This is a genomic window from Marinobacter iranensis (genome assembly GCF_029207565.1).
Taxonomy (GTDB): domain Bacteria; phylum Pseudomonadota; class Gammaproteobacteria; order Pseudomonadales; family Oleiphilaceae; genus Marinobacter; species Marinobacter iranensis.
Genome location: NZ_JANCMW010000008.1, coordinates 118112 through 210619, shown reverse-complemented (window position 1 = coordinate 210619; position 92508 = coordinate 118112). Strand labels below are relative to the sequence as shown.

The 92508-nt window shown below is 55.9% G+C and carries 94 protein-coding genes and 5 tRNA genes (1 of these 99 running past the window's edge); 91 read left to right on the top strand and 8 right to left on the bottom strand.

Annotated elements, in window-relative coordinates:
• The first annotated feature begins 471 nt into the window (after window positions 1–471).
• From NLU14_RS14075 to rplQ, 53 genes are all read left to right on the top strand, one after another.
• Window positions 472–1671 carry a hypothetical protein gene (locus tag NLU14_RS14075; RefSeq protein ID WP_275707539.1) on the top strand — a complete coding sequence of 400 codons (1200 nt, stop codon included), beginning with the start codon at window positions 472–474 and terminating at the stop codon, window positions 1669–1671.
• Entirely contained in the window at window positions 1671–2762 is a 1092-nt protein-coding gene (locus NLU14_RS14070; protein WP_275707537.1) for a hypothetical protein, read from the top strand. The genes NLU14_RS14075 and NLU14_RS14070 overlap by 1 nt, the downstream gene beginning before the upstream one ends.
• On the top strand, window positions 2759–3307 hold the full coding sequence (locus NLU14_RS14065) for a hypothetical protein (protein ID WP_275707536.1): 549 nt from the start codon (window positions 2759–2761) through the stop codon (window positions 3305–3307). The genes NLU14_RS14070 and NLU14_RS14065 overlap by 4 nt, the downstream gene beginning before the upstream one ends.
• Before the next feature lie 33 nt (window positions 3308–3340).
• Window positions 3341–5716, top strand: a complete 2376-nt coding sequence (locus tag NLU14_RS14060) for a DUF6160 family protein (RefSeq protein WP_275707534.1) — start codon at window positions 3341–3343, stop codon at window positions 5714–5716.
• 118 nt (window positions 5717–5834) lie between these two features.
• Window positions 5835–6803 (top strand): biotin--[acetyl-CoA-carboxylase] ligase, encoded by a 969-nt coding sequence (locus NLU14_RS14055; RefSeq protein ID WP_275707532.1) that lies wholly within the window; start codon window positions 5835–5837, stop codon window positions 6801–6803.
• Window positions 6800–7534: a type III pantothenate kinase gene (locus NLU14_RS14050; RefSeq protein ID WP_275707530.1), complete on the top strand. Its 735-nt coding sequence runs from the start codon at window positions 6800–6802 to the stop codon at window positions 7532–7534. The genes NLU14_RS14055 and NLU14_RS14050 overlap by 4 nt, the downstream gene beginning before the upstream one ends.
• Window positions 7531–8259: an SPOR domain-containing protein gene (locus NLU14_RS14045; protein WP_275707528.1), complete on the top strand. Its 729-nt coding sequence runs from the start codon at window positions 7531–7533 to the stop codon at window positions 8257–8259. The genes NLU14_RS14050 and NLU14_RS14045 overlap by 4 nt, the downstream gene beginning before the upstream one ends.
• A 31-nt stretch (window positions 8260–8290) precedes the next feature.
• Window positions 8291–8366: transfer RNA gene (locus NLU14_RS14040), tRNA-Thr, on the top strand.
• Between the two features lie 40 nt (window positions 8367–8406).
• Window positions 8407–8490, top strand: a tRNA-Tyr gene (locus NLU14_RS14035).
• Window positions 8491–8500: 10 nt separating this feature from the next.
• A tRNA-Gly gene (locus tag NLU14_RS14030) sits at window positions 8501–8575 on the top strand.
• Between the two features lie 18 nt (window positions 8576–8593).
• Window positions 8594–8669 (top strand) — tRNA-Thr (locus NLU14_RS14025).
• 50 nt (window positions 8670–8719) lie between these two features.
• On the top strand, window positions 8720–9916 hold the full coding sequence (gene tuf, locus NLU14_RS14020; protein WP_275707513.1) for an elongation factor Tu: 1197 nt from the start codon (window positions 8720–8722) through the stop codon (window positions 9914–9916).
• 52 nt (window positions 9917–9968) lie between these two features.
• Window positions 9969–10044: transfer RNA gene (locus NLU14_RS14015), tRNA-Trp, on the top strand.
• Between the two features lie 33 nt (window positions 10045–10077).
• Window positions 10078–10446 carry a preprotein translocase subunit SecE gene (gene secE / locus NLU14_RS14010; protein ID WP_275707526.1) on the top strand — a complete coding sequence of 123 codons (369 nt, stop codon included), beginning with the start codon at window positions 10078–10080 and terminating at the stop codon, window positions 10444–10446.
• Between the two features lie 12 nt (window positions 10447–10458).
• Complete coding sequence (gene nusG, locus NLU14_RS14005; protein WP_275707524.1) at window positions 10459–10992, top strand: transcription termination/antitermination protein NusG; 534 nt, start codon at window positions 10459–10461, stop codon at window positions 10990–10992.
• 119 nt (window positions 10993–11111) lie between these two features.
• Window positions 11112–11543 (top strand): 50S ribosomal protein L11, encoded by a 432-nt coding sequence (rplK, locus tag NLU14_RS14000; RefSeq protein ID WP_099619734.1) that lies wholly within the window; start codon window positions 11112–11114, stop codon window positions 11541–11543.
• Between the two features lies 1 nt (window position 11544).
• On the top strand, window positions 11545–12243 hold the full coding sequence (gene rplA / locus NLU14_RS13995) for a 50S ribosomal protein L1 (RefSeq protein WP_275707522.1): 699 nt from the start codon (window positions 11545–11547) through the stop codon (window positions 12241–12243).
• A gap of 211 nt (window positions 12244–12454) precedes the next feature.
• Complete coding sequence (rplJ, locus tag NLU14_RS13990; RefSeq protein ID WP_007154025.1) at window positions 12455–12985, top strand: 50S ribosomal protein L10; 531 nt, start codon at window positions 12455–12457, stop codon at window positions 12983–12985.
• 39 nt (window positions 12986–13024) lie between these two features.
• A complete protein-coding gene (rplL, locus tag NLU14_RS13985) occupies window positions 13025–13402 on the top strand; it encodes a 50S ribosomal protein L7/L12 (protein ID WP_150914323.1) in 378 nt (125 codons plus the stop codon).
• Between the two features lie 242 nt (window positions 13403–13644).
• Window positions 13645–17721 carry a DNA-directed RNA polymerase subunit beta gene (rpoB, locus tag NLU14_RS13980; protein WP_275707520.1) on the top strand — a complete coding sequence of 1359 codons (4077 nt, stop codon included), beginning with the start codon at window positions 13645–13647 and terminating at the stop codon, window positions 17719–17721.
• A gap of 77 nt (window positions 17722–17798) precedes the next feature.
• Window positions 17799–22013 (top strand): DNA-directed RNA polymerase subunit beta', encoded by a 4215-nt coding sequence (gene rpoC / locus NLU14_RS13975; protein WP_275707518.1) that lies wholly within the window; start codon window positions 17799–17801, stop codon window positions 22011–22013.
• Between the two features lie 168 nt (window positions 22014–22181).
• Window positions 22182–22556 carry a 30S ribosomal protein S12 gene (gene rpsL, locus NLU14_RS13970; RefSeq protein ID WP_007154021.1) on the top strand — a complete coding sequence of 125 codons (375 nt, stop codon included), beginning with the start codon at window positions 22182–22184 and terminating at the stop codon, window positions 22554–22556.
• 113 nt (window positions 22557–22669) lie between these two features.
• Entirely contained in the window at window positions 22670–23140 is a 471-nt protein-coding gene (rpsG, locus tag NLU14_RS13965; RefSeq protein WP_007154020.1) for a 30S ribosomal protein S7, read from the top strand.
• An 18-nt stretch (window positions 23141–23158) separates the two neighbouring features.
• Window positions 23159–25264 carry an elongation factor G gene (gene fusA / locus NLU14_RS13960; protein ID WP_275707515.1) on the top strand — a complete coding sequence of 702 codons (2106 nt, stop codon included), beginning with the start codon at window positions 23159–23161 and terminating at the stop codon, window positions 25262–25264.
• 35 nt (window positions 25265–25299) lie between these two features.
• Window positions 25300–26496, top strand: coding sequence for an elongation factor Tu (gene tuf, locus NLU14_RS13955; RefSeq protein ID WP_275707513.1), 1197 nt, complete (start codon window positions 25300–25302; stop codon window positions 26494–26496).
• 188 nt (window positions 26497–26684) lie between these two features.
• Complete coding sequence (rpsJ, locus tag NLU14_RS13950; protein WP_077529290.1) at window positions 26685–26996, top strand: 30S ribosomal protein S10; 312 nt, start codon at window positions 26685–26687, stop codon at window positions 26994–26996.
• A gap of 72 nt (window positions 26997–27068) precedes the next feature.
• On the top strand, window positions 27069–27707 hold the full coding sequence (gene rplC, locus NLU14_RS13945; RefSeq protein ID WP_275707511.1) for a 50S ribosomal protein L3: 639 nt from the start codon (window positions 27069–27071) through the stop codon (window positions 27705–27707).
• An 11-nt stretch (window positions 27708–27718) separates the two neighbouring features.
• Window positions 27719–28324, top strand: coding sequence for a 50S ribosomal protein L4 (rplD, locus tag NLU14_RS13940; protein ID WP_275707509.1), 606 nt, complete (start codon window positions 27719–27721; stop codon window positions 28322–28324).
• Window positions 28321–28614: a 50S ribosomal protein L23 gene (rplW, locus tag NLU14_RS13935; protein WP_007154014.1), complete on the top strand. Its 294-nt coding sequence runs from the start codon at window positions 28321–28323 to the stop codon at window positions 28612–28614. The genes rplD and rplW overlap by 4 nt, the downstream gene beginning before the upstream one ends.
• Before the next feature lie 17 nt (window positions 28615–28631).
• Window positions 28632–29459: a 50S ribosomal protein L2 gene (gene rplB / locus NLU14_RS13930; RefSeq protein WP_007154012.1), complete on the top strand. Its 828-nt coding sequence runs from the start codon at window positions 28632–28634 to the stop codon at window positions 29457–29459.
• 23 nt (window positions 29460–29482) lie between these two features.
• Complete coding sequence (gene rpsS / locus NLU14_RS13925) at window positions 29483–29758, top strand: 30S ribosomal protein S19 (RefSeq protein ID WP_007154011.1); 276 nt, start codon at window positions 29483–29485, stop codon at window positions 29756–29758.
• Window positions 29759–29774: 16 nt separating this feature from the next.
• On the top strand, window positions 29775–30107 hold the full coding sequence (gene rplV, locus NLU14_RS13920; RefSeq protein ID WP_007154010.1) for a 50S ribosomal protein L22: 333 nt from the start codon (window positions 29775–29777) through the stop codon (window positions 30105–30107).
• 11 nt (window positions 30108–30118) lie between these two features.
• Window positions 30119–30802, top strand: a complete 684-nt coding sequence (gene rpsC, locus NLU14_RS13915; RefSeq protein WP_007154009.1) for a 30S ribosomal protein S3 — start codon at window positions 30119–30121, stop codon at window positions 30800–30802.
• Window positions 30803–30814: 12 nt separating this feature from the next.
• Complete coding sequence (gene rplP / locus NLU14_RS13910; RefSeq protein WP_007154008.1) at window positions 30815–31228, top strand: 50S ribosomal protein L16; 414 nt, start codon at window positions 30815–30817, stop codon at window positions 31226–31228.
• Window positions 31228–31419, top strand: a complete 192-nt coding sequence (rpmC, locus tag NLU14_RS13905; protein WP_007154007.1) for a 50S ribosomal protein L29 — start codon at window positions 31228–31230, stop codon at window positions 31417–31419. Before rplP ends, rpmC begins: the two co-directional genes overlap by 1 nt.
• Before the next feature lies 1 nt (window position 31420).
• Window positions 31421–31687: a 30S ribosomal protein S17 gene (rpsQ, locus tag NLU14_RS13900; RefSeq protein WP_007154006.1), complete on the top strand. Its 267-nt coding sequence runs from the start codon at window positions 31421–31423 to the stop codon at window positions 31685–31687.
• Between the two features lie 58 nt (window positions 31688–31745).
• On the top strand, window positions 31746–32114 hold the full coding sequence (gene rplN, locus NLU14_RS13895; protein WP_007154005.1) for a 50S ribosomal protein L14: 369 nt from the start codon (window positions 31746–31748) through the stop codon (window positions 32112–32114).
• A gap of 16 nt (window positions 32115–32130) precedes the next feature.
• Complete coding sequence (gene rplX / locus NLU14_RS13890) at window positions 32131–32451, top strand: 50S ribosomal protein L24 (protein ID WP_135956417.1); 321 nt, start codon at window positions 32131–32133, stop codon at window positions 32449–32451.
• Window positions 32452–32466: 15 nt separating this feature from the next.
• Window positions 32467–33006, top strand: coding sequence for a 50S ribosomal protein L5 (gene rplE, locus NLU14_RS13885; protein ID WP_036203346.1), 540 nt, complete (start codon window positions 32467–32469; stop codon window positions 33004–33006).
• A gap of 12 nt (window positions 33007–33018) precedes the next feature.
• Window positions 33019–33324, top strand: a complete 306-nt coding sequence (gene rpsN, locus NLU14_RS13880; protein WP_007154002.1) for a 30S ribosomal protein S14 — start codon at window positions 33019–33021, stop codon at window positions 33322–33324.
• Between the two features lie 89 nt (window positions 33325–33413).
• Window positions 33414–33806 (top strand): 30S ribosomal protein S8, encoded by a 393-nt coding sequence (gene rpsH, locus NLU14_RS13875; protein ID WP_007154001.1) that lies wholly within the window; start codon window positions 33414–33416, stop codon window positions 33804–33806.
• Window positions 33807–33815: 9 nt separating this feature from the next.
• The gene (gene rplF / locus NLU14_RS13870; protein ID WP_275707507.1) at window positions 33816–34349 is read left to right on the top strand and encodes a 50S ribosomal protein L6; all 534 of its coding nucleotides are present in this window, start codon (window positions 33816–33818) and stop codon (window positions 34347–34349) included.
• Between the two features lie 9 nt (window positions 34350–34358).
• Complete coding sequence (gene rplR, locus NLU14_RS13865) at window positions 34359–34706, top strand: 50S ribosomal protein L18 (RefSeq protein WP_007153999.1); 348 nt, start codon at window positions 34359–34361, stop codon at window positions 34704–34706.
• A gap of 12 nt (window positions 34707–34718) precedes the next feature.
• Window positions 34719–35219 (top strand): 30S ribosomal protein S5, encoded by a 501-nt coding sequence (rpsE, locus tag NLU14_RS13860; protein WP_007153998.1) that lies wholly within the window; start codon window positions 34719–34721, stop codon window positions 35217–35219.
• A 4-nt stretch (window positions 35220–35223) separates the two neighbouring features.
• Entirely contained in the window at window positions 35224–35412 is a 189-nt protein-coding gene (gene rpmD, locus NLU14_RS13855) for a 50S ribosomal protein L30 (protein WP_007153997.1), read from the top strand.
• A 1-nt stretch (window position 35413) separates the two neighbouring features.
• The gene (gene rplO, locus NLU14_RS13850) at window positions 35414–35848 is read left to right on the top strand and encodes a 50S ribosomal protein L15 (RefSeq protein ID WP_275707505.1); all 435 of its coding nucleotides are present in this window, start codon (window positions 35414–35416) and stop codon (window positions 35846–35848) included.
• Between the two features lie 17 nt (window positions 35849–35865).
• Window positions 35866–37188, top strand: coding sequence for a preprotein translocase subunit SecY (gene secY, locus NLU14_RS13845; RefSeq protein ID WP_275707503.1), 1323 nt, complete (start codon window positions 35866–35868; stop codon window positions 37186–37188).
• Window positions 37189–37218: 30 nt separating this feature from the next.
• Entirely contained in the window at window positions 37219–37332 is a 114-nt protein-coding gene (gene rpmJ / locus NLU14_RS13840; protein WP_008174902.1) for a 50S ribosomal protein L36, read from the top strand.
• Between the two features lie 141 nt (window positions 37333–37473).
• A complete protein-coding gene (rpsM, locus tag NLU14_RS13835) occupies window positions 37474–37830 on the top strand; it encodes a 30S ribosomal protein S13 (protein ID WP_027830890.1) in 357 nt (118 codons plus the stop codon).
• 13 nt (window positions 37831–37843) lie between these two features.
• On the top strand, window positions 37844–38233 hold the full coding sequence (rpsK, locus tag NLU14_RS13830; protein WP_007153992.1) for a 30S ribosomal protein S11: 390 nt from the start codon (window positions 37844–37846) through the stop codon (window positions 38231–38233).
• Window positions 38234–38251: 18 nt separating this feature from the next.
• Window positions 38252–38872, top strand: coding sequence for a 30S ribosomal protein S4 (gene rpsD / locus NLU14_RS13825; RefSeq protein WP_275707501.1), 621 nt, complete (start codon window positions 38252–38254; stop codon window positions 38870–38872).
• Window positions 38873–38907: 35 nt separating this feature from the next.
• A complete protein-coding gene (locus NLU14_RS13820; RefSeq protein ID WP_275707499.1) occupies window positions 38908–39912 on the top strand; it encodes a DNA-directed RNA polymerase subunit alpha in 1005 nt (334 codons plus the stop codon).
• A gap of 33 nt (window positions 39913–39945) precedes the next feature.
• The gene (gene rplQ / locus NLU14_RS13815; protein ID WP_135956427.1) at window positions 39946–40344 is read left to right on the top strand and encodes a 50S ribosomal protein L17; all 399 of its coding nucleotides are present in this window, start codon (window positions 39946–39948) and stop codon (window positions 40342–40344) included.
• Between the two features lie 122 nt (window positions 40345–40466).
• On the opposite strand, the gene uvrA is transcribed toward rplQ, so the two are convergent.
• Window positions 40467–43292 carry an excinuclease ABC subunit UvrA gene (gene uvrA / locus NLU14_RS13810; protein ID WP_275707497.1) on the bottom strand — a complete coding sequence of 942 codons (2826 nt, stop codon included), beginning with the start codon at window positions 43290–43292 and terminating at the stop codon, window positions 40467–40469.
• Window positions 43293–43487: 195 nt separating this feature from the next.
• Between uvrA and NLU14_RS13805 the strand changes: the two genes are divergently transcribed.
• The 19 genes from NLU14_RS13805 to NLU14_RS13715 all read left to right on the top strand — a co-directional run bounded on the left by NLU14_RS13805 (window position 43488) and on the right by NLU14_RS13715 (window position 62400).
• Window positions 43488–44858 (top strand): MFS transporter, encoded by a 1371-nt coding sequence (locus NLU14_RS13805; protein ID WP_275707495.1) that lies wholly within the window; start codon window positions 43488–43490, stop codon window positions 44856–44858.
• A 58-nt stretch (window positions 44859–44916) separates the two neighbouring features.
• Entirely contained in the window at window positions 44917–45444 is a 528-nt protein-coding gene (ssb, locus tag NLU14_RS13800; protein WP_275707493.1) for a single-stranded DNA-binding protein, read from the top strand.
• A 165-nt stretch (window positions 45445–45609) separates the two neighbouring features.
• On the top strand, window positions 45610–46518 hold the full coding sequence (locus NLU14_RS13795; RefSeq protein WP_275707491.1) for a type IV pilus biogenesis protein PilM: 909 nt from the start codon (window positions 45610–45612) through the stop codon (window positions 46516–46518).
• The gene (locus tag NLU14_RS13790) at window positions 46515–47123 is read left to right on the top strand and encodes a PilN domain-containing protein (protein WP_275707489.1); all 609 of its coding nucleotides are present in this window, start codon (window positions 46515–46517) and stop codon (window positions 47121–47123) included. Before NLU14_RS13795 ends, NLU14_RS13790 begins: the two co-directional genes overlap by 4 nt.
• A complete protein-coding gene (locus NLU14_RS13785; protein ID WP_275707487.1) occupies window positions 47120–47812 on the top strand; it encodes an MSHA biogenesis protein MshJ in 693 nt (230 codons plus the stop codon). The genes NLU14_RS13790 and NLU14_RS13785 overlap by 4 nt, the downstream gene beginning before the upstream one ends.
• A gap of 1 nt (window position 47813) precedes the next feature.
• A complete protein-coding gene (locus NLU14_RS13780; RefSeq protein WP_275707485.1) occupies window positions 47814–48125 on the top strand; it encodes a hypothetical protein in 312 nt (103 codons plus the stop codon).
• Complete coding sequence (mshL, locus tag NLU14_RS13775; protein WP_275707483.1) at window positions 48122–49861, top strand: pilus (MSHA type) biogenesis protein MshL; 1740 nt, start codon at window positions 48122–48124, stop codon at window positions 49859–49861. The genes NLU14_RS13780 and mshL overlap by 4 nt, the downstream gene beginning before the upstream one ends.
• Window position 49862: 1 nt before the next feature.
• Window positions 49863–50702, top strand: coding sequence for an ExeA family protein (locus NLU14_RS13770; RefSeq protein WP_275707481.1), 840 nt, complete (start codon window positions 49863–49865; stop codon window positions 50700–50702).
• A complete protein-coding gene (locus NLU14_RS13765; protein WP_275707479.1) occupies window positions 50699–51796 on the top strand; it encodes a tetratricopeptide repeat protein in 1098 nt (365 codons plus the stop codon). The genes NLU14_RS13770 and NLU14_RS13765 overlap by 4 nt, the downstream gene beginning before the upstream one ends.
• 3 nt (window positions 51797–51799) lie before the next feature.
• Entirely contained in the window at window positions 51800–53554 is a 1755-nt protein-coding gene (locus NLU14_RS13760) for a GspE/PulE family protein (protein ID WP_275707477.1), read from the top strand.
• Entirely contained in the window at window positions 53532–54761 is a 1230-nt protein-coding gene (locus tag NLU14_RS13755) for a type II secretion system F family protein (protein WP_275707475.1), read from the top strand. Before NLU14_RS13760 ends, NLU14_RS13755 begins: the two co-directional genes overlap by 23 nt.
• Window positions 54762–55349, top strand: coding sequence for a hypothetical protein (locus NLU14_RS13750; protein ID WP_275707473.1), 588 nt, complete (start codon window positions 54762–54764; stop codon window positions 55347–55349).
• Between the two features lie 34 nt (window positions 55350–55383).
• A complete protein-coding gene (locus NLU14_RS13745; protein WP_275707471.1) occupies window positions 55384–55893 on the top strand; it encodes a type II secretion system protein in 510 nt (169 codons plus the stop codon).
• Between the two features lie 32 nt (window positions 55894–55925).
• Complete coding sequence (locus tag NLU14_RS13740; RefSeq protein ID WP_275707469.1) at window positions 55926–56393, top strand: type II secretion system protein; 468 nt, start codon at window positions 55926–55928, stop codon at window positions 56391–56393.
• Window positions 56394–56534: 141 nt separating this feature from the next.
• A complete protein-coding gene (locus NLU14_RS13735; protein WP_275707467.1) occupies window positions 56535–56996 on the top strand; it encodes a type II secretion system protein in 462 nt (153 codons plus the stop codon).
• Window positions 56993–57484: a type IV pilus modification PilV family protein gene (locus NLU14_RS13730; RefSeq protein WP_338040802.1), complete on the top strand. Its 492-nt coding sequence runs from the start codon at window positions 56993–56995 to the stop codon at window positions 57482–57484. Before NLU14_RS13735 ends, NLU14_RS13730 begins: the two co-directional genes overlap by 4 nt.
• Complete coding sequence (locus NLU14_RS13725) at window positions 57484–58269, top strand: type II secretion system protein (protein WP_275707465.1); 786 nt, start codon at window positions 57484–57486, stop codon at window positions 58267–58269. The genes NLU14_RS13730 and NLU14_RS13725 overlap by 1 nt, the downstream gene beginning before the upstream one ends.
• Complete coding sequence (locus tag NLU14_RS13720; protein WP_275707463.1) at window positions 58259–58672, top strand: hypothetical protein; 414 nt, start codon at window positions 58259–58261, stop codon at window positions 58670–58672. Before NLU14_RS13725 ends, NLU14_RS13720 begins: the two co-directional genes overlap by 11 nt.
• Window positions 58673–58821: 149 nt before the next feature.
• The gene (locus tag NLU14_RS13715; protein WP_275707461.1) at window positions 58822–62400 is read left to right on the top strand and encodes a DUF6701 domain-containing protein; all 3579 of its coding nucleotides are present in this window, start codon (window positions 58822–58824) and stop codon (window positions 62398–62400) included.
• A gap of 15 nt (window positions 62401–62415) precedes the next feature.
• On the opposite strand, the gene ntrC is transcribed toward NLU14_RS13715, so the two are convergent.
• From ntrC to glnA, 4 genes are all read right to left on the bottom strand, one after another.
• Window positions 62416–63843 (bottom strand): nitrogen regulation protein NR(I), encoded by a 1428-nt coding sequence (ntrC, locus tag NLU14_RS13710; protein WP_275707459.1) that lies wholly within the window; start codon window positions 63841–63843, stop codon window positions 62416–62418.
• The gene (gene glnL / locus NLU14_RS13705; protein ID WP_275707457.1) at window positions 63840–64922 is read right to left on the bottom strand and encodes a nitrogen regulation protein NR(II); all 1083 of its coding nucleotides are present in this window, start codon (window positions 64920–64922) and stop codon (window positions 63840–63842) included. Before glnL ends, ntrC begins: the two co-directional genes overlap by 4 nt.
• 328 nt (window positions 64923–65250) lie before the next feature.
• Entirely contained in the window at window positions 65251–65781 is a 531-nt protein-coding gene (locus tag NLU14_RS13700; RefSeq protein WP_275707455.1) for a DUF4124 domain-containing protein, read from the bottom strand.
• Between the two features lie 174 nt (window positions 65782–65955).
• Window positions 65956–67359 carry a glutamate--ammonia ligase gene (gene glnA, locus NLU14_RS13695; RefSeq protein WP_275707453.1) on the bottom strand — a complete coding sequence of 468 codons (1404 nt, stop codon included), beginning with the start codon at window positions 67357–67359 and terminating at the stop codon, window positions 65956–65958.
• A gap of 559 nt (window positions 67360–67918) precedes the next feature.
• Here glnA and typA point away from each other — a divergent pair.
• The 5 genes from typA (at window position 67919) to NLU14_RS13670 (ending at window position 73840) form a co-directional block, all read left to right on the top strand.
• A complete protein-coding gene (gene typA / locus NLU14_RS13690; RefSeq protein WP_275707451.1) occupies window positions 67919–69730 on the top strand; it encodes a translational GTPase TypA in 1812 nt (603 codons plus the stop codon).
• Between the two features lie 100 nt (window positions 69731–69830).
• Entirely contained in the window at window positions 69831–70793 is a 963-nt protein-coding gene (pip, locus tag NLU14_RS13685; RefSeq protein ID WP_275707449.1) for a prolyl aminopeptidase, read from the top strand.
• A gap of 87 nt (window positions 70794–70880) precedes the next feature.
• Window positions 70881–71345, top strand: a complete 465-nt coding sequence (gene dtd / locus NLU14_RS13680; RefSeq protein WP_275707447.1) for a D-aminoacyl-tRNA deacylase — start codon at window positions 70881–70883, stop codon at window positions 71343–71345.
• Between the two features lie 497 nt (window positions 71346–71842).
• Window positions 71843–72880, top strand: coding sequence for a porin (locus NLU14_RS13675; RefSeq protein WP_275707445.1), 1038 nt, complete (start codon window positions 71843–71845; stop codon window positions 72878–72880).
• A gap of 102 nt (window positions 72881–72982) precedes the next feature.
• Window positions 72983–73840 carry a CYTH domain-containing protein gene (locus tag NLU14_RS13670; RefSeq protein WP_275707443.1) on the top strand — a complete coding sequence of 286 codons (858 nt, stop codon included), beginning with the start codon at window positions 72983–72985 and terminating at the stop codon, window positions 73838–73840.
• Here NLU14_RS13670 and NLU14_RS13665 read toward each other — a convergent pair whose 3' ends face one another.
• The gene (locus NLU14_RS13665) at window positions 73841–75016 is read right to left on the bottom strand and encodes a potassium channel family protein (RefSeq protein WP_275707441.1); all 1176 of its coding nucleotides are present in this window, start codon (window positions 75014–75016) and stop codon (window positions 73841–73843) included. It abuts the gene before it with no gap.
• Between the two features lie 81 nt (window positions 75017–75097).
• Between NLU14_RS13665 and glnE the strand changes: the two genes are divergently transcribed.
• From glnE to NLU14_RS13650, 3 genes are all read left to right on the top strand, one after another.
• Window positions 75098–78004, top strand: a complete 2907-nt coding sequence (gene glnE / locus NLU14_RS13660) for a bifunctional [glutamate--ammonia ligase]-adenylyl-L-tyrosine phosphorylase/[glutamate--ammonia-ligase] adenylyltransferase (protein WP_275707439.1) — start codon at window positions 75098–75100, stop codon at window positions 78002–78004.
• An 87-nt stretch (window positions 78005–78091) separates the two neighbouring features.
• Complete coding sequence (locus NLU14_RS13655; RefSeq protein ID WP_275707437.1) at window positions 78092–79018, top strand: branched-chain amino acid transaminase; 927 nt, start codon at window positions 78092–78094, stop codon at window positions 79016–79018.
• 37 nt (window positions 79019–79055) lie between these two features.
• Window positions 79056–79460 carry a DUF6165 family protein gene (locus tag NLU14_RS13650; protein ID WP_275707435.1) on the top strand — a complete coding sequence of 135 codons (405 nt, stop codon included), beginning with the start codon at window positions 79056–79058 and terminating at the stop codon, window positions 79458–79460.
• A gap of 78 nt (window positions 79461–79538) precedes the next feature.
• Here the strand turns inward: NLU14_RS13650 and NLU14_RS13645 are convergent, their stop codons facing one another.
• Complete coding sequence (locus NLU14_RS13645; protein WP_275707553.1) at window positions 79539–80594, bottom strand: glycosyltransferase family 9 protein; 1056 nt, start codon at window positions 80592–80594, stop codon at window positions 79539–79541.
• Window positions 80595–80740: 146 nt separating this feature from the next.
• On the opposite strand from NLU14_RS13645, the gene NLU14_RS13640 reads away from it, so the two are divergent.
• The 9 genes from NLU14_RS13640 (at window position 80741) to NLU14_RS13600 (ending at window position 89438) form a co-directional block, all read left to right on the top strand.
• On the top strand, window positions 80741–81469 hold the full coding sequence (locus NLU14_RS13640; RefSeq protein WP_275707433.1) for a 3-deoxy-D-manno-octulosonic acid kinase: 729 nt from the start codon (window positions 80741–80743) through the stop codon (window positions 81467–81469).
• 34 nt (window positions 81470–81503) lie between these two features.
• Entirely contained in the window at window positions 81504–82190 is a 687-nt protein-coding gene (locus NLU14_RS13635; protein ID WP_275707431.1) for a BUD32 family EKC/KEOPS complex subunit, read from the top strand.
• Between the two features lie 161 nt (window positions 82191–82351).
• Window positions 82352–83350, top strand: a complete 999-nt coding sequence (gene pseB, locus NLU14_RS13630) for a UDP-N-acetylglucosamine 4,6-dehydratase (inverting) (RefSeq protein ID WP_275707429.1) — start codon at window positions 82352–82354, stop codon at window positions 83348–83350.
• A 2-nt stretch (window positions 83351–83352) separates the two neighbouring features.
• Window positions 83353–84513 (top strand): UDP-4-amino-4,6-dideoxy-N-acetyl-beta-L-altrosamine transaminase, encoded by a 1161-nt coding sequence (gene pseC / locus NLU14_RS13625; protein WP_275707551.1) that lies wholly within the window; start codon window positions 83353–83355, stop codon window positions 84511–84513.
• Complete coding sequence (pseF, locus tag NLU14_RS13620) at window positions 84510–85214, top strand: pseudaminic acid cytidylyltransferase (RefSeq protein ID WP_275707427.1); 705 nt, start codon at window positions 84510–84512, stop codon at window positions 85212–85214. Before pseC ends, pseF begins: the two co-directional genes overlap by 4 nt.
• A gap of 2 nt (window positions 85215–85216) precedes the next feature.
• Entirely contained in the window at window positions 85217–86305 is a 1089-nt protein-coding gene (gene pseG, locus NLU14_RS13615) for a UDP-2,4-diacetamido-2,4,6-trideoxy-beta-L-altropyranose hydrolase (RefSeq protein WP_275707425.1), read from the top strand.
• A complete protein-coding gene (gene pseH, locus NLU14_RS13610) occupies window positions 86298–86819 on the top strand; it encodes a UDP-4-amino-4,6-dideoxy-N-acetyl-beta-L-altrosamine N-acetyltransferase (protein WP_338040800.1) in 522 nt (173 codons plus the stop codon). Before pseG ends, pseH begins: the two co-directional genes overlap by 8 nt.
• A complete protein-coding gene (pseI, locus tag NLU14_RS13605; protein ID WP_275707423.1) occupies window positions 86816–87871 on the top strand; it encodes a pseudaminic acid synthase in 1056 nt (351 codons plus the stop codon). The genes pseH and pseI overlap by 4 nt, the downstream gene beginning before the upstream one ends.
• A gap of 85 nt (window positions 87872–87956) precedes the next feature.
• The gene (locus NLU14_RS13600) at window positions 87957–89438 is read left to right on the top strand and encodes a capsular polysaccharide export protein, LipB/KpsS family (RefSeq protein ID WP_275707422.1); all 1482 of its coding nucleotides are present in this window, start codon (window positions 87957–87959) and stop codon (window positions 89436–89438) included.
• Window positions 89439–89477: 39 nt separating this feature from the next.
• Here NLU14_RS13600 and NLU14_RS13595 read toward each other — a convergent pair whose 3' ends face one another.
• Window positions 89478–90389 carry a glycosyltransferase family 2 protein gene (locus tag NLU14_RS13595; RefSeq protein ID WP_275707420.1) on the bottom strand — a complete coding sequence of 304 codons (912 nt, stop codon included), beginning with the start codon at window positions 90387–90389 and terminating at the stop codon, window positions 89478–89480.
• A gap of 257 nt (window positions 90390–90646) precedes the next feature.
• On the opposite strand from NLU14_RS13595, the gene NLU14_RS13590 reads away from it, so the two are divergent.
• Window positions 90647–91915 carry an O-antigen ligase family protein gene (locus NLU14_RS13590; RefSeq protein WP_275707418.1) on the top strand — a complete coding sequence of 423 codons (1269 nt, stop codon included), beginning with the start codon at window positions 90647–90649 and terminating at the stop codon, window positions 91913–91915.
• Window positions 91916–91926: 11 nt separating this feature from the next.
• Window positions 91927–92508, top strand: partial view of a glycosyltransferase family 32 protein gene (locus tag NLU14_RS13585; RefSeq protein ID WP_275707416.1) — the 5' portion only. 192 nt of this gene lie beyond the right edge of the window; the window shows 582 of its 774 coding nt (coding positions 1–582); its start codon is at window positions 91927–91929; the stop codon falls past the right edge of the window.

Here is a 92508-nt window from a genome sequence, read left to right as displayed (position 1 = left end):
CAGCCGTGAAACAGACCAGCGCCGATGGTAGTGTGGCTTCTGCCCATGTGAGAGTAGGTCATCGTCAGGCTCTTAATCCCAAAACCCCGACAGCGTAAGCTGCCGGGGTTTTTTTATGGGATTAAGAGCCTGACGATGACCTGTTGTCCACTACAAGGCCCCATGTGACAAGCTTGCCAACGGCAAGCGCAGGACGCGGGAGCGCAGCGACGGCGGGGGCAAAGCCCCGAAGGCCGCAAGGCCTGAGCAATGTAGGTCATCCCAGCGCAAAGCGCTGGCCGAGGCCTACTACCCCACCTTCCAAATCTATGACACCGCTCACAGTGACATCGTGTAAACAACGTTATTATTTGTACAAGAACTGGCCAAAAACAAAATAATGCCAGCGAAAACGACATAAGTGTTCAGAGACACTCATCTAAAACAACAATAAACCGCATGGAAAAGTGTGGTTAATGGTGAGGTGTGTCTATGAAACGTGTTGTCTGGCTTTCGTTGGCGGCTTTATCGATTACCCCTCCCGCCATGGCGGACCTGCAGCCAATCTCCGACAGTGATATGTCAGAGGTAACTGGCCAGGCATTCATTTCCGTGGACCGCCAATACCACCCTGATGAAACCAATACCACCTCCTATACCCGCGTCAACCTGGGCATGGATGTCGATATCCAGACGAATGTGGATGTTCTTGAACTGGGCCGTTATGAACGGGAGGGGGAGAAGAGCGGGACCTCTGACGTCTACATTGAGGATTTTGCCCTCGGATATATCAATAATCAGGCCTATTTCGACCGTAATTCGAAAGCTCCGCGCCAGCTGAAACCGGAGGATTCCGCCTACGGAGAAGGCGAGATTGTCCCCTTCAGTATCGAGAACCCCTTCCTTGAATTTGCGTTCGATGAGGATGCCCAGGAAATCGTTGGTTTTCGCCTGGGTTTCGGCGAATCCATGGGCATTTTGTCTGGCAAGATCGAAACCCTGACAGGCAACGTCAACGTGGATATTATCGACCGCGGGGAGGGCCTCAGTGAGGCAAGCTCCAGCGGTAATTTCTTTGATCAGGTGATTGTTCTGCTGACTCCGTTGCTTGAGGGCGGCAGTCCCCTCCAGACCAAGGCACAGCTGGTCTATGGTGAAGAGGGTGATCCCAACATTGGTGAGCTGGATCCGATCCGGGCCGAGCATATCGGTATCCCCAACGGAGAGCGCTTCGTCCTTGAAGATGCCGGTGGTTTCACTCGCTGGTCGGTAAAGAACCTTATTGGTTGGGGTTCCAGCTCACGGATTGAAGTGCCCGACTGCTCATTCCTCAGTTGCGGTAGTGGCGATATCTATGTATATGCCCAGGATTGCCTGGTACTGGGCATCGACTCCTGCTTTGACCTCGATATCTACAACAGTTTCCCGATCGGTACGGTAGAGGAAGTCGGCGACGAACGCAGGATTACGGGCCCGGCCGATGGCGCGTTTATCTCCTTCCAGACCAAGGACCTCGACTGGCTCAAGGACGTAAAAAATACCAATCCGACCGCTGAGGATTTCATCCGGGCCACGTCAGGGGCATTCTTCAACATTCCCAATGGCGCTACCGAAGTGAACCTGAACGAGGCCCTCTATGGTACCGACCGTTACCGAACGGAGTACATTGACCGGGGCAGGGGGTTGTTCTGATGAAGCTAACCCCGAACCTGCACTATCGCGCTAAACGGGTGCCGGGAATTGTTGGCACTTCGTTTGTTCTGAGCGTTCTTCTGGCCGCAGGGATGGCAAACGCCGAGCTTGAGGATCTCTCCGAGAACGAACTGTCGGAGATTGATGGCGCCGGAATTGGTGTGGTACTGGAAGACTTCAAATTTTCCCATGGCACGGATGTGCCCGATGCTGACGGTAACCAGGCCCGGATCTTCAAGATTGGTGGCCTCAGGAGTACTGATGGGCGGGACGTCGAGATTGTGGTTAATCATCTCTATATTTCCGGTAATGGAAGCAACTACGGGCAAAACCTGAGCCCGGTCAACCTGGGGCGCCTGGTAAACCCCTATCGGATTGATGTGGTGGATGGAAACAATATAGGTATCAGGGATAAGGCGGTTCTGGAATTTGCAGCTCCGGCATTGGTGGACGTTACCCAGGGATACGACTGTATGAATTCCGGCGCCCTGGCGGGCAGTGGTGTCTGTTCCAGTCGCCCGGCGACGGCGGATTTTATGGGTGAGCGCCCGGATGTGGGTATGCAGATGAACGTCGCTGTCGGTGATGACCGGTCCGCCAATATCAACATCCACGCCAAAAGCGCCGTCATTGATGGCAGCTATCTCAGGCTCTGGGGCGACGACGATCGCCGGCAGATGGTTGGGCAGTTCAAACTGAATTTTCATACGCCGGAATTGTCGATCAACGCCTGCTCACAGGATGGCCTGTCCTGTGGTTCGCGCATCACCATGACCAATTTTGCACTGGAACTGGCTATTGGCAACCAGTTGCAGCCAGTGTTTTTCGATGTGGATGGCACCGGTAATTTTGTTGTTGAAGTGGCGGCGATTGACAAGCCTGCGCCGGGCGCAATTGGCGCCGATGGGTTGCGTGGCAGTAGCAATGCAGAAACCTGGGATTTCTACGAAGATTATTACACCAATCCCGACTACCGCAGCAATCTGCATATTGGCAATTTCTCGGTGGGGGACCGGGATTTTGGGTCGGCGAGGGTCGAGGGCATGCTCATCCAGCATCTTGATATCCGAACCAGGGATCTGGCGCCATGAACAGGCGTTACTGCCAGGCTGTGTTGGCAACACTGTTGCTGCTTGCGGTGAACCAGGCTGCAGGTGAGCTTGATCGTCTGAACGATCAGGATCTTTCCGAGGTGTCCGGCCAGGGCGGTATCTACCTCTCCGGCGACATCAGCATTAACGAAATGGGTGGCCCGATCGAGAACAGTTATTTTGGCCGCTGTGACGACCCGGACAAAAAATGTGGTGCCAGGCTGGCCTATCGCCTGAAAGAGGGTGGCGGCTGGATGGTGCTGGATGAAATAAAGGGTGATTTTGCCTTCGAAGGCCTGACGCTCAGAGTCCGCTCTATTGACTCGGGATTTGGTGGCGACGGTGAGCAGTTCAATGGTGACGTGATGGAGATCGGTCTGCCAGATACGGTCCGCTTTAACGACGTCCGGTTCAGGATTGCCGGTAGCAATACATTCAGGCCTACGGATCCTGGATTTCAGCAAACGGATATCTTTGCAGTGGAAATGCAGGGCGAGGTCATCATGGAGGGAAACCTGCTGGTTTTCCCCACGGGTAATCCATAGGGAGAAAGTATGGTTGGCTTCGGAGCTCGCTCCATGATGTGTCAATCGGTCGGGGCAATGGCGTTGGTATTATCGGCCCCCGTTTTGGCCGAGATGCAAAGCCTTGATGACGACGACATGGCCGCTATCAGCGGCCAGAGCGGTATTACCCTGGAAATGGAACTGGGCATGACCGCTGACCGGTTGTCCTACCTCGATGACGGCAACGGGATCTATCTGGAGGATTTCCGGGTGGGTTCCGCAAGCCGGTCGGGGGAATCCGCTGCTCACGTCATCAAGGTGGACATCACCGAGGACGCTTCGCTGAATCTCGATTACCTGGTTGAAGATCGCCGGATCGAGTTTGGCGATATCCGCCTCGCCGGCGCACCGGGTGTCGGGATGGGGGGTGTTTTCTTTGATCACAGCTTGCAGGGGAATTTGCGCATCAGTCCGGGAGGTGCGTTTGGCTCTTCGGGCTATACCTTCGATACTGCCTATACTATGACAGGCGGCCGCCTGGGCTATCGAACCAATGGTAATGAAGTCTTTCTCGACGACGTTACGCTCAGTGTGGAGGCGCTCGGCGTCACCCTTGACGTCGTTGGCAGTACTCTGGAGCTGAACGCACCCCGCATATCCGGCTCCTATGATGTGGGGGCGATTCGCTACAGTAGTAATCCTGCAAACCATGGCAACACCTACGATGTCTCCACCGGTCAGGCGCTGCCCAGCTATGGAGGGCTCAGCGGTACCTTTGATCTGTCCTCGAAAACGGGAGTCACCGCCGGCGGCCGGGAAGGAGAAGGTTTCCGCGTGGATAATGAAACCACAATAAACAGTGCTTCCTTTATATACCACGATGACAACAACGCGCTTGCGTTCCGGGACATTACCGGCCATTACAACCTAAATGACCTGCGCGTTGATATCGCCAAGGATCGGTTTGGCCGCGATGCGCTGGGGCTGACGCTGGGCTCTCTGGATGGGGAGTTCAATATTGGCCGCATCGAAATGGGAGCCGAGGGTCGCAGCATTGGCGAGGTGAATGTCAGTTTCATGCTACGGGATCACAGCTACAACGGTCGTAACTATACCAATGCGATCTACGTGCAGGGGGGAGGGCACCCTGATGCCGGCCCGCAGGGCCTGAGACTGTCCGCGGAATGGAGTCTGCAGTTGGCCGACCTGAGCTATACCGAGGACGGCAACCGGGTGATCTTCAGCGGCCTGCAGTCTTGGGGTCAGGGTGATGTTACGGTGAACGTTACCCGGGATGGCGAGCTTAACGGCACCCGTTTCTATGACGGTCTCAGAGTCGGTTTTGAGGATGTGAACGCCGGCTATCGAATCAATGGCCTGAGGGTGGGTAGTGACGATGCCCCCTTGCAGGGCGGAACCGAGTTGCTGCTGGCTCTGGGCTTCTACCCTGCCTATGAGTTTGAAATGGATGGCCAGGTCACGCTGGGCGCCGGCGGTGCCAGTGGCGAGGGGCTGACGATCAATTCGGATATCCGCATACGTAATGGCCGGGCCGCCATCATTGCGGCGCCCTATGATGAGGGTGATGGGGAGATTTCCCAGAAAGGCCTGTGGATCAGCGATCTGAGCTACGATGCTCATGTTCGTGATATGACCGTGGATGTGACCGAAGAAGGTCTTGCCATCATCAAGGGCGAAGCCTGGAGCATGATGGATGTGGGCAATTTGCGTATTGGCGACAAGGATAGGGGGGCAAGTTTCGGTCGCTTTGTCGTGCAGCAATACGAAACCGGGAGCAGCATGACGGTTGTCCCCGGCGGTGCGGGTGACGTTTGTGCCGGTGGGTCCGGGGCCACCCGGGCGGATTGCACGGCCTCGGGCGGCATTTGGGAAACCCGTGGGGACGAGGGTATTACCCTGCGGCTGAAGCAAATATTCGCCAGGGCCGTAAGCGATACCCGCAAGAACGCCTTTGCCTGGGAAACCAATCGTCAAATCGATGCCAGCGGGAATCCGATCAATAACACCGGGACCTGGTTGTTGCTCAATGATATCCACACCAGTGACGGTGGCGACTTCGACGGTGACGGAGTGGATGACAACACCTTCGGCATACGCACCGACCTGTCCGTGGACGTCTACCAGACCAAGATGGTCAAGAAAACCGATGGCCCGGATGCCCTGGGGGTCGCAGGCGCGAGGGGAGACGAAAAAATCATGGACCCGGCAGCCGCAGCGGGATACCGCTATGTATCGTCGCCGACCGCAACGGATCTTGAAAGCCGGCCCCTGGGCTTTGCAGTCCGGGCCAGGAGCCAGTTCCGGGAGCTCTCCATCAACAATATTGACCTGGTACACCCCACCGGAGGACCACAAACGGCGGTGTACGGTGTGAAAATGCAGAATTTCGATATCGAGGCGAACCTTACCGCCACCCCCATTCCCTGAGGCTCAGTGGGATTATTTGCGGGAATTGCGATGCCGCGACGGTCTCGTCCTTTGTCTTTTGGCTCAACGTGTTGTTTAATCCCGCCCTGATCCCATTCAAACACTCGGGCATGCCTTCATGAAATCCAGAGCACTCCTTGGTCTTTTGGCGGACGGCCAGGTTCACTCCGGTGAGTCACTTGCCAACAGTCTCGGTGTCAGTCGTACGGCAATCTGGAAGCAGATCCGGCGGGCGACGGACGAGGGTGTCCGCATAGAAACCATTCGCGGAAAGGGTTATCGCCTGCTGAGTGAGATGGACCTTCTCGACGCTGAACAGATTATGCAAGGCCTGGAGCCCCAGCGTCGTTCCGCCGTTGAACTGGTGGTGCTGGACGAGGTGGACTCGACCAATGCCGAGATTGTTCGCCGTCGCCCGGAGTCCGGGGCCGGGTTGGTTCCTGTGTGTATCGCGGATTGTCAGACTGCGGGCCGTGGCCGGCGTGGCCGGCCTTGGCAAAGTCCGCGGGGCCAGAACCTCTACCTGAGCCTGGGGCTGACCTTTCGTGGCAGCTTCGCCATGCTGGACGGGCTGAGCCTGGTTCTGGGGGTGGCCGTCGCTGAAGCTCTGGAGCAACAGGGAGTCGTCGATGTGGGACTGAAGTGGCCCAACGACATCTTCATCGGGGGCAGCAAGCTGGCAGGTATCCTGGTTGAGCTCCAGGGTGAGCTCGAGGAAGGTGTTGTGCAGGTTGTGGCTGGCATTGGCCTGAACGTACATATGAAAGAGGCAGCGGCCGTGGACCAGTCCTGGAATAGTCTCGCCATGGCCGTGCCTGAACGTCGATGGTGCCGTAGCGAGCTTGCCGCAGCGCTCATTAACTCGGTTTTACGTGCGGTGGACGAATTCGCTGAGCAGGGTTTTGGCGGGTTCAGGGCGCGTTGGCAGAGTCGGGATATTTTTTCCGGCAAGGCCCTGGTTGCCAGCCAGGGAACATTGGCCGGAATCGGTCGTGGCATTGATGACTCCGGCAATTACCTCATTGCCGATGGTGAAGAGTTGGTCAAGGTCCGTGCCGGTGAGATAAGCCTGCGGGTGCAGCCATGAAACTACTGGTTGATGCGGGCAATACCCGGCTGAAGTGGCAGCTGTGTGGTGATCGTAATGTGGTCCACAGCGGGTTCGTGGGGCTGGACGCGGACGAACCATTCAGCGAGATCACTCGCTGGTCCGGAGACATCGAGCGAATTGCGGTATCCACTGTGATCTCGGAAGACAAGCGCCGGCACCTGCAGTCGAGGCTGGAAGCCTTGTGTGCAGCGCCCATTGTTTTCCACTGGGCTGAAAGCCGGCGTGGTGGGCTGGTCAATGCCTATACGGATACGGAAAAGATGGGCGCTGATCGCTGGCACGCTATGTACGGTGCCTGGAGCGCCGGCCCGGGCGGCTTTGCGGTTATCGATGCGGGTAGTGCCATCACCGTTGACTATGTCAGTGGCTCCGGGAAACATCTGGGGGGGTACATTCTGCCGGGCAAGCAGATGATGCTCCGCTCGCTCAGGCAGGATGCTGCAAGGATTGGTTTTGACACCCGCGATGCCCGGGCAGGGGAGCCGGGAGCGTCGACCACGGAATGCGTACAGCATGGGCTGGTCTGGCTCTGGGAATCAATGGTCGCCAGGATTCAGGCCGACTGTGCTCGTTTTGGTCTGGAACGGACCATTGTGACGGGTGGTGACGCCGAGGCGCTTAACAACGCCGGTCTTTCAGCCACTCATGAGCCCTGGCTGGTGCTTGTGGGGCTTGCGGCTATTGACCAGGAGAGGGAGCTGGAATGAGATGGTTTGCGGTTGCCCTGCTGTTGCTCAACGCGGCTTTATGGTTCTACAGCGACAATACTGGCCCCAAGCGTGTTGCCATTGTTTCTGAGCGGCAGGCCCTGCCCCGGGTGACAGACCTGAAGCCTTCCGCACAAAACGACGACATTGAAGCTGAGGCAGAAACACCGAGCGAGCCATCCGGCCAGTTGGCGGTCCCGGTTGAGCCGGTACCTCCGCGAGAAACGTCACGCCCGCAAACCTTTTGTATCCGGCTCGGGTGGTTCGATTCCGCTGACGCGGCACTGGCTGGCTATCGGGCCCTGAATCAGCCTGGAACCGATTATGAGGTGCTTGAAAAGGAGCGAGAGTTGTCTCCCTTGCACTGGGTGATTGTCCCGCCTCAACCGGAAGATCGGGCCCTCGAACTGTTTCGAAGTCTCCAGCAACGGGGGATCGACTCCTACCTTGTGACCCGGGGTGAAAACAGAAATGCGATATCGCTTGGCCTGTTTGAGTCCCGGCAGGCGGCCGAAAATGTCCTGGAAGAAAAAAAACGCCAGAATCTCAATGCAATACTGGCCAACTTCCCCCGAAATCAGATAAGCTACGCGCTCGTTTTTGAAGACCAACTGTCGCCGGATTCCGGTGCGGTTGAGGCGGCGGAAATGGATTACAGTGAGAATTTCGATCTGGTCGAAATCAGGCGTTGTGAAGGTGTTGCAACGCGTTCTGAAAATCCGTAGTATACCGCCCTCGCTGAAGAGGCGAATGTGAGCTGGCGTAGCTCAGTTGGTAGAGCAGCTGACTTGTAATCAGCAGGTCGGGGGTTCGATTCCGTCCGCCAGCTCCACTTTAAGTTTAGGCAGGTTTGCCGGTGGCAGGCCTGACTCGGAGGGGTTCCCGAGTGGCCAAAGGGATCAGACTGTAAATCTGACGCGAAAGCTTCGCAGGTTCGAATCCTGCCCCCTCCACCACTTATTGCTCGCGGGCATCGTATAGTGGCTATTACCTCAGCCTTCCAAGCTGATGACGCGGGTTCGATTCCCGCTGCCCGCTCCAATTTGTAGTGTTGAAAGCGCTCATGTAGCTCAGTCGGTAGAGCACATCCTTGGTAAGGATGAGGTCACCGGTTCAATTCCGGTCATGAGCTCCATTATTTGTCCGGTCAACGTTACGGTCCAGTTGATTAGGGAGATAGGTCGAATGTCTAAAGCAAAATTTGAGCGTAATAAGCCGCACGTAAACGTGGGCACCATTGGTCACGTAGACCATGGCAAGACCACGCTGACAGCCGCGCTGACTCGTGTGTGTCACGAAGTGTGGGGTACTGGTAGTGCAAGCGCATTCGATTCGATCGATAACGCACCGGAAGAGAAGGCGCGTGGTATTACCATCGCGACGTCTCACGTTGAGTATGATTCGCCGGCGCGCCACTATGCCCACGTAGACTGCCCGGGCCACGCTGACTATGTGAAGAACATGATCACGGGTGCGGCGCAGATGGACGGCGCGATCCTGGTTTGTTCCGCAGCTGACGGCCCCATGCCGCAGACTCGCGAGCACATCCTGCTGTCCCGTCAGGTAGGCGTTCCGTTCATCGTTGTGTTCCTGAACAAGGCGGACATGGTTGATGACGAGGAGCTGCTGGAGCTGGTCGAGATGGAAGTTCGCGAACTGCTGAGCCAGTACGACTTCCCGGGCGACGACACGCCGATCGTAACCGGTTCTGCGCTGATGGCGCTGGAAGGTAAGGACGACAACGAGATGGGAACTACCGCTGTTCGTAAGCTGGTAGAGGCCCTGGACGAGTACATCCCGGATCCGGAGCGTGCGATTGATCAGCCGTTCCTGATGCCGATTGAGGACGTTTTCTCGATCTCCGGTCGTGGTACTGTGGTGACCGGTCGTGTAGAGCGTGGCATCATCAAGGTGGGTGACGAAGTGGAAATCGTCGGTATCAAGGATACCGTGAAGACCGTTTGTACCGGCGTTGAGATGTTCCGCAAGCTGCTGGACGAAGGCCGTGCTGGTGAGAACGTTGGTGTACTGCTGCGTGGTACCAAGCGTGACGACGTAGAGCGTGGTCAGGTTCTGTGTGTGCCGGGCTCTATCAAGCCGCACACCAAGTTCGAGTGCGAAGTGTACGTACTGAGCAAAGAAGAAGGTGGTCGTCATACCCCGTTCTTTAAGGGTTACCGTCCGCAGTTTTACTTCCGTACCACCGACGTCACAGGTTCCTGTGAGCTGCCGGAGGGTGTGGAAATGGTAATGCCGGGTGACAACGTGAAGATGAGTGTTACCCTGATTGCTCCGATCGCCATGGAAGATGGTCTGCGCTTCGCGATTCGCGAAGGTGGCCGTACCGTTGGTGCCGGCGTAGTCTCAAAGATCATCGAGTAATTGCTCTTTTTGAGTAAGAACTTGAAGTAAGTGCGCTGAGTTGTTTCGGTGCAGGCCAGTAGCTCAATTGGCAGAGCAGCGGTCTCCAAAACCGCAGGTTGGGGGTTCGATTCCCTCCTGGCCTGCCATTTTTTAACATCCGGATACATAAGCTGATTCCTATGGAGTCAAAAGCCGATCGTTCAACCAGTGGCTTCGATGCAGTAAAGTGGCTGGTTGTTTTTGTTCTGATTGCCATCGGTGTCGTTGGCAATCAGTATTTTAATGCCGAGTCACTGCTGTATCGGGTGCTGGCTCTCGTAGCTCTTGCTCTGGTCGCCGCTTTTGTGGCGCTCCAAACTGAGCGTGGTCGGCGTTTTGCGACCCTGCTCAAGGAAGCCAGGGTTGAAATCCGGAAGGTCGTATGGCCCACCAGGCCGGAGCTGATCCAGACTACAGCCATCGTTGTTGTGTTTGTGTTGGTTGTGGCGCTGATGCTGTGGGGTATGGATTCGTTGATCAGTTGGCTGGTCTCCGGAGTTATCGGGTAACAGGAGTGGGCAATGGCTAAGCGCTGGTACGTCGTTCATGCGTATTCTGGCTTCGAAAAGCACGTGATGCGCACTCTCAGGGAGCGTATTGCTCTCAACGGCTTGGAAGATAAGTTCGGCGAGATTCTTGTGCCGACTGAAGAAGTCGTCGAGATGCGTGACGGGAAGAAGCGCAAGAGTGAGCGCAAGTTCTACCCTGGATACGTTCTGGTGCAGATGGAAATGGATGACGGCACCTGGCACCTGGTCAAGAACACGCCCAGGGTTCTTGGTTTCATTGGTGGTACCAAGGACAAGCCGGCTCCCATCACGGAGAAAGAAGCTGAGGCTATTCTTCGCCGTGTTGAAAGCGGCGCTGACAAGCCCAAGCCGAAGACTCTGTTTGAGCCGGGCGAGGTTGTACGCGTCACAGAAGGCCCGTTCGCGGACTTCAATGGCGTGGTTGAAGAAGTTGACTACGACAAGAGTCGGGTCAAGGTTGCCGTGCTGATTTTCGGCCGTTCAACTCCGGTAGAACTAGAGTTTGGGCAAGTCGAAAAAGACTGATTGGCAGCCTTACATGCTGAGAGCTCGCGCGCTATGGCGACGCGGGCTTTTTGTGTCTGCTTTAGGCAGTTGTAAATACAGGGGAGCCGAAAGGCGTTCGCACCCACAGGAGAAAAATCATGGCTAAGAAGATTGACGCATATATCAAGCTTCAGGTTGCTGCCGGCAAGGCCAACCCGAGTCCCCCCGTTGGTCCTGCGCTGGGTCAGCGCGGCGTAAACATCATGGAGTTCTGCAAAGCGTTTAATGCGCAGACCCAGGATATGGAGCCGGGCCTGCCGATTCCGACGGTTATTACCGTTTACAGTGATCGCAGCTTTACCTTTATCACCAAGACTCCGCCTGCACCGGTTCTTCTGAAGAAAGCCGCGGGTATCAAGAGTGGCTCCGGTCGTCCGAACACCGACAAGGTCGGCACCGTGACCCGTGAGCAGCTCGAAGAGATCGCCAAGACCAAGGAGCCGGATCTGACTGCCGCCGATATGGATGCAGCAGTTCGTACCATTGCAGGAACAGCCCGCAGTATGGGCCTGAACGTGGAGGGCCTGTAACATGGCAAAGCTTAGCAAGCGTCAGAAGCTGATTCGTGAAAAAGTAGACGCCACCCGCGCCTATTCGGTTGACGAGGCAGTATCACTGCTGGTTGAACTGGGTGAAAGCGTCAAGTTCAAGGAATCCGTAGACGTCGCCGTTAATCTCGGCGTAGATGCGCGTAAATCCGATCAGGTGGTGCGTAGCAGCACCGTTCTGCCACACGGCACCGGCAAGACGGTTCGTGTAGCGGTATTCACCCAGGGTGCAAACGCCGAGAAGGCAACTGCAGCCGGCGCTGATATCGTTGGTATGGATGACCTGGCTGAAGAAGTCAAAAAAGGCAACATGGATTTCGATGTGGTTATTGCCACTCCGGATGCCATGCGTGTTGTCGGTCAGTTGGGCCAGATCCTTGGTCCCCGTGGCCTGATGCCGAACCCGAAAGTCGGCACCGTTACCCCGGACGTTGAGACTGCCGTAAAGAATGCCAAGGCAGGTCAGGTTCGTTACCGTACTGACAAGAACGGTATCATCCATGCGCCGATGGGTAATGTGGAATTCTCTGCGCAGAACATCAAGGAAAACCTTGAGGCTCTGATCGCGGATCTGAAAAAGGCCAAGCCGTCTTCCTCGAAAGGTGTTTACCTCAAGAAGGTAACCCTGTCGTCGACGATGGGCCCTGGTCTGACTATCGATCAGAGTGCTCTGAACATCTGAGCAACCGGTCGGTAGTTACTTTGTAGTCTGGGCGGAAGCCAAGGCTGTCAAAGACCGCAGGCCCCTGAAGCCTTCTGGCTATATGGGTTAAAGCAACGCCTGCGCAGACGGTGTGAAGACGTTCTCTCTGAACCCAAACACCGTTAGGAGCCCCGCGAGGGGTATATGTGGGTTTGCCGGGATATCCCTGGCGAAATCGAGGAGAAATCCAGTGGCAATTAGACTCGAAGACAAGAAAGCGATCGTCGCTGAAGTCAACGAGACTGCCGGTGGTGCTCTGTCTGTTGTTCTGGCTGACTACCGTGGTATCACCTCTGGTGATATGACGGCGCTGCGAGCTAAGGCCCGTGCTGAGAGCGTTCATCTGAAGGTTGTTCGTAACAACCTGGCGAAGATCGCTATCCGCGGTACCGAGTTCGAGTGTATTGATGCGGCGCTGGTCGGCCCGACAATTCTGGCATTCTCAATGGAAGATCCGGGTGCGGCTGCACGCCTGCTGAAGGATTTTGCCAAAGAGAAAGAGGCATTCGAGATCAAAGGCCTGGCCGTCGGCGGTGAGCTGATGGGCGCAGACCAGATCGATCGCCTTGCCAAGCTGCCGACACGCCATGAGGCGTTGACGATGCTGGCTGCAGTAACACAGGCACCAATCACCAAGCTGGCGCGGACACTGAACGAAGTACCAACAAAAGTGACCCGTGCTGTAGCGGCAGTTCGAGACCAGAAGCAAGAAGCTGCTTGATTCTGTTGAACACCATTTTTATATTTTTGGGAGAAAGTCATGGCTCTGTCTAACGAAGACATTTTGAACGCAATTGCTGAAATGAGCGTAATGGACGTTGTTGCGCTGGTTGAAGCAATGGAAGAGAAATTCGGCGTGTCTGCAGCTGCTGCTGTAGCTGCCGCTCCGGCTGCTGCCGGTGGCGAAGCCGCCGCTGCTGAAGAGCAGACTGAATTTGACGTTGTTCTTACCGGTCCTGGTGAGAAGAAAGTAAACGTTATCAAGGCCGTTCGTGAACTGACTGGCCTGGGTCTGAAAGAAGCCAAGGAAATGGTCGACAGCGCTCCTTCCGTTATCAAGGAAGCAGCGAGCAAAGACGACGCTGAAGCCGCCAAGAAGAAGCTTGAGGAAGCAGGCGCTTCTGTTGAGCTCAAGTAAGAGTTGGCTGTTGATCGAAACCGTGCGTTAAGCATGGACAGGCTGGTGGCCGTGTGCCACCGGCCTTTTTCTGTTGTATATGCTATAGACTCTGAACGCCGATCTTGTGGTGCTGTCAGAATCTATAACCTACAGCGAGAGTCTTGTTCAAGACGGCGCAGTAAGCCGAGCAATTCGGCCCCGAAGCATGAAAATGGTTGCTTCTTGATACCAGGTATCAGGTCTAAAGCTGGGGAATGCAGATGACTTACTCCTATACTGAGAAAAAGCGGATTCGCAAAGATTTTAGTAAATTGCCATCCGTGATGGATGTTCCCTATTTGCTGTCTATACAGCTGGATTCGTTCCGGGACTTCCTCCAAAGTGAAGCCGCACCCGAAAATCGTCGGGAAACCGGTCTCCACGCAGCATTCAAATCCGTATTCCCGATTGTCAGTTATTCTGGCAATGCCGCACTCGAATACGTGAGTTACCGCATCGGCGAGCCGGTATTTGACGTCAAGGAATGCCAGCTTAGGGGCGTAACCTACGCAGCGCCGCTGCGGGTTAAAGTAAGACTTATCATTTACGATAAGGAATCGTCCAACAAGGCGATCAAGGATATTAAAGAGCAGGAAGTCTACATGGGCGAAATGCCCCTGATGACCGAGAACGGTACCTTCGTTATCAACGGTACCGAGCGTGTTATCGTTTCCCAGCTCCACCGTTCACCCGGTGTGTTCTTCGATCATGACAAGGGAAAGACCCACTCGTCAGGCAAGCTGCTGTATTCGGCGCGGGTTATTCCTTACCGTGGTTCCTGGCTGGACTTCGAGTTCGACGCCAAGGACTCGGTCTTCGTCCGTATCGATCGTCGCCGCAAACTGCCGGCGTCAATCCTCCTGCGTGCCCTGGGTTACAACTCCGAGCAGATGCTGGAGATGTTCTTCGATACCAGTAAGTTCAGTATCGGCCCCGAAGTGTGCAAGCTGGAGCTGGTGCCGAGCCGCTTGCGTGGTGATATCGCTACGTTCGATATCAAGGACAAGAAAGGCAATGTCATCGTCGAGGAAGGCCGCCGGATTACCGCTCGTCATATCAAGCAGCTTGAAAAAGCTGGCCTGACCGAGCTGGAAGTTCCGACCGAGTACCTTTACGGTCGCGTGCTGTCCAAGGACATGGTTGACACCAAGTCCGGAGAGGTTCTGGTTGAGTGCAATACCGAGCTCACTGAAGAGGTTGTTACCAAGATCCTGGATTCCGGTGTGACAGAGATTGAAACCCTGTACACCAACGACCTGGATTGTGGCCCGTTCATGTCGGACACACTGCGCATCGACCCGACCCGCACGCCGCTTGAGGCGCTGGTCGAAATCTATCGCATGATGCGCCCGGGCGAACCGCCCACCAAGGAATCGGCAGAGAATCTGTTCAACAACCTGTTCTTCTCGGAAGAGCGGTATGACCTGTCCTCTGTTGGCCGCATGAAGCTGAACCGTCGCCTGCGCCGTGAAGAAAGCACCGGTGAAGGTACGCTGACCCACGACGATATTATCGATGTCCTTAAGACGCTGATCGATATCCGTAACGGCCAGGGCAATGTCGATGACATTGATAACCTGGGTAACCGCCGTGTGCGCTGTGTCGGCGAGATGGCCGAGAATCAGTTCCGGGTTGGCCTGGTTCGCGTTGAGCGCGCCGTTCGTGAGCGCTTGAGCCTGGCAGAAAGTGAAGGCCTGATGCCTCAGGATCTGATCAACGCCAAGCCGGTTGCTGCTGCGGTTAAAGAGTTCTTCGGTTCCAGCCAGTTGTCCCAGTTCATGGACCAGAACAACCCGCTGTCTGAAGTGACTCACAAGCGCCGTATCTCGGCTCTTGGGCCAGGCGGCCTGACCCGTGAGCGTGCCGGTTTCGAGGTTCGTGACGTACACCCGACTCACTACGGTCGTGTCTGTCCCATCGAAACACCGGAAGGTCCGAACATCGGTCTGATCAACTCGTTGGCGACCTATGCCCGTTCCAACTCCTACGGTTTCCTCGAGAGCCCGTACCGGAAGGTTGTCGACGGCCAGGTTACCGATGAAGTGGTTTACCTCTCGGCTATCGAAGAGAGCAACTACATTATCGCCCAGGCCAGCGCTGCAATGGACGAGAACAATCGTCTGGCTGATGAACTGGTTACCGTTCGTCATCAGAACGAGTTCACCGTGACGCCGCCGGAAAACGTCAACTTCATGGACGTGTCTCCACGCCAGGTGGTTTCGGTAGCCGCTTCGCTGATTCCGTTCCTTGAGCACGATGACGCCAACCGCGCATTGATGGGCTCGAACATGCAGCGCCAGGCGGTCCCGACACTGCGTTCACAGGTACCGTTGGTTGGTACCGGTGTTGAGCGCACCGTGGCCCAGGACTCCGGTGTGTGTGTAACGGCCCGTCGTGGTGGTGTGATTGAAAGCGTCGACGCGGCCCGCATCGTGGTACGGGTTAACGACGACGAGACCGAAGCCGGTGATGCTGGTGTGGATATCTACAACCTCACCAAGTACACCCGTTCAAACCAGAACACCTGTATCAATCAGCGTTCCATCGTCAACCAGGGCGACGAAATTGCCCGTGGTGACGTGCTGGCTGACGGTCCTTCGGTGGATCTGGGTGAACTGGCCCTGGGCCAGAACATGCGCATCGCGTTCATGCCCTGGAACGGTTACAACTTTGAGGATTCCATCCTTATTTCCGAGAAAGTGGTTCAGGAAGATCGTCTGACCACCATCCACATCCAGGAACTGACCTGTGTGGCCCGGGATACCAAGCTGGGTAGCGAGGAAATCACTGCGGATATTCCGAACGTTGGTGAAAGTGCGCTGTCCAAGCTGGATGAGTCCGGTATCGTCTATATCGGTGCGGAAGTTGGCCCCGGGGACATCCTGGTCGGCAAGGTAACGCCCAAGGGTGAGACCCAGTTGACGCCGGAGGAGAAGCTGCTGAGGGCTATCTTCGGTGAGAAGGCCTCGGACGTTAAGGACACGTCCTCACGTGTGCCTACCGGCACCCGTGGTACGGTTATCGACGTTCAGGTCTTTACCCGTGACGGCATCGAGAAGGACACGCGTGCCCAGTCCATCGAGAAAGAGCAGTTGGACGAGTACCGCAAGGACCTGAAGGACGAGTATCGCATCGTTGAAGGCGCAACCTATGAGCGCCTGACGAGCGCGCTCAAGGACCAGGAAGTTATCAGCGGCCCGGGCCTCAAGAAAGGCGCCAAGCTGGACGAGTCCTACCTGGCAGAGTTGCCACGTGATGACTGGTTCAAGCTGCGGATGAAAGACGAGGCGCTGAACGAGCTGCTGGAGAAATCCGAGCAGGGCCTTGAAGATCGCAAGAAAGACCACGAAGCGCGCTTTGACGACAAGAAAGGCAAGCTTCAGCAGGGCGATGACCTTGCTCCGGGCGTTCTCAAGATCGTCAAGGTGTACCTCGCGATCAAGCGTCGGATTCAGCCGGGCGACAAGATGGCCGGCCGTCACGGTAACAAGGGTGTTATCTCCGCGGTTATGCCGATTGAGGACATGCCCTACGACGAGTACGGTAATACCGTTGACATCGTGCTGAACCCGCTGGGTGTACCGTCGCGGATGAACGTCGGTCAGGTTCTCGAGACTCACCTGGGTGCCGCCGCCAAGGGGTTGGGTGAGCGCATCAGTCGGATGCTGGACGAGCAGCGCAAGATCGCTGAACTCCGCAGCCTGCTGGACGAGATCTATAACCACTCGGATGAGGTCACGCATGTGGACCTGGATTCGCTGAGTGACAAAGAGATCCTGGCGCTGGCCAACAACCTGCGCACGGGTGTTCCCATGGCAACGCCGGTGTTCGATGGTGCCAAGGAGGCTGAGGTCAAGCGCATGCTTGAGCTGGCAGGCCTGAGTACGACTGGCCAGACTGTGCTGTATGACGGCCGTACCGGCGACGAGTTTGATCGCCCGGTGACGGTTGGCTACATGTACATCCTCAAGCTGAACCACTTGATCGACGACAAGATGCACGCTCGTTCCACCGGTTCGTACAGCCTGGTTACCCAGCAGCCGCTGGGTGGTAAGGCGCAGTTCGGTGGTCAGCGCTTCGGTGAGATGGAAGTGTGGGCCCTTGAGGCTTACGGTGCGGCGTATACGCTGCAGGAAATGCTTACCGTTAAGTCTGATGATGTGAACGGTCGGACCAAGATGTACAAGAACATTGTCGATGGAGACCATCGTATGGAGCCGGGCATGCCCGAATCCTTCAATGTTCTGGTCAAGGAAATCCGCTCGCTGGGTATCGACATCGAGCTGGAATCCGACTGAGCCGAATTGTTTTTGGCAGCGTGAGCGGGTACCGGTCGGTACCCGCCCGAGAATAACGCCATCCGGAGCTGTTACTGATGAAAGATTTGCTGAATCTTCTCAAAAACCAGAACCAGAAGCAGGAATTTGACGCCATCCGTATTGGCCTGGCGTCTCCTGACATGATCCGTTCATGGTCTTTTGGTGAGGTCAAAAAGCCTGAGACCATCAACTACCGTACGTTCAAGCCTGAGCGTGACGGTCTTTTCTGTGCCAAGATCTTCGGCCCGATCAAGGATTACGAGTGCCTGTGCGGCAAGTACAAGCGCCTCAAGCACCGTGGTGTTATCTGCGAGAAGTGTGGTGTTGAAGTGGCACTGGCCAGTGTGCGTCGTGAGCGCATGGGTCACATCGAGCTCGCCAGCCCGGTCGCCCACATCTGGTTCCTGAAATCACTGCCGTCACGCATCGGTTTGATGCTGGACATGACCCTGCGCGATATTGAACGGGTTCTGTATTTCGAATCGTTCATCGTGATCGAGCCGGGTATGACAACCCTGGAGAAAGGGCAGCTGCTGAACGACGAGCAGTATTACGAAGCCCTGGAAGAGTTCGGCGACGAATTCGACGCCCGCATGGGTGCCGAAGCTGTCCAGGAACTGCTGGAAGGTATTGACCTGCAGGCGGAAGTTGAAGCCCTGCGCGAAGAGATTCCCCAGACTAATTCCGAAACCAAGATCAAGAAGTTCAGCAAGCGCCTGAAGATTCTTGAGGCCTTCCTGTACTCCGGCAACAAGCCGGGCGACATGGTCATGACCGTGCTGCCGGTTCTGCCGCCGGATCTTCGTCCGTTGGTACCGCTGGACGGTGGCCGTTTCGCGACGTCCGACCTGAACGACCTGTATCGCCGGGTGATCAACCGTAACAACCGCCTCAAGCGCCTGCTGGAGCTGAATGCTCCGGACATCATCGTGCGCAACGAGAAGCGGATGCTGCAGGAAGCCGTGGACGCACTGCTGGATAACGGCCGTCGTGGCCGTGCCATTACCGGCACCAACAAGCGCCCGCTGAAGTCCCTGGCTGACATGATCAAGGGTAAGCAGGGTCGCTTCCGTCAGAACCTGCTGGGTAAGCGTGTGGACTACTCCGGTCGTTCCGTGATCGTGGTGGGTCCCTACCTGCGCCTGCACCAGTGTGGCCTGCCGAAGAAGATGGCGCTGGAGCTGTTCAAGCCGTTTATTTTCTCCAAGCTTGAGCACCGTGGCCTGGCGACCACCATCAAGGCCGCCAAGAAGATGGTCGAGCGTGAGGAAGGCGTGGTCTGGGATATCCTGGACGAGGTCATCCGTGAGCACCCGATCATGCTGAACCGTGCTCCGACCCTTCACCGTCTCGGTATCCAGGCGTTTGAGCCGGTTCTGATCGAAGGTAAAGCGATTCAGCTGCACCCGCTGGTGTGTGCGGCCTACAACGCCGACTTCGACGGTGACCAGATGGCGGTACACGTACCGCTGACCCTGGAAGCCCAGCTCGAAGCCCGCGCGTTGATGATGTCCACCAACAACGTGCTGTCGCCCGCCAACGGCGAGCCGATCATTGTACCTTCCCAGGACGTGGTATTGGGCCTGTACTACATGACCCGTGAGCGCAAGAGCGCTGTCGGCGAAGGCATGGTGTTTGCGGATGTCAAGGAAGCCCATCGCGCCTACGGCGCCGGCAAGGTGGATCTCCAGGCCATCGTCAAGGTGCGCGTAAAGGAAGTGACCATCCAGGAAGACGGCGAGCGTACCGAAGAGTACAAGATCGTCGACACCACGGTTGGTCGTGCGCTGTTGTTCGACATCGTACCCGACGGCCTGTCCTTTGAGCTTGTTAACAAGCCTATGGTCAAGAAGGCGATCTCGAACCTGATCAACACCTGCTACCGTGACGCCGGTCTGAAGGATACCGTTATCTTCGCCGACCAGCTCATGTACATGGGTTATCACTACGCAACGGTTTCCGGTATCTCGATCGGTTTCAACGACTTCGAGATTCCTCCCGAGAAATACGAGCTGGTGGATGCCGCGTCCGAGGAAGTCAAAGACATCGAGACCCAGTACGCATCCGGTCTGCTGACCCAGGGTGAGAAGTACAACAAGGTCATCGATATCTGGTCTCGTGCCAACGACAAGGTGTCGAAGGCTATGATGGACCGGCTCTCCAAGGAGCAGGTGATCGGGCCAGACGGCAAGCCGGTTAAGGGTGAAAACGGCGAAGACCTCATGCAAGAGTCGTTCAACTCCGTCTACATGATGGCTGACTCCGGCGCCCGGGGTTCCGCAGCCCAGATCCGTCAGTTGGCCGGTATGCGTGGCCTGATGGCCAAGCCGGATGGCTCCATCATCGAAACGCCGATCACCGCGAACTTCCGTGAGGGTCTGAACGTACTCCAGTACTTCATCTCCACGCACGGTGCCCGTAAGGGTCTGGCGGATACGGCGCTGAAGACCGCCAACTCCGGTTATCTGACCCGCCGTCTGGTGGACGTATCCCAGGATCTGGTGGTTACCGAAACCGACTGTGGCACCGAAGAAGGTCTGCTGATGACGCCGCACATCGAAGGTGGCGACGTTGTTGTGCCACTGGGTGATCGTGTGCTTGGCCGTGTTACGGCCCGTGCAGCCTTTACGCCAACGGACAAGGACAATGCCGTTGTCGAGGCCGGTGTCCTGCTGGATGAAAAAGCGGTTGAATCCCTTGAACGTGCCGGTGTGGATGAGGTCTGGGTTCGCTCTGCGATTACCTGTGAGACCCGCCACGGTATCTGTTCCAAGTGTTATGGCCGTGACCTTGCCCGTGGCCACGAGGTCAACGTTGGTGAGGCCGTCGGTGTTATCGCGGCACAGTCCATCGGTGAGCCGGGTACCCAGCTGACCATGCGTACCTTCCACATTGGTGGTGCTGCGAGCCGGGCGTCCGCGGTCGACAATATCCAGGTCAAGCATGGCGGTACTGTTCGCCTGCACAACCTGAAGTCGATCGAGAAGAGTGACGGTACCCTGGTCGTGGTTTCCCGTTCCTCCGCGCTGGCCATTGCCGACGAGCAGGGCCGTGAGCGCGAGTGGTACAAGCTGCCCTACGGCGCAGTATTGTCCGTCAAGCACGGTGACACGGTTGAGGCCGGCGTTGCGGTTGCCAAGTGGGACCCGCACACGCACCCGATCATCGCCGAAGCGGAAGGTACCGCCAGGTTCGTCAACATGGATCAGGGCATCACTGTCCGTACCCAGACCGACGAACTGACCGGTCTTTCCACCATGGAGGTTATCGACCCGAAAGAACGCCCTGCTGCTGGTAAGGATATCCGTCCTGCCATCCAGTTGATTGATGACAAGGGCACGGATGTCGAGCTGCCGGGCGGTGGTACTGCGATCTTCTTCCTGCCGGCTAACGCGCTGGTCACCATGGCCAACGGTGCCAAGATAGAATTGGGTGACGTGGTTGCCCGTATTCCGCAGGAAAGCTCGAAGACCCGCGACATCACCGGCGGTCTGCCACGGGTTGCCGACCTGTTCGAGGCTCGTCGTCCGAAAGAGTCGTCCATCCTGGCTGAAGTCAGCGGTGTGGTGTCGTTCGGCAAGGAAACCAAGGGCAAGAAGCGCTTGGTCATCACGCCGAAGGATGCGGACCCGTATGAGGTTCTGATTCCCAAGCATCGTCAGATGAACGTGTTCGAGGGCGAGACGGTCGAGAAGGGTGAGGTTATTTCCGATGGCCCGTCCAACCCCCATGACATCCTGCGTCTTCTGGGTGTGGTTGCATTGGCGAAATACATCACCAATGAAATCCAGGACGTCTACCGTCTGCAGGGCGTTGTCATCAACGATAAGCATATCGAGGTTATCGTTCGACAGATGCTGCGTAAGGTAGAAATCACGGACGCCGGCGACACCAGCCTGCTGGGTGGTGATCAGGTTGAGATCACCCAGTTCATGGAAGAGAACGAGAAAGCGGAAGCGGCAGACAAGGAGCCCGCGCGATGCGAGCGTCTGCTGCTGGGTATTACCAAGGCGTCTCTGGCAACAGAGTCCTTTATCTCCGCGGCATCGTTCCAGGAAACCACGCGGGTTCTCACCGAAGGCGCCGTCACTGGCAAGCGGGACTACCTCCGCGGCCTGAAGGAGAACGTCGTGGTTGGTCGTCTGATTCCTGCGGGTACCGGTCTGGCCTACCATGCAGAGCGCAAGCGTAAGCGCGAGCTGGAAGAGCAGGGCGTGACTGCGGCGGATGTCGAAGAAGCCCTGAGTGCCGAACTCAACCGCGAAAGCTGAGTTGGCAGGCATCGCCACCCGCCGGTAGTTACGTACGCCGCGGGTGGTTAAAAAGAGATCAGTCATCTTGACTGTTCGGGGGCGCGGGCTTAAACTTGCGACCCTCAAATTTTACCCCCGCCTGTCGGGGGTAAGTTTCATTGTTACAGTTTTTTGGAGTTTGCTTACATGGCAACGATTAATCAGTTGGTGCGTAAGCCTCGTAAACGCAAGGCAGCCAAGAGCGACGTTCCTGCTCTGCAGGCTTGCCCGCAGCGCCGTGGTGTATGTACTCGTGTGTACACCACAACGCCGAAGAAGCCGAACTCAGCACTGCGTAAAGTGTGCCGTGTTCGTCTGACCAACGGCTACGAGGTTTCCTCATACATTGGTGGTGAAGGTCACAACCTTCAGGAGCACAGTGTTGTGCTGATCCGCGGCGGTCGAGTAAAAGACCTTCCGGGTGTGCGCTATCACACTGTTCGCGGAACACTGGACACCCAGGGTGTACAGAACCGTAAGCAGGGCCGCTCCAAGTATGGTGCAAAACGACCCAAGTCCTGATGTCCCACACGGGTGTCTTTTATCGTTGCTACGTAGAACGGTAAGAGTAAGGCTGAGTAGCTGATGCTATCTCAGGGGTTCCTGAAGACCTTTTAATAGATAAGGGCTTATCGATGCCTAGAAGAAGAGTTGCAGCAAAACGGGAAATTATCCCGGATCCTAAATTCGGCAGTGCACGGCTGGCCAAGTTCATCAACCATGTGATGGAAAGTGGCAAGAAAGCTGTTGCTGAGCGCATTGTTTATGGCGCGCTCGATATCGTTGCCGACAAGTCCAAGGAAGAGCCGATCGACATGTTCGAGAAGGCCCTGGAAAACATCCAGCCGATGGTTGAGGTTAAATCCCGTCGTGTGGGTGGTGCTACCTACCAGGTGCCTGTCGAAGTACGGCCTTCCCGTCAGAACGCGCTGGCCATGCGCTGGCTCGTAGAATATTCACGGAAACGTGGTGAAAAGTCCATGGCGCAGCGTCTGGCAGGCGAGATCCTGGATGCCGCTGATAGCAAGGGCTCCGCTGTTAAGAAGCGCGAAGACGTTCATCGCATGGCAGAAGCCAACAAGGCGTTCTCTCACTTCCGTTTCTAATCAGCCGAGGTTTATACAGTGGCACGCAAGACTCCGATTAAGAGATACAGAAACATTGGTATTGTTGCGCACGTTGATGCTGGCAAAACCACAACTACCGAGCGGGTACTGTTCTACACAGGTATTTCGCACAAAATCGGTGAAGTTCATGATGGCGCGGCAACCATGGACTGGATGGAGCAGGAGCAGGAGCGTGGTATCACCATCACGTCTGCTGCAACTACCTGTTTCTGGCAGGGCATGGACAAGCAGTATCCCGAGCACCGTATCAACATCATCGACACCCCGGGGCACGTTGACTTTACCATCGAGGTAGAGCGTTCCCTGCGCGTGCTCGACGGTGCTGTTGTAGTGTTCTGTGGCTCTTCAGGTGTTGAGCCGCAGTCCGAGACTGTCTGGCGTCAGGCCAACAAGTACGAAGTGCCCCGCATGGTGTTCGTCAACAAGATGGACCGTGCCGGTGCTAACTTCTTGCGCGTGGTTGCGCAGATCAAAAAGCGTTTGGGCGCAAACTGCGTTCCGGTTCAGTTGCCGATTGGTGCTGAGGAGAACTTTGCCGGCGTCATCGATCTGATTCGTAACAAGGCGATTTACTGGAACGAAGACGACGCTGGCGCAACCTATGACCAGCGCGAAGTTCCGGCGGAAATGGTCGACGAAGTGGCCAAGTACCGCGAAGAGATGATGGAAGCGGCTGCGGAAGCGAATGAAGAGCTGATGGAGCGCTACCTTGAAGAAGGTGAGCTGAACATCGACGACATCAAGAAAGGCCTGCGTATGCGTACGCTTGCCAACGAGATTGTCGTTGCGACCTGCGGTTCTGCCTTCAAGAACAAGGGCGTTCAGGCGGTTCTGGACTCCGTGATCGAATTTCTGCCAGCTCCGGATGAAGTCAAGGCGATCCGTGGTGAGGTCGACGAAGACGGAACCGAAGAAACCCGTCAGGCAGACGATGATGCTCCGTTCGCCGCTCTCGCCTTTAAGATTGCCACCGACCCCTTCGTTGGCACCCTGACGTTCTTCCGGGTATATTCCGGTAAGCTCGAATCTGGCAACGCGGTTTATAATTCCGTGAAGGCGAAGAAAGAGCGCGTTGGCCGAATGGTGCAGATGCACTCCAAAGATCGGCAGGAAATCAAAGAAGTATTGGCCGGCGACATTGCCGCCGCTATCGGCCTGAAGAACGTGACGACTGGTGATACCCTGTGTGATGAGAACCACAAGATTATTCTCGAGCGCATGGAGTTTCCGGACCCCGTCATCTCTGTAGCCGTTGAGCCCAAGTCCAAGGCTGACCAGGAAAAGATGGGTGTCGCTCTCGGTAAGCTGGCTCAGGAAGACCCGTCGTTCCAGGTTCGCACCGATGAAGAGTCTGGTCAGACCATCATTTCCGGTATGGGTGAGCTTCACCTCGATATCATCGTTGACCGCATGCGTCGCGAGTTCAAGGTGGAAGCGAACATTGGTAAGCCGCAAGTAGCTTACCGTGAGTGCATCCGCAAAAAGGTGGATGTTGAAGGCAAGTTCGTACGTCAGTCCGGTGGTCGTGGTCAGTATGGTCACGTCAAGCTGAAGCTTGAGCCGCTACCTCTAGACGAGGAAGATGGCGAGAACTTTATCTTTGTGAATGAAATCGTTGGTGGTGTGGTTCCCAAGGAATACATTCCCGCTGTCCAGCAGGGCATTGAAGAGCAGATGAAGAACGGCTGTCTGGCCGGTTATCCACTGCTGCGGATCAAGGCCACGCTGTATGATGGTTCCTACCATGATGTGGACTCCAACGAAATGGCGTTCAAGGTCGCCGGCTCTATGGCCATGAAGAAGGGCGCACTGGAAGCCAGTCCGGCCCTTCTTGAGCCTCTGATGAGGGTCGAGGTGGCTACCCCTGAAGAGTACATGGGTGACGTTGTCGGTGACCTGAACCGTCGTCGTGGTCTGGTCCAGGGTATGGAAGATACCCCGTCGGGCAAGACGATTCGTGCAGAGGTTCCGTTGTCGGAGATGTTCGGTTACGCCACCGACCTGCGTTCTGCAACGCAGGGTCGGGCGTCTTATGCGATGGAGTTCTCCCGCTATATGGAAGCTCCTTCGAACATTGCCGAAGCGATCATTAAAAAGGGTTGATCCCCAGGACTTAAGAAACAGGAAGAGGTGTAACCGTGTCTAAAGCAAAATTTGAGCGTAATAAGCCGCACGTAAACGTGGGCACCATTGGTCACGTAGACCATGGCAAGACCACGCTGACAGCCGCGCTGACTCGTGTGTGTCACGAAGTGTGGGGTACTGGTAGTGCAAGCGCATTCGATTCGATCGATAACGCACCGGAAGAGAAGGCGCGTGGTATTACCATCGCGACGTCTCACGTTGAGTATGATTCGCCGGCGCGCCACTATGCCCACGTAGACTGCCCGGGCCACGCTGACTATGTGAAGAACATGATCACGGGTGCGGCGCAGATGGACGGCGCGATCCTGGTTTGTTCCGCAGCTGACGGCCCCATGCCGCAGACTCGCGAGCACATCCTGCTGTCCCGTCAGGTAGGCGTTCCGTTCATCGTTGTGTTCCTGAACAAGGCGGACATGGTTGATGACGAGGAGCTGCTGGAGCTGGTCGAGATGGAAGTTCGCGAACTGCTGAGCCAGTACGACTTCCCGGGCGACGACACGCCGATCGTAACCGGTTCTGCGCTGATGGCGCTGGAAGGTAAGGACGACAACGAGATGGGAACTACCGCTGTTCGTAAGCTGGTAGAGGCCCTGGACGAGTACATCCCGGATCCGGAGCGTGCGATTGATCAGCCGTTCCTGATGCCGATTGAGGACGTTTTCTCGATCTCCGGTCGTGGTACTGTGGTGACCGGTCGTGTAGAGCGTGGCATCATCAAGGTGGGTGACGAAGTGGAAATCGTCGGTATCAAGGATACCGTGAAGACCGTTTGTACCGGCGTTGAGATGTTCCGCAAGCTGCTGGACGAAGGCCGTGCTGGTGAGAACGTTGGTGTACTGCTGCGTGGTACCAAGCGTGACGACGTAGAGCGTGGTCAGGTTCTGTGTGTGCCGGGCTCTATCAAGCCGCACACCAAGTTCGAGTGCGAAGTGTACGTACTGAGCAAAGAAGAAGGTGGTCGTCATACCCCGTTCTTTAAGGGTTACCGTCCGCAGTTTTACTTCCGTACCACCGACGTCACAGGTTCCTGTGAGCTGCCGGAGGGTGTGGAAATGGTAATGCCGGGTGACAACGTGAAGATGAGTGTTACCCTGATTGCTCCGATCGCCATGGAAGATGGTCTGCGCTTCGCGATTCGCGAAGGTGGCCGTACCGTTGGTGCCGGCGTAGTCTCAAAGATCATCGAATAATCCATTCGAGTGGTCTGAGGAAAAAGGGGCTGAAAGTCAGCCCCTTTTTCTGTTTCAGCCGCACAATCTGACCCGGTTGAGTCGCTGCTTATCGCAGTTGACACTGCTGGGTATTATGCATACAATGCGGCTCCTTTTTTTGAAGGTCGGCTAACTAGTAGCTGCTACGAGTGGAGTTTGGGTGCATCATGCAAAGCCAAAAAATTCGAATCCGGTTGAAGGCGTTTGATTACCGCCTGATCGACCAGTCAACGCAGGAGATTGTCGATACCGCCAAGCGGACCGGCGCTCAAGTGCGTGGACCAATCCCTCTGCCGACGCGGAAGGAAAAGTACACCATCCTGATCTCCCCGCACGTCAACAAAGACGCGCGCGATCAGTATGAGATTCGTACACACAAGCGTCTGCTGGACATCGTCGAGCCGACGGAAAAGACAGTAGATGCTTTGATGAAGCTGGATCTGGCAGCAGGTGTAGACGTTCAGATCAGCCTCGGCTAACCAAGCGGTTAGTCTGTGTAACTGTCATAAGGCCATAGAGGGTGAGAGCCCCGTACACTTAAGAGGTGAAACATGGCAATTGGAATTGTCGGTCGCAAGGCCGGTATGACCCGTATTTTTACGGAAGACGGGCAAGCGCTGCCCGTAACGGTAATCGAGGTTGAGCCCAACCGTATTACCCAGCTGAAAACTCTTGAAAGCGATGGCTATCGTGCGGTTCAGGTAACCGTTGGAAAGCGTCGTTCCTCTCGTGTGACTAAAAGCGAAGCGGGCCATTACGCCAAAGCCGGAGTAGAGGCAGGTCGTGGTCTGTGGGAATTCCGCCTCGCCGATGGCGAAGGTGAAGAGCTGGCCGCAGGCGGAGAAATTACCGCTTCCATCTTTGAAGATGGCCAGGTCGTGGATGCTGTTGGTCAGTCCAAGGGTAAAGGTTTCCAGGGCGGCGTTAAGCGCTGGAACTTCTCCATGCAGGACGCCACACACGGTAACTCCCTTTCTCATCGTGCTCCGGGTTCTATCGGTCAGAACCAGACTCCGGGCAAGGTATTCAAGGGCAAAAAGATGGCGGGCCAGATGGGCAATGCGCAGGTGACTGTGCAGAACCTGCAAGTCGTCCGTGTCGACGCCGAGCGCAACCTTCTGCTGATTCGTGGTGCCGTTCCGGGCGCGACCGGCGGAAATGTTGTCATCAAGCCTGCAGTTAAAGCCTGAGGAGCGGTGCGATGGAATTGACTATTACAGGTAGCGGTAAGGGAATCTCGGTTTCCGACGCTGCATTTGCCAAAGATTTTAACGAGTCGCTGGTTCACCAGGTGGTTACTGCTTATATGGCAGGCGCCCGCCAGGGAACCAAGGCTCAAAAGACACGTTCCGAAGTCGCTGGTGGTGGCAAAAAGCCATGGCGCCAGAAGGGCACTGGTCGTGCCCGTGCCGGTACAATCCGTAGCCCGATCTGGCGCTCCGGTGGTGTGACCTTCGCAGCAAAGCCTCGCGATTTCGAGCAGAAGGTTAACCGTAAGATGTACCGCGCAGCGATGCGCTCCATTTTTTCCGAGCTGGTTCGCCAGGAGCGTCTGGTAGTGGTTGACGAAATGAACGTCGACACTCCCAAGACCAAGGCGTTCACTGCCAAGCTGAAGGATCTCGGTGTTAACAACGCTCTGATTCTGTCCGACAGTATTGAGCAGAACCTGCATCTGGCCGCCCGTAACATTCCGCACGTCGACGTGCGTGACGTTGCAGGCCTGGATCCGGTTAGCCTGGTTGCCTATGAGAAGGTCGTGGTGACTGTTCCCGCTCTGAAGAAAATCGAGGAGATGCTGGGATGAATCAGGAACGTATTTACAAGGTTCTTCTTGGGCCACACGTATCAGAGAAAGCCTCTCTGGTAGCGGAAAGTGGCCAGGTGGTATTTCGTGTAGCACCTGACGCAACAAAGCCCGAGATCAAAAAAGCCGTTGAGCAGCTGTTCAACGTCACCGTCGAAGGTGTTCAGGTTCTGAACCGTAAGGGTAAGCTCAAGCGTACCGTTCGCGGCTTCGGCAAGCGTGCTGACATTCGTAAGGCTTATGTGAAGCTTGCGGACGGTCAGGACATTGATTTTCTGGATGTGGAATAAGGTAAAGGGGTCGTAAAATGCCGATCGTCAAAACCAAGCCAACATCTGCCGGCCGCCGTCACGTTGTTAAGCTCTTTAACCCTGATCTTCACAAGGGGCGCCCTTACGAGCCGTTGGTAGAAACTCTTAGTAAATCGGGTGGTCGTAACCATTTTGGTCGCATCACTACCCGTCACATTGGTGGTGGCCACAAGAAGCACTACCGTGTCATCGACTTTAAGCGGACCAAAGATGGTATTCCGGCGACTATTGAGCGCCTGGAATACGATCCTAACCGCTCGGCGCACATTGCGCTGATCAAGTACGCCGATGGCGAGCGTCGTTACATTATCGCTCCCAAAGGCATGCAGATCGGCGATCCTGTGCGCTCCGGCATCGACGCGCCGATTAAAGTAGGAAGCACGCTTCCGCTCCGGAATATTCCGGTCGGTTCCGTGATTCACTGCGTCGAAATCAAGCCTGGCAAAGGTGCTCAGCTGGCTCGCTCCGCGGGCGCATCCGTACAGCTGGTTGCTCGGGAAGGGGCTTATGCCACCATCCGCCTGCGTTCAGGTGAAATGCGTAAGGTGCTTGTTGACTGTCGCGCAACATTGGGCGAAGTGTCCAACAGCGAGCACAGTCTCAAGCAGCTTGGTAAAGCGGGTGCATCACGTTGGCGCGGTAAACGTCCAACAGTACGTGGTGTTGCTATGAACCCAGTTGACCACCCACATGGTGGTGGTGAAGGGCGTACCTCTGGCGGGCGTCACCCGGTTACTCCGTGGGGTGTTCCGACCAAAGGGCATAAGACTCGTAAGAACAAACGTACTGACAAGATGATAGTACGTCGTCGTTCAGCCAAGTAAACGACTACATAGAGGTAAATGCTGTGCCACGTTCTTTGAAGAAAGGTCCTTTTATAGACCTGCATCTGTTGAAGAAGGTCGAGGCAGCTCTGGAAGCGAACGACAAGCGACCGATCAAAACCTGGTCCCGCCGGTCGACAGTGTTTCCGGAGATGGTAGGCCTGACCATTGCAGTCCACAACGGCAAGCAACACGTGCCGGTTTATGTCACCGAAGATATGGTTGGGCATAAGCTGGGTGAGTTCGCGGCAACGCGTACTTATCGTGGTCATGCGGCCGACAAGAAAGCTAAACGCTGATTGTGAGGTAATAGAAATGGAAGTAGCAGCCAAGTACAAGGGCGCTCGCCTCTCAGCTCAGAAAGCGCGTCTTGTCGCTGACCAAGTACGCGGCAAGGCTGTTGAGGACGCCCTGAACATTCTGACTTTCAGCCCTAAGAAGGCAGCGGTCATTCTCAAGAAAGCGCTTGAGTCTGCCATTGCCAACGCTGAGCACAACGAAGGTCTGGACGTAGATGATCTGCGGGTTTCCACTGTTATGGTGGATGAGGGTCCGACGCTCAAGCGAATCAAAGCTCGAGCCAAGGGGCGCGCTGACCGGATTTTCAAGCGCACCTGCCATATCACCGTCAAGGTCGCCGACAAGTAGGAGATGCTCAGATGGGTCATAAAGTAAATCCAACCGGCATGCGCCTGGGTGTGATCAAAGAGCACAACTCAGTTTGGTATGCGGAAAAAGCGGAATACGCGAACAACCTGTTGAACGATATTCAGGTTCGTGAATTCCTCGACAAGCGTCTGGTCAAGGCGTCTGTCAGCAAGATTGTGATCGAGCGCCCGGCTCAGAACGCCCGTATCACGATCCATACAGCCCGTCCCGGTATCGTTATCGGTAAGAAGGGTGAAGATGTTGACCGTCTGCGTCGCGAAGTCAGCGACATGATGGGTGTGCCTGTGCACATCAACATCGAAGAAGTCCGCAAGCCGGACCTGGATGCCCGCCTGGTCGCGCAGAACGTTGCCGGTCAGCTGGAGCGTCGTGTGATGTTCCGTCGCGCCATGAAGCGTGCGGTACAGAATGCCATGCGCCAGGGTGCCAAGGGCATCAAGATCCAGGTAGGCGGTCGTCTCGGGGGTGCTGAAATTGCCCGTTCCGAGTGGTATCGCGAAGGTCGTGTACCGCTGCACACACTGCGTGCAGATATTGATTACTCGACCTACGAAGCGAAAACCACTTACGGCATTATCGGCGTCAAGGTATGGATCTTCAAAGGTGAGATTCTTGGTGGTATGGAGCAGGTCCGTGCTGACAAGAAAGCCTCTGGGAAGAAAGGTTCTAAGTAAAGGGGCACTCAAATGCTGCAACCAAAACGCACCAAATTTCGCAAGGTAATGAAAGGCCGTAACACCGGTCTTGCTCACCGTGCTAACAAGGTGAGCTTCGGTGAATACGGATTGAAGGCGACAAGCCGTGGACGTATAACTGCGCGCCAGATTGAGGCTGCGCGTCGTACCATGACTCGCCGCATCAAGCGGGGCGGTAAGATCTGGATCCGGATTTTCCCGGACAAGCCGATCTCCAGCAAGCCGCTCGAAGTACGAATGGGTAAAGGTAAGGGTTCTGTCGAGTACTGGGTGGCTGAAATTCAGCCTGGCCGGATGTTGTATGAGATGGAAGGTGTCTCCGAGGAGATCGCTCGCGACGCGTTCACTCTTGCTGCGGCCAAGCTGCCCGTACAGACCACCTTTGTAACGAGGACGGTGATGTGATGAAAGCAACAGAGCTGCGTGACAAGTCAGTCGAGGAGCTGAACAAAGAGCTGATCGACCTCCTGAAGGAGCAGTTCAACCTGCGCATGCGTAAGGCGACAGGTCAGCTGAATCAGTCTCATCTTCTTCCGAAGGTGAAGCGTGACATTGCTCGCGTGAAAACAGTTATGAATGAAAAGGCAGGACAGTAACATGACTGAAGCTACCCAAACTGCCAGAACCCTGAGCGGCAAGGTCGTGAGCAACAAAATGGAGAAATCCATTGTGGTTCTGGTTGAGCGCCAGGTTAAGCATCCTCTGTACGGTAAGTACATGAAGCGTTCATCCAAAATTCACGCTCACGACGAGAGCAATCAGTGCAACATCGGTGACACCGTTACAATCCAGGAAACCCGCCCGGTCTCCAAGACCAAAAGCTGGGCTCTGGTGGAAGTCACCGAACGCGCATCGAAGGTGTAACTCGCCCGGACGGTGAGTCTTGTCGTAACGGCAAAGTGGTTTCTGCTGGAGAATAACCATGATTCAGACTCAAACAATGCTTGAAGTCGCGGACAACAGTGGTGCACGTCAGGTTATGTGCATCAAGGTCCTGGGCGGTTCACATCGGCGTTATGCCAGCGTTGGGGATATCATCAAGGTGACCGTTAAGGAAGCCATCCCCCGCGGTAAAGTGAAAAAAGGCCAGGTCCTGAAAGCTGTCGTTGTACGTACCCGTAAAGGTGTGCGTCGTCCCGACGGGTCGCTTATTCGTTTCGACGGAAACGCGGCAGTACTTCTGAACAATCAGGACGCACCAATTGGTACCCGTATCTTCGGACCGGTTACCCGTGAACTGCGAAATGAGAAGTTCATGAAAATTATTTCACTGGCACCCGAAGTACTTTAAGGACCAGAGGCCGGTTATGAAAAAGATCAAACGAGATGACGAAGTAATCGTCACTACGGGGAAAGACCAAGGCAAACGTGGTAAAGTCCTGAAGGTTCAGGACGATGGCCGGGTTGTTGTTTCCGGGATCAATATGATCAAGAAGCACACCAAGCCGAACCCGATGTCTGGCACCCCAGGTGGCATCGTCGAAAAAGAAGCACCTATCCAGGCTTCCAACGTGGCTATTTTTAATCCGCAGACCGGCAAAGCCGATCGCGTAGGCTTCCAGATCAAGGAAGACGGCGCCAAAGTGCGGATATTTAAGTCCACGAAAGAAGTCGTCGATAACCAGTAAGCGGTGGTGGTTACGATGCTTAACATGAAAGAGCAGTACAGTAAGGAAGTGGTACCCGCCCTGCAGAAAGAGTTCAGCTACAAGAACATCATGCAGGTGCCGCGTATCGAAAAGATCACCCTGAACATGGGTGTCGGCGAAGCGGTCGGTGACAAGAAGCTGATTGAGAATGCCGTGGCGGATCTTGAGCGCCTGGCTGGTCAGAAAGCGGTTGTCACCCTGGCACGTAAATCCGTTGCGGGTTTCAAAATCCGTGAAGGTTGGCCGATCGGTTGTAAAGTTACGCTGCGCGGTGAGCGCATGTGGGATTTCTTTGATCGTCTGGTTCACATTGCGGTACCCCGCATTCGTGACTTCCGCGGTCTGAATCCCAAGTCCTTCGATGGTCGCGGTAACTACAGCATGGGTGTGCGTGAGCAGATCATTTTCCCCGAGATCGAGTACGACAGAGTCGACAAGATCCGTGGTCTTGACATCACCATTACCACCACAGCCGGTACCGACGATGAAGGTCGCGAACTGCTGAAAGCCTTCGGCTTTCCGTTCAAGAAATAAGGAACGAGTGTAATGGCTAAGGTTTCCATGAAGAACCGCGAGTTCAAGCGCGAGAAAACCGTTGCGAAGTATGCAGCGAAGCGTGCTGAGCTCAAGGCGATTATCAAGAACCCGAATACCAGCGATGATGACCGTTGGGATGCACAGATGAAGCTTCAACAGCTTCCTCGTGATGCGTCTCCCTCGCGTCTTCGTAATCGTTGCCAGGTTACAGGTCGTCCCCATGGCGTTCTGCGCAAGTTCAAGCTGTCACGTATCAAATTGCGTGAAGCTGGCATGCGCGGTGATGTCCCGGGCCTGACCAAAGCAAGCTGGTAAGGCAGGTACTCTGACCGCAGGTCAGGTGCCCGTTGGTAAGCGGTGCGGCGCGCCGCTGCACAACTAAAAAGATCAGGAGACTCATACCAATGAGTATGCAAGATACGCTTGCGGATATGTTTACCCGTATCCGTAATGCACAGATGGCACAGAAGGCCGATGTGGCCATGCCGTCTTCAAAGATGAAGATCTCCGTAGCCCAGGTCCTCAAGGACGAAGGTTACGTAGCCGATTTTTCCGTCTCAGCTGACGCGAAGCCCGAGCTGACCATTAACCTCAAGTATTTCGGTGGTAAGCCGGTTATTGAGGAAATCAAGCGGGTCAGCCGTCCGAGTCTGCGCCAGTACAAGGGCGCTGGGGAGCTGCCGAAAGTATCCGGTGGTCTGGGAGTCGCGATTGTCTCTACGTCCAAGGGCGTAATGACAGACCGCGCTGCACGTGCTGCCGGCGTGGGTGGCGAAGTCATCTGCACCGTATTTTAGGAGATACACATGTCCAGGGTTGCCAATAATCCTGTCGTGCTGCCTTCCGGTGTTGAGGTTAAGCTGAACGGACAGGAAATTAATGTGAAGGGGTCCAAGGGATCACTTCAATTCACCATCCACCATGTGGTAGACGTGACGCAGGAAGAGAATATTCTGCGCTTCGCAGCCCGTGATGGAGCCAAACAGTCCCGCGCTCTTGCTGGTACTACCCGCGCATTGGTCAACAACATGGTGACCGGTGTGTCTACAGGCTTCGAGCGCAAGCTCGCGCTGACGGGCGTAGGCTACCGTGCCCAGGCGCAAGGTAAGAAGCTCAATCTGACACTGGGTTTCTCACACCCGGTAGAATATGAGCTGCCCGAGGGGATTACCGCTGAAACTCCGTCCAATACGGAAGTTGTGATTCGCGGAATCGACAAGCAACAGGTTGGCCAGGTCGCTGCTGAGATCCGTGCATTCCGTCCGCCAGAGCCTTACAAGGGCAAGGGTGTGCGTTATGCGGATGAGCAGGTCAGACGCAAAGAAGCCAAGAAGAAATAAGGCGGGACTATGAGCGCGAATAACGAAAGATTGCGTCGCGCACGCAAAGTGCGCATGAAGATCCGTAAGCTGGGCACCAACCGCCTGTGTGTACATCGTACACCCCGGCATATGTACGCCCAGGTTACGACTGCAGACGGCAGCAAGGTGCTGGCGGCTGCCTCCACGTTGGATAAGGACCTGCGCCAGGGTGCAACCGGTAACGTGGACGCTGCCAAAAAGGTCGGTCAGCTGATTGCTGAGCGTGCCAAGGCAGCAGGTGTAGAGCAGGTCGCTTTTGACCGCTCCGGTTACCGTTATCATGGTCGCGTCCAGGCTCTGGCCGACGCAGCCCGTGAAGCTGGCTTGCAATTCTAAGAGGTGGAGAAGATGAGCGTTAACGAACAGAAGGCGCCTGAGCTCCAGGAGAAGCTGGTTCAGGTCAATCGCGTCGCCAAGGTTGTTAAAGGCGGTCGTATTTTTGCCTTCACTGCACTGACTGTAGTGGGTGATGGTAAAGGGCGCGTTGGTTTCGGTCGTGGCAAAGCACGTGAAGTGCCGGTTGCGATCCAGAAAGCGATGGAAGCTGCACGCAAGAACATGGTCGACATTCCGCTTGACGGAAATACCCTGCAGTACGCGGTTAAAGCGCAGCATGGTGGCTCCAAGGTCTACATGCAGCCTGCATCAGAAGGTACCGGTATCATCGCCGGTGGTGCGATGCGTGCGGTACTGGAAGTAGCGGGTGTGCAGAACGTACTGTCCAAGTGTTATGGGTCTACCAACCCGGTGAACGTGGTACGTTCCACCATCAAGGGTCTCCAGGCAACTCAAGCGCCTGAAGATATTGCAGCCAAGCGCGGTAAATCCGTGGAAGAGATTCTGGGTTGAAGTCATGGCGAACGCAAAAACGATCAAAGTAACACTGACCCGCAGCCCCATCGGCTGTCAGCCCAAGCACAAACTGTGCGTCAAGGGCCTGGGTCTCCGTAAAATCGGTCACACCGTGGAAGTGGAAGATACACCGTCCATCCGCGGTATGATCAACCGGGTTAACTACCTGGTGCAGGTAGAGGAGAACTAAGATGCGTCTGAACGAACTTAGTCCGGAACCTGGTTCACGTCCCGCCGCCAAGCGCGTGGGTCGCGGTATCGGTAGCGGCCTCGGCAAGACCGGCGGTCGTGGTCACAAGGGTCTGAAAGCCCGTTCTGGCGGCAGTGTCGCTCCCGGTTTCGAGGGTGGTCAGCAGCCGTTGGCCCGTCGTCTGCCGAAATTCGGTTTCACCTCGCGCCAGCAGCGCTATGTGGCTGAAATTCGTCTGAACGAACTGGCGAAAGTAGACGGTGACGTAGCCGATCTCGATGCCCTGAAGAAAGCTGACATCATTCGCGAAGAAATTCGTGAAGCGAAGGTCATTCTGTCCGGCGAACTGAGCCGTGCTGTGACCGTCAAGGGTCTGAAAGTGACCAAAGGCGCACGCGAGGCGATCTCTGCCGCGGGCGGTAAAGTCGAAGACTAAGGCGAGTCGAGGACTAAATGGCCAAGAACGCATCATTGCCTGCGGGCGCGGGAAAAGGACTGGCAGAGCTGCGATCGCGGCTCTGGTTTGTCTTCCTGGCACTGTTGGTGTACCGCATAGGTGCCCATATACCGGTTCCGGGTATCAACCCCGATCGCCTTGCGGCGCTGTTTGAGCAGAATCAGGGCACGATCCTGAGCATGTTCAACATGTTTTCCGGTGGTGCACTTGAGCGGATGAGTATCTTCGCACTTGGTATCATGCCGTATATTTCGGCCTCTATTATCATGCAGCTCATGACGGCGGTCAGTCCGACGCTTGAGCAGTTGAAGAAAGAGGGCGAAGCTGGTCGTCGCAAGATCAGCCAGTACACTCGGTATGGTACGGTTATCCTGGCCCTGGTTCAGGGCTTTGGTATTTCTGTCGGGCTGGCATCACAAGGTGTGACCTTTAACGACAGCTTCAGCTTCCACTTTGTGGCGGTTGTGTCTTTCGTCAGTGGTGCCGTGTTCATGATGTGGCTGGGTGAGCAGATCACCGAGCGCGGCGTTGGTAACGGTATTTCGTTGCTGATTTTTGCTGGCATTGTTGCGGGTTTGCCCGGGGCCATTGGCCAGACGCTGGAGCAGGCACGTAATGGCGAAATGAGCCTGCTGGTGGTTCTGGGTATCGCTATCCTGGCCATTGCCGTGGTTGGCTTTGTGGTGTTCATGGAGCGCGGACAGCGTCGCCTGACCATTAACTACGCCAAACGGCAGCAGGGTCGTCGGGTATTTGCCCAACAATCCAGCCATTTACCGTTGAAGGTGAACATGGCCGGCGTTATCCCGCCGATCTTTGCCTCTTCCATTCTGCTGTTCCCGGCATCGCTGGGACAGTGGTTCGGTCAAGGCGAAGGTATGGAGTGGCTGAGTGATATTTCCCAGGCACTGGCTCCCAGTCAGCCCCTGTACATCATTCTGTTCGCGGCAGCAGTGGTATTCTTCTGCTTCTTCTATACAGCGTTGATGTACAACCCGAAAGAAGTTGCGGATAACCTCAAGCGCTCAGGCGCCTTTATTCCGGGCATCCGTCCGGGTGATCAGACTGCCAAGTATATTGACGGCGTACTGACTCGCCTGACACTGTTCGGTGCAATGTACATTGCAGCAGTTTCCCTGTTCCCTCAGTTCCTGATGGTGGCCGGGAATGTTCCGTTCTATCTGGGCGGCACGTCACTGCTGATTGTTGTAGTCGTGGTGATGGATTTCATGGCTCAGGTTCAGTCGCACCTGATGTCTCATCAATATGATTCGTTGATGAAGAAGTCCAATCTCAAGGGCTATGGTCGGAACGGTTAATCCCGTTCCCCTTGAAAACTGGAGTCGACAATGAAAGTACGCGCTTCGGTAAAGAAAATTTGCCGTAACTGCAAAGTAATTCGTCGCAATGGCTCGGTACGGGTCATTTGCTCGGAGCCTCGTCACAAGCAGCGTCAGGGTTAATCCTTACGGATTCAGCACTGATATTGCAGAGGGTACGATTAATGGCGCTTGACCTCGGATGGGGTCAGGCGCTATTATTTCGCGCCCTTTTATAGTGGCGGAAAATTCACACAGCAAAGCTTTGAACGCGGAGTAATTTGGATGGCACGTATAGCCGGTGTCAATATACCCGATCACAAACATGCTGTTATCTCGCTGACTTACATTTTTGGAGTCGGCCGGACAGCAGCCCAGAAGCTTTGCGATGCAACCGGCGTCAAGCCGGACGTCAAGGTCAAAGACCTGTCCGACGAGCAGCTTGAGTCACTTCGTACAGAAGTAGGCAAGCTGGCCGTCGAAGGCGATCTGCGTCGTGAAGTTCAGATGAACATTAAGCGTTTGAAGGATCTCGGTTGCCACCGTGGTCTGCGTCATCGTCATGGCCTTCCGGTCCGTGGCCAGCGCACAAAGACCAACGCACGCACCCGTAAAGGTCCTCGCAAACCTATTCGTAAGTAACAGGTAGGCAAACATGGCAAAGCCAGGTACACGTACCCGTAAAAAGGTGAAAAAGACGGTTGTTGATGGCGTCGCGCACATTCACGCGTCCTTCAACAACACTATCGTGACCATTTCTGACCGTCAGGGCAACGTACTGTCCTGGGCCACTTCCGGTGGTTCTGGTTTCCGTGGGTCACGCAAGAGTACACCTTTTGCTGCGCAGGTAGCAGCTGAAAGAGCCGGTAATGCGGCTGCTGAATACGGCCTTAAAAACCTGGACGTAGAGGTTAAAGGTCCGGGGCCCGGACGTGAATCTGCAGTTCGCGCGCTGAATGCGTGTGGCTACAAGATCACAAACATCACTGATGTGACGCCGATTCCCCATAACGGTTGTCGTCCGCCCAAAAAGCGCCGCGTCTAACACAGGAGACAGTGAATTATGGCTCGTTACATAGGCCCGAAGTGCAAGCTGTCTCGTCGTGAAGGGACAGATCTTTTTCTGAAGAGCGGTGTTCGCGCGCTTGATTCAAAGTGCAACATCGAGACTCCGCCGGGTATGCACGGCGCGCGTCGCGGTCGTCTGTCCGAATATGGCGTACAGCTTCGTGAAAAGCAGAAGGTCCGTCGTATCTACGGCGTACTGGAAAAGCAATTCCGCAACTATTACAAAGAGGCCGCCCGCATCAAGGGTGCAACCGGTGAGAACCTGTTGCAGCTGCTGGAAGGTCGTCTTGATAACGTTGTTTATCGCATGGGTTTTGGTTCTACCCGTGCTGAGTCCCGTCAGCTCGTTTCTCACAAATCGATCCTGGTCAACGATAAGCTGGTGAATATCCCGTCTTATCAGGTCAAGCCAGGGGATGTTGTGAGCGTGCGTGAGAAGGCAAAAAACCAGCTTCGCGTTAAAGGCGCTCTGGATCTGTCTTCCAGCCGCGCACCGGTGAGCTGGGTAGAGGTCGACGCCAGCAAGATGTCCGGCGTTTACAGGTCAGTGCCTGAGCGCACTGAATTGCCGGCCGACATCAACGAGAACCTCATCGTCGAGCTTTACTCCAAGTAAAGCCCAGTTAGCAACGAGAGCAATTAGGGGCGTCTATGCAGCGTTCAGTACATGAGTTATTGACACCTCGTACCATTGACGTGAAAGAATCAAGCGCCATGCGTGCCAAGGTGACTCTCGAACCTCTGGAAAGAGGCTTCGGGCACACCCTGGGCAGTGCACTGCGTCGCATTCTCTTGTCCTCAATGCCGGGCTGTGCCATTACCGAGGCACAGATCGACGGCGTTCTGCATGAGTACAGCGCGATCGAAGGTGTTCAGGAAGACGTCATTGAGATTCTGCTGAATCTCAAGGGCGTGGCCGTGAAAATGGGCAGCCGGGACGATGCCGAGGTAACTCTCAGCAAGAAAGGCCCGGGCGTTGTCACTGCTGGCGATATCAAGCTGGATCACGATGTCGAGATCACCAACCCGGATCATGTGATCTGTCACCTGAGTGATAAAGGTGAAGTGAACATGCGTCTGAAGGTTGCCCGTGGTCGCGGCTATGAGCCGGCCGATCAGCGGGGTCTGGACGAGGACGAGACTCGCGCCATTGGACGCCTGCAACTGGACGCAACCTTCAGTCCGGTTCGCCGTGTTGCTTACGCCGTGGAAAGTGCACGGGTAGAGCAGCGTACGGATCTGGACAAGCTGGTTATTGATCTGGAAACCAATGGTACTATCGACCCGGAAGAAGCGATTCGCCGGGCGGCAACCATTCTCCAGCAGCAACTGGCTGTGTTTGTTGATTTCGATCACGAGAAAGAGCCCGAGCGTGTTGAGGAAGAGGAAGAAATTGATCCGATTCTCCTACGTCCGGTTGATGATCTGGAATTGACAGTGCGTTCAGCTAACTGCTTGAAGGCTGAGAATATTTACTACATCGGCGATCTGATCCAGCGCACAGAAGTTGAGCTGCTTAAGACGCCTAACCTTGGTAAAAAGTCGCTTACCGAGATCAAGGACGTGCTCGCGTCCCGCGGTCTGTCATTGGGTATGCGTCTTGATAACTGGCCGCCGGCTAGCCTTCGTGGCGACGACCGGGTACTGGGCGGTTAATCGCCGATTAGTTTAAGGTAAGGAATCAGAGCAATGCGTCATCGTAAGAGTGGTCGTAAGTTCAGCAGGACCAGTGCGCATCGCAAGGCCATGTTTCGGAACATGACTGCGTCACTGGTTGATCACGAGCTGATCAAAACAACGCTCCCCAAGGCGAAAGAGCTTCGCCGGGTAGCTGAGCCTTTGATCACGCTCGCAAAAAATGATTCGGTTGCGAATCGTCGCCTGGCGTTTTCCCGCCTGCGTGACGACGCAGCGGTTGCCAAGCTGTTCAATGAGCTTGGTCCCCGTTACAACGAGCGTCCGGGTGGTTACCTTCGCATCCTGAAGTGTGGCTTCCGCGCCGGCGACAATGCCCCGATGGCATTTGTAGAGCTGGTTGGTCGTCCGCTGGATATCGAAGCAGAAGAAGTGGACGAAAGCGAAGATTAAGCGTTTCGCCAAGTCCAAAAAAACCGGAGGCTAACCCCTCCGGTTTTTTTATATCCGGTTACCTTGTAGGTCGGTTTAGGCCCAACGGGCCGTAAACCGACACCCAATCTCCGGCGTTACTTTCACTTACCGGCCAATACCCCCTTCAAATACCGCCCAGTATGCGACCCCTTAACTTCGGCGACATCCTCCGGTGTGCCCTCCGCGACAATTCGGCCCCCACCAGAACCACCCTCGGGTCCAAGATCGATAATCCAGTCCGCTGTTTTGATCACGTCCAGGTTGTGCTCGATCACCACGATGGTATTTCCGTGATCCCGCAATCGCTGCAGAACCGTCAGCAGTTGCTGGATATCGTAGAAGTGCAGGCCGGTGGTCGGCTCGTCCAGAATGTAGAGCGTCTGTCCGGTATCACGCTTGGACAACTCCTTGGCCAGCTTTACGCGCTGGGCTTCACCGCCAGAGAGGGTGACAGCACTTTGGCCCAGACGAATGTAGGACAGCCCAACATCAATCAGGGTTTGCAGCTTGCGAGCAAGGAAGGGCACCGGGTCGAAAAACTCCCGGGCTTCCTCAACGGTCATCTCCAACACTTCGTGGATGCTTTTGCCTTTATACCGTACTTCCAATGTTTCCCGGTTGTAGCGTTTGCCCTTGCAGACATCGCAGGGAACATAGACGTCCGGCAGGAAGTGCATCTCCACCTTGATGACGCCGTCGCCCTGACAGGCCTCGCAGCGTCCGCCTTTCACGTTAAAACTGAAGCGGCCAGGTTTGTAACCACGTGAGCGGGCTTCCTGAGTGCCGGCAAACAACTCCCGTATCGGGGTAAAGAGGCCGGTATAGGTTGCCGGGTTCGAGCGCGGTGTGCGGCCGATGGGGCTCTGGTCGATGTCGATTACCTTGTCGAGCTGGTCCAGACCTTTCAGCGATTCATAGGGAGCATGGGTGAGGCTTGTGGCCTTATTGAGTTTTGCTGCACACACGGGATACAGGGTGCTATTGATCAAAGTGGACTTGCCTGAACCCGAGACACCGGTAACGCAGGTCATTACGCCCAGCGGAAGGTTCAGAGTTACGCCCTGCAGGTTGTTCCCGGTTGCGCCTGTCAACATCAGGTGCTTACCATCATTGGTGTGGCGAGTGTCCGGTATGGCGATTTCCTTCTTGCCGCACAGGTACTGCCCGGTCAGCGACTCCTCGGAGGCGATGATGTCGTCAGGCGTGCCCTGGGCAATGATGTGGCCACCATGAACGCCCGCACCTGGGCCAATGTCGATCACATGGTCCGCAGCCCGGATGGCGTCTTCATCGTGTTCGACAACAATGACTGTGTTGCCCAGGTCCCGGAGATGGAAAAGAGTGGCCAAAAGGCGGTCGTTATCTCGTTGGTGCAAGCCAATAGAGGGTTCATCAAGGATGTACATAACGCCCACGAGGCCTGCGCCAATCTGGCTGGCGAGTCGGATACGTTGAGCCTCGCCACCGGAAAGGGTGTCGGCGCTGCGCTCCAGGGTGAGGTATTCAAGCCCTACATTGACCAGGAACTGCAGTCTCTGGCGAACCTCTTTGAGGATTTTTTCAGCGATCTCACCCTTGCGACCGGGCAGGGCAAGTTGTCCGAAATAGTTGTGAGCGTCACCGACGGGCATGTGGGTGACGTCGGATATGTTGTTCTTCTCGATGAATACGTGCCGGGCACTGCGCCGCAGTCGCGAGCCGCTGCAATCCTTGCAGGGTTGTGTGCTGAGGTTGCGGGCGAGCTCTTCCCGCATGCTCTGTGATTCAGTTTCCCGATAGCGGCGCTCCAGATTGGGCAAAATCCCCTCGAAGGGATGCGCCTTCTCCATGATGTGACCACGGGAATTGACGTAGCGAAACGGAATGTCCTCGGTGCCCGAGCCGTACAGCAAAACCTGGCGAAAGTCGGGCGGCAGGTCCTCCCAAGGGGTGTCCATATCCACATCGTAGTGCTCGGCGACGCTGGTCAGCATCTGGAAATAATAGACAGCCCGACGATCCCAGCCCTTGATGGCACCCTCAGCCAGTGTGGCTTCCGGGTGTTGGACGATTTTCTCGGCGTCAAAAAACTGCTTAACACCAAGACCGTCGCAGGTGGGGCAGGCACCGGCGGGGTTGTTGAAAGAGAACAGACGTGGTTCCAGTTCGCTGATGGCATAACCGCATTGGGTGCAGGCGTAGCGGGCGGAAAAGGTATGCTCTTTTCCTTCATTATCCATGGGTGCAACCAGCGCGATACCATCGGCCAGGCCGAGTGCGGTTTCAAAGCTTTCGGCCAGTCGTTGTTCCAGCCCCGGCTTGACCTTGAAGCGGTCCACAACCACGTCAATTTGATGTTTGCGCTTCTTGTCCAGGGTTGGAACGTCGTCAATATCGTAAACCCGGCCATCCACCCGCAAACGGATGAAGCCCTGGCTGCGCATGGTATCGATGACATTCAGGTGCTCGCCCTTGCGATCCCGGATCACTGGTGCAAGGATCATCAGCTTGCTGTCATCGGGCATTGCCAACACCTGGTCGACCATTTGGCTGACGGTTTGTGCCTCCAGTGGCTGGTCGTGGTCGGGGCAGCGGGGCTCGCCGGCGCGGGCAAACAGCAGACGCAGATAATCGTAAATTTCGGTGATAGTGCCGACGGTGGAGCGAGGGTTGTGGGATGTGCTTTTCTGCTCAATGGAGATGGCCGGGGACAGACCCTCGATGTGATCCACATCCGGCTTTTCCATCATCGACAGGAACTGGCGGGCGTAGGTGGATAAGGATTCCACATACCGGCGCTGTCCTTCGGCATAAAGTGTGTCAAACGCAAGGGACGATTTGCCGGAGCCGGAGAGGCCAGTGATTACGATCAGCTTGTCCCTCGGCATATCCAGGTCAATGTTTTTCAGGTTGTGGGTTCGCGCCCCTTTGATCTGGATATGGTCCATAACACCTCGCAGTCGGAAAAAACGGAAATTATACCGTGTTTGGGCCTCGGCCGGCCAAGGCCTGCGGACTTTTAACCACTTAAATGCACGATGCCTTGGCTTTGTGGCTTCTGGTACAATGCGCAGCGATTTTGCGAAGGGCAGGCTTCCCTTCTGAACCCTTGTTTCCGGAAACCCTATCAGGTCAGGCGCCCCATGAATTCACTGGAAAGACGCTCCGTTGCAGCACTGGCATCCGTGTATGCCATGAGAATGCTCGGACTGTTCATGGTGATGCCGGTGTTCGTTCTGCTTGGCAGTGATCTCAAGGGGGCGACCCCGGCACTGATCGGTCTGGCCATTGGTGCCTACGGCCTGAGCCAGGCCCTGCTGCAGATTCCGTTCGGCATGCTGTCAGACCGGGTTGGCCGCAAGCGGATGATCTATATCGGCCTGGTGCTGTTCGCTGCCGGTAGTTTGCTGGCCGCATCCACAGACTCCATATACGTTGTAATCGCGGGGCGGATTCTTCAGGGCGCGGGTGCCATTGCCAGTGTGTTGATGGCGCTTTTGAGCGACCTCACCCGTGAGGAAGAACGCACCAAGGCCATGGCAACCGTGGGGGTGTCTATTGGCCTTTCGTTTTCGGTGTCGCTGGTTCTTGGACCGCTGCTGGGTTCCGCCTTCGGGCTGTCTGGCATCTTTTATACCACGGCCATCCTGGCGATGGTTGCGATGGTAATTGTCAGTCGCCTTGTCCCGACTCCCCATGAGCATAAGTCCAGTGCGGACACTCACCCCGCCAGGGCCATGCTGAAGACGGTGCTTTCGGACCGCCGGCTGATGCGGCTGGATTTCGGCATTTTCGCGTTGCACCTGGTGCTGACAGCGATTTTCCTGGTATTCCCGACCTTGCTCCAGGACCGCCTGGGTCTGCCATCGTCCTCCCATTGGTGGTTTTACCTCACGGTGATGGTAGCGTCCTTTTTCGCCATGGTGCCATTCATTATCATCGGTGAGAAAAAGCGCAGGATGAAACCCATTCTTTGTGGCGCCATCGCTCTGTTGGCGATATCTACCGCTGGTATCGGTACACTCGGTGGCGGGTTAGCGGTGGCGTGGGGTGTGCTGTTTTTCTTCTTTATGGCGTTCAACCTACTGGAGGCCAGCTTGCCATCCCTGGTGAGCAAGGAATCTCCTGCGGCGGCGAAGGGCACGGCCATGGGAGTTTATTCCACCTCCCAGTTCTTTGGTGCGTTTCTGGGAGGGGCCGTTGGTGGTATTCTGCTGGAGCAGCTGGGCCTGCAGGGGGTGCTGTGGTTCATGGTGGTTGTATTATTGCTGTGGCTGGCGGTGGCGTTAACCATGCCGGCTCCGGGTTATACCGCCAGTTTCGTGGTACAGTTGCAGCATGTGGCTTACAGCCAGTTTGATGATATTGATGACACACTCAGAGGCCTTCCGGGGGTGCAGGATGTGGTCATCCTGGAAGAAGCGGAAACAGCTTACCTGAAGGTGGATCGTCAGAAATTTGATGAGCTGTCGCTTGCGGATTTTTCATTTGTCCGGCAGGGTAGCAATTCTTGAAATTCGGAGGTCTGCAGGGAAGGCAGGCTATCCCTGAAAACAGAGTCAGGAGCAGATCATGGCACGAGGCGTAAACAAGGTTATTCTGATCGGGAACCTGGGACAGGATCCGGAAACTCGCTATACCCCGAACGGCAACGCGGTGGTGAACCTGAACCTTGCAACCGATGAAAGCTACAAAGACAGGCAGACAGGCCAACTGGTGCCGAAGACCGAATGGCACCGGATTGTGATGTTCGGGAAGATTGCCGAAGTGGCCGGCCAGTACCTGCGCAAGGGTTCCAAGGTCTACATCGAAGGCAAACTGCAAACCCGGAAGTGGCAGGGGCAGGACGGCCAGGACCGTTACACCACCGAAGTGGTGGTGGATATCAATGGCCAGATGCAGATGCTTGATAGCCGCGGTGGTGAAGGGGGTGGCATGAGCCAGGGCGCTCCGGCAGGCCGTCCGCAGCAGGCAGGTAATGCAGCGCCTGCGGCTGCAAGCCAATCGGGGCAGCAGTCTGGAGGCGGTGGTTACAGCCAGCCCTCACAGGGAAGCATGCCTGAGCCGGTCGATGACTTTGATGACGATATACCCTTCTAGGATTTACCTGAGACTGAAGCCCCCGCCACAAGCGGGGGCTTTTTTGTTAACGAGTTGCAAAAACAGGTCAAATTGAACAAGAAAACATGGAATTACGTTCACTTTCTCAACTACTATTAACGTCATTATAAAAACTGTCCATTTTTTAAGCATTGAGACTGGCGAGTGACCCTGAGCTTTATAAAAAGCATCCTGAGACGTTCTGGAAAACTTCAACATGTCTATCTGGAAATTCGCCCGGATGGGATTGCCTGGGCGGGTTCCCGGGGCGGCGCGGGTTTCTCTGATTGCCTTCCGGCAAAACGGGAAGCGGTCCTTCGTGCGCTTGTGAGCGAGTTTGCCTGGGCTGGGGCGGATACCACACTTGTCTTGCCTCTTGATCAATACCAGGTATTCCAGTTGGAGCGCCCCGAAGGCGTTGATGACTCCGAGCTTGGCGATGCCCTGAAGTGGAAGCTCAGGGATTTACTCGACTTCAATCCCTCCGATGCCGTCACAGACGTATTTCCTTTCCCGGAAGATGCCTCCCGCGGTCGGGGGGACCTTGTCAATGTCGTTGCCGCACGAAAGTCCCTTGTCAGTGAGTTGGTGGCGCTGGTGGATGCCTGTGATCTGAAACTTGTTTCCATTGATATCGCCGAGTTGGCGCTACGAAACCTTGTTCCCCGCATCGACCCGAATCACCGGGGGGCGGCCCTGGTTCACATGCGGGAGCGCTTCGGGCAGATGATTGTGTGCAAGGGTGAGACGCTTTATCTGTCCCGGCGGCTGGATGTCACATCGGATGACCTCCGGGACGCATCGCGGCAGGAGAGTGCGGTGCAGTCGCTGGCCCTGGAAATGCAACGCTCCCTGGATTACTACGAAAGCCAGTTGGGGCAGGTGCCGCCTGCCGTCATTCGATTGGTGGCACGTGACAGCGTTATGCCATTGTCCTCCATGCTTGCTTCCTATGTGGCAGCCAGCGTTGAAACGCTGGACTGGGCACCTTTCGGTCTTGATGCCCCCCTTGATAGCCGCTGCCTGGTTGCCTGGAGTGCGAGCCTGTTACCGACTGGAGGTGCACCAAAGTGATCCAGCAGGTCAATCTCTACACCGATGAACTTCGCCCCCGTAAGGAACAGCTACAGGCGCGTGCAGCGCTGGTTGTTCTGGTGTTAGCCCTGGTTGTTGTTGGTGTTGCTGCCGGGGTGGCCCGCTACCGGGAAGCCCGGCTGCAGGTACAGGTCGAATCACGGCAACAGCAAAATGATCGGCTGCAACGGTCGGTGGAGCAGTTGACTGCAGAGGCGGAAGCACGTCAGCCTGATCCCGAAGTAGAGGCAGCCCTTGAACGCGTGACATCAACGCTGGCGCGCAGGCAACGATTGCTGGAGCGGGTGGAAAACCTGGTTGCCAGGGAAACAACCGGGTTCTCAGCACCAATGTCAGCATTGGCCCGACAGGTGCCCCAGGGGCTATGGTTGACCCACATCCGGCTTGATGGTCGCCAAGGCGACGTTGGCCTGGCCGGAATGGCGCAGGCCGGGCGATTGGTGCCGATGTACCTCGAAAAACTGGGCGACGAGCCAGCCTTTGCAGGCAAAACGTTCGGCAGCTTCCGTCTGGACCGGGAAGAGGATGAGCGCTGGATTGAGTTCCGGGTTGCCACGGATGCTGCCAGGGAGGACGCAAGATGACATCGGCTCTCCGGCAGCAGTTCGACAAGGGGGCGACCTGGTTCAACGAACGCCCGATAAGGGAGCGGGTGATCATCACCATTACCGCCGTGGTTCTGGTTCTTTTTGCCGGCTGGGAACTTTGGGTAACCCCGGTTATGGCCGGTAATGAACAGCTTCGCTCCCGCCAGGTGTCGTTGTTTGACACCCAGGCATCACTGCTCCAACGGCAGCAGTTATTGACAGAGCAGCTGTCGTCCGACCCTTCCCGCGTACTGAGGGACAGGCTTGCCGCGCGACAGCAGCGGCTGGACCAACTTGACGCGCGGCTTGCTGAAACCACGGGGCGGCTGATTGCGCCCAGGGCGATGGTGGGGTTGCTGCGAGACATACTGGCCGCCCAGAACAGGCTCGAACTTCTGGGTGTTGAGCTGATGACGCCGGTCCCTGTGTTTGAGGACGGGCCGGGCGTATCAGAAGACGCGAAAGGTAAGGACGAAGGCCGTGAGCCCCTCTTGTACGCCCACGATGCGGAAATCGTTATTCGCGGCGGCTATATGGACGTTCTGGCCTACCTTGAAAACCTTGAGGCCATGGATGCCCGCCTGGGGTGGGTATTGCTTGATTACGACGCCAGCGAATACCCGGAGAACGAGGTCCGGATCCGGGTGCGAACCTTGAGCCTGGACCGCGCATGGCTGGGGGTTTGAGATGAGGATTCTGCTGATTTTTCTGATGTTGGGGTCGGGTTATGCCCTCGCCCTTCAGGATCCGACCCGTCCAGACGGTTTCACTTCCGGTGCGCCGCAGGCAGAACCGGCACGGGAGTTTTCGCTGGCCTCCATATTCATTGGCAATGATCGCAGGGTGGCGGTTATAGACGGAGAAGCCCGCACCGAAGGGCAGGCGTTTGACGGCGTTCGCATTCGGCGAATCTACCCGGACCGGGTGGAACTGGTTGATCAGGGAAGAGTGCGCGTTTTACGCCTTGAACCCCTTCCGCAAGTGCGGAGTTCGCAATGACAGATAAACGAGCTGCTATGACACAACACCGAACGTTTCTGACCCTGTTGCTGGTGACGTCACTGACCGCCTGCAGCAACAATCCGTTGATGCGCAGTAGTCAGGCCACTTCAACAGACGCAGCAGAGCAGATTGACGAAGCGCTGGCCGATGCTGAGGCCGAAGCCGCGTTGCAGCGCGCTCAGCGGGAATCTGTCGCCACTGGTGGTGTGCCTGAAGATGTTAGCGCGGCACTGATGCCCTCGCTTTCGTCAGATACGGATGACGAGGAGCGGTTCGACGTTAACGCACGTGATCTGGCTGCCGGCCCGTTCTTTGAAGCTCTGGTGGAAGGCAGCCGGTATAACGTGGTGGTCCATCCCGGTGTTGAGGCAGTTATCGATCTGCGGCTCCGGGACGTTACCGTGCCCGAAGTGATGGATATCACCAGCGATCTGTATGGCCTGGATATCCAGCGCAACGGCCGGTTGTTCCAGGTAAAGGCCGAAAGCATTCAGACCCGCATGTTTCCGATCGACTACCTGCATTTCAAACGCAGCGGCGGTTCTGAAACCCGGGTCAGCTCGGGGCAGGTCAGCAGCTCGCGGGACAATAATTCCACCGGCGCTGGAGCGTCGCAGGACGACTCCGACGACACTAGCAGTGCAAGCCTGGTAGGTACCCGGATTTCCACCGAAACCGAATCTGATTTCTGGCGGGACATCCAGCGCTCTCTGCAAATGATCGTGGGAACGGAAAATGGCAGCCAGGTGATCGTCAACCCGGGCGCCGGTCTGGTGATGGTCCGCTCTGATGGTAAGTCACTCGGGCAGGTGGAAGAGTATCTTCGCCGCACCCAACTGATCATGCAGAGACAGGTCATCCTGGAGGCCAAGATCCTGGAGATCGGGCTGAATGAAGGGTATCAGCAGGGGGTCAACTGGTCTGATATCCAGAGTGCGTCCTCGGTAACGGCGAGTGATGGCTTACCGGCCGAGTATACGGCTCAATCACTTGCGGGCCAGGCGATACAGACATCCGACATTGGGGGGCTGTTTTCAGCAACCTTCCGGGAAGGCACCTTTACGGCCCTTATTGAGCTTTTGGGAGAGCAAGGTAATGTACAAATCCTGTCCAGTCCCCGTATTTCCACAGTGAATAATCAGAAAGCGGTGATCAAGGTGGGGACCGACGAGTTCTTCGTGACCGACATCGACTTTGATGAAAACAACTCTGCCGTCACAGCCACTGACCGGACGTCTACCTCTGTTGAACTGACGCCGTTTTTCTCCGGCATTTCCCTTGACGTGACTCCTCAGATATCGGAGGAAGGCGTCATTACCCTGCATGTTCATCCCTCTGTTAGCGAAGTGAACGATCAGGAAAAAGTTATCACTGTCGGCGACCGGGACGTTACCTTGCCATTGGCGCTCAGCACAGTTCGTGAGACTGACAGCGTTATCCGTGCCGAAAGCGGGCAAATTGTTGTGATCGGCGGGCTGATCCAGAACACCAGTGAAGACAACAATTCAGCTGTGCCCTTCTTTAGCGAAATTCCCCTCCTGGGAGAGCTGTTTAAACAACGTCGCTTTGAATCCCGTAAGAGTGAGCTGGTCATCCTGTTGCGGCCCGTGGTTGCCGGCAGCCAGCAAATGAACGCGGACGTGTCGGCCAGTCGCGAGCGGATGCAGGTTCTGCGGGAGCTGCTGGAATCGTCCGAGTCCGTCACGCCCCAACCGGAGAAAGCCAGACGTTAGCATGTATGAAGCCCATTTCGGACTGCAGGAAGCACCGTTTGCATTGACGCCCAACACCCGGTATTTCCTCCGGGCTCGCAGCCACAGCGATGCGCTGGAATTGCTGCTGGTAGCATTGCGTGAGCGGGAAGGCTTTATAAAAATCACCGGCGAGGTCGGCACCGGCAAAACCCTGTTGTGCCGGTTGCTGCTCAACGAGCTGGAGCAGAGCGCCCATACCGCCTATATCCCCAATCCACACCTGACACCGGATACCCTCTACGAAGCGGTGGCCGAGGAACTGGGTGTTGATGTGGCCCGCTGTACCAATACCCACCAGATACTCAAGGCGCTGAACGAACGCCTGATTGCGCTGGCCATGGAGCAGCGACAGGTGGTGTTGGTGATTGACGAAGCCCAGGCCATGCCCGAGGAAACTATTGAGGCGCTGAGGCTGCTGACCAACCTGGAAACGGAAAGTATCCGTCTGTTGCAGGTGGTGCTGTTCGGGCAGCCGGAATTGGATGCGCTCCTGCAGCGGGATAGCTTGCGGCAATTGCGTCAGCGGATCACTTTCCAGTACCGCCTGGCGCCGTTGGATAAGGTGGCGGTGGCGCAGTACCTGAGGCATCGTCTGGCCCAGGCCGGGTACAACGGCGGTGACCTGTTTGCGCCCTCGGCTCTGAAGTTGATTTCCCGTTCATCCGGCGGCATCCCCAGGCTGGTCAACATTATCGCCCACAAGGCCCTGTTGTCTGCCTGGGGCCGTGGTGACCGGCAGGTCAGCCGCTGGCATGTGATGCAGGCGATCCGGGACACCGACAGCGCCAGGCTACCCAACCTTCTGGTGAGGTGGTTATGAGCCTGCTCAATGATGCTTTGCGCGCGGCCGAGCAACGGCAGAGCCGGCCAACAACTCCCGGTGCCTATGTGGGCGGGCACCAGCAAGCCAACAATGGCAGGCCTTTGCTTGTGGCCATTCTGGTGGCCGTGGTGTTGCTCGTTGTCGGAATCTCCAGTTACTGGCTTCTTGCAGGCAGATCATCGCCGGAGGTATTGCCACTCGTTGTGGACAGAGAACTGGAGAACGAATCAGTAGAGTTGGCGAAACCGGCTCCGGAGCCTGAGGTTATTGAGCCCGACCTTTCGCAGGTAGAGGCACCTGCACCAGAACCGATGATGGCGCAGAGAGAGGCGCCCGAATCTCTGGAGCCTGAAACACCCGAGCCTGAAGTAACAGAGCCAGAAGTGACAAAGCCGGAACTGACAAAGCCTGAGCCGGCCGCAGAAACGGAAGCGGGTGCTCCAACCGAACAGCCCTCGACAGTGGCTGAAGAGCCGCAGCCCGAACAAGTCTCGACTGCCGGTGTAAAACAGATGCCGGAGACCCCCGCTGCCACCGATCGCAGCACGGCGAGGGATTTGGAGCGACTGGTGGCTAAAAGCAATATCACTGGGGCGGAACGGCGCCTGGTAGCACTGACACGGGAGCAAACTGCCCCCCGCAGCCGCTATGTGGTGGCCAGGGCCCTTCTGGTTAATGGCAAGCAGGAGCAGGCCCTGGGCTGGTTACCCGCTAACGTCGTCGAGCCCCATGCAAATCTGCGGCTGCTCAGAGCCAGGGCCCTGCATGCCAGCCAGGATCTGGCTGCGGCGCTCGATACCCTAGCCTCAAACGTGCCGCCGGTGGATGGCCATGTTGAATATCGGGTAACTCTGGCGACTCTGCTGCAACAACAGGGTGAGAGCGCCGAGGCGGCCCGCCAATGGGCGGAACTGATCGCCTGGGATGACAGTCAGGCTCCCTGGTGGGTAGGGCTGGCGATTTCGCTGGAAGCCCAGGGCGAACAGGCCGGGGCCGCCAGGGCCTACCGGCAGGCGGCCGAACTGCCGGGCCTGCCTCCTTCACTGGCGGACTACGTGCGGCAACGGCTGCAAGCATTGCGGGCAGGATGATTCATGGCTGAAGCAAAGAAAAAAATCCGCATAGGTGACCTGCTGGTCCAGAACGACGTCATCACTGAGCAGCAGTTGATGACCGCTCTGCGTGAGCAGAAGAATACCGGGCGAAAGCTGGGCCGTACCCTGATTGACCTGGGCTATGTGGAAGAGGACAACCTTCTCAACATCCTTTCACGCCAGTTGGATGTGCCTTTCGTGCAGCTGCGCCACTTCCAGTTCAATAACGAACTGGTCAAGAAGCTGCCGGAAGCCCTAGCCCGTCGTTTTCGCAGTATCGTGCTGGCGGAACAGAGCGGAGAACTTCTGGTGGGCATGGCGGACCCGCTGGACATCTTCGCCTACGACGAACTGGTGCGGGTGCTCAAACAGCCCATCAAACAGGCCGTTGTGCGGGAAAGTGAACTGCTGAGCACCCTCGACCTGGTGTATCGTCGCACCGACGAGATCGCCTCACTGGCGGAAGAGCTGGAAGACGAGTTGGGCGACGATGCCTTCGACCTGGCCGACCTCAGCGCCGAGTCCGAGAGTGCCGAGGCTCCGGTGGTCAAGCTGCTGCAGACCCTGTTCGAGGACGCAGTACAGGCCCGCAGCTCCGACATCCACATCGAACCCGATGAGACCGTGGTGCGCATCCGCCAGCGTGTGGACGGCGTGCTGCAGGAACAGGTGATGAAGGAGAAACGGGTGAACTCCGCCCTGGTGCTCCGCCTCAAGCTGATGGCCGGCCTGAACATTTCCGAGAAACGCATCCCCCAGGACGGCCGATTCAACATCCGGGTCAAGGGCCGCAGTATTGATGTGCGTGTGTCCACCATGCCGGTGCAATACGGTGAGTCGGTGGTCATGCGTTTGCTGGACCAGAGCCAGGGCATGCTGAACCTGGATGTTACCGGTATGCCGCCGGAACTGCTGGAACACTTCCGGCGCATGATCAAGAAGCCCCACGGCATGATCCTGGTGACCGGCCCCACGGGCAGTGGTAAAACCACCACTCTGTACGGGGCGCTGACGGAACTGAACCGCCCGGAAGTAAAAATCATCACTGCGGAAGACCCGGTGGAATACCGGTTGCCGCGCATCACCCAAGTGCAGGTAAACCCGAAAATCGGCCTGGAATTCGCCAGTGTGTTGCGGGCCGCCCTGCGTCAGGACCCGGACGTGATCCTGGTGGGCGAGATGCGCGACCATGAAACCGCCGAGATTGGCCTGCGCGCCGCCATGACGGGTCACCTGGTGCTTTCCACGTTGCACACCAACGACTCCATCAGCAGCGCCATGCGCCTGATTGATATGGGCGTGGAGCCCTTTCTGGTAGCCAGTTCCCTGCTTGGCGTTGTGGCCCAGCGCCTGGTGCGTAAGGTGTGTGACAATTGCCGCGAAGCCTACGAACCCACCAGTCAGGAGAAAGTCTGGCTGAACCAGTTTGATCTGGACCCGCTGGATCTGGAAGCCGGCTTTGTCCATGGTCGGGGTTGTTATCAGTGCAGCAATAGCGGATACCGGGGCAGGTTGGGTGTCTACGAAATGCTGGAAATGAACGAAGGCATGCTGGATGCCCTGCGCCGCCAGGATATTTCCGCGTTTACCCGGGAAGCGCGTAAGAGTCATCTTTACCGGCCGCTCGGCCTGTGTGCCATGGATTTTGCCCTGCAAGGCATCACCACACTGGAAGAGGTGGCCCGGGTGGCGGCTACTTCCGAGGGCGACGTTTCCCTGGAGGAGGTGCCTGATGCAGTTCAGTTACCGGGGTAAGGACAGCCGGGGAGCCGTGCAACAGGGCGCGCTGGCGGCACCTAGCCCGGAGGCCGCGGCCTCCGAGCTTATGCGGCGGGGTATCACGCCGCTGTCCATCCGCGAGCAGGACCAAAGCGACTCCCTGGGCGACAGGTTGAACAAACTGCCTGTGTTCCGCAGGAAGATCACCCTGGATGAACTGATTGTGTTCTGCCGCCAGATGCATGCGCTGACCAAGGCGGGCATCCCGTTGATCCGAACCATGCGGGGGCTGGCGGACACCACGCGCTCGCAGGTGCTCAGCGAAGTGCTGGACGATGTAACGGACCGCCTGGAGGGTGGCTCCACCATGGCTACTGCCATGCAGGCGCATCCGAAGGTATTCTCCGACCTGTTTATCGCCATGATCCACGTTGGCGAGAACACCGGCCAGTTGGATGACGCCTTCAAGCGCCTGTCTGACATCCTGGAACTGGAGCGGGACACCAAGCGCCGTCTCAAGCAGGCCATGCGTTACCCCATGTTTGTAGTCATTGCCCTGTTCGCCGCGCTGATGGTGGTGAACTTCCTGGTCATCCCGAAGTTTGCTTCCGTGTTCAACAAACTGGGTGCCGACCTGCCGTTCCTGACTCAGGTTCTGGTGGGCACGTCCAACTTCCTGCTGGGTTACTGGTATATCGTGCTGTTTGGCATAGCCGCCGCCGGCGTATTGTTGCGCCAGTGGAAGCAAACCGAGCAAGGCCGGCTGACCTGGGATCGCTACAAACTGAAAATGCCCATTATCGGCCCGCTGCTGGAACTGATTACCCTGAGCCGGTTTGCCCGTAACTTTGCCAGCATGCTGTCGGCGGGCATGCCCGTGACCCATGCGCTGACGGTGGTTTCAGACGCCACGGACAACGCATGGATTTCCAAACACATCAGGGATATGCGGGTCGGTATTGAGCGTGGTGAGAGCCTGTTGCGTACGGCCCGACAGAGCGACATGTTTACGCCCCTGATCCTGCAGATGATTGCCGTCGGCGAGGAAACCGGTTCCGTGGACGACATGCTGATCAACGTGGCTGACTTTTACGATGAAGACGTGGACTACGGCCTGAAGCGGCTGGCGGAGTCCATCGAGCCGATACTGATTGTTGCCATGGGCATACTGGTTCTTATATTGGCATTGGGCGTGTTCCTGCCCATATGGGACCTGGGGGCCGCCGCCATGGGGCGTGGTTGAATGGCCAGCCAGAAATATTCGGCGATGTCGGTGCTAACCAACTCCCATCGCCTGAGATTTCTGGTTGCTCTGTGCATCCTTTTTGTCCTCTGGTGGGTGCTGCTGGGGGTCGTAGAACGGGAAGCGACCAGAGCTGAGCAGGAAGGTGCGCGGCTAATGCTCAATCAGATCAGGAGTGTGCTGGTGGTGAAGGGCGCGGAAATCCGCCTGAAAGAGGGGCCTGACTTCAGAGCCTGGGCGGGTAGAAACCCCTTCCATTGGTTTCAGTCAAAACCGGCCCGGTATGGAGGAGTCTGTCGCGAAGGGCAGCCGGAACCAGGCCAGTGGTGTTTCCGGCCGTTACAGGCTGGTGACAAAGGATACAAAAATGACACAGCCGGCGTGAGTGGGCAGGTTATATTTCAACCACGTCAGCCGATAACCATAGGAGAACGGCAGGGAAGCGGCACCACACCCCTGGCCTGGGTTGTGGCGGTGGAGTTTACGGACAGCAACGGCAATGGACGCCTTGATGAAGCGGACCTCCAGTCCAGGTTGAGGTTACAGCCGGTGGAGATGGAAAACGGGAATGAACGTGCCAAAAATTGATAACAAGCCTCAGGGAGGCCGAGCTATGAGGGCGATGACAGCAACTAAACACCGGACACGAGGTTTCACCCTGATTGAACTGGTGGTGGTGATATCCATCCTTGCCATTCTCGCAGCTTTCGCGCTGCCGCGATTCGCCGAACTGTCGGACGAAGCGCACCGGGCCAGCATCCAGGGCACCTCCGGCGCTTACGCCGCCGCTGTCGCCCTGGTTCGTGCCCAGTGGACGGCTCGTGGCGCCGCCGGCGCGCAGACGGACCTGCCGGGCTTTGGTGAGGAAAACGTCGACGTCAGCGCCGATGGCTGGCCCACGGGGGTGGGCGGCAACACCGACCCGGCCGCCATGAGCCCCACAGAGTGCCAGGACCTCTGGCTCGCATTGATGCAGTCGAACGCGCCCTCTGTGGCAACAAGTGGAGACACAACCGATTACACAGCAACCGCAAGCGGCTCCATGTGCACCTATGAATACAACCTCAACGGCGGCACGGACAACATCCAATACGACGCCGACACCGGCGAAGTGATCAAAGTCATTAACTGAACACCTTAAAGCAGCAAAAGCAGGAGAAAACCATGAATATGATGAACCAGATGGCAGCACGAAAAGAGAAAGGCTTCACCCTTATTGAACTGGTAATGGTGATTGTAATTTTGGGTATTCTGGCGGCGTTTGCGTTGCCGCGGTTTGCGGATTTTAGTGGGGATGCACGCGAGGCCGCACTTGAAGGTGGTGTTGGCTCTGTGAAGTCGGCAGCGGCGATCGCTCACTCACGCTGGGTAGCTAATGGAAGCGTTGCGAGTCAGGCGGTTGATCTGGATGGCGCTACGGGAATAACGATGTCAGCGGAAGGTTATCCAACAAACGATTCAGATGGCATTGGTACTGCCGCGCAATTGGATGCAAATGATTTCGCCTTCAGTGGCGGAAATATTGAGCTTGTGTCTGCAGAAGACGCCGATGGGGACGGCACCGTAGAGTGCAACTTTACCTATGACCCGACTACTGGTGGCGTAACTGCGCGTGCCAAAGATGATTGCTGAAAATTCTGATGTTGTAGGTCGGATTAGCGAAAGCGTAATCCGACAAAACTGATCACCTGTGGCCTCCAAATGTCGGATTACGCTCATGCTAATCCGACCTACGTTCTGCGTTTGGGGCTGCGGGGAATCCGGGAGAGGGGCATGAGAACAAAGATCGCCCCGATGTCATCGGGGTTCACCCTTGTTGAACTGGTTATGGTCGTCATCCTGATCGGGGTTCTCTCCGCTCTGGGTGTTGGCCTGTTTGCCGGCCGTTCGGCCTTTTCTCCCCTGCTGGCAACCCAGCAGCTTGCCTCCGCCACACTGCTTGCACAACAGGCAGGGCTGGCGGGCAATGTTGCCAATACCCTCACCATTGAGCAGGGTGGCAGCAAGTTCCGCTTTATTGTCGGGGCCGGAACACCGGCTTCGCGCACATTCGAGTTGCCCCGGGAGAGCACCTCACTCTCCGCTCCGGGTGGTTTGCCGCTGACGATAACGTTCAATTCAGACGGCGCGCCGGACAGTGGGGCTAACCTCGGGTTTACCTTCACTGGAGACAGCACCTTTGAAACCTGCCTGAGCTCTCTGGGTGCGGTTTACCGCGGGAGCTGTCAGTTATGATGCGGCTGCATCGAGGCGCCACGCTGGTGGAACTGGTGATGACCATTGTGATTATCAGTGTGGCCATAGCTGGTGTGGTGGGTGCCTTCGCGCTGATTACAGGGCGCAGCGCCGACCCTCTGAACCAGACCCGGGCAGTGGAGCTGGCGCAGCTTTACATGGATGAGATTATCTCCAAGAAATACGACGACGCGACCCGTCAGGGAGGTACGCCAAAGTATTCCGGCAACTGCGACATCAAGGTGGAAAGCGGGGAAACGCGGGCTTCCTATGATGATGTGGATGATTATCACAATACCGTGAATGAACCTCCTGAAAGTGCCGAATCTGCTCTCAGCGGCTACAGCGGATTCGCTGTTAATATCACGGTGGCGTGTGCAGGCGATGAAGTAGGGTTGCCAGTGTCGGAGGCCAAGCGCATTGACCTCGCGATCACCGCGCCCGGCGGGCAGGCATTCTCATTTTCGGCTTACAGGGCGAACTTCTGATGCGGCGTGCGGCGGGCTTCACCCTGGTTGAGCTAATTATTGTCATTGTGTTGCTGGCCATCGTGGCAACGATATCCGTGCAGTTCGTTGCCTTGTCCACCCGCGGCGCCATCGATGTCAGTTCACGCCAGCAAAGGGCGTTTTCGGGCGTGGTGATCAGCGAGCATATAACGCGAAGCCTGAGGGCGGCGTTGCCCACTTCCATCCGAGCGAGCGCGGACGGATCCTGCATTGAATGGATGCCCATCCGGGCAGCCTCAAACTACCTGGATTTGCCAAGTGGCAGCTCGCCATCCTCGTTTTCTGCCGTGCCACTAGCCGCAGGGCGGGCGGCCTCTGGGAGGATTGTGGTCTATGGCTATGGCAGCAATGTCTATAACCTTAGCAACCCGGGGCCCGTGTCGCCTCCGGCCAGCATGCCTGCAGGTTCTCCTCCCGTAACGGTCACCTTTGATGGTGGGGCCACTCACCGGTTCTCGGCAAAGTCGCCAGAAAAGCGATTCTACGTGGTTGGCGAACCGGTTGCCCTTTGCCAGTCAGGGCAGTGGCTATACCGGTACAGCAATTACGGGATAAACACAGCAGTTGCTTCCGGGCTGCCATCGACCTTTCCGGGACGGGAGGTGCTTGCGGCAACCCTGGAAGATGATTCCCTTCTTTTCGAGGTAACGCCCCCGACTCTGCAGCGTGGCGCCGTGGTGTCATTCAGTTTTGTTCTTGAAGACGATGAAACCAGGGAATCCACCGCCATCAGCCAGGAGGTTCAGATTCGCAATGTGCCCTGAGAAGCTGCTGAAAAACCAGTCTGGCGCTGGCCTGCCCGTTGCACTGTTCATAGTGACCGTACTGGCGTTCCTGGTGCTTGGCATGTCCCAGCTCCAGCAGGGCAGTGGCGAATCCATCAGTCTGCAGATTCAATCACAGCGAGCGTTCCTGGCAGCTGAGAGCGGTGCCCAGGTGGCAGTCAGGGATGTGCTGGAAGCGAACAGCTGTGACGGCATCGACAGTCCGCTGAACTTTGTTGCTGCCGATGGTCTTCAGAGCTGTCGTGCAACCATGACCTGCGAGTCGGTAGATGCCGATATTGGTGGTTCGGGTGGTAATACGGTGTATACCATCACCAGCAAAGGTCAGTGCGGCGTCGGGGCTGACCAGTCCACTCGAGATATAGAGGTACGAGTGCGATGAAGAAAATCCGTAGGCTTCTCGTTATTGTGATGGTTTTGGTAGTTGGGTGCGTTGTGGCTCCGTCCGCTTGGGCGGCATCCTGTTCCGAGGTGTTCGGCGATCCTGATGGAGTTAATGGAAACCTGCAAGCGTCGGGCGATACCCTGGATTTGTCTGATACTCCATTCGCCGATAATCCCTGGCCTGCCTCAGGTACCACGCTTGCATCCGGGGATTATTACTTCCAGAGTGCCAACCTCGGCAATGGGTATCAGTTGAATGTTGCTGGTGGGGCTCAGGTTCGCATCTTCGTTAATGGTTCCCTGAACACCGGCAACAATATCGACCTCAATCCTGATGGTGACAGTGACCAGCTTTTGCTGGTTGTCGATGGCAATTTTTCGATGGGGAACAACTCCGAAGTCCGGGGACTTGTCTATGCGTCTGGGGCCATGACTGTGGGTAATAACGCGGATATTCTGGGTGGATTAGCCGCCGGCGGAAGTATCGCGATTGGTAACCAAGATCCGGTAGCGGACTACAGCGGCGTCGAAACCGGACTGCTTGTGGGATTGTGTCAGGCGCCAGTAGAGCTGTCTGCGAACGGGGAAAGCCTTGGGCCGGTCAGCGTTGAAGTGGGCGACGATGTCTTGCTAAGTGTTACCGGACGGGAGTGCCCACCAGTAGGGCCCTGGTACGCATACCAGGCTTGGGAGGATCGATGGACGATTGACGGGGAGCAGAGCCAGACTACGAGTACGGATACGTTATGTGAGCGTTCACCCGTTACACGGACAGTAACGTTCGATGAGCCCGGGGAATACGCTGTGAGCTTCCGGGCACAGTATCGGGAATGCGTTATCATCTTCGGCTGTGAGAGCTCCCCGCGATTTTTCGGGGCTGATGAAATTATCATTGAAGTGGTGGATCCGGCTGATGAGTTGACTTGTTTTGCCGACGAATTCTCAAGTGTCCTGGCGACAGGCGATTGGGTTGCGTCCGTTGCCAGCGGTCGTTTTGAACCATCTGTTGTGAACAACCGGTTGCGGATGACCGAAGCCGTCAGTAACCAGTCAACGGCTGCGACCCTGCAAAGGGAAATCCCCGGCGCAGGTAACCTCGTAATTCTGGAGTTCGACTATTACGCCTACGGCGGTAGTGGAGCTGACGGCCTGGCGGTTGTCCTGTCGGATGCCTCCATTACACCCCAGCCCGGAAGTTTCGGGGGCTCCCTTGGGTACGCCCAGCGCGACAATGGCGATCCGGGGTTTGCTGGCGGCTGGATCGGCATTGGGCTGGATGAGTACGGTAATTTCTCGAGCCCGACCGAAGGCCGTCAGGGCGGGCCGGGCTTCCGGCGGGATGCGGTTGCGATCCGGGGGGCTTATCAGGGCGGATATCGTTTTCTTCGAGGTACCGGCACGCTTGCCACCGGCATTGATCAGCCCGGCAATAATCCATCAGCTCACCGTTACCGGATTACGGTGGATTCCCGCAATGCCGGCGACGCCTTGGTGTCGGTCGAACGCGACGTAACTGGCACGGGGGACAATTTCCAGGAGTTGATAAGCTCATTCAATGCCTTGAATGAGCCGGGGCAACCGGACGTTCCTGAGAACTTTCTTCTTTCCCTCACAGGCTCTACTGGCGGCTCCACCAATATTCACGAGCTCGATAACATTGAGCTCTGTGCGCTTCAGCTCAATCCCGTTGGCGAGCAGGTCGATCATTTTGAAATCCTCCACGATGGGGTGGCGCTGACTTGCCAGCCGGAAACGGTCACCATTCGCGCCTGTGCCAACGAATCCTGCGACGAGCTGTTTACGGACCCGGTGGATGCTACCTTATGGCCCTCAGAGGGCTGGTTGGAGGGCAACCCCGTCACGATCGCCGGTGGCACCGGGCAGGCCACCCTGCAGCGCACCACAGCTGGCAAAGAAACCCTTGATGTCGTCGGTTCCGATCCATCCACCCGTCCCCAGGCAGTGACTCTGTGTCAGATCGGGTCCGGGAACCTTTCTGCCGACAACTGTACCCTGGAGTACGTTAACTCCGGCCTCGCATTCGATGTGCCGGACCTGATATCCCACAAGCCTTCCGGCCAGGTTCAGGTGCGGGCCGTGCGAAGGGACGATGACACCCAGGAATGCGTGCCTGCCTTTGAAAACGTGGAGCGAGGGGTGCAGTTCTGGTCCACCTACATTAATCCGGACGAGACCAATCGGCCGGTCAGCCGTGCGCTCGCTGTGGACGGTGTGGATGTGAGTGGCGATTCCGGAGCACCAACCACCATTGATCTGAGTTTTGGAGCTGGAGGCGTTGCTGAGGTTGAGGTTCGCTACCCGGACGCCGGTCGGATGCAACTGGATGGGCGTTACATCGGCTCCACCGCGACGGAAGATGAGGGCCTGGTGATGCGGGGATCAGATCCGTTCGTCAGCGTGCCAGCGGGCCTGTGTGTTCGCACCGGGGGCGAGTGTGCGGCCGGTGATTCCACATGTCCGCTATTTGTGAAAGCCGGGGAGGAGTTTGACCTTTCCGTCACCGCAATGGGCTGGCAGAGCGATGCTGATGGCGACCTCTGCGAGGGCAATCCGGTAACGCCAAACTTCCGCATGCTCAACATACCGCTGTCTTCGGCAGTGGTTGCCCCGTCTGGCGGGGTGGACGGCGCCGTCTCACCGGGGAGTTATTCCCATACCCGATCGGTGGATGCGACGGAAACCGTTGGTGCCCAAGTGTCAGAAGTGGGGGTGTTCAAATTCCTTGCAACGCCGAATGCCGGTGAGTATCTCGGCAAGACTGTTCCCCAAGGCGCCAGCGCCCCGACGGGGCGTTTTTATCCCGACCGATTTAACGTAACGATTGATCCGGGGGAGCTCGGAGCAACGTGTACGGTGGCAGCGCCGTTCTCCTATACCGGGCAGGACATTGAGTGGCTACTGGTGCCAAGCCTGGAAATAGAACCGTTATCCGTGCAGGGAACGCGAACCCTGAATTACACGGAGGACGGTTTTCAGAAGCTGGCTAAAGAAGATGTAATTCGAACCTTCCCGGAGGAGGACAGCACAGCACTGAACCGCGATGGCGATAACGTTGTCGTTAGTACTGATGTTTCTGGAGGTGATTTGGCGGTGGTCAGTTCCGGCCTCCTGCAGTTCGACTACGCTGCTAGCGATACTGTGCGCTATCTAAAGGTTCCTGAAGCTCGGGTAGCCTCCCTAACACCGCCACCTGCCTCTGGTCTTCCAGGCCCCTCGAACCACCGTCTGGTGTATGGCATTACCGCTATCACCGACGATGATGGCGTGAGTGCCGACGGTGCACCCTATCAGTTCTCGCCTACGGCGGCTTTTGAGATTCGCTACGGCAGGTTGTCCATGGACAACGTCTATGGCCCGGAGAACATCACCGAGCTGCTAATGCCCTTCCGGCTGGAGTACTGGAATGGGTCGCGGTTTGTGATCAATACGGCTGACAGCTGCACAGCCTGGACCACGGCCGACATCACCAGCCCGGCCGCGCACCACACATTGGCGGCAGGCTCGGGCAAATTCAGTGGTGGTGAGGTGGGTCCGTTAAGCCTGCAACCGGCCGGCTCCCAGGGCACGGACACCCTGACATGGGGCGTGGACGACTGGCTGAAGGATGATGTCGATGAAGACGGCACCTTGGACGCCCCCTCGGCGATGGCTACCTTCGGCGTCTATCGTGGCCACGACAGGGTTATTTACTGGCGGGAGAAATAAGGGAGAGGGGAGAGGTCATTCCTCCTCCCCCTCCGGATGATCCATTCCCAGCTCATTAATCTTCCGTGTCAGGGTATTCCGCCCCCAGCCCAGCAGGATGGAGGCATCGCGCCGGCGCCCGCCGGTATGCTTCAGCGCGGTCTCAATCATGATGCGCTCAAACTCCGGCACAGCGGTGTCGAGAATTCCCTTACGCCCACGCTTTAATTCCTGCTCGGCCCAGGTACGCAGGCCTTCCTGCCAGGTCTGGCCCGCGGCTGGTGCTTCCGCCTGTTGCATCAGCTCGGGGGGCAGGTCATCAATGTGTACTTCACGGCCACTGGCCATAACGGTCAGCCAGCGGCAGGTGTTTTCCAGTTGGCGGACGTTGCCGGGCCAGGGCAGGGTGGTGAGGTATTCCTCGGTTTCGGGGCGCAGCAGTTTGGTTTCCACCGCCAGTTCCCGGGCGGCGCGCTTGAGGAAGTGCCCCATCAGCCGCGGGATGTCTTCCCGGCGTTCCGCCAGTTTTGGCAGGTGCACCCGGATAACGTTCAGGCGATGGAACAGGTCTTCCCGGAAGGTGCCAGCCTGAACGAGTTTTTCCAGGTCCTGGTGTGTGGCGGCGATAATGCGTACATCCACCTTGATGGGCGTGGTGCCGCCAACCCGGTAGAACTCCCCATCCGCCAGTACCCGCAGCAGCCGTGTCTGGGTGTCGGCAGGCATGTCGCCGATCTCATCCAGAAACAGGGTGCCGCCGTTGGATTGTTCGAATCGCCCCTGTCTGGCGGCAGCGGCGCCGGTGAAAGCGCCTTTCTCATGGCCGAACAGCTCGGACTCGATCAGGTCCTTGGGGATGGCAGCCATGTTCAGCGCGATAAACGGGCGGCTGGCCCGTGGGCTGTGATTGTGCAGGGCCTGGGCCACCAGCTCTTTACCGGTACCGCTTTCGCCGTTGATCAGTACGGTGATGTTGGAGTGGGACAGCCGTCCGATGGCCCTGAAGACTTCCTGCATGGCGGGCGCTTCACCAATGATTTCGGCGTTGCGTTGAGTGCTTTCTGCCTGCGGCTCCGAGGAAGCCCTGCGTTCGTGACTGTGGGCGACGGCCCGCTTTACGAGAGCAACGGCGTCATCCACATCAAAAGGCTTGGGAAGGTATTCGAAAGCGCCGGTCTGGTAGCTGGTTACCGCGCTTTCCAGATCGGAATGGGCGGTCATGATGATCACCGGCAGATGGGGATGTACCTCGACGATCTGGGATAGCAGGGTGATACCGTCTACACCGGGCATGCGGATATCGCTGATGATGGCGTCAGGCTGCTCGTGTTCCAGCCTCATCATGATGCTTTCGCCACTTTCAAAAACCCGGGGTTGCATACCGGCCTGGTTCAGGGCGCGCTCCAGCACCCAGCGTATACTGCGGTCATCGTCAATTATCCAGACGTTTGCCGGTTGGCTCATTGCTTGTCCTCCAGGGGCAGGAAGATGATGAAGTCGGTTTTTCCGGGCTCGCTCTCGCATTCAACCAGCCCGTGATGTTGCCCGATAATGCTTTGGGTGATGGAAAGGCCAAGGCCTGTTCCGCTTGCCCGTCCGCTGATCATCGGGTAGAAAACGTTCTGCAGCAGATCCGGTGGTATACCGGGGCCGTTATCGATGACGTCCACGCGGCAGACAAGCCGATGGCGTTTATGGCCGATGGTGAACTGTCGCAGCGCACGGGTGCGGAAAGTGATGGTTGGTTGCTCATCGCCGGTCATCTCCGCCTGGTTCTCGAAGGCGGCTTCCATGGCATTGCGCGCAATGTTGAGGAAAGCCTGGATCAACTGTTCCTTGTCGCCCTGGAATTCCGGCAGGCTCGGGTCATAATCGCGCTGAAAGTTCAGCCGGCCGCGACTTTCGGCTTCAAGCAGGGTTTTGACACGCTCCAGGACCTCGTGAATGTTCGTGGGCGCCAGTTTCGGGGCCTTGTTGGGGCCGAGCATCCGGTCCACCAATGTTCTCAGGCGGTCCGCCTCGGCGATGATCACCTGGGTATATTCTTTCTGGTCTTCGTTGTTCAATTCCCGGTCCAGCAACTGGGCAGCCCCGCGAATGCCCCCGAGGGGGTTCTTGATTTCGTGGGCCATACCCCGGACCAGGATCCGGGTGGTTTCCTGCTGAGAAATGATGTCTTCTTCCCGACTGATCCGCAGTAGCCGGTCCCTTGGCTGTATTTCGATCAGAAGTTCGGTTGGTTCGAGGCTGATTGGCGATACTGAATAATCAACGGTCAGTCGCAGCCCGCTTGTCAGCACAAACTCAGCCTCGCGTCTGGTGTAGGACTGGCCGTTTTCGGCAGCGGCATGAAGTGTTTTCAGAGCCTCTTCCGAGTCAATCAGAATGTCGCTGATCGGAGTACCTTTGCTTCTGGTAATACTGGTTTCAAACAGGCTCTCTGCTGCCGGGTTCAGGTACTGGACTCGCAACCCTTCCCGTAGCACGAGTATGGCTGTGGTCAGGCTGTCCAGTATGCTTTTATATCCGGCTGGTATTGCCATGCGTTCGTCCCTTTTGATGGGCAATGCTGATTACCCAGGCAGTTTTGCAAAAAGCGAACCACATTGAATAAAAGTGGTGATGAACATGCGCATTTAGCGGGCATCCGGGATCGGCGCCTACCCACACGCGGTCGTGCAGTGAATCAGTATCATTGCGTAAAACCTGGCAACGAGGTTTCGCCCCGCGAATGGTCAGAGTATGGCTTTTTTATGGTGCGATCGCACCAATTTAGTGCGCCGGTGATTAAGGTGTTGGTGCGCTAACCGCTACAGGTCGGTGTTGGTTTGGGGCCCTGTTTCAGGGAAAGCGGAGCCCCGGAAGGGTGCATCAGTTTAGAACGCTTGGGCGGTGGATGGTAAATGTGATGGTTTCGCCACTCTTGACAGTAACGCCGTTGCTGTCGACGATATTAACGCCGGCGTCATGGGTGCCGCGAAAAACGTTGCGCACCATAACAGATCCGGATGTACTCTGGCCGACCGGTTGGCCATCAAGAGTCACCTCATACTTGTGGTTACTACGGAGGCCCGGTGAGCTGGTTACCCGGAACTCCACATCGCCACTTCCACTGTGGAAGGCTTGGTCGTCACCTGGCGCAAGGAAGCTGACGCTGTCATAGACGGAGCCTTCCTTTTTCACCTTTTCCCTCAGTCTTTCTGGCTCCCGAACCGCTTCTGGTTTTGGCAGGGTAACTGTGGTTACCGGTTTTACCTTGATCTTTTCCGCCCGCGTCCCCTCCACGGGTTCGTCGGTGTAGGTAACGTTGCCCTGGGCATCCACCTGTCGATAGACCTCAGCGGAGAGGGGGAACGCAGCGAAGGTGACAATGCCAGCAAGTAGTGCGAGCCGTGATTTCATAGATACAACCTGTGTGATTGTTTACCTGATTATCAGTGTCAGACCTGTGTATTTCAACGCCATTCCCCGGCAGCTTGGTTACATTCCGTTAAGGGTGTCCGGGAATGTGTGATCATACACAAAAAAGCCCCGCACAAGGCGAGGCTTCTCTGACTTCTGGTTTGAACAGACTGTTTAGCAGGAGTAGTAGAGCTCGAACTCGACCGGGTGTGTGGTCATGTTCAGGCGCTCGACTTCACTGCGTTTCAGATCAATGTAGCCACCAATCATGTCCTCGGTGAATACGCCGCCACGGGTCAGGAACTCGTGGTCGTTTTCGAGGTGATCCAGGGCTTCCTGGAAAGTCTCGGCAACGGTCGGGATGTTCAGGGCTTCTTCCTTCGGCAGATCGTACAGATCCTTGTCCATGGCGTCGCCCGGGTGGATTTTGTTCTGGATGCCATCAAGGCCAGCCATCATCAGGGCCGCGAATGCAAGGTACGGGTTGGCGGACGGATCCGGGAAGCGAACCTCAATACGACGGGCTTTCGGGCTGTTCACGTACGGGATACGGATAGAGGCAGAACGGTTGCGGGCGGAGTAGGCCAGCATAACCGGCGCTTCAAAGCCCGGAACCAGACGCTTGTAGCTGTTGGTCGACGAGTTGGTGAAGGCGTTGATGGTCTTGGCGTGCTTGATGATGCCACCAATGTAGTACAGGGCCATTTCGCTCAGGCCAGCATAGCCGTCGCCTGCGAACAGGTTCTTGCCATCCTTGTTCAGGGACATGTGTACGTGCATGCCGGAACCGTTGTCACCAACAACCGGCTTGGGCATGAAGGTGGCCGTTTTACCGTAAGCGTGCGCCACATTATGTACGCAGTACTTCAGGATCTGAACTTCGTCAGCCTTGCGGGTCAGGGTGTTGGCGCCAACACCGATTTCACACTGGCCGGCAGTACCTACTTCGTGGTGGTGTACTTCGATTTCCAGGCCCATGGACTCCATGGCGGCACACATGGCGCCACGCAGGTCATGCAGGCTGTCTACCGGTGGAACCGGGAAGTAGCCGCCTTTCACGCCCGGGCGGTGGCCGATGTTGTTGCGCTCGAAGTCTTCGCCGGATACCCAGGCGGCTTCTTCAGAGTACAGTTCGTACATCGCGCCCTGCATGTCGACTTTCCACTTGGCGGAGTCGAATACGAAGAATTCCGGTTCCGGGCCGAACAGCGCTCCGTCAGCGATACCAGTGGACTTCAGGTACTCTTCGGCACGACGGGCAACGGAGCGGGGGTCACGCTCATAACCCTGCATGGTAGACGGCTCTACGATGTCACAGGTGATGTTCAGCGTGGTTTCTTCAGTGAAGGGATCGAGCACGGAGGTGGTGTCGTCTGGCATCAGAATCATGTCGGATTCGTTAATGCCTTTCCAGCCGGAGATTGAAGAGCCGTCGAACATCTTGCCGTCGCTAAAGAATTCCTCGTCCACCTCGGTGGCCGGCAGGGTCACGTGCTGCTCTTTACCACGGCTGTCAGTGAATCTCAGGTCGATCCATTTGACTTCGTGTTCCTTGATCAGGTCAATCGTCTTGGACATTGTGCATGCTCCGTCAGTTATCCCGCAGTGCGGGCGATTTCTGTGTACATTGTTGCCGGATCGTTCAGCAGTGCTGACTCCCGATCTTTCTTTCAGGTTGGGAAGCTTATCAAAAGCTGTTCCGACTTACCTGCAAATTCGGCTGCTTGGAGTGAAGCAATAGCCTTGCCAGTTTTTTGGGCGTGCTCCACAAGTGCGCAATTACAGGGTTCTCGGGCTGTTTTGGAGCGATAGACACCATAATGCTGACTTGATCGCCCCTTTGTGGTGCATTAAAAAGGTGCGCCCACCAGAGAAATGCATCAATTTGGTGCGATGGTGTTGGTGCCTCGATAGGCGTTTTTCTTCATATAAACGCAAGTGAGTTTGCTATATACTGCGCGCCACTTCATTTTAGCCCCGGATATTCAGCGAAAGCGCTGAGTCTCGTCAGGGTGCACCCGGGCTACCCGGCCTGGCAAATGAAATTCATTTTACGGATTTGAGACGGCATGTAAGGGGCTTTGCGCCTACTGAAGACCTCTCAGGTCATTCAGTGCATGCTGCAGGAATAATTGTTGTGATTGATAAACTTCGTAATATCGCCATCATCGCCCATGTTGACCATGGCAAAACCACGCTGGTGGACCAGTTGTTGCGTCAGTCCGGTACGCTGGATCGCAAAGAGCTCGAAAACGAGCGCGTCATGGATTCCAATGACCAGGAAAAGGAGCGCGGCATTACCATCCTGGCCAAGAACACCGCTCTGAAGTGGCACGACTACGACATCAATATCGTCGACACGCCGGGCCACGCTGACTTCGGCGGCGAGGTAGAGCGGGTGATGAGCATGGTGGATTGCGTGCTGCTGGTGGTCGATTCCATTGACGGCCCGATGCCGCAGACCCGCTTCGTAACCCAGAAAGCCTTTGATGCCGGCCTGCATCCGATTGTGGTGGTGAACAAGATTGACCGCCCAGGTGCCCGCCCGGACTGGGTAGTGGACCAGGTATTTGACCTGTTCGACAACCTGGGAGCCAGCGACGAGCAACTGGATTTTCCGATCGTGTTTGCCAGTGCTCTGAACGGCATCGCCGGGATGGATCACGAGAAGCTGGACGACAACATGGATGCGGTTTTCCAGGCCATTGTCGACCACGTGCCCGCCCCGAACGTCGATCGCGATGGTCCGTTCCAGATGCAGATTTCCCAGTTGGACTACAATAGCTTCCTGGGTGTTATCGGCATTGGTCGCATCATGCGCGGCAAGATCAAAACCAACTCCCCGGTGACGGCGATCGGTGCCAATGGCAAGAAACGCCAGGGCCGTATCCTCAAAATCATGGGCCACTCCGGCCTGCAGCGCGTTGAAGTCGACGAGGCGCAGGCCGGTGACATTATCTGCGTCAGCGGCATGGATGAGCTGTATATCTCAGACACGCTATGCGATCAGGCCAACGTTGAGGCGCTGCCTCCGCTGACGGTGGATGAGCCAACGGTGTCCATGACCTTCCAGGTCAACGATTCTCCGTTCTGTGGCAAGGAAGGCAAGTTCGTCACCAGCCGCAATATCAAGGAGCGTCTGGAGAAGGAATTGCTGCACAACGTCGCATTGCGCGTTGAAGAGGGTGAATCCGCAGACAAGTTCAAGGTATCCGGTCGCGGCGAGCTGCACTTGTCGGTGCTGATCGAAAACATGCGTCGCGAGAACTTCGAGCTTGCCGTGGGTCGTCCGGAAGTGGTTATCCGGGAGATTGACGGTGTCAAGCAGGAGCCGTATGAGAATGTCATCATCGACATTGAGGAGCAGCACCAGGGCGCCCTGATGGATCAGATGGGTCTTCGCAAGGGCGATCTGACCAACATGGTGCCGGACGGCAAGGGGCGTATGCGTCTTGAGTACACAATCCCGGCGCGGGGCCTGATTGGCTTCCGTAACTCCTTTCTGACCATGACATCCGGCTCCGGCATCCTGACGTCCACCTTCAGTCATTACGGTCCGATCAAGAGCGGCGATATGACCAGCCGCCAGAACGGTGTGCTGGTGTCGATGGCTACCGGTGCGGCGCTGACCTACTCGCTGGAAACACTGCAGAGCCGGGGCAAGCTGTTCCTGGATCCGGGACAGGAAATCTACGAAGGCCAGCTGTGCGGTATTCACAGCCGTGACAACGATCTGGTGGTCAACCCCACCAAGGGCAAGAAGCTGGATAACATGCGCGCCTCCGGCAAGGACGAAGTCATCGCCCTGGTGCCGCCCATCAAGTTCACCCTTGAGCAGGCGCTGGAGTTCATCGACGAAGACGAATTGGTTGAAGTGACACCCAAGTCGATCCGTCTGCGGAAAAAACATCTGACCGAAAATGAGCGCAAGCGCGCCCATAAGAAGTAATCTACAGCACTCGAAATCGAGGGGCAGGTCAGGTGTGACCTGCCCCTTTTTTGTTCACTTCAGCTAAACTCCGTTTAAATCCTTTTTTCCGGAGCGCTTCATGCTCACCCTGTACCCCGATATCAAACCCAATGCCCAACATCGCATTGCGGTTGACCCACCTCACGAACTCTACGTTGAAGAAAGCGGTAACCCGGATGGTATCCCTGTGCTCGTTGTCCATGGCGGCCCAGGTGGCGGATGCGAGGATTATCACCGTCGTTTTTTCGATGCCGAGCGCTACCGGATTATCCTGATGGACCAGCGAGGTGCGGGCCGATCAAGCCCGTTGGCGGAGTTTGAGGGAAATACCACGCAAAAGCTGGTGGAAGACATGGAGACGGTACGAGTCTTTCTCGGAATCAGTCAGTGGATACTGTTTGGGGGAAGCTGGGGTTCCACGCTCAGTCTGGTCTACGCTCAGTCACACGCAGACAGGGTGCTTGGCCTGGTGCTTAGAGGGATCTTCCTGTGCAGGCCCAGGGATATCCACTGGTTCTATCAGGAAGGAGCGAGTCGCGTATTTCCTGACTACTGGCAGGATTTTCTGGCCCCGATTCCGGAAGATGAGCAGGGCGATCTTGTCACGGCGTACTACCGTCGCCTGACCAGCAATAATGAGCTGGAGCAGATCCAGGCCGCCAAGGCGTGGTCCATATGGGAAGGCCGGTGTGCCACCCTGCACCCCAATCCGCGGGTGGTGGAACACTTTGGTCATCCTCATGTGGCCATCGCTCTGGCTCGCATCGAGTGCCACTACTTCATGAACAATGCGTTTCTGGAGGACAATCAGATTGTCCGTGATGCGGCCCTCCTCAGGGATATTCCAGGCATCATTGTCCATGGCCGATACGATATGGTTTGCCCGCTGGACAACGCACTGGCGTTGAGCCAGGCCTGGCCTGAGGCGGATCTCAGGATCATCCGCGATGCGGGGCATTCGGCGTCCGAGCCCGCGATTATTGACGCCCTGATGCGTGGTGTCGACGAAGTCGCTGCCAGGTTCGACGACAGCGCTGAATAATCCACTTTTCACTTGAAGAAGGTTGCGGTTCGCCTGTTGCGTGGATAAACTCCGTCTCGAAATTTGAGTCCTTCAGCAGGGAGCTTAATGAAAGGGCTGATACAGCGAGTTACCCACGCAAGCGTCACCGTCGACGATGAGACCATCTCGGAGATCCCCGCAGGGCTGTTGCTGCTGCTTGGCGTCGAAAGATCGGATGATTCCGGGGCGGTACAGGATCTGTGTCGGAAAATACTTGGTTATCGGGTTTTTTCCGATGACCAGGGACGGATGAATCGCAGCCTGCTTGATACAGGCGGCTCCCTCCTTGTTGTTCCCCAGTTTACACTTGCTGCCGATACCCGATCGGGGTCTCGCCCCGGCTTTTCTGCTGCTGCGCGTCCGGATCATGCGCAAGCGTTGTTTCATGAGTTTGTGGCGTTATCTGAAGCGCATTTGGGCGCAGGACATGTTGGCCAGGGGCAGTTTGGTGCGGACATGAAGGTGGCATTGGTGAATGACGGGCCGGTAACCTTTCTTCTGGAAGTTGAAGGTGCGCCCGGACGTGGTTAATAGGCCGCCTCACTATGACGCAACGGAACTGTTGTTGGTCTTTTCTGGTGCAGTGATGGCCGGGGCCGCTGTTCTTCAATATGCCTGTGATCGGGTCAAGTTATTTTAAGGTGATGTTTTTTAAAAAATAAAGCTATCCTGGCCTCGGAATTGAAAGTGAGTGATACGGAAGCGAGTAACACGATCTGACATAAATAAATTCCCTTTTAATTCCAATTGAGCTAAAAAGGCCCGATTAAAAATTTGCAAACCTGAGATCATTGTATTAAAACAGGTTCATCACGCAGCGCCTTAAGAAGACGCTGTAAGTGGCTGAGCTGAAAAGAAGCTGGCAAGCTCTTTGCAAAAAGAAGAAAAATGGATTGTTATGGCCTTGTCACAAAATTGACATGGTCAATACACAGAATAGGGCTCAACCAGCCCGACTGGTGAAGTCTGAAGAGCGGGAACCTAACCCGACGCTAAAACCTGAGTTAACTCAAAAAGGAAGACGCAACATGAAAAAAACGCTCATCGCATCTGCTATTGCAGCCGCAACTTTCTCCGGCAGCGCGCTGGCACAGACCACCGCTTCCGCTTCCGAGCTGGCAGCGCGCATGGATTCCATGCCGACCGTTTACGGTAACATTCAGTATGCTATCGCCCATGACAACATTGACGGTGGTCCTTCTTCCCTGGAGCATTTCGATAACGGTTCAACTCTGGGCGTGAAGCACGACCATGAGATTGCTCCGGGCATCACTGGTTTTTTCAAGCTTGAGCTGGAAGGCCTGGCCGCTGACGACAAAGATCAGGAATCCGGTCTTGAAGATCTCGACGAAGCCTATATCGGTGTGAAAGGCGACAGCTTTGGTCAGGTGTGGGTCGGTTCTGACGACTCTACCTACGAGCGCGCCGTTGACGAGATCTCCCAGTACTATGAAGTTGCTACCTTGAACATCGGTGCGGACTACACCACCGGTGAAGGCGACCTGGTTCAGTATATGTCTCCGTCTTTTGGCGGCCTGAGTCTGTGGGGCGCTGTTCAGATCAATGGCGACGGTGACGATGCATCTTTGCCCGATAAAGGCGGCGACAAGTCCTATCCTTACCAGCTGGCTGCTGTCTATGAAATGGACGCACTGGAACTGGCTGTTGCCATGGACTCCAACGACGGTGGTTCCTCTGCAAACAACGAGAATACCTACGGTCTGCGCGGCAGCTACGACGCTGGAGCTCTGCGTGTCACTGGTGAGTACCACACCACCAAGGACGCGTCTGACACTTACGGTGTGATCGGCTACTACACCGTTGGCGCAAACCAGTTTGCCCTGTCCTACGAAATGAACGTAGCTGACGACGCTGACGACACAGAAACCTCTACTGTGACCCTGCAGGCTCTGCACAACCTGTCTGATCACATGTACGTTTACTTCGAAGGCTACCTGGGTGGCGGTGACGAAGTTTATGGCTATGATCTCAACGACGACGGCACTGATGACGCTTTCTCTGACGAGCGTTCCATTGCCTCTGTTGGTGCTGTCTACTACTTCTGATCAGCTAACCAGCTAGTCACTAAGTAGTCGGAAACCGGCGGCCTTCGGGCCGCCGGTTTTTTTATGTATGCTGATATCAAATTTCCCATGGCAGGAGGGGCGATGGCCCAGGAACTGGAAATCAAGCTCAGCGTGGCGCAGTCTGATCTCGACCGGGCCGTTGCCTGGTTGCTAAGCCAGCGAAATACCCATGCGCAAGAGACCCTGCAGTTGGGTAACACCTATTACGACACGCCAGGTGGAGATCTCAATAGGCAGAAAATTGCCCTGCGAATTCGCAGAATGGGCGACAAGTACATCCAGACTCTGAAAACCCGCGGCGAATTCGCGGACGGTGCCCACCGTCGGCAGGAGTGGGAATGGCCGCTGATTGGCACAAAACTCAACATGGGGCTGATTGCGGATACGCCCGTGGGGCAGAGTGTGAACCTGGCCGAACTGCAACCGGTGTTCGAGACTAACTTTCAGCGCCGCGTGATTATGATTGAGCAGGGCGAGAGCTTGATTGAGGTGGCTATTGATTCTGGTGAGATCGTGGCAGGAGGCAAGTCGTGCCCACTTAATGAGATTGAATTTGAACTCAAGGCCGGGAATGAATCGTTGCTGCTGTCCTGGGCCAGACGGCTGGCGGATGAAGTGCCGGTGTTCCTGAATCTTGTCAGCAAGGCTGAACAGGGGTATCACTTGGCCGGCCGGTATCGTCCGGTTCCTGAAGTAGGGAGGGGGTCAGAGCTGGCAGTAAATGATTTTTTGTTTCTCCTGAGCGTGTCATGGCTGACCGGCCAGCCGGTTCCGGTTGATGAGGAAGACCTCGGTGCGATTGGTCGATTGGCAGGTGAACGCGGCGTCTATGTGCATTACCAGCGAGTGGTCCGTTCGTTGATAAGTGGTGTCGCTGTCAACGATGTGGAGTTGCGCAAGGAGCTTGGGCAGCTCCAGTTGGCGATTGCGGGGGCGTAGTTACGAGTCTGCCGTCTTGGCTGTGCTGGCTTCTTCCTCCAATACCTGGTTATGGAGTTCGTGCCATTTTCTTATGAATTCGCGGTAGTGGGCCAGGGCTTCTTTCACCATCTCGACGTCCGGTGTTTCAACAGACTTCACCAGTACGATCAGCCCCTTGCCTTCAATTTCTTCATCAGCGGGTGGGTGGCAGACTACGTCGTTGTTCTCGTCAATATAGGCCAGTGCAGTGCCGATGCCATGACGAATGAGAGCGCTGACGATGTCCGCCCAGGTCAGATCGTCCAGATCGATTTCGTAGCGATGGGGGTGGTCGTGCTGATAGTTGAAGAGGTCTTCCAGTACTTTTTCTGACCCGGGTGCAACCACGGAGCGCACCATAATCTCCGGATAGGTTCGAACCGGTCTGATCACAGTGCGAACCCCCACTGCGGTAAAGCGGCCACGGTTTTCATCCCGAACACATTCCACCGTGACTTTCTGCCCGAGGTTGGCTTCACTGAGCCGGTGGGCAATGTCAAAAGTCAGGCTGTCGGAGGAAGGGTCCGACTCGTCGGCTGCCAACACGATGATATGCCGGGCACCTCCGGCGTGAACAGCCTTCAGTGCGGCCGGGTCGCTACCGGAACCATGGAAGTGCACCAGGCCGTTGTCCGACAATTCAGGAGGCAGGCCGGAGGGAAACTGCCGGGTCAGTATCATGATTGGAACGGTTTCATAGCCCGGCACGGCCCGCACCTGGGAAGCAAAGCGCGAAAAATACTGTTCGCCGCCGGTCTGTGGCGTGTTGATGATCACGATGTGGTCTTTCATGGCGTATATCCAGCGTCCGGTTAAGATACGTTCCCGGCGATAGAACCGGTATTCAATATAATCACTGACGATCAGTGTTAACAGAGTGATTGCCCCAATAAACATGACGAAGATGGTGCTGATTCTGCCTATATAGGTCTCTGGTGCAAAATCACCGTAGCCCACTGTTACCAGCGTGGTCATGGTCATCCACGTAGACTCGAACAGGGTGAGATCCTCAACCAGCCAGATAAGCGTTATCTGGGCAGCCAGCAGCCCTCCCAGAATGGTGAAAAGCCGCTTGATGCGGGACCGGATAATCCCGGACATGGGGAGGTGGGAAAGCTGATGTTCCGGGTTCAGCGGCCGGCGATTCCTCTGCATCGGTGTCCTTACAACGGTTCAGTCGGGGGAGAGTTCGTTATACAGTACGGGAAATATAACAGAGACACAGGGGTTTGCATTATGTCCGAGCCTTGGCGCTCCTTACCGAAGGTGTTGGCTGACGAGGTTGGTGGAATTTGGCCTTCGGTGTTTCCCGAGGGTGTGCCCGAATACCTGAGTGGCTCTGGTGGTGTTTCCGATGATGATGCGGCCCAGGCTATGGCCCGTAGTCTGTTTCTGCGACAAACCCTGGAGCGTCATTCAGGGCAGGTGGCATCGTTGTGCCGGTCCCGGCCGCTGACGGAGCCTACAACCCCTGATTATCTGCACCAGCGCTGGCAGGAGTTCCTTGCGGATGTGACTGATGAAAGTAGCCTCCACATTGCGTTGAGGCGCTTCCGGATGGAAATCCAGTTCCGGATTATCTGGCGGGACCTGATGCGTTGGGCGGATCTGGCCGAAACCATGACGGCTGCCAGTGCCTTTGCCGATACCTGCATCCAGGGTGCTCTGGACTGGTTGTATGACGACACCTGCGAGCAGTCAGGAACCCCCTGGGGAATTAATCCCGCCACAGGCAAAGAGGGCCCGCAGCCGTTGATTGTCCTGGGCATGGGCAAACTGGGCGGGCACGAACTCAACGTTTCTTCCGATATCGACCTGATCTTCGCGTTCCCCGGCAAGGGCGAAACCCGTGGTGGGCGCCGTTCGATTGATAATCAACAGTTCTTTATCCGACTGGGGCAGCGACTGATTCAGGCACTGGACCAGATCACCGCTGACGGCTTCGTGTTCCGCGTGGACATGCGTCTGCGCCCTTACGGGCAAAGTGGGGCGCTGGCCCTGAGCTTTGCTGCACTGGAAACCTATTATCAGGATCAGGGCCGGGACTGGGAGCGCTACGCCATGGTCAAGGCCCGGGTCGTGGCTGGGGACCAACAGGCCGGGCAGGTGTTGATGGACAGCCTGAAGCCCTTTGTCTACCGCAAGTACATTGATTTCAGCGCGTTTGAATCCCTGCGCAGCATGAAGTCCATGATCAGCCGCGAAGTGCGTCGCAAGGGTCTGGAAAACAACATCAAACTCGGCAATGGGGGTATTCGCGAGATTGAGTTCGTGGTCCAGGCGTTCCAACTGATTCGGGGTGGCCGTGATCGGGAGCTGCAACAGCGGGAACTGCTGGTGATCCTGAAAGAACTTGAGGAGTTGGAATTGCTGCCACCACAGGTGGTGAAAGAGCTGAAGGCCGCTTACGTCTTCCTCCGCAATCTGGAGCATGCGCTTCAAGGTATGGAGGACAAGCAGACCCAACTGTTGCCCGAAGACGACCTCTCCCGGGCCCGCGTTGCGCTGATAATGGGGTTTGACGACTGGGCCGCCTGTGTTGCGAAGCTTGAGCAGCATCGGGAGAAGGTGGCTACCCACTTCGCGGATATTATCGCCATCGAAGATGAAGAGCACGAAACAGCGGTGCTTGATGAGGGCTGGCAGGAACTCTGGCTGGGGGAAATGGATGAGGAGGCCGCAACGGTCTGGCTCCGTGAGCAAGGCTTTGAGGACCCGGACGGCAGTCATTCCGCCCTGAGTGAGCTTCGCGGAACACGTACCCTGCAAACGCTGCAAACCCAGGGGCGGCACAGGCTCAACAAGTTCATGCCGGTGTTGCTGGAAGCGCTTACTCACGTGGAAGGCCCGTCCCAGACCTTGTCGCGAGTGCTGCAACTGGTTGAAGCCATTCTTCGCAGGACCGCCTACATGGTGCTGCTGCTGGAAAACCCCGGGGCGCGTGCCCAGTTGGTCCGCCTTTGCAGTGAGAGCCCCTGGATTGCCAGCCAACTGGCGGAAACACCTCTTCTGCTCGACGAGCTCCTGAACGCAGAGAGCCTCTACAAGCCCCCGGCGAAAACCGAGCTCCAGGACGACCTGCGCCAGCAAATGTTGCGGATTCCCTACGAAGATCTTGAAGAGCAGATGGAAACCCTGCGGCACTTCAAGAAGGCTCACATCCTGCGGGTGGCTGCTTCGGAAATCCGCGAAACCCTGCCCTTAATGAAAGTCAGTGACTATCTGACCTGGATTGGTGAGGTGGTGCTGGACCATGTGGTGGACGTTGCTTTTGCCAACCTGGTCAGCCGCCATGGTTATCCCCGGCGCAAGGACGGCTCTGTCTGTGATACCGATTTCGCCATCGTTGGGTACGGCAAACTGGGTGGTATCGAGCTGGGCTACACCTCGGACCTGGACCTGGTCTTCATCCACGATGCCGACCCTGAGCAGTCGACGGATGGTGACAAGCCCATCGACAACGCGGTGTTCTATACACGGCTGGGCCAGCGCATTGTGCATATCCTTAATACCCAGACGCCTTCCGGTCAGCTCTATGAAGTGGACATGCGCCTGCGCCCGTCCGGCAGTTCGGGACTGCTGGTCAGTACCCTGGCCGCCTTCGAAAAGTACCAGCGCAATGATGCCTGGACTTGGGAGCACCAGGCCCTGGCCCGCGCTCGTGGCGTGGCCGGCTGCAGGGAAACGCTGGAAGCCTTTGAAAAGCTACGCGCCGACATACTGTGTCAGGCCCGGGACCGGGATAAGTTGCGGGAGGAGGTGGTCGGCATGCGCGAGAAAATGCGTACGGCGCTGGGCACGCCACACACTGAGGGTAAAGAGCCAGAGGTTTTCCATATCAAGCATGACTACGGCGGCATTATCGATATCGAGTTTATGGTGCAGTACCTGATGCTGGCCTGGTGCTCCGAACATCCAGAACTGACTCAGTGGTCCGATAATATCCGTCAGATGGAAGAGCTGGGCCGGGCCGGGGTTTTGCCGGTTGAAGATACGGAGAAATTGCGCGAGGCCTTTATTACCCTGCGGTCCACCATTCACCGGCGGGCATTACAGAACCTGAACAGCCAGGTGGCGGGCGATGCGTTTCCCGACGAACGTGACTACATTCAGAGTATGTGGAAACGGGTGATGCTGGGTTGATGAAAGGGCGATGACGCCTCTTCGTAAGCCCGGGTTTTCCTGCTAGAATGCCGGTTTCCCGAAAAGAGCGCTTTAGGAGCAGAAACAATGTCGATGGCTGATCGCGATGGCCTGATCTGGCTGGATGGTGAAATGGTTCCCTGGCGGGAAGCCAAAACTCATGTGCTGACTCACACCCTGCATTACGGCCTGGGCTGTTTCGAAGGTGTGCGTGCCTACAGCACAGAGAAGGGCGCCGCGATTTTCCGCATGAAAGAGCATACCGATCGCCTGTTCCGCTCTGCCCATATCCTCAACATGACCATGCCGTTCAGCAAGGATGAGCTCAATGCCGCCCAGTGTGCCGCGGTACGCGAGAACAATCTGGACGAAGCCTACCTGCGCCCGATGGTGTTTCTCGGCTCTGAAGGCATGGGTTTGCGTGCCGACAACCTGAAGGTTCACGTAATGGTGGCCGCCTGGAGCTGGCCGTCGTACATGTCCCCGGAAGCGAAGGAACTGGGTATCAAGGTTCGTACGTCGTCCTACACCCGTCACCACGTCAACATCACCATGTGTAAGGCGAAGGCCAACGGCAACTATATCAATTCCATGCTGGCCCTGAACGAGGCCATCGCCAGCGGCTGCGAAGAAGCCCTGCTGCTGGACAATGAGGGTTATGTGGCGGAGGGTTCCGGCGAGAACATTTTCATCATGCGTGATGGCATTCTGCATACTCCAGAGCTGACTTCCTGCCTGGAAGGTATCACCCGCCAGACCATCCTGGATTTTGCCAGGGAGCTGAACATTCCGGTGAAAGAACGCCGCATAACCCGGGACGAAGTCTACGTTGCGGATGAAGCCTTCTTTACCGGCACTGCTGCCGAGGTGCTGCCGATCCGTGAACTGGACGGCCGTGTAATCGGCGCCGGCAAGCGCGGCCCGCTGACCGAGAAGCTGCAGGGCATGTATTTCGACGCCGTGAAGGGCAAGAGTGCAGCGCATTCCCACTGGCTCACAGCGGTCAACGGCTAACGCCGTGCTCCACTAACAACACCTGCAGGACGAGCAAATGGCAGACGTTATCAAAGTGCCGGTCTCCTTCGGCGAAGTACTGGACAAGATCACCATCCTGGAGATCAAATCCGAACGGATTGCAGACCCCGAGAAGGTCAGGAACGTTCGTCTGGAACTGGACGAGCTGAGCGCCACCTGGAATGAAGCCGTACAGGACCAGGCGGCAATTGCCGATCTGCGCACCCAACTGAAGGCGGTCAACGAAGAGCTCTGGGAAATCGAAGACGACATCCGTGACCAGGAAGCCGCTCAGGACTTCGGCCCGAAGTTCATCGAACTGGCCCGCGCCGTTTATGTCACCAACGACAAACGCGCCGCCATCAAAAAAGAAGTTAACCTGGCGCTGGGTTCCCGCTTCGTAGAAGAAAAATCCTACCAGGACTACACTGCCCGCAAGTAACGGCCTCTCTACCCGTAGGCCGGAATAACGTAGGTCGGATTAGCGCAGCGTAATCCGACAACCCAGCCGGCGCCGAACTCAAAGCTTCGCCGCCGGCCCCTTCTTACCTTGAACCTCAACCCACCGATCCAACATCCCCGTAACATCCTCCACCGAAACCAACTCCATTGCCCCCTCAAACTCTGCCTTTGCCCCCCAGCGAGCCTCCTCCACAGTTTTCCCCGTAAACCGCTCCAGTGCCTCCGGATAACGATTGACACACCACTCAAGCGAATTGTAAGGCCCGGAACGGTAAGGATTACTGGCCGCATAAATACCAAGTACATCAGTACCCAACGCGCTGGCAATATGCGTCGGCCCGGTATCCGGAGCCACTGCAAGGTCCGCACGCTCCAAAAGGGCCGCGAGCTGTTTCAGCGTATCCTTGCCACAAATGTTGTGGGCCTGCTCTTCCATAGTGCTTTCAATCGCAGCGCAGAATTCCGCCTCAAAAGGCGCCGGACTCCCCACCAGAATCACCTTCATGCCATGAACACGAATCGCATGATCCGCCAACCGGGCATAACGCTCCGCCGGCCAGTTGCGGAGGGTGTGGCTGGCACAGGGGCTGATAACCAGGTTCTTTCGATCCGTCGCCAGTTGGTTGCGGGCAAACTCATGATCCTCTGGAGCAAGGGGTATGACCCATTTTGGTGCGGCCGGTTTCAGACCAAGTGGCTCCAGAAAGCTCGCCAGACAGTCCCGCACATGCTGTTGCGGTGCAGGCGCAATTCGCCGGTTGATAAACAGGCTGTGCAAATCCTTGCTGCGGGCCTTGTCATAACCAACCTTCACCTTGGCCGGAATCATTGCTGCCGCCAGGTTGGCCCGGAATGCCACCTGCATGTGCAAAAGTACATCAAAATTTCGGTTTTTCAGGGTGTTGCGCAAGGCCATATAGCCCTTGCGGCCTGCCTTTTTGTCGAAGATGACGAATTCCACACCGGGCAGGTCGCCAATCAGTTTGGATTCAATCTTGCCGATCACCCAGGTGATCTTCACGTCGGGCAACTGCTCCTGAAGGCTCAGTACCACGGGGATAACATGGGTAATGTCGCCAATGGCAGACAGGCGTAATATGCAGATGGAGTTGATCAAGTTACGGTCCGTTTCCAATCTTTAACTGCTGGATGTGGAGCCGGGCGGGGCTCGTTGGTAAACTGAGCGCCATTCTAGCCTACTGGGCTTTTAACGTCTTTACCCGGGAACCCATGGTTTGCCGGGCCGAGGGTACCGATCTTTTGACATTGGCAGCGGGCAGTCACTCAGGTTCCGGAAACTCATTACTGCTGGTAGCGCCGGAGTATGACGGGGTTACCGCGTCCTGGTTTTTCCCTGACTTCTGGGAGGGCCAGGCAAAGCCCGTCACCTCGGGTGGGCGCGGCGGTGCCTGGTTTATCGATACGGAATCTTGCGGCATGGTGCTTCGTCATTACAGGCGAGGTGGCCTGATGGCCCGATTGGCGGAAAAGACATACCTGTTCACCGGTTTTGATCAGGCCCGGTCACTGGCGGAGTTCCGATTGCTGGGCCGGCTTCGGTCCCTGGGCCTTCCGGTGCCCGAAGCGGTCGCTGCCATTGCCTGGAAATACCGACTGTTCTGGTATCAGGCCGCTATACTGGTAAAACGAATACCGGGTGCCGTTACGTTTTCCGATAGCCCCCGCCTGGGCGATGAATTGCTTTGGGAACAGTTAGGGCAGGTTATTCGCCGTTTTCACGACAACGGACTCGACCATGTTGACCTGAACTGCGACAACATCCTCGTGGCGGAAGGGCAGATCTACCTGATCGACTTTGATCGTTGCAAACTGGTAGCCGAGAGCGACAATGAAGCAGATTCAGCATGGAAGCAGCGTAATCTTGAACGACTTCACCGTTCTGTCAGGAAGCGGTGTCCAGCCTTATCCTCATCACAACGGGAGAATCTCTGGCAACACCTTTTTCAGGCCTACCACCGCCAGCCATGATGCCCAAACTCCAAAACAGGCCTGATGTCTTTCAATGACCACTGTAGAACTCCAGGAAGAGCTCCATTCCAATACCCGCAGAACCCGGATTACCTATCGGGGGCTGGTGGATGGGCAACCGGCGGCGATCAAATGCTATCGTAAGCCGCTTTTCGGGTTGGTTCACTGGATACGGGCGTTGCGCCGTGGCAAGAAAATCCGGCGTGCGGGTGGGCCTGTGCCACCCATTGTGTTTGCGGGATGGTTGGCACCGAAGCAGTGCTTTGGCTATGGGACGGCGTTCCTGGAAGGTTATCGGCCGCTTCGGGCCGTCCTTGTGGAGGAACCATCCCGCTCAAGGCAGATCGACGTCATTCGCCTGTTGGGTCAGACGATGGCGGATGTGCACAAACGCGGCATTGAACAACCGGACGGCAACCTGACTAATTTCCTGATGGGACCCAACGACAGGCTCTCCATGGTTGATGAAGACGATATTCGCGTTCATCCAGGTATGCTTCCCCTCGGGGTTGCTGTATCCAACCTTGCCAATGTGGCAGCCCGTTTGCCGGACGAGGAAATGGTTCAAACGCTTTTGGCCGCTTACCTTGAAGTGGCCTTTGTCGGAAAAGGTTCGGAGTGGGACGACGGCGCCTTCTGGGCCAGCGTGAAGGGCTGGAAGAATATGCTGGAATCGAAGCGAGCCAGTCGTAATATTGCATCAAAAAGAGAGTTTGATTAACCGGCGAGGAAGCAAGGGACTGGTTTTCGACTGTGTTCCTTTTGCGGCTTGTACGGCGCAGCGCGGTAGCGACAATATACTTATGTGAATAGCTCTAGTAGGCTGCTTGTAACAACTTGCTCCAGAAAAGGGGCGGTAAATGTCATTGAGGCTGTTAAGTGATGTTTGACGGGAAAACCATATTGGTAACAGGTGGCACCGGATCTTTCGGCCATAAATTTGTGCCAATGACGCTGGAAAAATTTAACCCTAAAAAGATTATTATCTTTTCACGGGATGAGATGAAACAGTGGGAGATGGCGAAGTTGTTTCAGGGCGACGACCGGCTCCGCTTCTTTATCGGTGATGTGCGTGACCGGGAGCGACTTTACCGGGCCCTTGATGGAGTGGATTATGTGGTCCACGCCGCTGCAACCAAGATCGTCCCCACGGCTGAGTACAACCCTTTTGAGTGTGTTAAAACCAATATCACCGGTGCAATGAACCTTATTGATGCAGCTATCGACAAACGGGTCAAAAATGTTGTGGCTCTCTCGACCGATAAGGCCAGCAGCCCTATTAACCTCTATGGTGCAACGAAACTGGCATCCGATAAGCTCTTTGTTGCTGGTAATTCATACTCTGGTGCCCACGCAACACGATTCTCGGTTGTCAGGTACGGCAATGTGATGGGGTCCCGGGGCTCGGTCATTCCCTTTTTTATGTCGATCAGGGACAAAGGCGTATTGCCAATCACCGACCCCCGAATGACGCGCTTCATGATCTCGCTTGAGCAAGGCGTAGAGCTGGTCTGGCATGCGTTTGAGGACATGGAAGGCGGTGAAATCTACGTCAAGAAGATACCGTCCATGAGAGTGACTGATCTCGCCCGCGTTGTTGCTCCAGATGCAGAACAAGAAGTCGTTGGTATACGCCCCGGCGAAAAACTCCATGAGCAGATGATCGGTATTGAGGATGCGTACTATACCTATGAGTACCAGGAACACTTCAAAATTCTGCCCGCCATTAACAACTGGGATCAGGATGTAAATCGGATCAAAAACGGGAAGAGAGTCGACGAGGGGTTCATCTATTCGAGTGATAACAACGCCGAATGGATGAGTGATGAGGCTCTGAAATCCTGGATAGATGAGCATTTCGGCGAAATTGGAAAGATTTGAAGATGATTCCATACGGCAGGCAAGAAATCACGGATTTCGACATTGCGGCAGTCGTTAATGTGCTGAAGTCTGATTTCCTGACACAAGGGCCGGTCCTTCCCTGTTTCGAAGAGCGTGTATGCAACCATGTCGGCGCGAAATACGGTTTTGCTGTTAACAGTGCAACCTCGGCGCTCCATATAGCTTGTCTTGCGTTGGGGCTTGGTCGGGCAGACCGCCTATGGACTTCGCCTATCACGTTTGTTGCGTCTGCAAACTGCGGCCTTTACTGCGGTGCGGAAGTGGACTTTGTCGATATTGACCCGCAAACCTTTAACCTCTGTCCTAAACTCCTGGAGCAGAAGCTTTTGGAGGCGGAAAAGTGTAATGCACTGCCGAAGGTTGTTGTTGTCGTTCATCTGACCGGCCAATCGGCTCAGATGGCCGAGATTCATGAACTGTCGCTCCGGTTTGGCTTTTCAATTATCGAAGATGCGTCGCATGCGATTGGTGGGAAGTATCAGGGGGACTTTGTTGGTTGTTGCCGCTACAGCGACGTGACCGTGTTCAGCTTCCACCCGGTGAAAATAGTGACTACCGCAGAAGGTGGCCTGGCTGTGACCAATGATCCGGCAATCGCCGAGCGCCTTGAGCTGCTGCGTAGTCACGGGATCACTCGCAATCCGGCGTTGATGACCCATCCACCTGATGGCCCATGGTACTATCAGCAGATCGACCTCGGATACAATTACCGGATGACGGATATTCAGGCCGCTCTGGGACTGAGTCAGATGGAACGGTTGGATGCTTATGTGGCACGGCGCAATGAACTGGCAGAACGCTATGATGAGCTTTTATCGGCGCTGCCAGTAGTCACCCCTTTCCAGCACCCGGACAGCTATTCTGCGCGGCATCTCTATGTGATCAGGGTAAAGGAAAACTCAACGGCCCGATCACACCGCGAGATTTTCGAATGCCTCAGGAATCAGGGAATTGGGGTAAACCTCCACTACATCCCGGTCCATATCCACCCCTATTACGAAGGGCTTGGTTTCCGGCCTGGCCAGTTCCCCAATGCCGAACAATACTACCGAGAGGCGATCAGTCTGCCACTCTTCCCAACCATGTCCATTGAACAACAGGACGAAGTGATTGCCCGTCTGGCGGAGGCACTTCAGTCGTGAGGCTCGCAGTGATACCCGCCCGTGGTGGCAGCAAAAGGATTCCTGGGAAAAACATAAAGGAATTCTGTGGAAAGCCAATGATCGCCTGGTCCATTGAGGCGGCTCTGGAAAGTGACTGCTTCGACCGAGTGATTGTATCAACCGATAGCGGGGAAATCGCTGAAGTTTCAAAACAGCATGGTGCTGAGATTCCCTTTTTTCGACCATCCAGCCTGGCTGACGACCTGACAGGCACTCTGCCGGTAATGGCTCATGCCGTGGAGTCGCTGATAGGCGCCGCGCAGGAAAAGGAATCGCTGGTTTGCTGTATCTATGCGACGGCGCCATTTGTAAGGCCTGATGATATTGCTCGAGGGCATGATAATCTGGTCGGGTCAGAGGCTGACTATGCCTTCTCTGTCACTACTTACCCTTTCCCGATACAGCGTTCGCTGCGAATGACTTCGAGTGGCCGGGTAGATATGTTCTGGCCCGAGCACTTCCATACTCGTTCCCAGGACCTTGAAGAAGCCTGGCATGATGCTGGTCAGTTCTACTGGGGGAGGGCGGAGGCCTGGGCCAGGCAGTCACCTTTGTTCTCTCCGCGCTCTATACCTATCGTTTTGCCTCGCCACCGGGTTCAGGACATCGACTCAGGGGAGGACTGGATAAGGGCAGAATATATGTTCAGGGCCCTGCTTGCCGAGTCTGGCAACAAATAGCTATGCTGGTCGCTTTCCGTACTGACGCATCCTTTGAAATGGGCTCCGGGCACTTGATGCGTTGTCTCACGCTAGCCGATGAACTTGTTCGACGAGGGCATGGATGTGTTTTCGCTGTGCGTTGTCAACCAGGCGATCATTCGCAGATCATTGAGGATAGTGGGCATGAGCTGTTGTTGCTGCCCAGGATCAATGAAGAATGTGAGTCGGGCTCCGGACCTGGTCATGCCCACTGGCTCAGAGGTGGGACAGACCGTGATGTAAAGGATTTTATTGGGGCCCTGGGAAAGCGAAGGCCCCAGTGGTTGGTGGTCGACCACTACGGTATCGACAGCTCCTGGGAACAAAAAGCCAGACAATATTGTGAAAGAGTCATGGTCATTGATGATCTGGCGGACCGGGAGCACGTGTGCGATGTGTTGCTGGACCAGAACCTTGGCAAATCAAAAGCTGACTATGCTGCGCTGGTGCCCAAAAATTCGGTGGTACTTTGTGGGCCGCACTTTGCGCTGCTGAGGCTCGAGTTCAACCGATGGCGTGAGAACAGTCTTCGTCGAAAACTCAGCATGAGAGGCAACCGTCTACTGATCAACTTTGGAGGTGTGGATCAGAATAATGTAACGGGCAGCGTGCTCGGGGCTCTAGCGCAGTGCCCAGGCGCAGCAGATTTGAAAATTACCGTGGTGATGGGAGCCAATGCGCCTCGTCTTGATGAGGTTGAGGCCCAATTGGGGCAGATAAACCTGAACGTGGAGCTATTAACGGGCGTATCCAACATGGCGGAGGTTATGGCCAGCGCGGACCTGGCCATAGGCGCAGCCGGCGCTACGTCGTGGGAACGCTGTTGCCTTGGCTTGCCAACGTTGCTTCTGGTAATTGCCGAGAATCAGAGAATCATTGCCGAAGCGCTTTGTCATAATGGAGCAGCTCTCGGTATCTTTGACCTGAAACAGGTCCCGACTCAACTTTGCGAGAGTCTTTCCCGGCTCTCGACTCAGCGTGCCTCTCTTACCAGGCATTCATCCCGACTATGTGATGGGAGAGGCAGCGTCAGGGTGGCGGATCAGCTGAATGAGGATAATTGTGGCTGAAGCTCTTCTCAGAACCATGACGGAATCAGATCTGGATTTGGTATGGCAGTGGCGGAACCATCCTGATGTCAGGCGGTTCATGTTTACCAGCCATGAAATTCAATGGGAAGAACACCTATCATGGTTTCAGCGGGTGCAATCGAACAATGACGTGAGGCTGCTTATTTATGAAATCAACAATGCCCCCGTTGGCTTTGCCAGCCTGACAAAGAACCGCCATGAAACCGTCGCGGACTGGGGGTTCTATCTCGCGCCGGAGACACCACGAGGCTCTGGTCGAAAGCTCGGAGAGTCTGTCATCCGGTATGGCTTTCGTGCCCTCTGCCTGCACAAGCTGTGTGGTCAGGCCCTTGCATTCAATGAGCGTTCCATCGCATTCCATCGAGCGTTGGGCTTTAAAGAGGAAGGCCGTCTACGTGATCAGCATTTCGACGGGCGGCGCTATCACGACGTTTTATGCTTTGGGCTGCTTGAAACCGACCCGTCATTCCAGAAAATGGATGAAAGACTATGACGTTACCAGAGATCAGGATTGCCGGCCGACGAATTGCTCGTGATGAACCGCCGTATATTATTGCCGAACTGTCTGCGAATCATAATGGCAAACTTGAGACTGCTCTGAAAATCCTGGAGGAAGCGAAGAAGGCCGGTGCAGACGCAGTTAAACTGCAGACCTATCGGCCAGATACCATTACCCTGGATTCAGATGCCAAAGACTTTCAGATCGAAGGTGGACTTTGGGACGGGAGAACGCTGTTTGAGCTGTACCAGGAAGCGCACATGCCGTGGGGGTGGCATAAGCCGCTTTTTGACCGTGCCGTGGAGCTTGGTATTACGATCTTCAGTTCTCCTTTTGATACCACCGCGGTGGACCTTCTGGAAGACCTGGGCGCGCCTGCCTATAAGATTGCATCGTTTGAGGCGGTAGATCTGCCGCTCATTGAGTATGTTGCCAGAACCGGAAAACCGATGATTATTTCCACCGGTATGGCCAGTGCTGAAGAAATTGAAGAAGCGGTGTCAACTGCCAGAGCCGCTGGATGTGAGAGCATTGCCGTATTGCACTGCGTAAGCGGATACCCGGCACCAGCAGAAGATTACAACCTGCTCACGATCCCGGACATGATTGATCGGTTCGGTCTTGTAACGGGGCTTTCAGATCACACCATAGATAACACCACCGCCATTGCGAGCGTCGCCCTTGGGGCTTCCCTGATCGAGAAGCACTTCACACTCGATCGTAAAGGAGGCGGGCCTGATGACAGCTTTTCGCTTGAGCCAAAGGACCTTGCGGAATTATGCAGGGATGCACGCGCGGTCTGGTCGTGTCTGGGCAAGGTCGACTATGGAAGGAAATCCAGCGAGCAGGGCAATGCTCAGTTCAGGCGGTCTCTGTACTTTGTAAAAGATATTCCTACAGGTGCTACCATCACCGCTGATGCGGTGCGCAGCGTCCGGCCAGGGTTTGGCATAGCGCCAAAATACCTGAAGCAGGTAATTGGCCGAAAAGCGGCTGTGGATATCCAGAAGAACACGCCGGTGGTGTTTGAAAAACTGGTTGATTGAGTCCAGGTCTCTTAGACTCTTTGCCGGGAGGTCGGAATTCACAGGAATATCCCTCAGATCCGCGCGTTCAAAGTTAGGAAGCGTTATGTCAAATCGAGGTTTGTTTTTTATAACAAATCATGAAAATGCCCCTCTGCTATCCGAGAAACTCGTTGAAAAATACCCCGTTATAATTTCTCGGGAAGAGTCTGATCTTGATTTTGCGGATGGCGTTTCTTGCGAGTTTTACTCGACCGAATACATCAAGTCTCCCTTTGGCGAGCGAATAGGTACCTCGGACTTTGGAGATATTGAGTTATCCTTTAATCTGGCACTGGGTAACGCCCACACGTTTTTTATTCTCGAGAGGTTGCGTTACTTCAACGGCACGGCCAAGACTGATCCCTCCCGGAGTTGCTTCAACTACGTCCCTTATTTGCAGGAGAGTCTGTTGAGGGCAGCCGATGTGCTCAGTGCTGCAAGACCAGATTTTCTGGTTTTCAGTTCGACGCCTCATGATCTTGAAGCCTGGCTGGTTTTTATCCATGCAGGTTCAATGGGTATCCCCGTTTATGTTGTCTGTCAGACTGAGCTGCCGTGGCGTGTGTTTCTAAAAAGGGTTCGTCCTGAGCCGGGCCTTGGCTACCGGATACTGAGCTACCATCCCGAGCGGGATCTTCCGCAACAAAAACTGTACGTCACCCGTGGCAAGAAACCGTCAACAGGTGGAGTGGAGTATATTTCCGCTAAGCGAAATAATTATGCGTTGGCAGAGCCTCAGTATATGAAGAATCAGAAGAAAGGTGGTGACAAGAGCCTGGTCAGTCGAGTGAACAAGTTAAAAGGAAAGCTTAAAGCTGGGAATGTACCAAAAAATCGAACATCGGCTTCTAATTTAGACCGCGAATTGGCAAAAATGCTGGATCGCTATCGAGCCTCCAGGCTGCGACGTTCACTCAAAAAGTACGCGATTGACTCGATACCTCATGGAAAATTTGTCTGCATGTTTCTTCACTTCCAACCAGAGCGAACGTCAATCCCCGAGGGTGGCCGGTTTTCGCCCCAAATTAACGCGATAGCCGCTCTCAGAAGCCAGATTCCGGACAATTGGACCCTGCTGGTCAAGGAACATCCGTCGATGTTTTTGCTGAAGAGCAAGCGCCCTTTTCGCCACCCGGATTTTTACCCGTTGGTGGCCAATATGCCTAAGACCTATCTTCTGGATGAGACCCACTCGTCTTTTGATCTGATTGACCAGGCTCAGGCGGTGGCCACCTTAACCGGTACAGTTGGGTTTGAGGCACTGTGCCGAGGCCGCGTCGCCATTGTATTGGGGGATGCCTCCTATCGTGGCTATCCGGGCGTTGTCGATCTCTATGATACATACTCCCCCGGCACAACACTGGAAGAGAAAATCGACTTCGCCAGTGCTGAGCTGGAAGATTCTTCTGTGGTAGAGGCTTGTGCCACTATCACGGAGCAGGCGTCGTATTCCGATGGAATCAGGTCTGAGTTAGTGAGCCCGGACACAATGTGCGCCGCGTTGATGGCGTTGTCCGAGGAGCGCGGTCTGGGGGCTGGTGCCTAGAGGGGCGTCTATTCCAAGCTGCGTTATCCGGACGTTGAATCAGGAAGCAAGGCTTTTGCCGAGCTTGAATAAAGTTAGCAGGTTCCACCCTATCTGACGTTTTCGAGCCCGGAGGGAGAACGGGGAAATGTGGCACTGAAGGTTGATAACATCGATAGCGTCTTTGTAGAAACCGTTTTCCCAGAGACGTTTGGCGACGCGACCCATAAACCGGTCCGCCAGTTTGGGGTGACTGCTCAGAAACTGTCTGTGCCTTGAGAGGACTGTAAGATCTGCTTTTGCCTGACGCTCTGCCTTTTCATCCTGACTGAGTCTCGGTCCCTCATGGATGCGAAAAAACAACACCGCATTTTGCTCCGGCCTGGCGCAATAGCCATTTGCCAGAAGTTTGAAAATCAGGTCTCGGTCTTCCGAAACGGTTAGCCCCTCATCAAATCCACCCACCTTGAGAAGGGATGACCGCCTGAACGCCATGCCGGAAGATGTTGCATCGAAAAGCCCAGCCAGTACTTCATCGGAATTTTGGGTTTCAGGACTAAAGGGAACTGACGCACGCTTTGATATCTGTACTCCCTTGTTTTCGTACATCATTGTTCTTGAAGGCCAAACGAGATCCGGAGAGGGCATGGCCTTTGTAGAGTCGGACATTTTTGCTAGAAAATCATCGGACAGCCAGTCATCGTCATCAAGAAAGATCAACCATTCTGTATCTGTTGCCTGGGCACCCTGGTTGCGAGCTGCCGAGACGCCAACACTTTTGTCGTTTCTCAGGATCTTGCATTGTTGGTGCTGGGCGGCCTTAAGTTGCTGGCTGACAGGGACGTCACTGCCATCGTCAACGATGATTATATGAGAGTGCTGAGAAGTTTGTTGAATGACAGAGTTGAGAGCTTTTTGTAAATAATTGGGTCGGTTCTTCGTGGTGATTATCACGGTGAATTGGGTGGACATAGGGATTGTTCTCAATCCTTAGAAGGTTGGTTCAACACTGAGACTATCGAAGTCTACCACTTATTCAGCATGCCAACAGACGTAGACACTCAGAGAACAAGGTCGATTTTTGCTGGATCAAGGCAGTTTTTGCCTCTGTTTCACCTTGGAAAGTCGACCGGAGATGCAATTTGCTGCAAAATTGCGAGGTTTTTGGCCCTACCTGAGGTCTGGATTTGGAAGGGTAGGGGGTATTCCTCAGATAGGGTGACAAGTGCATGAGTGAGAGCCGGAGACTTTTTTGGGAGGGCTGGGTTTTCGTTTGTATCATTCTCATGTTCACCGTATTGCTCTGGCAGCCTTCGACAGGAAGCGGCCTGAATCTTTTTGACGCATTCCTCAGTTTGCCGGCTTTGTTGGTCCTTGCGCCCCTGATCGTAAATAAAGGCCTGCTCACCCGCGAATTTTTATGCTCGCTGGCGCCCTTGCTGCTTTACGTTGTGTTCAGTTTGTTGTCTTTACTTTGGGCTGATGGCCCAGACAGCTCTAAAGTTGTAAGGGGAGCAGCGCAAGTATTGGCGCTGTTTGTGTTTTTCAGCTACCTGTACCGATCAGGTGAGGAAGCGCTACTGCGGCGCGGGTTATTTGTCGCCTGTTGTTTGACCGCTGCCATAAGCTTTTGGCATCTTTATGTTTTTTATGGAATCGTTGGAAAACCGTTTTCCGCCGTTTTATACGCGGGGGCTGCAGAAGCTCGCTTGAACGAAGTGGGTGTAGACCCCGTCAACGCAATGCTTGCGACACTTATAATTGCTCCTCAGGCCGCCATGTTAGTGGGTCTTCTGATTGATGAGAAAAAGCAGGCCTATCGTCTATTGGGGCTTGTCGCGTTGCTGGTTCTGGTTGCTTACCTGGTCGCGTTGGAGCGACGTACTGCGCAAGTTGCACTTTTTGCCACATTGTTCGCATGCCTGATTCTGTATCGTAATCGTTTCTGGTTGTCGGTATTTGGTGGATTCCTAGTCGTTGGGGGGCTCGTGGTCTTCATGTTTCCAGAGACGATATTAAGTCGCGGCTTATCCTGGCGACCCGATATATGGATATCGACTTTAGCTAGCATTTCGGATGCTCCCATCATTGGTCATGGCATAACGAACACGGTTGTACCAGTGGTGGTTTCTGATGATAGCGGCAAAGTATTGGGCGAGTTTCGTCACCCCCACAATATGGCGCTGTCTGTTACCTACAACCTCGGCGTGGTGGGCCTGGTTCTCTGGGTCCTGCTCTGGTTGCCCGGGTTGTTAGTGAAGATGTTCAGGAACAGCGAGAAGAAGCGTGATGCCTATATCATCCTGCCAATGGTTGCCGGTAGCGTTGCCCTGATGTTTGATGGTGGCGTAGCACTGTCACCCTTGCATTACTATTGGTTTTGTTTCTGGATTCCTGCCCTGCTTATTTTGGCTCATCCCGGAACGGGTCAGTACTTTTTAACAGTGTTGAGAGCTGGCTCCGGAAAGCTGAGCACCTCTTTGTCTGCCAGTAAGTGAGTTGTAAGGTTATGAGCAGAATCCCCAAGAAGCTGCATTTTATATGGGTTGGTGATGAGTCTCTGCGTCCCGATGCCTATATTGACACCTGGAGGCAGCAGCATCCCGATTTCGAAATACTGGTATGGGGCAACAAAGAGTGGAAAGACGGCCAATGGCTTAACCGTCGGCAAATGGACCGTGTCTGCCATCAAAAACGTGGTTTTGCAGGCGTGGCGGACCTTATGCGCTGGGAAATACTTTTAAACGAGGGTGGGTTTGCGCTTGATGCAGACTCGGTTTGCCTGCAAAGGCTACCTGACTGGCTGTTTGAGTGCGATTTGTTTACGGTCTGGGAGAACGAACATGTTCGCCCGGGCCTGGTTGCAAATGGCTATGTAGGATCGATTCCGGGGCATGAGGTGATCAGGTCCGTTATTGCAGCCTTGCACGACATTGGCGACATCACAAAACATTTTGTGTGGAAAAAACTCAGGTTCAAGAAGAGAAAAGTCTGGCAAACCACCGGGCCTGTTCCTTTCACTAAAGCCATTTTCGAGTCCACACAGAGGAATATGACAATATTGCCGAGTCATTTCTTTCTACCGATCCAT

Excerpts from the sequence above, each read along its gene's own strand:
- NLU14_RS14075 (WP_275707539.1), top strand. The coding sequence starts at position 472 with ATGAAACGTGTTGTCTGGCTTTCGTTGGCGGCTTTATCGATTACCCCT.
- NLU14_RS14070 (WP_275707537.1), top strand. The coding sequence starts at position 1,671 with ATGAAGCTAACCCCGAACCTGCACTATCGCGCTAAACGGGTGCCGGGA.
- NLU14_RS14065 (WP_275707536.1), top strand. The coding sequence starts at position 2,759 with ATGAACAGGCGTTACTGCCAGGCTGTGTTGGCAACACTGTTGCTGCTT.
- NLU14_RS14060 (WP_275707534.1), top strand. The coding sequence starts at position 3,341 with ATGATGTGTCAATCGGTCGGGGCAATGGCGTTGGTATTATCGGCCCCC.
- NLU14_RS14055 (WP_275707532.1), top strand. The coding sequence starts at position 5,835 with ATGAAATCCAGAGCACTCCTTGGTCTTTTGGCGGACGGCCAGGTTCAC.
- NLU14_RS14050 (WP_275707530.1), top strand. The coding sequence starts at position 6,800 with ATGAAACTACTGGTTGATGCGGGCAATACCCGGCTGAAGTGGCAGCTG.
- NLU14_RS14045 (WP_275707528.1), top strand. The coding sequence starts at position 7,531 with ATGAGATGGTTTGCGGTTGCCCTGCTGTTGCTCAACGCGGCTTTATGG.
- tuf (WP_275707513.1), top strand. The coding sequence starts at position 8,720 with ATGTCTAAAGCAAAATTTGAGCGTAATAAGCCGCACGTAAACGTGGGC.
- secE (WP_275707526.1), top strand. The coding sequence starts at position 10,078 with ATGGAGTCAAAAGCCGATCGTTCAACCAGTGGCTTCGATGCAGTAAAG.
- nusG (WP_275707524.1), top strand. The coding sequence starts at position 10,459 with ATGGCTAAGCGCTGGTACGTCGTTCATGCGTATTCTGGCTTCGAAAAG.
- rplK (WP_099619734.1), top strand. The coding sequence starts at position 11,112 with ATGGCTAAGAAGATTGACGCATATATCAAGCTTCAGGTTGCTGCCGGC.
- rplA (WP_275707522.1), top strand. The coding sequence starts at position 11,545 with ATGGCAAAGCTTAGCAAGCGTCAGAAGCTGATTCGTGAAAAAGTAGAC.
- rplL (WP_150914323.1), top strand. The coding sequence starts at position 13,025 with ATGGCTCTGTCTAACGAAGACATTTTGAACGCAATTGCTGAAATGAGC.
- rpoB (WP_275707520.1), top strand. The coding sequence starts at position 13,645 with ATGACTTACTCCTATACTGAGAAAAAGCGGATTCGCAAAGATTTTAGT.
- rpoC (WP_275707518.1), top strand. The coding sequence starts at position 17,799 with ATGAAAGATTTGCTGAATCTTCTCAAAAACCAGAACCAGAAGCAGGAA.
- rpsL (WP_007154021.1), top strand. The coding sequence starts at position 22,182 with ATGGCAACGATTAATCAGTTGGTGCGTAAGCCTCGTAAACGCAAGGCA.
- rpsG (WP_007154020.1), top strand. The coding sequence starts at position 22,670 with ATGCCTAGAAGAAGAGTTGCAGCAAAACGGGAAATTATCCCGGATCCT.
- rpsJ (WP_077529290.1), top strand. The coding sequence starts at position 26,685 with ATGCAAAGCCAAAAAATTCGAATCCGGTTGAAGGCGTTTGATTACCGC.
- rplC (WP_275707511.1), top strand. The coding sequence starts at position 27,069 with ATGGCAATTGGAATTGTCGGTCGCAAGGCCGGTATGACCCGTATTTTT.
- rplD (WP_275707509.1), top strand. The coding sequence starts at position 27,719 with ATGGAATTGACTATTACAGGTAGCGGTAAGGGAATCTCGGTTTCCGAC.
- rplW (WP_007154014.1), top strand. The coding sequence starts at position 28,321 with ATGAATCAGGAACGTATTTACAAGGTTCTTCTTGGGCCACACGTATCA.
- rplB (WP_007154012.1), top strand. The coding sequence starts at position 28,632 with ATGCCGATCGTCAAAACCAAGCCAACATCTGCCGGCCGCCGTCACGTT.
- rplV (WP_007154010.1), top strand. The coding sequence starts at position 29,775 with ATGGAAGTAGCAGCCAAGTACAAGGGCGCTCGCCTCTCAGCTCAGAAA.
- rpsC (WP_007154009.1), top strand. The coding sequence starts at position 30,119 with ATGGGTCATAAAGTAAATCCAACCGGCATGCGCCTGGGTGTGATCAAA.
- rplP (WP_007154008.1), top strand. The coding sequence starts at position 30,815 with ATGCTGCAACCAAAACGCACCAAATTTCGCAAGGTAATGAAAGGCCGT.
- rpmC (WP_007154007.1), top strand. The coding sequence starts at position 31,228 with ATGAAAGCAACAGAGCTGCGTGACAAGTCAGTCGAGGAGCTGAACAAA.
- rpsQ (WP_007154006.1), top strand. The coding sequence starts at position 31,421 with ATGACTGAAGCTACCCAAACTGCCAGAACCCTGAGCGGCAAGGTCGTG.
- rplN (WP_007154005.1), top strand. The coding sequence starts at position 31,746 with ATGATTCAGACTCAAACAATGCTTGAAGTCGCGGACAACAGTGGTGCA.
- rplX (WP_135956417.1), top strand. The coding sequence starts at position 32,131 with ATGAAAAAGATCAAACGAGATGACGAAGTAATCGTCACTACGGGGAAA.
- rplE (WP_036203346.1), top strand. The coding sequence starts at position 32,467 with ATGCTTAACATGAAAGAGCAGTACAGTAAGGAAGTGGTACCCGCCCTG.
- rpsN (WP_007154002.1), top strand. The coding sequence starts at position 33,019 with ATGGCTAAGGTTTCCATGAAGAACCGCGAGTTCAAGCGCGAGAAAACC.
- rpsH (WP_007154001.1), top strand. The coding sequence starts at position 33,414 with ATGAGTATGCAAGATACGCTTGCGGATATGTTTACCCGTATCCGTAAT.
- rplF (WP_275707507.1), top strand. The coding sequence starts at position 33,816 with ATGTCCAGGGTTGCCAATAATCCTGTCGTGCTGCCTTCCGGTGTTGAG.
- rplR (WP_007153999.1), top strand. The coding sequence starts at position 34,359 with ATGAGCGCGAATAACGAAAGATTGCGTCGCGCACGCAAAGTGCGCATG.
- rpsE (WP_007153998.1), top strand. The coding sequence starts at position 34,719 with ATGAGCGTTAACGAACAGAAGGCGCCTGAGCTCCAGGAGAAGCTGGTT.
- rpmD (WP_007153997.1), top strand. The coding sequence starts at position 35,224 with ATGGCGAACGCAAAAACGATCAAAGTAACACTGACCCGCAGCCCCATC.
- rplO (WP_275707505.1), top strand. The coding sequence starts at position 35,414 with ATGCGTCTGAACGAACTTAGTCCGGAACCTGGTTCACGTCCCGCCGCC.
- secY (WP_275707503.1), top strand. The coding sequence starts at position 35,866 with ATGGCCAAGAACGCATCATTGCCTGCGGGCGCGGGAAAAGGACTGGCA.
- rpmJ (WP_008174902.1), top strand. The coding sequence starts at position 37,219 with ATGAAAGTACGCGCTTCGGTAAAGAAAATTTGCCGTAACTGCAAAGTA.
- rpsM (WP_027830890.1), top strand. The coding sequence starts at position 37,474 with ATGGCACGTATAGCCGGTGTCAATATACCCGATCACAAACATGCTGTT.
- rpsK (WP_007153992.1), top strand. The coding sequence starts at position 37,844 with ATGGCAAAGCCAGGTACACGTACCCGTAAAAAGGTGAAAAAGACGGTT.
- rpsD (WP_275707501.1), top strand. The coding sequence starts at position 38,252 with ATGGCTCGTTACATAGGCCCGAAGTGCAAGCTGTCTCGTCGTGAAGGG.
- NLU14_RS13820 (WP_275707499.1), top strand. The coding sequence starts at position 38,908 with ATGCAGCGTTCAGTACATGAGTTATTGACACCTCGTACCATTGACGTG.
- rplQ (WP_135956427.1), top strand. The coding sequence starts at position 39,946 with ATGCGTCATCGTAAGAGTGGTCGTAAGTTCAGCAGGACCAGTGCGCAT.
- uvrA (WP_275707497.1), bottom strand. The coding sequence starts at position 43,292 with ATGGACCATATCCAGATCAAAGGGGCGCGAACCCACAACCTGAAAAAC.
- NLU14_RS13805 (WP_275707495.1), top strand. The coding sequence starts at position 43,488 with ATGAATTCACTGGAAAGACGCTCCGTTGCAGCACTGGCATCCGTGTAT.
- ssb (WP_275707493.1), top strand. The coding sequence starts at position 44,917 with ATGGCACGAGGCGTAAACAAGGTTATTCTGATCGGGAACCTGGGACAG.
- NLU14_RS13785 (WP_275707487.1), top strand. The coding sequence starts at position 47,120 with ATGACATCGGCTCTCCGGCAGCAGTTCGACAAGGGGGCGACCTGGTTC.
- NLU14_RS13780 (WP_275707485.1), top strand. The coding sequence starts at position 47,814 with ATGAGGATTCTGCTGATTTTTCTGATGTTGGGGTCGGGTTATGCCCTC.
- mshL (WP_275707483.1), top strand. The coding sequence starts at position 48,122 with ATGACAGATAAACGAGCTGCTATGACACAACACCGAACGTTTCTGACC.
- NLU14_RS13770 (WP_275707481.1), top strand. The coding sequence starts at position 49,863 with ATGTATGAAGCCCATTTCGGACTGCAGGAAGCACCGTTTGCATTGACG.
- NLU14_RS13765 (WP_275707479.1), top strand. The coding sequence starts at position 50,699 with ATGAGCCTGCTCAATGATGCTTTGCGCGCGGCCGAGCAACGGCAGAGC.
- NLU14_RS13760 (WP_275707477.1), top strand. The coding sequence starts at position 51,800 with ATGGCTGAAGCAAAGAAAAAAATCCGCATAGGTGACCTGCTGGTCCAG.
- NLU14_RS13755 (WP_275707475.1), top strand. The coding sequence starts at position 53,532 with ATGCAGTTCAGTTACCGGGGTAAGGACAGCCGGGGAGCCGTGCAACAG.
- NLU14_RS13750 (WP_275707473.1), top strand. The coding sequence starts at position 54,762 with ATGGCCAGCCAGAAATATTCGGCGATGTCGGTGCTAACCAACTCCCAT.
- NLU14_RS13745 (WP_275707471.1), top strand. The coding sequence starts at position 55,384 with ATGACAGCAACTAAACACCGGACACGAGGTTTCACCCTGATTGAACTG.
- NLU14_RS13740 (WP_275707469.1), top strand. The coding sequence starts at position 55,926 with ATGAATATGATGAACCAGATGGCAGCACGAAAAGAGAAAGGCTTCACC.
- NLU14_RS13735 (WP_275707467.1), top strand. The coding sequence starts at position 56,535 with ATGAGAACAAAGATCGCCCCGATGTCATCGGGGTTCACCCTTGTTGAA.
- NLU14_RS13730 (WP_338040802.1), top strand. The coding sequence starts at position 56,993 with ATGATGCGGCTGCATCGAGGCGCCACGCTGGTGGAACTGGTGATGACC.
- NLU14_RS13725 (WP_275707465.1), top strand. The coding sequence starts at position 57,484 with ATGCGGCGTGCGGCGGGCTTCACCCTGGTTGAGCTAATTATTGTCATT.
- NLU14_RS13720 (WP_275707463.1), top strand. The coding sequence starts at position 58,259 with ATGTGCCCTGAGAAGCTGCTGAAAAACCAGTCTGGCGCTGGCCTGCCC.
- ntrC (WP_275707459.1), bottom strand. The coding sequence starts at position 63,843 with ATGAGCCAACCGGCAAACGTCTGGATAATTGACGATGACCGCAGTATA.
- glnL (WP_275707457.1), bottom strand. The coding sequence starts at position 64,922 with ATGGCAATACCAGCCGGATATAAAAGCATACTGGACAGCCTGACCACA.
- NLU14_RS13700 (WP_275707455.1), bottom strand. The coding sequence starts at position 65,781 with ATGAAATCACGGCTCGCACTACTTGCTGGCATTGTCACCTTCGCTGCG.
- glnA (WP_275707453.1), bottom strand. The coding sequence starts at position 67,359 with ATGTCCAAGACGATTGACCTGATCAAGGAACACGAAGTCAAATGGATC.
- pip (WP_275707449.1), top strand. The coding sequence starts at position 69,831 with ATGCTCACCCTGTACCCCGATATCAAACCCAATGCCCAACATCGCATT.
- dtd (WP_275707447.1), top strand. The coding sequence starts at position 70,881 with ATGAAAGGGCTGATACAGCGAGTTACCCACGCAAGCGTCACCGTCGAC.
- NLU14_RS13675 (WP_275707445.1), top strand. The coding sequence starts at position 71,843 with ATGAAAAAAACGCTCATCGCATCTGCTATTGCAGCCGCAACTTTCTCC.
- NLU14_RS13670 (WP_275707443.1), top strand. The coding sequence starts at position 72,983 with ATGGCCCAGGAACTGGAAATCAAGCTCAGCGTGGCGCAGTCTGATCTC.
- NLU14_RS13665 (WP_275707441.1), bottom strand. The coding sequence starts at position 75,016 with ATGCAGAGGAATCGCCGGCCGCTGAACCCGGAACATCAGCTTTCCCAC.
- glnE (WP_275707439.1), top strand. The coding sequence starts at position 75,098 with ATGTCCGAGCCTTGGCGCTCCTTACCGAAGGTGTTGGCTGACGAGGTT.
- NLU14_RS13655 (WP_275707437.1), top strand. The coding sequence starts at position 78,092 with ATGTCGATGGCTGATCGCGATGGCCTGATCTGGCTGGATGGTGAAATG.
- NLU14_RS13650 (WP_275707435.1), top strand. The coding sequence starts at position 79,056 with ATGGCAGACGTTATCAAAGTGCCGGTCTCCTTCGGCGAAGTACTGGAC.
- NLU14_RS13635 (WP_275707431.1), top strand. The coding sequence starts at position 81,504 with ATGACCACTGTAGAACTCCAGGAAGAGCTCCATTCCAATACCCGCAGA.
- pseB (WP_275707429.1), top strand. The coding sequence starts at position 82,352 with ATGTTTGACGGGAAAACCATATTGGTAACAGGTGGCACCGGATCTTTC.
- pseC (WP_275707551.1), top strand. The coding sequence starts at position 83,353 with ATGATTCCATACGGCAGGCAAGAAATCACGGATTTCGACATTGCGGCA.
- pseG (WP_275707425.1), top strand. The coding sequence starts at position 85,217 with ATGCTGGTCGCTTTCCGTACTGACGCATCCTTTGAAATGGGCTCCGGG.
- pseI (WP_275707423.1), top strand. The coding sequence starts at position 86,816 with ATGACGTTACCAGAGATCAGGATTGCCGGCCGACGAATTGCTCGTGAT.
- NLU14_RS13600 (WP_275707422.1), top strand. The coding sequence starts at position 87,957 with ATGTCAAATCGAGGTTTGTTTTTTATAACAAATCATGAAAATGCCCCT.
- NLU14_RS13595 (WP_275707420.1), bottom strand. The coding sequence starts at position 90,389 with ATGTCCACCCAATTCACCGTGATAATCACCACGAAGAACCGACCCAAT.
- NLU14_RS13590 (WP_275707418.1), top strand. The coding sequence starts at position 90,647 with ATGAGTGAGAGCCGGAGACTTTTTTGGGAGGGCTGGGTTTTCGTTTGT.